This is a genomic window from Pigmentiphaga sp. MLSB6-MA01 (assembly GCF_058793475.1).
Genome location: NZ_JBXAFV010000005.1, coordinates 1 through 112180, shown reverse-complemented (window position 1 = coordinate 112180; position 112180 = coordinate 1). Strand labels below are relative to the sequence as shown.

The 112180-nt window shown below is 68.8% G+C and carries 103 protein-coding genes (1 of these 103 cut by a window edge); 71 read left to right on the top strand and 32 right to left on the bottom strand.

The genetic code is table 11. The features are described from left to right. On the bottom strand, nt 1–643 hold the 5' portion of the coding sequence (locus AC1Q6E_RS10250) for a helix-turn-helix domain-containing protein (RefSeq protein ID WP_296559807.1). Its footprint begins 218 nt before the window's first position; only the first 643 of its 861 coding nucleotides appear in the window; it begins with the start codon at nt 641–643; its stop codon lies beyond the left edge, outside the window. Nucleotides 644–842: 199 nt separating this feature from the next. Between AC1Q6E_RS10250 and AC1Q6E_RS10245 the strand changes: the two genes are divergently transcribed. The 5 genes from AC1Q6E_RS10245 to AC1Q6E_RS10225 all read left to right on the top strand — a co-directional run bounded on the left by AC1Q6E_RS10245 (nt 843) and on the right by AC1Q6E_RS10225 (nt 6135). Then, entirely contained in the window at nt 843–1916 is a 1074-nt protein-coding gene (locus AC1Q6E_RS10245) for a DODA-type extradiol aromatic ring-opening family dioxygenase (protein WP_152793282.1), read from the top strand. After that, nucleotides 1913–3352 carry an aldehyde dehydrogenase family protein gene (locus AC1Q6E_RS10240; protein WP_492572671.1) on the top strand — a complete coding sequence of 480 codons (1440 nt, stop codon included), beginning with the start codon at nt 1913–1915 and terminating at the stop codon, nt 3350–3352. The genes AC1Q6E_RS10245 and AC1Q6E_RS10240 overlap by 4 nt, the downstream gene beginning before the upstream one ends. Nucleotides 3353–3492: 140 nt before the next feature. After that, entirely contained in the window at nt 3493–4461 is a 969-nt protein-coding gene (locus tag AC1Q6E_RS10235) for a Bug family tripartite tricarboxylate transporter substrate binding protein (protein ID WP_152793280.1), read from the top strand. Between the two features lie 32 nt (nt 4462–4493). After that, complete coding sequence (locus AC1Q6E_RS10230) at nt 4494–5399, top strand: amidohydrolase family protein (RefSeq protein WP_152793279.1); 906 nt, start codon at nt 4494–4496, stop codon at nt 5397–5399. After that, nucleotides 5392–6135, top strand: a complete 744-nt coding sequence (locus AC1Q6E_RS10225; RefSeq protein WP_152793278.1) for an SDR family oxidoreductase — start codon at nt 5392–5394, stop codon at nt 6133–6135. Before AC1Q6E_RS10230 ends, AC1Q6E_RS10225 begins: the two co-directional genes overlap by 8 nt. Nucleotides 6136–6186: 51 nt before the next feature. Here the strand turns inward: AC1Q6E_RS10225 and AC1Q6E_RS10220 are convergent, their stop codons facing one another. The 4 genes from AC1Q6E_RS10220 to AC1Q6E_RS10205 are packed head-to-tail and all read right to left on the bottom strand — an operon-like array spanning nt 6187 to nt 10882. Beyond that, nucleotides 6187–7260, bottom strand: a complete 1074-nt coding sequence (locus AC1Q6E_RS10220) for a CobW family GTP-binding protein (protein WP_492572670.1) — start codon at nt 7258–7260, stop codon at nt 6187–6189. Further along, nucleotides 7257–8219 (bottom strand): DUF6282 family protein, encoded by a 963-nt coding sequence (locus tag AC1Q6E_RS10215; RefSeq protein ID WP_152793276.1) that lies wholly within the window; start codon nt 8217–8219, stop codon nt 7257–7259. The genes AC1Q6E_RS10220 and AC1Q6E_RS10215 overlap by 4 nt, the downstream gene beginning before the upstream one ends. A 56-nt stretch (nt 8220–8275) precedes the next feature. Beyond that, complete coding sequence (locus AC1Q6E_RS10210; RefSeq protein WP_152793275.1) at nt 8276–9256, bottom strand: tripartite tricarboxylate transporter substrate binding protein; 981 nt, start codon at nt 9254–9256, stop codon at nt 8276–8278. A gap of 48 nt (nt 9257–9304) precedes the next feature. Next, the gene (locus tag AC1Q6E_RS10205; RefSeq protein WP_492572669.1) at nt 9305–10882 is read right to left on the bottom strand and encodes an acetolactate synthase large subunit; all 1578 of its coding nucleotides are present in this window, start codon (nt 10880–10882) and stop codon (nt 9305–9307) included. A 212-nt stretch (nt 10883–11094) separates the two neighbouring features. Here AC1Q6E_RS10205 and AC1Q6E_RS10200 point away from each other — a divergent pair, with 212 nt between their 5' ends. From AC1Q6E_RS10200 to AC1Q6E_RS10125, 16 genes are all read left to right on the top strand, one after another. Beyond that, nucleotides 11095–12066, top strand: a complete 972-nt coding sequence (locus AC1Q6E_RS10200) for a tripartite tricarboxylate transporter substrate binding protein (RefSeq protein ID WP_296559819.1) — start codon at nt 11095–11097, stop codon at nt 12064–12066. 6 nt (nt 12067–12072) lie between these two features. Then, a complete protein-coding gene (locus tag AC1Q6E_RS10195) occupies nt 12073–13308 on the top strand; it encodes a CaiB/BaiF CoA transferase family protein (RefSeq protein WP_152793272.1) in 1236 nt (411 codons plus the stop codon). Beyond that, complete coding sequence (locus tag AC1Q6E_RS10190; RefSeq protein ID WP_152793271.1) at nt 13305–14102, top strand: enoyl-CoA hydratase/isomerase family protein; 798 nt, start codon at nt 13305–13307, stop codon at nt 14100–14102. Before AC1Q6E_RS10195 ends, AC1Q6E_RS10190 begins: the two co-directional genes overlap by 4 nt. Before the next feature lie 9 nt (nt 14103–14111). Next, nucleotides 14112–15206, top strand: coding sequence for a hydroxymethylglutaryl-CoA lyase-like TIM-barrel protein (locus tag AC1Q6E_RS10185; RefSeq protein WP_152793270.1), 1095 nt, complete (start codon nt 14112–14114; stop codon nt 15204–15206). A 42-nt stretch (nt 15207–15248) separates the two neighbouring features. After that, nucleotides 15249–16043, top strand: a complete 795-nt coding sequence (locus AC1Q6E_RS10180) for an IclR family transcriptional regulator (RefSeq protein ID WP_152793269.1) — start codon at nt 15249–15251, stop codon at nt 16041–16043. A 21-nt stretch (nt 16044–16064) separates the two neighbouring features. After that, a complete protein-coding gene (locus tag AC1Q6E_RS10175) occupies nt 16065–17879 on the top strand; it encodes an ABC transporter ATP-binding protein (RefSeq protein ID WP_152793268.1) in 1815 nt (604 codons plus the stop codon). Then, nucleotides 17854–19266 (top strand): guanine deaminase, encoded by a 1413-nt coding sequence (gene guaD / locus AC1Q6E_RS10170; RefSeq protein WP_492572668.1) that lies wholly within the window; start codon nt 17854–17856, stop codon nt 19264–19266. Before AC1Q6E_RS10175 ends, guaD begins: the two co-directional genes overlap by 26 nt. Before the next feature lie 50 nt (nt 19267–19316). After that, nucleotides 19317–20294, top strand: coding sequence for a glutathione synthase (gshB, locus tag AC1Q6E_RS10165; RefSeq protein WP_152793266.1), 978 nt, complete (start codon nt 19317–19319; stop codon nt 20292–20294). Then, nucleotides 20291–20704: a PTS sugar transporter subunit IIA gene (locus tag AC1Q6E_RS10160; protein WP_152793265.1), complete on the top strand. Its 414-nt coding sequence runs from the start codon at nt 20291–20293 to the stop codon at nt 20702–20704. The genes gshB and AC1Q6E_RS10160 overlap by 4 nt, the downstream gene beginning before the upstream one ends. Before the next feature lie 2 nt (nt 20705–20706). After that, on the top strand, nt 20707–20976 hold the full coding sequence (locus AC1Q6E_RS10155; RefSeq protein WP_152793264.1) for an HPr family phosphocarrier protein: 270 nt from the start codon (nt 20707–20709) through the stop codon (nt 20974–20976). A gap of 17 nt (nt 20977–20993) precedes the next feature. Continuing rightward, nucleotides 20994–22718 (top strand): phosphoenolpyruvate--protein phosphotransferase, encoded by a 1725-nt coding sequence (gene ptsP / locus AC1Q6E_RS10150; protein WP_152793263.1) that lies wholly within the window; start codon nt 20994–20996, stop codon nt 22716–22718. 61 nt (nt 22719–22779) lie between these two features. Beyond that, nucleotides 22780–23502 (top strand): helix-turn-helix transcriptional regulator, encoded by a 723-nt coding sequence (locus AC1Q6E_RS10145; RefSeq protein ID WP_492572667.1) that lies wholly within the window; start codon nt 22780–22782, stop codon nt 23500–23502. A 124-nt stretch (nt 23503–23626) separates the two neighbouring features. Further along, nucleotides 23627–24862 carry a homoserine O-succinyltransferase MetX gene (gene metX, locus AC1Q6E_RS10140; protein ID WP_492572666.1) on the top strand — a complete coding sequence of 412 codons (1236 nt, stop codon included), beginning with the start codon at nt 23627–23629 and terminating at the stop codon, nt 24860–24862. Continuing rightward, nucleotides 24859–25482: a methionine biosynthesis protein MetW gene (metW, locus tag AC1Q6E_RS10135; RefSeq protein ID WP_152793262.1), complete on the top strand. Its 624-nt coding sequence runs from the start codon at nt 24859–24861 to the stop codon at nt 25480–25482. The genes metX and metW overlap by 4 nt, the downstream gene beginning before the upstream one ends. 31 nt (nt 25483–25513) lie before the next feature. Beyond that, nucleotides 25514–26677, top strand: a complete 1164-nt coding sequence (locus AC1Q6E_RS10130; protein ID WP_152793261.1) for a metallophosphoesterase — start codon at nt 25514–25516, stop codon at nt 26675–26677. Between the two features lie 122 nt (nt 26678–26799). Beyond that, entirely contained in the window at nt 26800–27105 is a 306-nt protein-coding gene (locus tag AC1Q6E_RS10125; RefSeq protein WP_152793260.1) for an I78 family peptidase inhibitor, read from the top strand. 10 nt (nt 27106–27115) lie between these two features. On the opposite strand, the gene AC1Q6E_RS10120 is transcribed toward AC1Q6E_RS10125, so the two are convergent. Next, nucleotides 27116–28063, bottom strand: a complete 948-nt coding sequence (locus AC1Q6E_RS10120; protein WP_152793259.1) for a LysR family transcriptional regulator — start codon at nt 28061–28063, stop codon at nt 27116–27118. Between the two features lie 161 nt (nt 28064–28224). Between AC1Q6E_RS10120 and AC1Q6E_RS10115 the strand changes: the two genes are divergently transcribed. The 4 genes from AC1Q6E_RS10115 to AC1Q6E_RS10100 all read left to right on the top strand — a co-directional run bounded on the left by AC1Q6E_RS10115 (nt 28225) and on the right by AC1Q6E_RS10100 (nt 33798). After that, nucleotides 28225–29190 carry a Bug family tripartite tricarboxylate transporter substrate binding protein gene (locus AC1Q6E_RS10115; RefSeq protein WP_296559829.1) on the top strand — a complete coding sequence of 322 codons (966 nt, stop codon included), beginning with the start codon at nt 28225–28227 and terminating at the stop codon, nt 29188–29190. Between the two features lie 125 nt (nt 29191–29315). Beyond that, a complete protein-coding gene (locus AC1Q6E_RS10110; protein ID WP_152793257.1) occupies nt 29316–30470 on the top strand; it encodes an iron-containing alcohol dehydrogenase in 1155 nt (384 codons plus the stop codon). Between the two features lie 36 nt (nt 30471–30506). After that, nucleotides 30507–31976: an aldehyde dehydrogenase gene (locus AC1Q6E_RS10105; protein WP_296559832.1), complete on the top strand. Its 1470-nt coding sequence runs from the start codon at nt 30507–30509 to the stop codon at nt 31974–31976. Nucleotides 31977–32139: 163 nt separating this feature from the next. Further along, on the top strand, nt 32140–33798 hold the full coding sequence (locus tag AC1Q6E_RS10100; RefSeq protein ID WP_296559834.1) for a carboxypeptidase regulatory-like domain-containing protein: 1659 nt from the start codon (nt 32140–32142) through the stop codon (nt 33796–33798). A gap of 120 nt (nt 33799–33918) precedes the next feature. On the opposite strand, the gene AC1Q6E_RS10095 is transcribed toward AC1Q6E_RS10100, so the two are convergent. Then, entirely contained in the window at nt 33919–34512 is a 594-nt protein-coding gene (locus AC1Q6E_RS10095) for a DUF502 domain-containing protein (protein ID WP_296559836.1), read from the bottom strand. Nucleotides 34513–34611: 99 nt separating this feature from the next. Further along, nucleotides 34612–35670, bottom strand: a complete 1059-nt coding sequence (locus AC1Q6E_RS10090) for an MBL fold metallo-hydrolase (RefSeq protein ID WP_152793253.1) — start codon at nt 35668–35670, stop codon at nt 34612–34614. 176 nt (nt 35671–35846) lie between these two features. On the opposite strand from AC1Q6E_RS10090, the gene AC1Q6E_RS10085 reads away from it, so the two are divergent. The 7 genes from AC1Q6E_RS10085 to cls all read left to right on the top strand — a co-directional run bounded on the left by AC1Q6E_RS10085 (nt 35847) and on the right by cls (nt 42068). After that, entirely contained in the window at nt 35847–37028 is a 1182-nt protein-coding gene (locus AC1Q6E_RS10085; RefSeq protein WP_152793252.1) for an acetyl-CoA C-acetyltransferase, read from the top strand. A gap of 13 nt (nt 37029–37041) precedes the next feature. Further along, nucleotides 37042–37902, top strand: a complete 861-nt coding sequence (locus AC1Q6E_RS10080; RefSeq protein WP_296559839.1) for an IclR family transcriptional regulator — start codon at nt 37042–37044, stop codon at nt 37900–37902. A gap of 2 nt (nt 37903–37904) precedes the next feature. Beyond that, nucleotides 37905–38909: a DNA-binding protein YbiB gene (gene ybiB / locus AC1Q6E_RS10075; RefSeq protein ID WP_492572665.1), complete on the top strand. Its 1005-nt coding sequence runs from the start codon at nt 37905–37907 to the stop codon at nt 38907–38909. Then, nucleotides 38906–39298: a sirohydrochlorin chelatase gene (locus AC1Q6E_RS10070; protein WP_492572664.1), complete on the top strand. Its 393-nt coding sequence runs from the start codon at nt 38906–38908 to the stop codon at nt 39296–39298. The genes ybiB and AC1Q6E_RS10070 overlap by 4 nt, the downstream gene beginning before the upstream one ends. Nucleotides 39299–39349: 51 nt before the next feature. Continuing rightward, complete coding sequence (locus AC1Q6E_RS10065; RefSeq protein ID WP_492572663.1) at nt 39350–39973, top strand: glutathione S-transferase family protein; 624 nt, start codon at nt 39350–39352, stop codon at nt 39971–39973. 105 nt (nt 39974–40078) lie between these two features. Next, entirely contained in the window at nt 40079–40612 is a 534-nt protein-coding gene (gene def / locus AC1Q6E_RS10060) for a peptide deformylase (RefSeq protein ID WP_492572662.1), read from the top strand. A 19-nt stretch (nt 40613–40631) separates the two neighbouring features. After that, the gene (gene cls, locus AC1Q6E_RS10055; protein WP_152793247.1) at nt 40632–42068 is read left to right on the top strand and encodes a cardiolipin synthase; all 1437 of its coding nucleotides are present in this window, start codon (nt 40632–40634) and stop codon (nt 42066–42068) included. A gap of 6 nt (nt 42069–42074) precedes the next feature. On the opposite strand, the gene AC1Q6E_RS10050 is transcribed toward cls, so the two are convergent. The 3 genes from AC1Q6E_RS10050 to AC1Q6E_RS10040 form a co-directional block, all read right to left on the bottom strand. Next, nucleotides 42075–42497: a hypothetical protein gene (locus tag AC1Q6E_RS10050; protein ID WP_152793246.1), complete on the bottom strand. Its 423-nt coding sequence runs from the start codon at nt 42495–42497 to the stop codon at nt 42075–42077. A 35-nt stretch (nt 42498–42532) separates the two neighbouring features. Beyond that, a complete protein-coding gene (locus AC1Q6E_RS10045; protein WP_492572661.1) occupies nt 42533–43672 on the bottom strand; it encodes an alpha-hydroxy acid oxidase in 1140 nt (379 codons plus the stop codon). Nucleotides 43673–43819: 147 nt separating this feature from the next. Next, nucleotides 43820–44836, bottom strand: coding sequence for an aldo/keto reductase (locus tag AC1Q6E_RS10040; protein WP_152793244.1), 1017 nt, complete (start codon nt 44834–44836; stop codon nt 43820–43822). A gap of 128 nt (nt 44837–44964) precedes the next feature. Between AC1Q6E_RS10040 and AC1Q6E_RS10035 the strand changes: the two genes are divergently transcribed. The 5 genes from AC1Q6E_RS10035 to AC1Q6E_RS10015 are packed head-to-tail and all read left to right on the top strand — an operon-like array spanning nt 44965 to nt 50240. Continuing rightward, on the top strand, nt 44965–45825 hold the full coding sequence (locus AC1Q6E_RS10035; RefSeq protein WP_152793243.1) for an ABC transporter permease: 861 nt from the start codon (nt 44965–44967) through the stop codon (nt 45823–45825). Nucleotides 45826–45871: 46 nt separating this feature from the next. After that, the gene (locus tag AC1Q6E_RS10030) at nt 45872–46888 is read left to right on the top strand and encodes an ABC transporter substrate-binding protein (RefSeq protein WP_296559850.1); all 1017 of its coding nucleotides are present in this window, start codon (nt 45872–45874) and stop codon (nt 46886–46888) included. Between the two features lie 17 nt (nt 46889–46905). Then, the gene (locus AC1Q6E_RS10025; protein WP_492572660.1) at nt 46906–47703 is read left to right on the top strand and encodes an ABC transporter ATP-binding protein; all 798 of its coding nucleotides are present in this window, start codon (nt 46906–46908) and stop codon (nt 47701–47703) included. Between the two features lie 21 nt (nt 47704–47724). Further along, entirely contained in the window at nt 47725–48855 is a 1131-nt protein-coding gene (locus tag AC1Q6E_RS10020; protein WP_152793241.1) for an LLM class flavin-dependent oxidoreductase, read from the top strand. Nucleotides 48856–48860: 5 nt separating this feature from the next. Continuing rightward, on the top strand, nt 48861–50240 hold the full coding sequence (locus AC1Q6E_RS10015) for an NtaA/DmoA family FMN-dependent monooxygenase (protein WP_152793240.1): 1380 nt from the start codon (nt 48861–48863) through the stop codon (nt 50238–50240). On the opposite strand, the gene AC1Q6E_RS10010 is transcribed toward AC1Q6E_RS10015, so the two are convergent. Further along, nucleotides 50222–51304, bottom strand: a complete 1083-nt coding sequence (locus AC1Q6E_RS10010; protein ID WP_152793239.1) for a hypothetical protein — start codon at nt 51302–51304, stop codon at nt 50222–50224. The genes AC1Q6E_RS10015 and AC1Q6E_RS10010 overlap by 19 nt on opposite strands. A gap of 205 nt (nt 51305–51509) precedes the next feature. Here AC1Q6E_RS10010 and AC1Q6E_RS10005 point away from each other — a divergent pair, with 205 nt between their 5' ends. Together AC1Q6E_RS10005 and AC1Q6E_RS10000 are read left to right on the top strand one after the other, a co-directional pair. Then, nucleotides 51510–53768: a sensor histidine kinase gene (locus tag AC1Q6E_RS10005; RefSeq protein WP_492572659.1), complete on the top strand. Its 2259-nt coding sequence runs from the start codon at nt 51510–51512 to the stop codon at nt 53766–53768. Further along, a complete protein-coding gene (locus AC1Q6E_RS10000) occupies nt 53765–54391 on the top strand; it encodes a response regulator transcription factor (RefSeq protein WP_152793237.1) in 627 nt (208 codons plus the stop codon). Before AC1Q6E_RS10005 ends, AC1Q6E_RS10000 begins: the two co-directional genes overlap by 4 nt. 16 nt (nt 54392–54407) lie before the next feature. Here the strand turns inward: AC1Q6E_RS10000 and AC1Q6E_RS09995 are convergent, their stop codons facing one another. Next, the gene (locus AC1Q6E_RS09995; protein WP_296559858.1) at nt 54408–55244 is read right to left on the bottom strand and encodes an NAD(P)-dependent oxidoreductase; all 837 of its coding nucleotides are present in this window, start codon (nt 55242–55244) and stop codon (nt 54408–54410) included. Nucleotides 55245–55358: 114 nt separating this feature from the next. Here AC1Q6E_RS09995 and AC1Q6E_RS09990 point away from each other — a divergent pair, with 114 nt between their 5' ends. The 3 genes from AC1Q6E_RS09990 to AC1Q6E_RS09980 all read left to right on the top strand — a co-directional run bounded on the left by AC1Q6E_RS09990 (nt 55359) and on the right by AC1Q6E_RS09980 (nt 57562). Further along, nucleotides 55359–55862: an acyl-CoA thioesterase gene (locus tag AC1Q6E_RS09990; protein WP_152793235.1), complete on the top strand. Its 504-nt coding sequence runs from the start codon at nt 55359–55361 to the stop codon at nt 55860–55862. An 80-nt stretch (nt 55863–55942) separates the two neighbouring features. Beyond that, on the top strand, nt 55943–56893 hold the full coding sequence (locus AC1Q6E_RS09985; RefSeq protein ID WP_492572658.1) for an aldo/keto reductase: 951 nt from the start codon (nt 55943–55945) through the stop codon (nt 56891–56893). A 114-nt stretch (nt 56894–57007) separates the two neighbouring features. Beyond that, nucleotides 57008–57562, top strand: a complete 555-nt coding sequence (locus AC1Q6E_RS09980) for a hypothetical protein (RefSeq protein WP_152793233.1) — start codon at nt 57008–57010, stop codon at nt 57560–57562. Here AC1Q6E_RS09980 and AC1Q6E_RS09975 read toward each other — a convergent pair. Next, nucleotides 57540–58772, bottom strand: coding sequence for a PepSY-associated TM helix domain-containing protein (locus AC1Q6E_RS09975; RefSeq protein WP_152794613.1), 1233 nt, complete (start codon nt 58770–58772; stop codon nt 57540–57542). The genes AC1Q6E_RS09980 and AC1Q6E_RS09975 overlap by 23 nt on opposite strands. 108 nt (nt 58773–58880) lie before the next feature. Continuing rightward, nucleotides 58881–60083, bottom strand: a complete 1203-nt coding sequence (locus AC1Q6E_RS09970; protein ID WP_296559860.1) for a 3-hydroxybenzoate 6-monooxygenase — start codon at nt 60081–60083, stop codon at nt 58881–58883. A gap of 111 nt (nt 60084–60194) precedes the next feature. Here AC1Q6E_RS09970 and AC1Q6E_RS09965 point away from each other — a divergent pair, with 111 nt between their 5' ends. Beyond that, nucleotides 60195–61142 carry a LysR family transcriptional regulator gene (locus AC1Q6E_RS09965; RefSeq protein WP_296559861.1) on the top strand — a complete coding sequence of 316 codons (948 nt, stop codon included), beginning with the start codon at nt 60195–60197 and terminating at the stop codon, nt 61140–61142. Here the strand turns inward: AC1Q6E_RS09965 and AC1Q6E_RS09960 are convergent. Genes AC1Q6E_RS09960 through AC1Q6E_RS09935 form a run of 6 tightly spaced genes read right to left on the bottom strand, consistent with a single transcriptional unit; the run spans nt 61096 to nt 66541 of the window. After that, nucleotides 61096–61416: a 2Fe-2S iron-sulfur cluster-binding protein gene (locus AC1Q6E_RS09960; protein ID WP_296559862.1), complete on the bottom strand. Its 321-nt coding sequence runs from the start codon at nt 61414–61416 to the stop codon at nt 61096–61098. The genes AC1Q6E_RS09965 and AC1Q6E_RS09960 overlap by 47 nt on opposite strands. Nucleotides 61417–61432: 16 nt before the next feature. Beyond that, nucleotides 61433–62665, bottom strand: coding sequence for a cystathionine gamma-synthase family protein (locus tag AC1Q6E_RS09955; protein ID WP_152793230.1), 1233 nt, complete (start codon nt 62663–62665; stop codon nt 61433–61435). 39 nt (nt 62666–62704) lie between these two features. Then, complete coding sequence (locus AC1Q6E_RS09950) at nt 62705–63661, bottom strand: LysR substrate-binding domain-containing protein (RefSeq protein ID WP_152793229.1); 957 nt, start codon at nt 63659–63661, stop codon at nt 62705–62707. Between the two features lie 13 nt (nt 63662–63674). Next, nucleotides 63675–64475: a maleate cis-trans isomerase family protein gene (locus AC1Q6E_RS09945; protein ID WP_296559865.1), complete on the bottom strand. Its 801-nt coding sequence runs from the start codon at nt 64473–64475 to the stop codon at nt 63675–63677. Between the two features lie 26 nt (nt 64476–64501). Then, on the bottom strand, nt 64502–65476 hold the full coding sequence (locus tag AC1Q6E_RS09940) for a Bug family tripartite tricarboxylate transporter substrate binding protein (RefSeq protein ID WP_152793227.1): 975 nt from the start codon (nt 65474–65476) through the stop codon (nt 64502–64504). 27 nt (nt 65477–65503) lie between these two features. Continuing rightward, a complete protein-coding gene (locus AC1Q6E_RS09935) occupies nt 65504–66541 on the bottom strand; it encodes a glutamate cyclase domain-containing protein (protein ID WP_152793226.1) in 1038 nt (345 codons plus the stop codon). Nucleotides 66542–66705: 164 nt separating this feature from the next. Here AC1Q6E_RS09935 and AC1Q6E_RS09930 point away from each other — a divergent pair, with 164 nt between their 5' ends. The 6 genes from AC1Q6E_RS09930 to AC1Q6E_RS09905 all read left to right on the top strand — a co-directional run bounded on the left by AC1Q6E_RS09930 (nt 66706) and on the right by AC1Q6E_RS09905 (nt 72727). Next, nucleotides 66706–67647: a LysR substrate-binding domain-containing protein gene (locus tag AC1Q6E_RS09930; protein ID WP_296559871.1), complete on the top strand. Its 942-nt coding sequence runs from the start codon at nt 66706–66708 to the stop codon at nt 67645–67647. Between the two features lie 78 nt (nt 67648–67725). Beyond that, nucleotides 67726–68694 carry a Bug family tripartite tricarboxylate transporter substrate binding protein gene (locus AC1Q6E_RS09925; protein WP_296559873.1) on the top strand — a complete coding sequence of 323 codons (969 nt, stop codon included), beginning with the start codon at nt 67726–67728 and terminating at the stop codon, nt 68692–68694. A gap of 44 nt (nt 68695–68738) precedes the next feature. Continuing rightward, the gene (locus tag AC1Q6E_RS09920) at nt 68739–69410 is read left to right on the top strand and encodes a dienelactone hydrolase family protein (RefSeq protein WP_492572657.1); all 672 of its coding nucleotides are present in this window, start codon (nt 68739–68741) and stop codon (nt 69408–69410) included. Further along, nucleotides 69407–70735, top strand: coding sequence for a M28 family metallopeptidase (locus AC1Q6E_RS09915; protein ID WP_492572656.1), 1329 nt, complete (start codon nt 69407–69409; stop codon nt 70733–70735). Before AC1Q6E_RS09920 ends, AC1Q6E_RS09915 begins: the two co-directional genes overlap by 4 nt. Further along, on the top strand, nt 70732–71979 hold the full coding sequence (locus tag AC1Q6E_RS09910; RefSeq protein WP_492572655.1) for an NAD(P)/FAD-dependent oxidoreductase: 1248 nt from the start codon (nt 70732–70734) through the stop codon (nt 71977–71979). The genes AC1Q6E_RS09915 and AC1Q6E_RS09910 overlap by 4 nt, the downstream gene beginning before the upstream one ends. A gap of 10 nt (nt 71980–71989) precedes the next feature. Next, a complete protein-coding gene (locus AC1Q6E_RS09905) occupies nt 71990–72727 on the top strand; it encodes a sulfite exporter TauE/SafE family protein (RefSeq protein ID WP_492572654.1) in 738 nt (245 codons plus the stop codon). Here AC1Q6E_RS09905 and AC1Q6E_RS09900 read toward each other — a convergent pair. Beyond that, complete coding sequence (locus tag AC1Q6E_RS09900) at nt 72708–73985, bottom strand: class I SAM-dependent methyltransferase (RefSeq protein WP_492572653.1); 1278 nt, start codon at nt 73983–73985, stop codon at nt 72708–72710. The two genes, AC1Q6E_RS09905 and AC1Q6E_RS09900, sit on opposite strands and share 20 nt — an antisense overlap. A 111-nt stretch (nt 73986–74096) precedes the next feature. Between AC1Q6E_RS09900 and AC1Q6E_RS09895 the strand changes: the two genes are divergently transcribed. Beyond that, complete coding sequence (locus tag AC1Q6E_RS09895; protein WP_152793218.1) at nt 74097–74780, top strand: Crp/Fnr family transcriptional regulator; 684 nt, start codon at nt 74097–74099, stop codon at nt 74778–74780. Here AC1Q6E_RS09895 and AC1Q6E_RS09890 read toward each other — a convergent pair. Beyond that, on the bottom strand, nt 74762–75184 hold the full coding sequence (locus AC1Q6E_RS09890; protein WP_152793217.1) for a RidA family protein: 423 nt from the start codon (nt 75182–75184) through the stop codon (nt 74762–74764). The two genes, AC1Q6E_RS09895 and AC1Q6E_RS09890, sit on opposite strands and share 19 nt — an antisense overlap. Nucleotides 75185–75192: 8 nt before the next feature. After that, complete coding sequence (locus AC1Q6E_RS09885; RefSeq protein ID WP_152793216.1) at nt 75193–76161, bottom strand: tripartite tricarboxylate transporter substrate binding protein; 969 nt, start codon at nt 76159–76161, stop codon at nt 75193–75195. 163 nt (nt 76162–76324) lie between these two features. Between AC1Q6E_RS09885 and AC1Q6E_RS09880 the strand changes: the two genes are divergently transcribed. Then, the gene (locus AC1Q6E_RS09880) at nt 76325–78274 is read left to right on the top strand and encodes a BCCT family transporter (protein WP_492572652.1); all 1950 of its coding nucleotides are present in this window, start codon (nt 76325–76327) and stop codon (nt 78272–78274) included. A gap of 2 nt (nt 78275–78276) precedes the next feature. Here the strand turns inward: AC1Q6E_RS09880 and AC1Q6E_RS09875 are convergent, their stop codons facing one another. After that, nucleotides 78277–78918 carry a glutathione S-transferase family protein gene (locus AC1Q6E_RS09875; protein ID WP_152793214.1) on the bottom strand — a complete coding sequence of 214 codons (642 nt, stop codon included), beginning with the start codon at nt 78916–78918 and terminating at the stop codon, nt 78277–78279. Nucleotides 78919–79147: 229 nt separating this feature from the next. Between AC1Q6E_RS09875 and AC1Q6E_RS09870 the strand changes: the two genes are divergently transcribed. From AC1Q6E_RS09870 to AC1Q6E_RS09825, 10 genes are all read left to right on the top strand, one after another. Next, nucleotides 79148–80335, top strand: a complete 1188-nt coding sequence (locus tag AC1Q6E_RS09870) for an alpha/beta hydrolase (RefSeq protein ID WP_152794610.1) — start codon at nt 79148–79150, stop codon at nt 80333–80335. A 25-nt stretch (nt 80336–80360) separates the two neighbouring features. Next, on the top strand, nt 80361–82049 hold the full coding sequence (locus AC1Q6E_RS09865; protein WP_152793213.1) for an AMP-binding protein: 1689 nt from the start codon (nt 80361–80363) through the stop codon (nt 82047–82049). Continuing rightward, nucleotides 82046–82897: a VOC family protein gene (locus AC1Q6E_RS09860; protein ID WP_152793212.1), complete on the top strand. Its 852-nt coding sequence runs from the start codon at nt 82046–82048 to the stop codon at nt 82895–82897. The genes AC1Q6E_RS09865 and AC1Q6E_RS09860 overlap by 4 nt, the downstream gene beginning before the upstream one ends. After that, complete coding sequence (locus tag AC1Q6E_RS09855; RefSeq protein ID WP_152793211.1) at nt 82894–84042, top strand: FAD-dependent monooxygenase; 1149 nt, start codon at nt 82894–82896, stop codon at nt 84040–84042. Before AC1Q6E_RS09860 ends, AC1Q6E_RS09855 begins: the two co-directional genes overlap by 4 nt. A gap of 92 nt (nt 84043–84134) precedes the next feature. Further along, nucleotides 84135–84908, top strand: coding sequence for a TetR/AcrR family transcriptional regulator (locus tag AC1Q6E_RS09850; protein ID WP_152793210.1), 774 nt, complete (start codon nt 84135–84137; stop codon nt 84906–84908). 184 nt (nt 84909–85092) lie between these two features. Beyond that, nucleotides 85093–85419, top strand: a complete 327-nt coding sequence (locus tag AC1Q6E_RS09845) for a hypothetical protein (RefSeq protein WP_492572651.1) — start codon at nt 85093–85095, stop codon at nt 85417–85419. A 79-nt stretch (nt 85420–85498) separates the two neighbouring features. Next, nucleotides 85499–86860, top strand: a complete 1362-nt coding sequence (locus AC1Q6E_RS09840) for a TolC family protein (protein ID WP_492572650.1) — start codon at nt 85499–85501, stop codon at nt 86858–86860. Then, entirely contained in the window at nt 86857–87885 is a 1029-nt protein-coding gene (locus AC1Q6E_RS09835; RefSeq protein ID WP_492572649.1) for an efflux RND transporter periplasmic adaptor subunit, read from the top strand. The genes AC1Q6E_RS09840 and AC1Q6E_RS09835 overlap by 4 nt, the downstream gene beginning before the upstream one ends. Beyond that, nucleotides 87882–91001, top strand: coding sequence for an efflux RND transporter permease subunit (locus AC1Q6E_RS09830; RefSeq protein ID WP_492572648.1), 3120 nt, complete (start codon nt 87882–87884; stop codon nt 90999–91001). The genes AC1Q6E_RS09835 and AC1Q6E_RS09830 overlap by 4 nt, the downstream gene beginning before the upstream one ends. Before the next feature lie 153 nt (nt 91002–91154). Continuing rightward, the gene (locus AC1Q6E_RS09825; protein WP_152793209.1) at nt 91155–92123 is read left to right on the top strand and encodes a tripartite tricarboxylate transporter substrate binding protein; all 969 of its coding nucleotides are present in this window, start codon (nt 91155–91157) and stop codon (nt 92121–92123) included. Nucleotides 92124–92302: 179 nt separating this feature from the next. Here AC1Q6E_RS09825 and AC1Q6E_RS09820 read toward each other — a convergent pair whose 3' ends face one another. Next, nucleotides 92303–93499, bottom strand: a complete 1197-nt coding sequence (locus AC1Q6E_RS09820) for an MFS transporter (protein ID WP_152793208.1) — start codon at nt 93497–93499, stop codon at nt 92303–92305. Between the two features lie 381 nt (nt 93500–93880). Here AC1Q6E_RS09820 and AC1Q6E_RS09815 point away from each other — a divergent pair, with 381 nt between their 5' ends. Continuing rightward, nucleotides 93881–96109: an NADP-dependent isocitrate dehydrogenase gene (locus AC1Q6E_RS09815; RefSeq protein ID WP_492572647.1), complete on the top strand. Its 2229-nt coding sequence runs from the start codon at nt 93881–93883 to the stop codon at nt 96107–96109. A 211-nt stretch (nt 96110–96320) separates the two neighbouring features. Here AC1Q6E_RS09815 and AC1Q6E_RS09810 read toward each other — a convergent pair whose 3' ends face one another. The 3 genes from AC1Q6E_RS09810 to AC1Q6E_RS09800 are packed head-to-tail and all read right to left on the bottom strand — an operon-like array spanning nt 96321 to nt 99836. Beyond that, complete coding sequence (locus AC1Q6E_RS09810) at nt 96321–97088, bottom strand: SDR family NAD(P)-dependent oxidoreductase (RefSeq protein ID WP_492572646.1); 768 nt, start codon at nt 97086–97088, stop codon at nt 96321–96323. Nucleotides 97089–97111: 23 nt separating this feature from the next. After that, on the bottom strand, nt 97112–98104 hold the full coding sequence (locus tag AC1Q6E_RS09805; RefSeq protein ID WP_492572645.1) for a Bug family tripartite tricarboxylate transporter substrate binding protein: 993 nt from the start codon (nt 98102–98104) through the stop codon (nt 97112–97114). Nucleotides 98105–98144: 40 nt separating this feature from the next. Then, the gene (locus AC1Q6E_RS09800) at nt 98145–99836 is read right to left on the bottom strand and encodes an FAD-dependent oxidoreductase (RefSeq protein WP_152797062.1); all 1692 of its coding nucleotides are present in this window, start codon (nt 99834–99836) and stop codon (nt 98145–98147) included. 79 nt (nt 99837–99915) lie between these two features. On the opposite strand from AC1Q6E_RS09800, the gene AC1Q6E_RS09795 reads away from it, so the two are divergent. Beyond that, the gene (locus AC1Q6E_RS09795; protein ID WP_492572644.1) at nt 99916–100824 is read left to right on the top strand and encodes a LysR family transcriptional regulator; all 909 of its coding nucleotides are present in this window, start codon (nt 99916–99918) and stop codon (nt 100822–100824) included. 1 nt (nt 100825) lies between these two features. On the opposite strand, the gene AC1Q6E_RS09790 is transcribed toward AC1Q6E_RS09795, so the two are convergent. Next, nucleotides 100826–101749 carry a LysR family transcriptional regulator gene (locus AC1Q6E_RS09790; protein ID WP_152797058.1) on the bottom strand — a complete coding sequence of 308 codons (924 nt, stop codon included), beginning with the start codon at nt 101747–101749 and terminating at the stop codon, nt 100826–100828. Between the two features lie 176 nt (nt 101750–101925). Between AC1Q6E_RS09790 and AC1Q6E_RS09785 the strand changes: the two genes are divergently transcribed. From AC1Q6E_RS09785 to AC1Q6E_RS09755, 7 genes are all read left to right on the top strand, one after another. Further along, entirely contained in the window at nt 101926–103293 is a 1368-nt protein-coding gene (locus AC1Q6E_RS09785; RefSeq protein ID WP_152797056.1) for a Rieske 2Fe-2S domain-containing protein, read from the top strand. A 40-nt stretch (nt 103294–103333) separates the two neighbouring features. Next, nucleotides 103334–104299, top strand: coding sequence for a Bug family tripartite tricarboxylate transporter substrate binding protein (locus AC1Q6E_RS09780; protein ID WP_492572643.1), 966 nt, complete (start codon nt 103334–103336; stop codon nt 104297–104299). Nucleotides 104300–104609: 310 nt separating this feature from the next. Then, complete coding sequence (locus AC1Q6E_RS09775; RefSeq protein WP_152797052.1) at nt 104610–106409, top strand: PAS domain S-box protein; 1800 nt, start codon at nt 104610–104612, stop codon at nt 106407–106409. Between the two features lie 86 nt (nt 106410–106495). Continuing rightward, on the top strand, nt 106496–106948 hold the full coding sequence (locus AC1Q6E_RS09770) for a MaoC family dehydratase (RefSeq protein ID WP_492572642.1): 453 nt from the start codon (nt 106496–106498) through the stop codon (nt 106946–106948). Nucleotides 106949–106958: 10 nt separating this feature from the next. Next, entirely contained in the window at nt 106959–107813 is an 855-nt protein-coding gene (locus AC1Q6E_RS09765) for an HpcH/HpaI aldolase/citrate lyase family protein (RefSeq protein WP_152797048.1), read from the top strand. Between the two features lie 150 nt (nt 107814–107963). Then, a complete protein-coding gene (locus AC1Q6E_RS09760; RefSeq protein WP_492572641.1) occupies nt 107964–108941 on the top strand; it encodes a tripartite tricarboxylate transporter substrate binding protein in 978 nt (325 codons plus the stop codon). A gap of 48 nt (nt 108942–108989) precedes the next feature. Next, the gene (locus AC1Q6E_RS09755) at nt 108990–109631 is read left to right on the top strand and encodes a flavin reductase family protein (protein WP_492572640.1); all 642 of its coding nucleotides are present in this window, start codon (nt 108990–108992) and stop codon (nt 109629–109631) included. Nucleotides 109632–109661: 30 nt separating this feature from the next. Here AC1Q6E_RS09755 and AC1Q6E_RS09750 read toward each other — a convergent pair whose 3' ends face one another. Together AC1Q6E_RS09750 and AC1Q6E_RS09745 are read right to left on the bottom strand one after the other, a co-directional pair. Then, on the bottom strand, nt 109662–110285 hold the full coding sequence (locus AC1Q6E_RS09750) for a fumarate hydratase C-terminal domain-containing protein (RefSeq protein ID WP_296559910.1): 624 nt from the start codon (nt 110283–110285) through the stop codon (nt 109662–109664). A gap of 28 nt (nt 110286–110313) precedes the next feature. Beyond that, nucleotides 110314–111183, bottom strand: a complete 870-nt coding sequence (locus tag AC1Q6E_RS09745) for a fumarate hydratase (RefSeq protein WP_152797043.1) — start codon at nt 111181–111183, stop codon at nt 110314–110316. A 169-nt stretch (nt 111184–111352) separates the two neighbouring features. Here AC1Q6E_RS09745 and AC1Q6E_RS09740 point away from each other — a divergent pair, with 169 nt between their 5' ends. After that, the gene (locus AC1Q6E_RS09740) at nt 111353–111985 is read left to right on the top strand and encodes a glutathione S-transferase N-terminal domain-containing protein (protein WP_492572639.1); all 633 of its coding nucleotides are present in this window, start codon (nt 111353–111355) and stop codon (nt 111983–111985) included. Nucleotides 111986–112180 lie beyond the last annotated feature (195 nt).

Sequence of the window (112180 nt, the reverse complement as noted above, 5' to 3'; positions counted from 1 at the left end):
GCTTGGGCGACAGGCCGGTGCAGGCGGTGAACAGTTCGAAGAAGCGCGAACGGGACAGGCCCACCCGCGAAGCGATGGTCTGGGTGGGCAGCGGCTCTTCCAGATGCTCCTGCATCAGCGCGATGGCCCGCCGGATGCGGTAGTCGTTGCTGCGGGCGGGCCGCTCGCGGTTCGGATACGTGGGGCCGTGCTGGTGGCACAGGTGCTCGGCAAGTTCGCCGAACAGGGCCTGGACTTCGGGGCTGTTGATCTCGGCCGCCTCGAGCATGTGCCGGGCCAGCCGCTGGGCAAGCTCGACCGCGCACGCTCCCAGTTGCACGCTGCTGTGCCGGAAAAACCTCACGTATGCGGGCAGGCCCGGGAATTGTTCCTCGATCCACAACGGCGAGAAATACAGCATGAGGATCGTGCTTTTTCCCTGGCCGACGGAACGGTTGGCGTGCAGCTCGTGGCTGTTGACGAGGACGGCGTGGCGGGGCGCCAGTATCGCCGATGCCTCGCCCACCTGGTATTCATGGCAGGGGCCGTCCAGTTCGATCATGGCGTGGTGGACGGGATGGGCATGCGCGCCGGCGGGCCGCACCTTGTCGAGCAGGCAGGCCCGGCCGATGTGGCCATGGGTAACGGCTAGGACTCTGGACACGTGGCCCTTCCTTCGCCCCGCGGGACGGCGATGTTGCGTGTGTGCCGACAGTATATCCAGGAGCCCGGCGGCCGCCATCGGCCGCCGCGACAAAATCGGATGAATTCATAAATGGGCAGACGGGGACGTAACGGTCGCCCGGGGCTGCGTTCCTACACTTCTTGGCACCCAGGACAGATTGCCAAAAAGGAGAGACGCAATGCCCCAGGATCTGATCGTCGGCGGCGCCATGCTGCCGCATGCCCCGCAGTTTTTCACATTGCCCGACAGCGAGGACAAGGACACGGTCCAGCGGGTCCGGGACGTGGCCGCGTCGATCGGGGAGCGTCTGCAGGCACTCGAGCCCGATCTGTGGATCATGATCGCCAATGACCATGCCCAGCAGTTCTTCCATCAGTGCGCGCCTCCCTTCACGTTGCATGTCGGAGGCGTGGCAAAAGGAGAGTTCGCCGGCCGTGGTTTTCGCTATCAGGTGCCCAGCGACATTTCCTTCCAGATCGTCGAGGACCTGTACCGGTCGGGCTTCGATCCCGCCTTCACCAGCAGCGCCGAGATCGACTATGCGCTGGGCATCCCGCTGACGCACCTGGGGGTGTCGGCGCCCGTGCTGCCGGTATATGTCAATGCCTACCTGCCGCCGCAGCCGACTACCGAGCGGTGCTATGCCTTCGGCGTGGCGCTGGCCAACGCCGTGCGCCGCCTGGGGTTGCGGACGGTGGTCGTGGCCAGCGGCGGCATGTCGCATTTTCCCGGCACGGACCGCTACAGCCAACCCGACCTGGATTTCGACAACCGTGTCCTGGATACCCTGCGGACCGGCAACCTGAAGTCGCTGATCGGGTACGGCGAGTCGAAACTGGACGACACCGGCAACATCGAACTGCGCTGTTGGGCGCTGGCAGCGGGGGCGCTGGGCGAGCGCGTGCCCGACGTGGTGCAGATGGATCCGAGCTGGCACCACAACTATGCCTCGGTGGGGTTCTTCTCGCCGCCGCAGCCGGCCCCCCGTCCGCACTATCCGCGCATCGCGCCCGAACTGGCGGAACTGACGCGCGCCCTGCACGGCCTGGCCTACGACCGGGCCAACCAGCATGCGTTCGTGGCGGATCCGCAGGCCTATGCCGCGCGCTTCGAGTTGAGCGAAAGCCACCGCGGGGCCTTGCTGAACATGGACCAGCTGGTGTTCGCGGAAATGGGGCTGCATCCCCTGGTCGGATTTCTCGCGAACATGAATATCCGGCACCTGCGCGCCGAGTCGGGAGGCGGACGATGAAAGACGCGTTGCCCGGGGACGTGCAGTCCTCTTTCATCGACGGCGCCCGGGTCGCGCCGGGCGAGGCGCGCATGCCGTGGCGCCAGGCCGGCGGCGGGGGTGTGCTGGCCATCGCCGAGGCGGACGAGGGCGTCGTGGCGCAGGCGGTGGCCAGCGCGCACCGCGCATACGAGGCGCAGCGGCCTTCGCCGCTTGTCGCGCGCCTGCGCCACCTGCAATCCCTGCGGGACGCCCTGTCCGCCGAAGCCGCCACGCTGGCAAGCATCATCAGCGATGACGTGGGCAAGCCGATACGGGTGGCGCGCGGCGAGGTGGCGCGCGGCCTCCAGTTCGTGGAAGCCTGCATGGCGGAACTGGCGCACATCGGTGGCGAGGTCATTCCCCTGGACGCCGTGTCGGCCGGCGTGGGGCGGGTCGGCTACACCCGCCGCTTTCCCTATGGCGTCGTGGCCGCGATCACGCCGTTCAATGCGCCGGTGAACCTGCTCGTGCAGAAACTGGCGCCCGCGCTCGCGGCTGGCAACGCCTGCGTGGCCAAGCCGGCGCCCGCGTCGTTGCGCACGGCGCTGCATCTGGCGGGGGCGGCGGTCGAGGCCGGCCTGCCGCCGGGAATGGTGAACGTGCTGGCCGGGGACAAGGCGGCGGCGCTGGCCCTCGCGGCCCATCCCGACGTCGGGGCGGTGTCGTTCACGGGCGGCGTGCAGGCTGGCGAAGCACTGGCCAGGGCAACGGGCGTGCGCCGTTTCTTGTCGGAGCTCGGGTCGAGTGCCGCCAACGTCGTGTTGGCCGACGCGGACCTGGAAGCGGCTGCCGCGAAGATCGCCGCGGCCGCGTTCGAGGCCAGCGGGCAGCAATGCATCTCGGCGCAGCGGGTCATCGTCGAGGCCGGGGTCTACGACGCGTTCGCGGCGCGATTCGCCGCCGCCGCCGAGCGGATGCGCGTCGGACCCGCGGGCGACGAGCGGACCGACATCGGTCCGCTGGTATCCGAGGCGTCGGCCGACCGCATCATGGCCCTGTGCGAGGATGCGATCGCGAACGGCGCCCGCTACCGGCTGGCGCCTCGCCGCGAGGGCCTGATCCTGTCCCCGGTCATCGTCGAGGAACTCAAGCCTTGCGCGCGGCTGTGGTACGAGGAGGTCTTCGGGCCGGTCGCCGTGCTGATCCGGGCCGATGACGCCGCGCATGCGCTGGCGCTGGCCAACGATTCCCCGTTCGGGCTCCAGGGGGCGGTGTTCACGCGCAGCCTGGGCCACGCGTTCCGGTTTGCCGAGTCCTTCGAGGTGGGGGCGTTGTGGGTGAATGAAGCCAGCCGCTTCCGGTTGGACATGTACCCCTTCGGCGGCATGAAACTGAGCGGCACCGGGCGGGAAGGCGTGCGCTACGCCATCGAGGAGCTGTCGCAGCTCAAGTTCACCGGGATCGCCTGGCAGTAGCGGCGTGCCGCGGCGTCCGCAATTAATCGGACGCCGCCGTAAATCCGGCGACGAAACAGTAACGGTCCGCCGGGGCCCCATTCCTATAATCCGTCGCAGTTCCCAGGGACGTCCGCGTCACCTGATCACAAGGAGGCAGCATGAACCGGCAGTCGAGTCTTTGCGCGACGATCCTCGTCTCGCTGTTGGGAGCCGGCACGGCAAGCGCCGCCGGCTATCCCGACCGTCCCATCAAACTGGTGGTGCCGTTCGCGGTGGGCGGACTGAACGACGTCCTTGCCCGCATCATCGCGCCGCGGTTGACGGCCGAGCTGGGGCAGGCCGTGGTGGTCGAGAACAAGGGCGGCGCCGGCAGCGTGGTGGGCACGGAGCAGGTCGCGCGCGCCAAGCCGGACGGCTACACCCTGCTGCTGTCCAGCGCCGCGCTGGCCATCAATCCCACGCTGTACAAGAAGCTGCCCTACGACGTGCGGCGCGACTTCGTGCCCGTCATCCAGATATCGAGCACCCAGATGGTGCTGCTGCGTTCGCCCAGGTTCGAGCCGGATTCCGCGCCTGCCTTGGTCGATTACATCCGCAAGCATCCGGGCAAGGTGAACTACGCCTCGTCGGGCGTGGGGTCGCCCAGCCACCTGGCGTCGGAGTTGTTCGTGCGGACGTACAAGCTCGATACGGTGCACGTGCCCTACAAGGGCGCGGGCCCGGCGCTGGCGGCGATCGCGGCGGGCGAGGCGGAGTTCTGCGTGGACGTGCTGCCCACCGCGATGACGATGCACAAGTCGGGCATGCTGAAGATCCTCGCGCTGGTCGGCGACAAGCGCTCGCCGTTGCTGCCGGATGTGCCGACGCTGGCCGAGGTGGGGTTTCCCGAGTATTCAGCCAGTTCGTGGAACGTCATCATGGCGCCGGCGAACACGCCCGCCGACGTGCTGGACAAGCTGCGTGGCACGCTCAAGAAAATCATGGAGTCGGACAGCATGCGCGAGCGCATGCAGCAATTGGCGGTGGAGCCCCAGTCGGTGACGGGGGACGCGCTGGCCACGTTCATCTCCAGCGAAACGAAGAAATGGGGCAATCTGATCGAATCGGCTTCGATCACGGCCGACTAGCGCGGACCGATATTTGAGGAGTGTAGAGACACATGCGAAACGGATACCATGTCGTGGACCTGCGGGCACGGCCGCCAACCAAGGAAATCCTGAGCTATTTCACGCCGGACCACCTGAAGTTCTTCGGCGGCCATCTGGGAATGAAGACCATCCCGCCGTCCTATCTGAACGCGTCGGTGGAGTTGTTCTTCCAGGAGGCGGACCGCGCGGGGGTGGACCGGATGCTGTGCGTGCACCGGGTCGTGCCCGCGGCGGGGGGATCACCGCGCAGCGACGTGTCCAACGACCACATCGCGGAGGTGGTGCACGCCCATCCCGACCGGTTGTCGGGCGTCGCGGGCATCGATGTCGGCGGGGATTTCGGCGATCCGCTGGAAGAGACGCGGCGGGCGATCGACGAACTGGGCCTGCGCGGCATCCACATCGCTCCAACGCGCAGCGCGCTCGCCACGCACTGGGACGACCGGCGCCTTTATCCGCTGTACGAGCTGTGCGATGACCGCAAGGTGCCGGTGGTGCTGATGTCGGGGCCGTTCGCGGGGCCGAATATCGAGGACACCCACCCGCGGTACATCCAGGGCGTGGCGCGCGACTTTCCCAACCTGTCCATCGTCGCCGGGCATGCCTGCTGGCCCTTCTTCGCCGAACTGCTGGGCGTGGCGTATCGCCACGAGAACGTGTATGTGTCGGCCGACGCCTATCTCTTCATGCCGGGAGGAGACCTGCTGGTGCAGGCCGCCAACGGCTTCCTGCAGGACCAGATGATGTACGGGTCCGGGTATCCGGTGCGCGAGATCGATGCCTGCCTGGATGCCTACATGCAACTGCCCTTGTCGGACACGAGCTTGCGCAAGACGCTGAGCGAGAACGCGGTGCGGGTGTTCGGCCTGCCGGCGCCGGCCGGGGCCGGTCCGGGCAAGGAGGGGCGGGGTGGCTGAGCTGCCGACGGCCGATGACGGCGTGACGGTGATCACCGGGGCCAGCGGCGGAATCGGCGCGGCCCTGGCCCGGCGCGTACAGGCCGAGGGCGGACGGGTGGTGAACGTGTCCGACCGGCCGCCCGCCGCGCCGCTCGGCACCCTCGACCGGATCGCCGATCTGACGGATGCCGGGGCGACGCGGGAGGTGTTCGAAGCCATCCTGCGCGAGCACCGCGTGACGGGTTTCGTGCATTGCGCGGGGATTCCGCACATGGCGCCGGTCGAGGCCTTCGACGCGCAGGGCTTCGACCGGATCGTGCATCTGCACCTGCGCGCGGCCATGCAGTGCGTCGGCCTCGTGGTCCCTGCCATGAAGGCTCGGCGGCACGGGCACATCGTGCTGCTGGGCAGCCGCGTCAGCCTGGGGCGCGCGCGCAGTTCGCTCTATGGCGCGGTGAAGTCCGGCATCCTGGGCATGGCAAGGGCCCTGGCGGTCGAACTGGCGCCGCATGGCATCAATGTCAATGTCGTCAGTCCGGGGCCGGTGGATACGCCCATGCTGCGGGTCTATCACCCGGCCGGTTCGGCGCAGGCGAACGCGCTGGAGGCCTCGATTCCCATGGGCCGCGTCGCGCAGCCGCAGGACGTGGCCAATGCGGCCATGTTCTTCCTGCGGGACGAGACGTCCTATGTCACCGGGCAGAACCTGTTCGTGTGCGGCGGGCGGGACATCGCGGCGGCCGAGGGGAGTTGACCTTCCGCGGGATGGCGGCCCGCCGCCGGGTTTCGGCGCGCCTGCCGGCCGTCAAGCCGCCAGCCTGGCCACCAGGCAACGCGTCAGGCTGTCGCGTATCGCGTCGGCCGGCAGGTCGCGGCCGATGAAAACCAGCCTGCTGCGCCGTGGCGCCGCTCCCCACGCCGCGCCCCGGTCGATGGCGATGGTCAACTGCACCGCCTGCACGACGACCTGCCGGGTTTCGCCTTCTACCCACAGGACGCCCTTGCAGCGGTAGAGGTCGGTGCCCAGCCCTTCCGCGAGGGCGGACAGCAATTGCTCCAGGCGGTCCGCGTCGAAAGGACGGTCGGTGGTGAAGGCGAAGGCGCCCACGTCGGGCGTGTGCTCGGTGTTGCATGCGGGCGCGGCCTGGTGTCCGGGGCCTTGATGGTGGCAATCGTGGTGATCGTGGCCATCGCCGTGCCGGCATTCGTCGTCGGCGTGTTCGCGCAGTACGGAACTTGCATCGAAGGCGCCCACGTCCAGCAGTTCGCCAAGGTCGGTCTGGCCTTGCCGCATCCAGACGACCGGCACGCGCGGATTGATGCGGGCCAGCGCATCCGCGAGCAGCGGCAGCTCGGCCGGGCCGACCAGGTCGATCTTGGAGACCAGCAGGCGGTCGGCATAACCGACCTGGGCGCGTGCCTCGGGATGGGCGGCGAGGGTGGGAACGCCGTGGCAGGCATCGACCACGGTCAGGATGGCGTCCAGCCGGTAGGAGGCGGCCACGCCGGAATCGAGAAAAATGGTCTGCGCCACCGGCCCCGGATCGGCCATGCCGGAGGTTTCGATGACCACGCGGTCGAAGCGCAGCCCGCCCCGCGCGCGGCGCAGGGCGAGGTCTTCCAGTGCCCGCGCGAGGTCGCCGCGCACCGAGCAGCACAGGCAGCCGTTGCTCATCTCGATGATTTCTTCGCTGGCTTCGCGCACGAGCAGGTCGGTGTCTATGCTTTCCGGCCCGAACTCGTTTTCGATGACCGCGATGCGCTGGCCGTGGCGTTCGGTCAGGATGCGATTGAGCAGCGTGGTCTTGCCCGATCCGAGGAAGCCGGTCAGCACCGTGACGGGGATGCGTTGCGCGGCGTCTTCCCCCGGCGCGTTCATGCAGCGGCTCCGCGCCGCGGCCCGAGCGGCGACCGGTCCTGCCCCAGCGCCGCCAGGTCGGTGGGGTTGTCGCGCATCATGCGATAGATGTCGGCCAGTGCCACGTCGTAGCCTTGCAGGCGCTGGCCGAACATGCGGAACTGCTCGTCGGGGAACAGGCCCGAGATCATGCCGCCGCCGTCGGTGGACATGACGCAGCGCGCGGCGCCCACGCGCTTGATGGTCTCGGCCATCAGTTCGTAGTCGTAGCGCAGTTCCTTGCGGTGCCGGGAGGGGATGAGCAAGGTCGAGCACAGTTCGATGTAGGCGCCGCGGCGGGTGATGTCCTCGGCGTAGTCGATGTCGACGCGTGGGAAGTAATAGATGTGGTTGACCAGCACGCGCGCGCCGATCTGCGCGCAGCGGTCGACGATGAGCGAGATTTCCTCGGGACTCAGATGGGCGGTGCAGAACAGCGCGTCGTACTGCTTGACCAGGTCCAGGATGTCGAGGATCTCCGGCGTGAGTCGGCCGTCGGCGCCGAGCACGGTGACGCCGCCGCGTTCGCTGCCGGGCAGCACCATTCCCGGGACGCCCCATTTGCCGAATTCGCCGGTGATGGTGCCGTGGTAGCAGGCGTGGCCGGTCGGGCCCCAGACGATGCGGCCGCCCAGCATGAAGGCGGCTTCGACGGCCGCCGGATTGACGCCGCCCACGCATTGGTTGAGGGTGACGCCCCCGATGACCTGCAGGCCGGGGATCGCCGTTTGCGCGTGGTAGGCGCGCGAGACGGTGTTTTCGTGGTGGCTCTTGAGCGCGATGGCGCGCATGCCGGCATCGCGCGCCCGCCGGGCCATGTCCAGGTCATCCCCGAGCCGGGGAAACAGGCAGGGCGCCGAATGCACGTGCAGGTCCACGCAATCGGTGAGATCGAAGGGACCTTGCACGTAGCGGTCGTGCAGGGTGGAAGCGTCGGTCATGGGGATCTCCTGGAATACGGTCGAGGCGGGACGGCCGGGGCGCGTCCCGCGGGTCATCAGTTCTGCGCGGGGATGGCGAGCCGTTTGACCAGCGCGCCTTTTTCCTCGTAGTCCCGCATCACGCTGGCGGTGAAGGTCTTGCGGTCCTTATAGACGATCTCATCGCGCAGCATCTTGACCGCCGCCTGCATGACATCCGTTTCCACCGCCTTCTTGCATGCGCCTTCGAGTTTCGCCAGGACCGGCGCGGGCGTGCCCTTGGGCGCCATCAGGCCGACCAGCGCGGGCTGCAGGGAGGGCAGGCCGAGTTCCTTGAGCGTCGGCACGTCGGGCATCTCGGGATGGCGGCGGTCGCTGATGATGGCCAGCATGCGTACCGGCCGCGAGGTCGCCAGGGTGTTGCCCACGGTGACGATGCCAAAGTCCAGCCGCGCGGTCTGCAGGTCGAGGAACATCGGGGTCTCGCCCCGATAGGGAACGTCGATGACGGAGAAATTGCGGCCCTGGATGGCTGTTTCCAGGGACAGGTGCGTGATGCTGCCCACGCCCAGGTGGCCGTAGCTCAGCTTGCCTGGCGAGGCCTGGATGGCGGCGTACAGGTCTTGCAGGGTCTTGTAGGGCGAGTTCTGCGGGACGGCGATCGCGAAGCGGTTCTCGAATACCTGGCAGACGTACTCGAGCGAATCCACGCCGTAGGCCGGCTTGCGCATCAGGTGCAGGGCATTGGTGATGGGCGTGATCGGGCCGAAGTTCAGCACGTAGCCATCCGGCGGGGCGGATACGGTGGCCGACGTGCCTATCATGCCGGAAGCGCCGTCGCGGTTATCGACCACGACGGGCTGGCCCAGTTCCTGGCTCATGGCGCGGGCAAAGCCCCGTGCCATGGTGTCGATGCTGCCGCCGGCCGCCCACGAGACGATGATCTGTACCGGCTTGGTCGGATAGGAACCCTGGGCGAAAGCGGCGGTGGGCAGCAGAAGGGCGGCGAGCAGCGCGGCGGCGCGCCGTGGCATGGACGATGGGGGGATGCGGTGCATGATGTCTCCTGTGGATTCTGGAAAGAAGAAGGGGATGGGTTGCGGTGGTCAGTCCTGGAGCCTGGCCTCGATCAGGAACGGGCCGCGGCGGGCGAGCGCCGGGCGCAACGCGGCGGCGAACGATTCGACGGTTTGCACCGCCACGCCTTCCACGCCCATGCCGCGCGCCATGGCCACCCAATCGAGCGCGGGGTCGTCCAGGTCCAGCATGCGGCGGGCGTTTTCGCCCGGGGTGCCGGCGCCGACGTTTCCAAGCTCGGCATGAAGAATGGCGTAGCGGCGGTTGGACAGGATGATGGTGACGACGTCCAGGCGCTCGCGGGCCTGCGTCCACAGGGCCTGCAGCGTGTACATGCCGCTGCCGTCGGCCTGCAGGCAGACGACGCGGCGGTCCGGGCTGGCGATGGCGGCGCCGGTCGCCATGGGCAGGCCCGACCCGATGGCGCCGCCAGTGATCTGGAGGTAATCGTGCGGCGCCGCCCCGCGGGTCTGCTCGAACAGGTCTCGTCCCGACGATACGGATTCGTCGCACAGGATGGCGTGTTCGGGCAGCAGGCGCCCCAGGGTGGTGATGAGGGTGGCGGGCGTCAGGCCGCCCGACGGCAGGGGGCCGGCGGCGGCGGCTTCCAGCAGCGGCGGCGGCGCGGCGCCCAGGCCCAGCTCGTCGGCCAGCCAGTCCAGGGTGGCGACGGCGTCCTGGTCCGCCGTCGCCAGTTCGAGGACCTCGCAGCCGGCCGGGAGCAGGCTGCCGGGCTTGCCCGGATAGGCGAAGAAGGCCACGGGAGGCCGCGCCCCGATCAGGATGAGTTGTTCGGCGTCGGCCAGGCTGCGGAGCGCCGCATCCACGCTGAAGGGCACCCTGTCCACGGCCACCCGGCCGGCGCCGCGTTCGATGCGGCCATTGGACTGCGGCGCGAGCAGGCGCGCGCCGCAGCGCTGGGCGATGCGGCTGGCCGTTGCCAGCGGCGCGGCGCGCAGCGCCCGTCCGCCCAGCATCAGCAGGGTGCGCTTGCCGTTGCGCAGGCGCGCCGCCGCGGCGCGCAAGGTGTCGGGCGCGGGCAATCCGGCCGTCGCGCCGGGGGGCCCGGTCGTGGCGCCGCCGGCCGCGGCGTCGGACCAGGCGACGTCGGCGGGCAGGATAAGCGTGGCGACGTGTCCGGGGGCGCGGCGCGCGGCCGCGATGGCCGCGGCGGTGTCGGATGGGATGCGGGCCGGCTCGGCGATGGTGCGGACCCAGGCCGACATGGGGCGCGCCAGCGTTTCGATGTCCGAGGTGAGCGGCGCGTCGTAGGGCAGATGGTGGCGTGCGTGGTCGCCGACGATGTTGACGACCGGCGACCCGGCGCGCCGCGCGTTGTGCAGGTTGGCCAGGCCGTTCGCCAGTCCCGGTCCCAGGTGCAGCAGGGTGGCGGCGGGCTTGTCGGCCATGCGGGCGTAGCCATCGGCGGCACCGGTGACGACGCCTTCGAACAGGCCGAGCACGCAGCGCATGGCCGGCTTGCGGTCGAGCGCGGCGACGAAGTGCATCTCGGACGTGCCGGGATTGGCGAAGCAGGTGTCGATGCCGTGGTCGAGCAGGGTGTCGCACAGGACATCGGCGCCGGAGCGGACGGAAGGATGGGGCATGGTCGGGCGGTCTGGCTGTCGAGATGGGGGACTGTAGATCGCGAGCAGCCGCCGCGGACCGGTTTGATGCGGTGCGGCGGGCGAAATCACATACGTGATTTCGTGGACTTCCGAGCGCTTTCCCGTTGTCCCCGCCGCCATGCGGTTCTTATGATCCGCTCACGGCAGCGGCGATGCATGGCCGCGATGACACCCCACGACAGGAGGCACACATGTTGAAACGGACGCTCGGCGTCATGCTGGCGGGACTCTCGTTCACCCTTGGCGGCGCGGCGATGGCCGCCGATGCGGCGGATTTCCCGTCGCGGCCGTTGCGCTTGCTGGTCGGGTCGCCGCCGGGCGCGTCGACCGACACCTATGCGCGCATCATTGCCGAGCCGCTGGGCAAGGTGCTGGGCCAGAACGTGGTGGTCGAGAACCGTACCGGCGCCAGCGGCATCGTGGCCACCAGCGCCATGCTGAACTCGGCGGCCGATGGCTACACGCTGCAGTTCATCTACACGTCCTACACGCTGGCGCCCAGCCTGTACAAGGACTTGCCGTACGACGCGACCAAGGACGTGGCGGGGGTTTCCATGGTGGTGACGTCGCCGTTGACCTTGGTGGTGGGCGCGTCCTCTTCTCTGTCCAGCCTCGACGGCCTGGTCCAGCTGTCGCGCAAGCGGTCGTTGAACTACGGTTCGGCGGGCGTGGGCAGCGGCGGCCACCTGACCGCCGAGATGCTGCGCCTGGCGACCGGCATGCCGGCCGTGCACGTTCCCTATCGCGGCGCCGCGCCCGCGGCGGCGGCGGTGGCGGCCGGGGACGTCGATTTCGCTTTCGTGGCCCAGGTCACCGCCAGGGAACTGATGCTGGCCGGCAAGCTGCGTCCGCTGGCCGTGACCAGCACCCGGCGCACGCCCATGCTGCCCGAGGTGCCGACCATGCAGGAACTCGGCGTCAAGGACTACGAGTTCTTCAATTGGTTCGGGGTCGTGGCCCCGGCCAGGACCCCGCCGGCCATCGTCGAGAAGATCAGCCGCGGCATCGCCCAGGTGCTCAAGAATCCCGAGGTGCGCGCGCGCTTGACCTCGGACGGATCCGACGTGGTGGGCAATACGCCCGCCGAATTCAATCGTTTTCTCCAGGACGACATCAGGAAATCTGGTGAACTGGTACGCCAGATCGGTATCAAGCAGGAATAGGAAATCATGGAAACAACAAAGACAGCGGGGCCGGGTCCGCTGGCGGGCGTACGGGTGATCGACCTGTCCAGTGTCGTGGTGGGACCGGCTTGCACGCTGGCGCTGGCCGACCATGGCGCGGAGGTCATCAAGGTCGAGGCGCCGGACGGCGACCTGATGCGCCAGCTCGGCGGAGGCGCGCGCCATCGCGGCATGACCGGGAAGTTCATGAACTTCAACCGCAACAAGCGCTCGGTCTGCATCGATCTGAAGACCGACGGCGGCCGGGCGGTATTGCGGCGGCTGCTGGAAGGCGCCGATGTCTTCGTCACCAACATGCGGGTCGGCGCGCTGGACAAGCTGGGACTGGATTGGGAGTCGCTGCGCGCGGTCAATCCCCGGCTCATCCATTGCCTGGTGCTGGCCTTTGGCCGCAAGGGCCGCTACGCGGGCCGCCCCGCCTACGATACGGTCATCCAGAGCGTCTCCGGCGTGGCCGGCGCGTTCCAGGCGTCGAGCGGCGAACCGCGCTTCGTGCCCTTTGTCATGACCGACCACATCACCGGCCAGATCGCCGCGCAGGCCATCGGATTCGCGCTTTACCGGCGTACCCGGACGGGCGTGGGCGAGTCCATCGAGGTGCCGATGTTCGAGACCATGGCGGCCTTCGTCATGCGCGAGCACATGGGCAATCTGACGTTCGATCCACCCATCGGCCCGGTCGGCGATCCGCGCATCCTCAATGCCGACAATCGGCCGGTGCCGACCAAGGACGGCTACATCGCCATTTCCCCGAACACCGACGCCCAGGCTTTTGCTTTCTTCGATGCCATCGGGCGGCCGGAATTGAAGACGGATCCGCGCTTCTGCAGCGTGGCCACGCGCACGGCCAACAGCCTGGATTACTACGCCCTGCGCGCCAGCGCCTTGAAAGACCGGACGTCGGCCGAGTGGCTGGAGCTTCTCGAACGTGTCGACGTGCCGGCCATGCGCTACAACACGCTGGAGAGCCTGCTCGATGATCCGCATCTGGAGGATGCCGGCTTCGTCGAGCGGGTGGACCATCCGAGCGAAGGGCCGATCCGGCAGATCGGCCTGCCCAATGCCTTTTCCGGCGGCAACCGGGCGCAGTTGGCGCCCGCGCCGCGGTTGGGCGAGGACACCGTGGCCGTGCTCGGCGAGTGCGGCTTTGGCCAGGACGAGATCGATGCCGCCCTGCGCGGCGGCATCGTCCATGGCATCAAGCAGGAGGAAGGACAATGAACGAGGCCCGAGCCGCCGAGGCGGAACTGGTGGTATCGACCCACGATCACGTGCGGCTGCTGAGACTGAATCGCCCGGAGCGCCGCAACGCCCTGTCGCGGTCGTTGATGGTGGCCATCGTCGAGGCGATGCTGGATGCCGAGGAGGACGACGAGGTGCGCGTCATCGTGCTGACCGGCACCGGCGAGGCGGCGTTCTGCGCGGGTGGCGACCTCAAGGAAATGCGCGGCGGCGACGAGGCCGGCGCGCGTTTTCGCTCGCCCATGAACCGGCTGGAACGCAATGTGTTCGAAGTGGTGCTCGAAGCGAAGAAGCCCACCATCGCGGCGCTCAACGCCAGCGCGGTCGCTGGCGGTTTCGAGCTGGCGCTGGCCTGCGACCTGCGTATCTCGCACTCGCAGGCGCGCTTCGGCCTGCCCGAGACCAAGATCGGCATGGGCGCGAATTTCGGGTCGGTGGTGCTGCCTCGGCGGGTGGCGCCGGGCATCGCGCTGGAGATGCTGTTCACCGGCGAGTACATCGACGCGGCCGAGGCGTATCGGATCGGGCTGCTCAACCGCGTGGTGGACGAGGATCAGGTGCTGCCGGCGGCGTTGGAACTGGCGGGCAGGATCGCCGGCAACGCGCCCATCTCGGTGCGGCGCGTGAAGGCCGTGGCCTTGCGTGGGCTGGAGTTGCCGGTGGCGGCGGCATTGCGCCAGGACCCGGGGGCCAACCCCTACCTGAGCGAAGACCGCAAGGAAGGCATACGTGCGCGCCTGGAAAAGCGCAAGCCGGTATGGCGCAACCGATAGGAACGAACGATGAAAACCGCATGGCCCAAGGTATTGATCACTGACGAGACGCTGCGCGATGGACTGCAGATCGAGCGCGAAGGCGTGACCGTGGACGAAAAGCTGGAGGTGCTGGAGATGCTGGTCGGCGCCGGCATACGGCGCCTCGTCGTGGGAGCCTTCGTCAATCCCAAGTGGAGCCCGCAGATGGGCGATACGCTGCGCGTGGTCGAACGGCTGCGGCCGGTGCCGGGCGTGGAGTTCTTCGCGCTGGCGCTGAACGAGCGCGGCCGCGAGGATCGCAGGCGGCATGCGCCGCCGCTGAGCCTGGAGCCGTTGCCGGCCACCCATCTGCACATGTGCGAGACGTTCCTGCTGCGCAATACCAACCAGACCCTGGAAGGGCAGGAGCGGGCATGGCGTTCGCCGGTCGAGAAGGCCCGCGCCGCCGGGGCGACGCAGGCGGCCGTGGGGCTGAGCGCCGGCTGGGGTTCGAACTGGAGCGGCAGGTTCACGCGGGAGGCGCGCCTGGAGGCGCTGCAGCGCCAGGTCGATGCCTGGAACGAGGCCGGCATCGAGGTCAAGCGCGTGGACCTGGCCGATCCCATGGCATGGAACACGCCGCAGGAGGTCGCCGGCGACATCGAGGCGATCAAGCGGCGCTTTCCGACCATCGATGTCTTCCATCTTCACCTGCACAATGCCCGGGGCATGGCGATGCTGTCCATGTACGAGGCGCTCAAGCTGCTGGAGGCCAGCGATACGCTGGTGGCCGATACCGCGCTGGGCGGCATAGGCGGCTGCCCGTATTGCGGCAACGGCCAGGCGACCGGCATGATCCCCACCGAGGATTTCGTCCAGTTGCTGCAAGTGCTTGGCGTGGACGTGGGCGTGGACCTGGGTCGCCTGGTCGAAGCTTCGGCGCGGCTGTCGGGGATCCTGGGCCGGCCGCTGCACTCGCAGGTGGCGCGCAATGGTCCGTTGCCGTCGGGAGACCGCCTCTATAGCCCGGACGTCCCCGTGGTCTACACTTTCCACGAGGCCCAGCATTTCCGTCTGGGGCCCTCGGTCTATGAAGGCAATGCGCGGCCCTGGATCAAACCGGCCGCGCCGACCGGCAAGTAGCGGCCCCGCGCCGCCACGCCGGCGGGGACGAGGCGTGGAGATATGGAAGGCACGATCAAGTCGGCACGGCGGGTGCTGGAAATCTTTGAGTTCTTCGCTCAAACCCATGCGGCCGCGACGGTCAAGGAACTGTCGCAGTGCCTGGGCTATCCGCAATCCAGCACCTCGCTGCTGCTCAAGAGCCTGCTGACCCAGGGCTATTTGCGCTACGACCCGCCCACGCGCGCCTACTATCCCACCTTGCGCGTGATGCTGCTGGGCTCGTGGGTGCACGACGAAATTTTCGGCAATGGCAGCCTGATTTCCTTGCTGGAAGGATTGCGGCGGGAATTCGGGCACTCGGTGCTGCTGGGCATGCGCCAGGGTATCTATGTGCGCTACATCGTTACCTTGTGCGCGGAGACCACTGGCCTGCCGCCCTACGCCACCGGCATCCTGCGGCCGGTGTGCCGGGCGGCGGTCGGCAAGATACTGCTGGCGGGACTGCGCAATGCCGAGATTTCACTGATCGCCCGCCGCGCCAACGCGCAGGAGACCTCCCCCGCCTGCAAGGTCGCGGTTCCCGAACTGCTTGCCGATATCGAGGCCTGCCGCGAGCGCGGCTGGGCGGAAAGCCGGGGACGGGTGGTGGCGGGACGCAACGTCATCGCCATGGCCCTGCCGCCGGTGCCGGGGCAGATGGACCTGGCCATCGGCCTGGGCGGCCCCGAAGATGCCATCACCGGCCAGCGCGACGAAGTGGTGGACCGCATGCGGCAGATAGGCGTGGCGCTGCAGGGACGGGCGACCATCCAGGCCGGGATGGCGCCCGCCTCGCTGGCCGCACGTCCGGCCTAGCCGGCCCGCCGAAGGCGCTCCATGCATCTGCTCCTGACCTATCTCAAGCCGCACCGCGCCCTGGCCTTCGTCGCGCTGCTGCTGGCCGGCGCCTCCCAGGTCCTGGCCCTGGTCGATCCCATCATCTTCGGCCGCATCATCGACGAATACGCGATCAATCGCGCCGGCAAGACCGAGCACGAGCTGGTCACCGGCGTGCTGGGGCTGCTGGGCCTGGCGGTGGGGATCGCCATCCTGTCGCGCCTGGCCCGCGCCTTGCAGGAATACACCACCCGGCTGGTCGTGCAGAAGCTGGGCACGCATCTTTTCAATGACGGCCTGCGGCAGGTGCTGCGCCTGCGCTTCCAGGAGTTCGAGGACCTGCGCAGCGGCGAGGTCCTGTCCCTGTTGCAGAAGGTCCGCGCCGACAGCGAGCGTTTCATCAACACCTTCATCAACACGGTGTTCGCGGCGGTGGTGGGGGTGGGGTTCCTGACCTGGTATTCGGTCACGAAGAACTGGCTGCTGGTGCCGGTGTTCCTGGTCGGGGTGTTGGTGCTGGGCGGCCTGACCGGCCTGCTCAGCCGCGAGATCAAGACCCAGCAGCGTTCCATCGTGCGCGAGACCAACCGCAATTCGGGCTTCATCACCGAATCCCTGCGCAATGTGGAGCTGATCAAGAGCCTGGGGCTGACCTATCCGGAAATCCGCCGCCTGCAGGCGCAGACGACGGCGATCTTCGCGCTGGAGATGGAGAAGGTCAAGCGGATACGGCTGCTGTCCTTCCTGCAAGGCATGACCTTGAGCGTCCTGCGGCTGTCCATCCTGTTCGCGCTGCTGTGGCTGATCTTCCGCGAGGTGCTGAGTCCGGGCGAGCTGATCGCGATGCAGTTCATCTCGGTGGCGATCTTCGCGCCCCTGCAGGAGCTGGGCAATATCATCCTGGCCTATCGCGAGGTGGAGGCCTCGCTGCTGAACTTCGGCGCGTTGATGAAGAAGCCCGTGGAGCGGCGGCCACCGGGCGCGGCGGACGTGGGGCCGGTGCGCGATGTGCGTTTCGAGCAGGTCAGCTTCCGCCACAAGGGGGCGCCCGACTACGCGCTGGAGCATGTGTCGTTCGACGCGCGGCTGGGCGACACCATCGCGTTCGTGGGGCCGTCGGGCTCCGGCAAGTCGACCCTGGTGAAGCTGTTGGTCGGGTTGTATCCGCCGGCCAGCGGGACGGTGTCGTACAACGGCCAGCCCACGACGGCGCTGCGCTTCAACCGCGTCCGGCGGCAGATCGGATTCGTGACGCAAGAAGCGCACATGTTCGCGGGCACGATCCGCGAGAACCTGCTGCTGGTCAAGCCCGACGCCACCGACGCGGAAATGGTGGCGGCGATGGAGCAGGCGTCCTGCGCCTATCTGCTGGCGAAGTCGCCGGACGGGCTGGACACGGCCATAGGCGAGATGGGGATGAAGCTGTCGGGCGGCGAGAAGCAGCGCCTGTCGATCGCCCGCGCGCTGATCCGCCAGCCCAGGCTGCTGATCTTCGACGAGGCGACCTCGGCGCTGGATTCGCTGACCGAGGAACAGATCAACGAGACGGTGCGGCGCATCTGCGCGCGCCGCACGCAGATCACGATCCTGATCGCGCACCGGCTGTCGACGGTGATGCAGGCCGATACCATCTTCGTGCTGGAAAAAGGGCGTATCGTGGAGCACGGCAGCCACGCCCGGCTGCTGGAGGGAAAGGGCCTTTATTATGCGATGTGGCGGCAGCAGATCGGCGAGCGGCCCGCCGCGCCGATCTCCGAGGACCCGCCCGCCGACGATCCCGAGGATGCCTATGACCCGCGCCCGTCCGGGCCCTGACGCCCCCGATTCCCGTTTCGGCCCCGGCCGCCATGCCCTGCGCGGCGCCACGCTGAGTTTCCATGCCGATCCCTTCCTGTCGGATCCGCATGCGTCGTATGCCCATCTGCCCGACGCGCTGGTGGTGGTGGAGGACGGCCGGATCGCCGAGATCGGGCCCTACGAGCGGCTGCGCGCCTCGGTCGAGGCTTCCATGCCGGTGGCGCACTATCCGGACGCGCTGATCCTCCCCGGTTTCATCGACACGCATATCCACTACCCGCAGACCCAGATGATCGGCGCCTTCGGCGAGCAATTGCTGGAGTGGCTGAACAAGTACACCTTCGTGACCGAGCAGCAGTTCGCCGACCCGGCGCACGCCGGGCTGGTCAGCGAGGTGTTCCTGCGCGAGCTGCTGCGGGCGGGCACGACGACGGCGGCGGTCTATTGCACGGTGCATCCCGGGTCGGTGGATGCTTTCTTCGAGGCCTCGCAGCGCTTCGGCACGCGGATGATCGCCGGCAAGGTGCTGATGGACCGGAACGCGCCGGAGGCGCTGCGGGATACGGTCCGCAGCGGGTACGAGGACTCCCGTGAACTGATCCGCAAGTGGCACGGCAACGGGCGCCAGCTTTATTGCATCACCCCGCGCTTCGCGGCGACCTCGTCCCAGGCGCAACTGGAGTCGGCGGCCCGCCTGTGGCGCGAGCACCCTGGCACCTACATGCAAACCCACCTGAGCGAGAACCTGGGCGAGGTGGGCTGGATCGCCGAGCTGTTCCCGGATTGCTGCGACTATTTCGAGGTCTACCGGCGCGCCGGGCTGGCGGGGCCGCGGTCCATCTTCGCGCATGCCGTGCACGTGTCGGAAGACGAGCTGTGCGCCTGCCACCGGGCCGGGGCGGCACTGGCGCACTGCCCGACCTCCAACCTGTTCCTGGGCAGCGGGCTGTTCCGGGTGTTCGACGCCAAGCGGGCCGACCGGCCGGTGCGGGTGGGGCTGGGCACGGACATAGGCGGGGGCACGGCTTTTTCGCAGTTGCAGACGCTGAACGAGGCCTACAAGGTGGCGGCCCTGAACCAGACGCGGCTGACGGCCGCCCACGCCTTCTACCTGGCGACCCGGGGCGGCGCGCACGCGCTGTACCTGGACGACCGCCTGGGGGCGATCGAGCCGGGCTACGAGGCCGACCTGGTGGTGCTGGACCTGAAATCCACGCCCTTGATGGATTTCCGGATGCGCTACTGCACCGACCTGATGGAGCGCCTGTTCGTCCTGATGACGCTGGGCGACGACCGGGCGGTGCGGGCCACCTACGTGGCGGGGAGGCCGGTGTACGAGCGGTCGCGCCAGCCCGCGGCCTTCCTGCACGCGGACGGTTCGGCGGCCCCCGCGCCGGCTTGCTAGAATCAGTATTCGTTTCCGCGCCCGCGTCAGGCGGGCATTCAAGGCCATCCATGCACGTACTTTTCATTGTTGACCCGCTTCCCGCGCTCAAGGCCTACAAGGACACCTCCGTGGCGATGATGCGAGCCCTCGTGGCCCGCGGCCACCGGCTGAGCGTGGCGATGCAGGGCGATCTCTACGTCATCGACGGCACGGTGCGCACGGCGTCCCGGCCCATCGAGCTGGTGGCGGACGCCGACCTGCACGAACACGCCTGGTGGAAGGAGGGACCCGAAGGCGACCAGCCGCTGACCGCCTTCGACGCGGTGCTGATGCGCAAAGACCCGCCGTTCGACATGGAATACGTGTATTCCACCCACCTGATGGAGCGGGCAGAGGCCCAGGGCGCGCGGGTGTTCAATTCCGGCGCCGCGATCCGCAACCACCCCGAGAAGCTGGCCATCGCCGAGTTCCCGCACCTGACGGTGCCGACGCTGGTGACGCGCGACATGGCCCGGCTGAGGGCTTTCCACAACGAACACCACGACGTCATCGTCAAGCCGCTGGACGGCATGGGCGGCACCGGGATCTTCCGGCTGGCCCCCAAGGAAGCCAACCTGAACGCCATCCTGGAAACGCTGACCGACAACGGCCAGCGCAGCATCATGGCCCAGCGTTACATTCCCGAGATCCTGCAGGGCGACAAGCGGGTGCTGCTGATCGGCGGCGAGCCCGTGCCGTATTGCCTGGCGCGCATTCCCCAGGCGGGCGAGACCCGCGGCAACCTGGCCGCCGGCGGCCGGGGCGTGGCCCAGCCGCTGTCCGGGCGCGACCTGGAGATCGCCCGCGAACTGGGGCCGAAGCTGGCCGCGCGGGGCCTGCTGCTGGTGGGACTGGACGTGATCGGCGACTACGTCACCGAGATCAACGTGACCAGCCCCACCACGTTTTGCGAAATCACCGAGCAGACCGGATTCGACGTCGGCGCGATGTTCGCGCGGGCCCTGGAGGATGCCGTCGCCGCCAGGCCGGAAGCGAGGCCGACATGACCGGCGTCGTCATCGTCGCGCACGAACCGCTGGCTTCGTCGCTCCTTTCCTGCGCATCGCACATCTTCGGCGAACTGTCCGGCGTGCTGGCCTACGATGCCGGCAACGACGAGGATCCCGACCAGATGTTCCGCGCGGTGCTCGAGCGCATCGAATCCGCGGCGTCCGGCGAGGGCGTGCTGGTGCTGACCGACGTGGTGGGCGCCACGCCCGCCAACCAGACCGACCGGGCGGCGCGCGAGGCATCGCGGCTGGGGACGCCCACCACCGTGCTGGCCGGTGTCAACATTCCGATGTTGTTGCGCACCTTGCCTTACCGCCACCTTTCCCTTGATGATCTGGCGCAACGCGCCCTGGCCGGCGGCACGCAAGGCGTCTTGCGCGTCGACGGCGAACCTGAAGACGATTGACCATGCCGAGTATCGACATTGCCATTACCAACAAGCTGGGCCTGCATGCGCGGGCTTCCGCCAAGCTTACCCAGCTCGCCAGCCGGTTCCGCAGCGAGATCCACATCGCGCGCGGCACGCGCCGCGTCAATGCCAAGAGCATCATGGGCGTCATGATGCTGGCGGCGGGCATCGGCACCAAGGTAACCGTCGATGCCGAGGGCGAAGACGCCCAGGAGGCCCTGGACCGGATCCAGGAGCTGTTCGCGCAGAAGTTCGGCGAGGCCGAGTAAAGCCTATGGAGACTTCGATGCTGGCCTTGCACGGACTGGGGGTGTCGCGCGGCTATGCCATCGGCCGCGCCGTGGTCATCGGCGCGGCCGCTCTGGAGGTGTCCCACTATCGTATCGATGAAGAGGAAGTAGAGGCCGAGTGCGCACGGCTGGCCGCCGCCATTCGCGCCGCTTCCGACGAACTGGCCCAACTGGCCGACCATCTTCCCCCCGACGTACCCCGTGAACTGGGCGCCATCCTTCAGGTGCACAGCATGATCCTGGCCGACGCGATGATCTCGCTCGAACCGCTGGAGATCATCCGTGCCCGCCACTACAACGCCGAATGGGCGTTGACCGCCCAGGGCCAGGCGCTGGCCGAGCAGTTCGCGCAGATGGACGACGAGTACATGCGCGAACGGGGCGGCGACGTGCGCCAGGTGATCGAGCGCATCCTGCACGCGCTGGCCGAGGCGAACGGGCGTCCGCGCAACCTGAAGGGCTCGGCGCTGGCCGACCATGGCGATCCGCTCATCGTCGTGGCCCATGACATCGCGCCCGCCGACATGCTCAAGCTGCGCGGCGGGCGCTTCGCGGCGTTCGCCACCGACCTGGGCGGCGCGACCTCGCACACGGCCATCGTCGCGCGCAGCATGGGCGTGCCGGCCGTGGTGGCGCTGGGCGTGGCGCGCACGCTGCTGCGCGACGGCGACATGGTGATCGTCGATGGCGAGGCCGGCGTGCTGCTGGTCAATCCGCCCGCGAGCGTCGTGGCCGAATACCGGGCCCGCCAGGTCGACTACGCCCGCGAACGGGCCACGCTGGCGACGCTGCGCGACGTGCCGGCCATTACGCTGGACGGCGTGGTGGTGTCGATGCTGGCCAACATCGAGCTGCCCGACGAGGCGCAGGCGGCGGTCGACGCGGGGGCCGAGGGCATCGGATTGTTCCGCAGCGAGTTCCTTTTCATGGGGCGCGACGACCTGCCCGGCGAAGAGGAGCAGTACGAGGCCTATGCCTCGGTGGTGCGCACGATGGCGGGGCGCCCCGTCACCATCCGGACCCTGGACATCGGCGCCGACAAGACGCTGGACGGCGAAGCCACCGTGGCGACCAATCCGGCCCTGGGCCTGCGGGCGATCCGCTATTGCCTGGCCCATCCCGAACTGTTCGCCACGCAGTTGCGCGCCATCCTGCGCGCGTCGGCCCACGGTCCGGTGCGGATACTGATACCCATGGTGGCCCATCTGCGCGAGGCGCGCGCCTCGCATGCCGCCATCGCCGCCGCGAAGCAGGAGCTCGACGCGCGCGGCCAGGCCTATGGCGCGAACATCCAGGTGGGCGCGATGGTCGAGATACCGGCGGTGGCGATCGCCATCGAGCCTTTCGTGGAAGTCTTCGATTTCCTGTCGATCGGCACCAACGACCTGATCCAGTACACCCTGGCCATCGATCGGGCCGATCCCGACGTGGCCGTCCTGTACGATTCCCTGCACCCCGCCGTGCTGCGCCTGGTGGCCAACACCATCAACGCCGGCGCCCGGGCCGGCAAGCCGGTCTCGGTGTGCGGCGAGATGGCGGGCGACACGGAACTGACGCGGCTGCTGCTGGGGCTGGGCCTGACGCAATTCTCCATGCACCCGCAGCAGTTGCTGGACGTCAAGCGCGAGATCCTGCAAGCCCATTCCAATGCTTTGCGCACCAAGGTCGCGGCGGTGTTGAACCGTGCCTCGGAAATGGACCTGTCCTTGCTGAACCAATAGGTGGAATGACGAGTCTCGCAGTCGCATCATCAATATCCAACGGCGCGCGGCATGGAAAACCATGAGATTCGCCACGCGCGCCTTGCGGACGCTACGTCCCTTGATCGGAGCCTCGTGCCCGGCGGACATCGACAAGGTCGTCCGTGAGTTCGCCGCCGAGCTGGACGCCATGCATTACGTACTGGGCATCGTCCAGCACACGCCCGGGGGCGATGTGCTGCGATGGCTGTGCGAGGATGCCTGGCGCTGGTGGGAGGCGTTCCGGCCCGAGTTTTCGCCCTTGGTCGCGGCCGCCGGGTGGCGCGCCGGGCAGTTGCGCATCACATGGCGGACCCTGGACGATGACCAGTTTTTCCCCGTCCATGACGAGTTGCAGCGGCTGAGGGCCCGGAGCGGGCTGTTCCTGGTGGCCGACGGGCTGCGTCCCGGCGATACGCTCGCCTGCCTCGGCCTGCTGTTCGGTTTCGCGGACTCGACAGGGGGGCGCCATGCCCATGCGCAACTGGCCGACCTGTGCCACCATGCCGCGTCGCTGCTGCTCGACGCCTATCTGCGGCTGCCGTGCCAGGAACGCAAGCCGGAATGCGTGCCGACCCGGCTTTCCGCGCGCGAACAGGAATGCCTGCGCTGGGCATCGGTGGGCAAGACCGGCGGCGAAACCGCCCAGATCCTGGGCGTGAGCGAACGCACCGTGAACTTCCACCTGGGCAACGCGTTCGTCAAGCTCCGGGTCAACAACAAACAGGCGGCGGTGGCCCAGGCCATCCTGCGGGGTTTGCTGTAGAGCGGCGGCGGGTGGCGGGGCGCGCCGGAGCGGGTGCTACAATTCTCCGCATCTTTCATTGGCGCCGATTTGCCTGGTCCGCTTGCGGGCGCCCGATAAATCCAGCTAAAGAGTTCCGTCCATCGTGTCTTCCGATTCGCATCTCGAAGAGGCGTTGACCGCCTTTCTCGACACTCCCGTTCCCCCTCCCATCGGTCCCGATTCCGTCGGCGTCGTCCAGCCGCAGGCCATGACCTTCGACGAGCCGCTGCAATTGGCCAGCGGCACGGCCTTCGGCCCGTATTCGCTCACCATCGAGACCTACGGCCGCCTGAACGCCGACCGCTCCAACGCGGTGCTGGTCTGCCATGCGCTGAATGCCTCGCACCACGTGGCCGGCGTATCGGCCGACGATCCGTCCGACGTCGGCTGGTGGGACAACATGGTGGGGCCCGGCAAGCCGCTGGATACCGATCGCTTCTTCGTGATCGGGATCAACAACCTGGGGTCCTGCTTCGGGTCCACCGGGCCCGCCAGCATCGATCCCCGCACCGGCCGCCCGTACGGCGCCTCGTTCCCCGTCGTCACGGTCGAGGACTGGGTCCATGCGCAGGCCCGCGTGGCCGACCGGCTGGGCATCGCCCGTTTCGCGGCGGTCATGGGCGGATCGCTGGGCGGCATGCAGGCGCTCAGCTGGGCCATCACCTATCCCGAGCGCGTGGCGCATTGCGTGGTCATCGCCAGCACGCCGCGGCTGTCGGCGCAGAACATCGCGTTCAACGAAGTGGCGCGGCGCGCCATCATCACCGATCCGGAGTTCCACGGCGGCGACTTCTACGCCCACGGCACGGTGCCGCGCAACGGCCTGTCGGTGGCGCGGATGATCGGCCACATCACCTATCTGTCGGGCGATGACATGGCCGAGAAGTTCGGACGGGCGCAGCGTTCGCCCGGCGCCGACGGCGCGTTCCGCTATGGCTATGACGTGGAATTCGAGGTGGAATCCTACCTGCGCTACCAGGGCGAGAAGTTCTCGAAGTATTTCGATGCCAACACCTATCTGCTGATCACGCGGGCCCTGGATTATTTCGATCCGGCCAAGCAGGCCGGCGGCGATCTGGCGCGGTCGCTCGCGCCGGCGCAGGCCGAGTTCCTGCTGACCTCGTTCACGACCGACTGGCGTTTCCCGCCCTCGTGTTCCCGCGAGATCGTGCAGGCGCTGCTGCGCAACGGCCGCCCGGTCACCTATGCCGAGATCGAGGCGCCGCACGGCCACGATGCCTTCCTGCTGGATGACGCCCGCTATCACTCGGTGATGCGGGGCTATTTCGATCGCGTGGCCCGCCAACTGGGCCTGGGCGCGGCGGGAGGTGCGCAATGAGCCGCCCCGCCGCTTCGCTGCGCCCGGATCTGGCCCGGATCGCGGGCTGGATCGCCGACGGTTCGCGCGTGCTGGACCTGGGTTGCGGCGACGGCACGCTGCTCGCCCACCTGCGCGATGCGCAGCAGGCCCGCATCGTCGGGGTCGAGATCAGCGACCAGCACGTGATCGAATGCGCGCGCAAGGGCGTCAACGTCATCCAGCAGAACCTGGAGGACGGTCTCGCGCTGTTCGAGGACGGCCGCTTCGACACGGTGGTGTTGTCGCAGACGCTGCAGGCCGTGCACAACACCGAGCGCATCCTGCTCGAAATGGCGCGGGTGGGAAGCGAGGGCATCGTTTCCTTCCCCAATTTCGGTCATTGGACCCACGGCTTGTCCATCCTGCGCGGGCACATGCCCGTGACCGGACAGATGCCCTACCAGTGGTACAACACGCCCAACATCCACCTGTGCACGCTGAAGGATTTCGAGGCGTTGGCCGCGAAGCTCGGCCTGCGCATCCTGGCGCGCGCGACTTTCGCCGACGCCCACGAGATCTCGTGGCTGCCGGGATGGCGCAGTACGCTGGCCGTGTACCGCTTCGCCTCGCCGGCGCGGCGCGGGACGAAGGCGGCGTGACCGCCGGCGGGCGCGTCCGGCGGCACGTGGCATGAGCCAGCGTCGCGCCCTGCATCGGTTCTACTTTTTCGGCTTGATCGGCCTGGTGCATGCCTACGTGTGGCTGCGCCTCGTGCCGGCCCTGGGCGCGGTGCCGGGCCTGGCGCCGGCGCTGGCGATCGTGCTGGCATCGTCCGCCATCCTGATTCCCACCAGCATGCTGGCGCGGCGCCGCTCGGCCGGCCGCCTGCTGCTGGGGGCGATCTGGCTGGGGCTGCTGTGCATGGGCCTGTTCTCGTCGCTGTTCGTGCTGACGCTGCTGCGCGACCTCGTGTTGGCCGGTGCTTCGGCGCTGGCGTGGCTCCAGGCCGGCGGCGGCCATGCGGCGCTGGCGCTGCCGTCGGCCCTGTTCGTGGTGGCGGCCTCGCTGCTGATGTCGGTGGCCGGCTTCATCGGCGCCCGCCGCGTGGCGCGCGTGGTGCGCGTCGACATCCCGCTGAAGGGGCTGCCCGGCGGACTGGACGGATTCACCATCGCGCAGATCAGCGACATCCATGTCGGGCCCACCATCCGCGCGCCCTACGTGCGGCGCATCGTCGATGCGGTGAACGGGCTGCGGCCCGACATGGTGGCGATCACCGGCGACCTGGTCGACGGCAGCGTGGCCGATCTCGCGCCGCACGCCCGGCCCCTGACGGAGCTGGTATCGCGCCATGGGACCTTCTTCGTGACCGGCAACCACGAGTACTACTCGGGCGCGCACGCCTGGGTGGATGCATTGCGCGACATGGGCATGCGGGTGCTGCTGAACGAGCACGCGGTGTTGCGCCATGCGGGCCAGGACCTGGTGGTGGCCGGCATCACCGACTACAGCGCCCACCAGTTCGACCCGGCGCACCGCAGCGATCCGCAGCGCGCGATAGACGGAGCGCCGGCCGATGCCGGCGCTCGCGTGGTGCTGGCCCACCAGCCTCGCAGCGCGGCGGCCACCGCCGCCGCGGGCTTCGACCTCCAGCTGTCGGGCCATACGCACGGGGGGCAGTTCCTGCCCTGGAATTTCTTCGTACCGCTGCAACAGCCGTTCGTGACGGGGCTGCATCGCCAGGACGGCATGTGGGTGTACGTGAGCCGCGGGACGGGCTACTGGGGGCCTCCCATGCGTTTCGGCGTGCCGTCGGAGATCACGCTGTTGCGGCTGGTGCGGGCGCGGGACTAAAGTGGTCGACGTCGCGCCCGGCCACGGCTACCCGCGCCAGAGCGCCTTCGCAGTGATGTTCCGCCGGCATGTCGGGATGCCGCCCACGCTGTTCCATCGATGAATCCCCACAAGGAGAACCCATGATCCGGAGCGCCTTCGCCCTGGCCACGCTGGCCCTCGCCACCGGCTGCGCCGCCCCCGTGCCCGCCGCCGCCCCCCAGCCCGCGGCGCAGGCGCCGCAGGGGCAATGCCAGGCCGACGCGGCCCAGTCCCTGGTTGGCCAGCAGCTCAGTTCGGTGCTGGCCGAGGAGGCCCGCAAGGCTTCGGGCGCCGGCAGCGCGCGCGTGCTGCGCCCCGGGCAGGCCATCACCATGGAATTCAATCCGTTCCGGGTGAATGTCGAGGTCAACCGCCGCGAGGTCGTGACGGCGATACGCTGCGGCTGAGGACGGTCCTTCAGCCCGGCGCGGGCTTGCCCAGCGGCGCATGCCCGCGCAGCGCCGAGGCCGCTTCCTCGATATAGGTCGCCAGCGCCCGGGCCTCGGGGCTGAGCGGCCGGATGGACGAATAATAGATTTCCGTCCACAGTTCGATGCGGGGCCGGAACGGCCGGGTCACGACGTCGGGGAAGATGCCGGTGGACAGCAGCATGGGGTTGATCAGGCCGATGCCCACGTCCTGCTGCACCAGCGCGCACACGCCCATGGACGTGCTGGCGAAGATGGTCTTGGGCACGCTGACGCCCGCTTCCTGCAAGGTGGCGCGGACCAGGATGGACGTGGGCGATTCTTCGGGCAGGGCGATGACGGTGGCGCCGACCAGGTCCTCCGGGCGCACCACGGGCTTGGCCACCAATGGATGGCGCCGGTGCAGGGCGGCCACCAGCAGGTCCTCGGATATCGTGTGGCGCTGGCACAGGTCGACGCTGCTGGCCGTGTTGGGCGCGGGCGGGTTGGTCACGCCCAGGTCCACCTCGTGGTGGGCCACCGATTCCAGCACCTTGGGCGGGCCTTCCACGCGCAAGTGGACGTTGACCTCCGGATGGCTGTCCTTGAAGCGCTGGATGGCGCTGGGCAGGATGGCGATCAGCGGCGGCGCGTGGGCCGCGACGATGACGGTGCGCACCGAGCCCTGGTCCAGCGCATAGGCCTCGTCCAGCGCCCATTCCAGGTGCTTGGCCGCCTGCTCGGCCCGCGGCAGCAGGCGGTGCGCGGCGGCCGTGGGTTCGAGCCGTCCGTGCGCCAGCGTGAACAGCGCCACGCCGGTTTCCCGCTCCATCAGCCGCAGGGTCTTGCTGACCGCCGCCTTGGAAATGCCCAGCCGCAGCGCGGCCTCGCTCATGCCGCGGCTGCGCATGAGGGTGGCGAAGATCTGGAAATGGCGGCTGTTCAGGAGGCGCGACACGGCAAGGGAGTTCCGGCCCGGCAACGGGCATGGGTGGAGTTGTTAACTTCCAGTTAACCAGAAATGCCATTGTCACACATGCCGGCTGTCTACAATTTTCCGCATGGACGAGTCGGGAAGGCCCCGGCCGTCGCTGTTCCACCCTTTACGAGATCGATGTGATGATGCGCAAGCTGTTTTCCGTGGCGGCCCTGTCGGCCGCCCTGGTTCCCGCGGCCGCGATGGCCGACACCTTCCCCTCCAAGCCCGTGACCATCGTGGTGTCGGTGCCGGCCGGCGGCACCATCGACGCGATCGCGCGCATGGTCGCCAAGGACATGGGCGAGTCGCTGGGCAGGCAGTTCGTGGTCGAGAACCGGCCGGGCGCCAACGGCAACATCGCCGCCGACTACGTGCGCCGCGCGCCCGCGGACGGCTACACGCTGCTGATGCTGGCCTCGAGCACGCTGGCGCTGGGTCCGTACGTGATGCAGAACGTTCCGTTCGACCCGATCAAGGATTTCGCCCCGGTGGCGATGACCGCGGGCCTGAACATGGCGCTGCTGGTCAATCCCAAGGTGGGCGTCTCGGACGTCAAGGGCCTGGTCGAGAAGATGAAGGCCAACCCGGGCAAGCTGAACTATTCGTCCACCGGCAACGGCTCGTTCCCGCACGTGGCCGGCGCGCTGCTGAACCTGGAAACCCATACCGACGCGACGCACGTGCCCTACAAGGGGCTGGCGCCTTCCATCCAGGACCTGCTGGCGGGCCAGGTGGACTTCACCTTCGATTCGGGTAGCGCCGTCCACGTCAAGTCGGGCAAGCTCAAGGCGCTGGCCGTGATCGGACCCAAGCGCGCCTCGGCCCTGCCCGACGTGCCCACCTTCCGCGAGGCCGGCCTGCCCGAACTGGAGAAGGTCAGTGGCTGGCACGGCGTGTTCGCCCCGGCCGGCACCCCGGCGGACGTGATCAAGCGCCTGAACGCCGAGATCAACAAGAGCCTGAAGAAGCCCGATTCCGTCGAGCGCATCCAGGCCATGGGCTTCGAAAGCGTGGCCACCACGCCCGAGGAACTCGGCAACGCGCTGCGCACCGAGTACAAGAACTTCGGCGACCTGATCGCCAAGACCAAGATCTCGGCGTACTGATCCGCGTCCCGGCCGGCGCGCCGCGCGCCGGCCATCCCTTCTTCCTGCTTTCCGCATCACCGCGCATGGGGTGAGGGCCGTGCTCATCCCGGCCGCCCCGCGCGGCCCGGACGGAGCCGATGTCCATGCCCAGCTTCCATTTCGAAACCACGCCTCGCATCGTCTGCGAGCGCGGGGCCGCCCTCCGGCTGGCCCAGATCCTCCAGGCCGGCGGCCATCGCCGCGCGTTTCTCGTCACCGATCCCGGGCTGGTCGCGGCCGGGCTGGTCGATGCGCCCGCCGCGGCCCTGCGCGCCGCGGGCCTGCACGTGACCGTGTACGACCGCGTCGAGGCCGATCCGCCCGAGCACGTGGTGCTGGAAGCGGCGCGTGCCGCCCGCGACGACCGTGCCGAATGCGTGATCGGCCTGGGCGGCGGCAGCTCGCTCGACACCGCCAAGCTGGTGGCCCTGCTGGCCGCCAATCCGCAGCCGCTGGCCGACATCTACGGGCCGCAGCGCGCCCGCGGGCCGCGCCTGCCGCTGATCCAGGTGCCGACCACCGCGGGCACCGGCTCCGAAGCCACGCCCACCTCGGTCGTGTCCACGCCCGACCACCAGAAGCGCGGCGTGATCAGTTCCCTGCTGTTCCCCGACGTGGCGGTGCTGGATGCCGCGCTGACGGCGGCGCTGCCGCCCGGACCGACCGCGATGACCGGCATCGACGCCATGGTCCACGCCATCGAGGCCTACACCACCCGGCACAAGAAGAATCCCATGTCGGACATGCTGGCGGTGCGCGCCCTGCAACTGCTGCACGGCCACCTGGGCGGCGCGGTGCGGCAGGGCGGCGACCTGGATGACCGCGAGGCCATGCTGCTCGGCTCGCTGCTGGCGGGCATGGCCTTCGCCAACGCCCCGGTGGCCGCGATCCACGCGCTGGCCCATCCGCTGGGCAGCCACTTCCACGTGCCGCACGGACTGGCCAACTCGCTGGTCATGGTCCCCATCCTGCGGTTCAACCTGCCGGTGGCCGAAGGCGCGTACGCCGAACTGGCGCGCGCGCTGGATCCGGGCCTGCGCGACGCGGACGATGCCGGCGCGGCGCGTGCCTTCATCGCCGCCATGCAGGCCCACGTGACGTCATCGCCCATCCCGCAGCGGCTGCGCGACGTGGGGGTCGGCGAGTCCGACCTGCCGGTGCTGGCCGAAGCGGCGATGACCGTGGACCGCCTGCTGATGAACAACCCCCGCGACCTGACCCGCGACGACGCGCTCGCGATCTACACCCAGGCCTTCTAGCGCACCGCCGCGCCCGGCCCTACATGGAATCCTGACATGACCGAACACATCCAGACCCTGATCGCCGGTTCCTGGCGCGATGCCTCGGGACCCCGGTACGCGACCGAATACCCCGCCGACGGCAGCCAGGTCGCCACGTTGCACGCGGCCACGGCCGACGACGTGGACCAGGCCGTGCGCGCCGCCGAGGCCGCGCGCCTGCGCCCCGAATGGGCGGGCCTGAAGCCGCACGAGCGCGGGGCCATCCTGAGTCGCATCGCCGCCGGCATCCGCGAGCGGGCCGAGGAACTGGCGCAGCTCCAGCGCCTGGACAACGGCAAGCCCATCAACGAGACGCGCGCGCTGGTGGCCAGCGCGGCCGGCACCTTCCAGTTCTTCGCGGCGGCCTGCGAGACGATGGAAGACACCATCACCCCGTCGCGCGGCGACTACGTCAGCATGAGCGTGCACGAGCCGCTGGGCGTGGTGGGGGCCATCACGCCGTGGAACTCGCCCATCGCCAGCGAGGCGCAGAAGCTGGCGCCCGCCCTGGCCGCCGGCTGCGCGGTCGTGTTCAAGCCGGCCGAGATCACGCCGCGCATGGCCATCGAGCTGGCCCGCATCGCGCAGCAGGCGGGCGTGCCGGACGGCATCCTGAGCGTGGTGCCCGGCAAGGGTTCGGTGGTCGGCGACGCGCTGGTGCGCCATCCGTTGATCCGCCGCATCGCCTTTACCGGCGGCACCACCGTGGGCCTGGGCATCGCCCGGCTGGCGGCCGAGCGCCTGATGCCGACCTCGCTGGAACTGGGCGGCAAGTCGCCCACCATCGTCTGCGCCGATGCCGACCTGGACCACGCGGTGGCCGGCGTGCTGTACGGCATCTTCAGTTCGTCCGGCGAATCGTGCATCGCGGGTTCGCGCGCCTTCGTGCATGCCAGCGTGTACGAAGCCTTCAAGGAACGCCTGCTGGCGGGCGTGCGGGCGCTGCGCGTGGGCGACCCGGCCAGCGAGCGGACCCAGATGGGGCCGCTGGTCAGCCGCGCCCACCGCGAATCGGTGGAACGCTACGTGCAACTGGGCGTGGACGAGGGGGGCAAGGTGCTGGCCGGCGGCCAGCGGCCCACCGGCGCCGGCTACGAGCGCGGCAGCTATTACCTGCCCACCGTGATCGAAGGCCTGCCCAACGAGGCCCGCATGTGCCAGGAAGAGATCTTCGGGCCGGTGCTGGCGCTGCTGCCCTGGACCGACGAAGCCGACCTGATCGCCCAGTGCAACGACAGCGTGTTCGGCCTGGCCTCGGGCATCTGGACGGGCGACTACAAGACGGCCTGGCGCCTGGGGGCCGCGTTGCAGACCGGTACCGTCTGGGTCAACACCTACAAGCTGTTCTCGGTCAGCACGCCCTTCGGCGGCGTGAAGATGAGCGGCACCGGGCGCGAGAAGGGCCGTCTGGGCATCCTGGAGTACACCAACCAGAAGAGTTACTACTGGGGCATGAACGCGGCGCCGCTGCCGTGGAGCCGGTGACGCGCTTTCCCCCAGATCTGAGTATTTGCAAGAGATGTATGTATTGTTAACGTAGTGAGTGCATCCAGCATTCCATCTGTAGACTTCCGCCGCTAGTAAACGCTTACAACAAAAACTGGCCTGACCAACCGTCAGGCCAGGCGGATTCCAAACAGGGGAAATCATGAAACACGATGCTACGCTGGGCGAGAGCCCCGCGGGCGGCCGCGCGCGCGTCGGCAAGTCCCGGCTGCCGGCTTTGCTGGCGGCCCTTGGCGCCTCGCTGGTGCTGGCCGCCTGCGGCGGCGGCGACGGCTCGTCGTCCAGCCCGCAGCCGACCGATCCTGAACCGCCCACCAACCCCGAGCCACCGGTCACGGTGACCGGCAAGGTCAAGGGGAAGGTCATCAACGGCCAGACCGGCGCGGCCATCCAGAACGCCCGCCTCAGCAACGGCTCGGCCAGCGCCACGTCCAATGCCCAGGGCGAGTTCGAACTGGCCGGCGTCGCGCCCGCCAGCCGGACGGTGATCCGCGTCAACGCCACCGGCTATGGCGAGGGCCTGCCCACCGCCGCCGTCGTCGCCAACCAGACCACCGACATCGCCACCGTCGAACTGCAGCCGGTGGACGTGACGGGCGGCGGCGACGCCGCCACGGCCATCACCGTGACCGCGCCCAACACGCCGGCGTCCGTCTCGCTGCCCGCCAACGGCCTGGTCCGCCCCGACGGTTCGCCCGCCACGGGCGCGGTCTCGGTCGCGCTGAGCGCGGTGAACCCGGCCCTGAACGTCAACGCCATGCCGGGCCAGTACCTGGTCTCGACCTCGGGCGGCGGCACCGGCGTCATGGAAAGCTGGGGCGCGATCAATGTGACCCTGCAGAACACCGCGGGCGAACGCCTGAACCTGGCGCCCGGCAAGACCGCGACCATCCGCATTCCGGTCGCCACCCGCAGCGCCAGCAACCCCGCCACGATCCCGCTGTTCTACTTCGACGAGGCGACCGGCTTCTGGAAGCAGGAAGGCTCGGCCACGCTGGCCGGTTCGGGCGCCGACCAGTACTACGAGGGCACCGTCAGCCACTTCACGTACTGGAATGCCGATCAGTTGATGAACACGGTCTACGTGAACGGCTGCGTGGCCGATGACGCGGGCGCATCGTCGCTGGCGAACATCCTGGTCGCCTCGGACGGCATCGACTACTCCAGCTCGTCGTCCGTGCGCACCGATGCCCAAGGCAAGTTCCGTATCGCGATGAAGAAGGGCGGCAAGGCGACGCTGTTCGCGCAACAGGGCGTCAAGCTGTCCAACACGGTGTCGGTGGGGCCGTTCGCCGCGGACACCACTCTGGCTGAATGCCTGTCGCTGACGACGCTGACCGATGCCATCAGCATCAAGCTGACCTGGGGCGCCAAGCCCGTGGACGTGGATTCGCACCTGTTCGCGCCGGATGGCACCGAGATCTACTATGGCAGCAAAGGCAGCCTGGGCACCGATCCCTTCGCCAACCTGGACGTCGACGACACCACCGGCTTCGGTCCCGAGGTGGTGACCATCCGCAAGCTGATGGTCGGTACCTATACCTATGCGCTCTACAACTACTCGGGTACCTATGATCCCGGCATGACCGGATCGCCGGTGCGGGTCGAGCTGAACAACAAGGGTTCGCTGTCGGTATTCGGCCCGACTTCCGGAGAAACCGCGAATTCGACCCGATGGTGGACGGTGTTCAAGCTGACCGTGAGCGACCGCTGTCAGGTTACGGTCAACCGCGTGGGCACGTGGTCCAGTGACACGCCGGCCCATGCCGAGGTCACGCGCAAATATTGCCAGCCGTCCTGACCACGACCGTTGGCAGCGAGCGAAGCTTCGCTGCCACGTCCCAAGATAACGGCACTAGACCCAGGATGCGGTGGATCCGGCTTCGCCGGTCCACCCGCATCGCCCCCTGGGGGGAGCCCGTCAGGGCGTAGGGGGGGTCCTCATCATCCAGGCGATCAGCGACGAGCGCATCGCCTCTTCCACCGTCATTTCGATGGGCGTGACCCACGAGGCCGGCACGAACACCGTATAGCCGCCGATCATGTACCCCATGGGCAGGTAGACGGCCACCCGCTCGCCGGGCAGGAAGCCCTCGGGCAGGCCGGCCGTGCTGCGCCGGGTGACCAGGCCCACCAGTTCGAATTCCTGGCCCGGCATGCGCAGGATGACGACCTGCTGCCCGCCCTGGCTGGTGCTGGGCGTGAAATAGTCGGCGAAGCTCTTGAGCGACGAATAGACGCTCTTGACCACCGGGATGCTGGTGAACGGCCATTCCACGTAGGACAGCAGGCGGCGCACCCGGTGCTTGGACACCAGCATGCCGACCGCGACGATGCCGAGCACGCCCAGGATCAGGCCCAGGCCGGGGAAGTAGAAGCTGCCGACGAAAGGGTGGAGCACCGCCAGGGCGAGCGCCTCCATCCAGGCCACGCACACGTACATCAGGTACAGCGTCAACGCCAGCGGCAGGATGGTGATCAGGCCGCGGAAAAAATACTTGTAGACGTTTTTCATCTCGGACTCCTGCGGCACCAGGGAAGCCGCCCCGCGCGGCGGTGGCCGGGGCGCCAAGCATAGCAGCAGAATGCGCGCGGCCAGGGGCCGCGCGGGAGATCAGGCGGGAACCCGGTAGCGGACGATGCCGTCGGCGCCGATCTCGCGGGCGATCACGCCCTGGTAGTACAGCATGTGCAGGTGGGCGATGGCTTCGCCCAGGGCGAAGGTCATCTGGTGCAGGTCCAGCTTGCGCTTGAACAGCACGGGCACGATGTCGTAGGCCGAGGCGGCCTGGCCGGTACAGGCCTCCTTGACGCGCGCCAGATGGTCGGCGTGGTGGGCGTGCTGCTGCGCGATGCGCGTATGGATGCCGGTGAAGGGGCGCCCATGCGAGGGCAGCACCAGCGCGTCGGCCGGGACGTGGGCATAGCCGCCCAGCGAATCCAGGTACAGCTGGAGCGGATTGCTCTCGGGGTCGATGTCGGTGACGCTGACGTTGGTCGAGATGCGCGGCAGCACCATGTCGCCGGAAATGACGATGTTCAGTTCCTTGCAATACAGCGAGATGTGCTCGGGCGCGTGCCCGTAGCCGGCGATGGCATGCCATTCGTGGCCGCCGATGCGCAGCACGTCGCGGTCCATGATGCGGTTGAAATGGGCGGGGACCTGGGGCACGAGCTGCGGGTAGTAGCGGGTGCGGGCGCGCACGCCGTCCAGCGAGGCCTGGTCGGCCATGCCGTTGCGGGCGAAATGGTCGGCCATGCGCTCGCCGCCCGAGATGGCCTGGCCTTCCACGAACAGGTGGGCGGTCAGGAAGTCGGTGGCGCTCATTTGCAGCGGGACGCCCCATTTTTCGGTCAGCCAGTGGGCCAGGCCGAGGTGGTCGGGGTGCATGTGGGTGACGATGACCCGCACGACCGGCAGCCCGTCGAGCTGGGTGGCGAAAACCTGCTCCCAGAGCGCCTTGACCTCGTCGCGGGCGACGCCGCAGTCGACGATGGTCCAGCCGTCCCGTCCTTCGAACCGGTCGCGCAGCAGCCACAGGTTGATGTGGTCCAGCGCGAACGGCAGGGGCATGCGGATCCAGCGGATGCCGGGCGCGACCTCGATGGCGGCGCCGGCTTCGGGCAGCCTGTCGCCCAGCGGATACTTCAGTTCGTGTTCGAGAGGATTCATGGCGGGTCGGGGGGGCCTGGCCGGTTCGTGCGGCGCTGCCTGGGCAGGTCTAAAATGGGCAGGCCACTTGTTGGTAAATTACAGCTAGTGTACCTAGGTGCCGGCGGATGCTTTCCGGAGCGCCGCCGCCGCCCTTGCCCGTGGCGCCCGCCGCTTTTCAGAGTCAGGAGTCGAAGATGTCGGATCCCGTTGTTATCGTATCGGCCGCCCGTACCCCCATGGGCGCCATGTTGGGCGAGCTTTCAGGGCTTTCCGCCAACCAGTTGGGCGCGGTCGCCATCAAGGCGGCCATCGAGCGTTCGGGCCTGAAGCCCGAGCAGATCCAGGAAGTGCTGATGGGCAACGTGCTGCAGGCCGGGCAGGGCCAGGCGCCGGCCCGCCAGGCCGCGCTGGGCGCGGGCCTGCCGCTCGGCACCAGTTGCTCCACCATCAACAAGATCTGCGGGTCGGGCATGAAGGCCACGATGCTGGCGCACGACCTGCTGCTGGCCGGCAGCGCCCAGGTCGCGCTGGCGGGTGGCATGGAAAGCATGAGCAACGCCCCCTACCTGCTGCCCAAGGCGCGCCAGGGCTACCGCTACGGCCACGCCACCATGTACGACCACATGGCGATGGACGGCCTGGAAGACGCCTATGACAAGGGCCGCGCCATGGGCGTGTTCGCCGAGGACTGCGCCGCCAAGTACAGCTTCACCCGCGAGCAGCAGGACGCCTATTCGCTCGAGTCGCTGCGCCGCGCCAAGGCCGCCAGCGAGGACGGCAGCTTCGAATGGGAAATCGCGCCGGTCACCGTGGCCGATCGCAAGGGCGAGAAGGTCATCGCGCGCGACGAGGCCCCCTACAAGGCCATGCCCGAGAAGATCCCCACCCTCAAGCCCGCGTTCAAGAAGGACGGTACCGTCACCGCCGCCAACTCTTCGTCCATTTCGGACGGCGCCGCGGCCCTGGTCCTGATGCGCGCCTCGACCGCCGAGAAACTGGGCGTCACGCCGCTGGCCCGCGTGGTCGCCCACGCGCAGCATTCGCAGGAGCCGCAATGGTTCACCACCGCGCCGGTGGGCGCGCTGGCCACGCTGTTCGCCAAGACCGGCTGGAAGCCGGGCGACGTCGATCTGTACGAGATCAACGAAGCCTTCGCCGTGGTGACCATGGCCGCGATGGCCGAGCACAAGCTGCCGCACGACAGGGTCAACGTGCACGGCGGCGCGACCGCGCTGGGCCACCCCATCGGCGCCAGCGGCGCGCGGCTGATCGCCACCCTGCTAGGGGCGATGCGCCAGCGCAATGCCAAGCGCGGCGTGGCCTCGCTGTGCATAGGCGGCGGCGAAGCCACGGCCATGGCTTTCGAACTGATCTGATCGCCAGGGCTGCATGACGCAACACCCATCGGCCGGCGGCAAGCCGGCCGGCATCGGCGCGGGCAGCCCTGGGGCTGCCCGCGTGTCCGCGGGCGCCGAGGGCGACGCGGTCAAGCCCAGCGATGCCTACGTGCAGTCCTTCGCGCGCGGATTGGCCGTCATCCGGGCCTTCAACGCCGAACGACCCGCCATGACCCTGACCGAGGTGGCCGAGGCCGCCGGGCTGACGCGGGCGGGCGCGCGCCGCATCCTGCTGACGCTGGTGCAACTGGGCTACGTGGCCACGGAAGGCAGGCAGTTCCGGCTCACGCCCCGCATCCTGGAACTGGGCTTCGCCTATCTGACTTCCATGCCGTTCTGGGACCTGGCCGAGCCCATCATGGAGCAATTGACCAACGAGGCGCACCAGTCCTGCTCGGCTACCGTGCTGGACGGGACCGACATCGTCTACGTGCTGCGCATCCCGACCGGGCGCATCATGTCCATCAACCTCGGGATAGGCAGCCGCCTGCCCGCCTACTGCTCGGCCATGGGGCGCGTGCTGCTGGCCGGCCTGGCCGACGGCGAGATCGACGCGGCGCTGGCCAGGTCCGACCTGCGGGCCCATACGCCGTTGACGGTGACCGACCCGGCGCAGCTGAAGGCGGCCATCCTGAAGGTGCGCGAGCAGGGCTGGTCGCTGGTGGACCGGGAGCTCGAAACCGGGCTGGTCGCCATCGCCGCGCCCATCCGCGACCGCAGCGGCCGCACCGTCGCCGCCCTGAACCTGAGCGGCCAGGCGCACCTCGTGACGGCGCGGCAGATGCGGGACGAACTGTTGCCGCTGCTGTGCCGCGCCGCTGAACGCATCAACGACCTGATGAGGCGCGTGTAAGCTTGAAGGATTCCTCAACGCCCAGCCTGGGAGCGCCCATGACCGAGCCCTATGCGTGCGCGCCGCTGATCCGCGAGATCGGCCGCGGCAAGGACGGCTCGCGCGCGCTGGCGCGTGAACCGTCCGGCGAATTGATGGGTGCCATCCTGGACGGCCGGGTGTCGGACCTGGAGTTGGGCGCGGTGCTGCTGGCCCTGCGGATGAAGGGCGAAGCCGTGTCCGAGGTCGCCGGGTTCCTGGACGCGGCCGAGGCGCGGATGGCGCGCGTGGAAGCACCCGCCGGGAAGCCGGTTATCGTCCTGCCCACCTATAACGGGTCGCGCCACGCGCCCAACCTCGTGCCGCTGCTGGCCTGGACCGTGGCGCAAGCCGGCCTGCCGGTGCTGCTGCACGGACAGGCGTCCGACCCGGCGCGGCCGGGCGCGGGCTCGAACGCCGCGCGCGTGCCCACCATCGACATCCTGGAGGCGCTTGGCGTCGAGGCCTCGCCCGATGCCGGGGCCGCCGCGCGGGCGCTGCGCGACCGCGGGCTGGCCTATCTGCCGCTGGCCGTCGCCAGCCCGGGGCTGGCCCGGGTCGTGGGCCTGCGCCGCATCCTGGGCGTGCGCAACGCCGCGCATACGCTGGCCAAGCTGCTGCGTCCGGTGCATGGGCCCAGCCTGCTGCTGTCCGCCTATACCCATCCCGAATTCGGCGCGATGCTGTCCGAACTCTTCGCGCTGAGGCGCGAGGCGGCGCTGCTGATGCGCGCCACCGAGGGCGAGGCCGTCGCCAACACCCGCCGTCCGCAGCGCATCGCGCGCTGGCTGGACGGCGCCGAGACGACCGCGGTAGAGGGCGCCGAGCGCGCCGACGCCGAACTGCCGGCCCTGCCCGCGCGCGATGCCGCCGCCACGGCGGCCTGGGTGCGCGGCATCCAGCAGGGCAGCGAGCCGATGCCAGCCGCCATTGCCGCCCAGCGCGACGCCATACTCGACGCCGCTGCGCGCCTGGGGCGGGCAGCATGACGCCGCGCCGGGGCATCGTCCTGTTCGCGCACGGTTCGCGGGATCCGCAATGGGCGCGGCCCATGGACGGGCTGGCCCGGGCACTGCGCGCGCGCGATCCCGGGACGCCGGTCGAGATCGCGTTCCTGGAGCTGATGCCACCGACCCTGCCCGAGGCCATCGCCGTCCTGGCTGGCCAGGAGGTGGCCGAGATCGCCGTTCTGCCGGTATTCTGGGCGGCGGGCGCGCATGTGACGCGAGATCTCGCGCGCCTGCTGGACGAGGCGCGCGTGGCGCATCCCGCGGTGCGGTTCGCATCCCTGCCGGTATTGTCGGAACTGCCCGGCGTGCTGGATGCCGTGGCCGAAGCAGCCTTGCGCCCGGCCGCGGCTCCGGACGTCCCGGAATAGCGTCCGTCCTTCCATTCGATTTTCTTGCACCCTTATACGGAGACTTTCATCATGATGACCATCTGGGGCCGCCTGACTTCCATCAACGTTTCCAAGGCGGTGTGGGCCGCGCGCGAACTGGACCTGCAGTTCGACCGCATCGACGTGGGCGGGCCCTTCGGCGGCCTGGACAAGCCCGAGTACGTGGCCTTGAACCCCAACGGCAAGATCCCCACGCTGGACGACGATGGCTACATCCTGTGGGAATCGAACTCCATCGTGCGCTACCTGGCCGCCCAGTACGGCGCCGGCACGCTGTGGCCCACCGATCCGCGCGAGCGCGGCCTGAGCGACCGCTGGCTGGACTGGCAGGCCACCGAGTTCGGGCCCGCCATGGGACCGGCCTTCATCGGCCTGATCCGCACACCGGAGGACAAGCGCAATCACCAGGCCATCGCCGAGTCCGTGGCGCGTGGCAACAAGCTGATCCTGCTGCTGGAGAAATTCCTGGCCGACGGCCGCCAATATCTGGCGGGCGACCGCTTCACCATCGGCGACATCGCCGTCGGCTGTGCGATCGACCGCTGGTTCTTGCTGCCTATCGAGCGCCCGGCCACGCCGCTGCTGGCGCAATGGCACGAGCGTGTCAGCACCCGGCCGTCGGCGCAGGGCGTGCTCAGGCAGAAGCTGGCCTGAGATCCGGGAGTTCCAGCCGGGCCTCGCGGCGGTGCCGATCTGGCACAATCCGGGTAGGCACCCCCCGGGCAAAAGGGCCCGGCAGGACCGTTCCAGGGCAGTTCCATGATCCGCGAAATACTGAAGATGGGCGACGAACGCCTGCTGCGCGTCGCCAAGCCGGTCCAGGAAACCGGGACTCCGGCGCTCGACGCGCTGATCCAGGACATGTTCGACACGATGGAGGCCGCCGGCGGCGTGGGGCTGGCCGCGCCGCAGATCGGCGTCGACCTGCAGGTGGTGATCTTCGGCTTCGACAACAGCGAGCGCTATCCCGACGCGCCCGCCGTGCCGCGCACCATCCTCATCAATCCGGTCATCACGCCGCTGGGGGACGAAAAGGAAGAAGGCTGGGAAGGCTGCCTGTCGGTGCCCGGGCTGCGCGGGACGGTGCCTCGCCATGCCTCCATCCGCTATACCGGCGTCGATCCGGCCGGCACCCCCATCGATCGCGTGGCCGGGGGCTTCCATGCCCGGGTCGTGCAGCATGAATGCGACCACCTGATCGGGCGCCTGTACCCATCGCGGATCGAGGATTTCTCCAAGTTCGGTTTCACCGAGGTGCTGTTCCCAGGACTCGATCCGAGCCGCGACGACTGATACCGGGAGGTCGCCACACATGGCGGAAAGTCTGCTGTCGATCGGTCTCGAGGTCGCCACGCTCCACGTGCTGGGCATCATTGCCGCCTGCCACGCGATCATGAACACCCGCACCTCGCAGGGCGCGGTGGCCTGGGCCGTGGCGCTCGTGTCGGTTCCCTACCTGACGCTGATCCCCTATCTGTTCCTGGGACACAGCCGCTTCGCCGGCTATGTGGACGAACACCGGTTCAACAGCGCGCGGGCCCGCGCGCGCACCGAGGCCGACGTCAACCAGTCGCAGCTCACCGTGGCGGCGCGTCGCGACGCCGCCCTGGAACCGACGCTGCGCCGCTTCCTGGCGCTGGACAGGCTGATGGGCCGCCGCTTCCTGGCCGGCAACCAGGTCGGCCTGCTGAAGAACGGCCAGGAGACCTTCGACGCCATCTTCGAGGCCATCGACCACGCGCGGCGCTATGTCCTGGTGCAGTTCTTCATCGTGCGCGACGATCCGCTGGGGCGCGAGCTGCACCGGCGCCTGCTGGAGCGCGCCGCCGCGGGCATCAAGATCTATTTCCTGTACGACGGCATCGGCAGCCACGCGCTGGCCCGCCGCTACGTCGAGTCCCTGCGGGCGGGCGGCGTGCAGATCCATGCGTTCTCGGTGCGCCGCGTCAGCAACCGCTTCCAGCTGAATTTCCGCAACCATCGCAAGATCGTCGTCGTCGATGGGCAGACGGCCTTCATCGGCGGCCACAACGTGGGCGAAGACTACCTGGGCGGCAATCCGCGCCTGTCGCCGTGGCGAGACACCCACATCCGCCTGGCGGGGCCCATCGTGGCGCAGATCCAGCGCACGTTCAGCGAAGACTGGTACTGGGTCACGCAGACCTTGCCCGAGCTGGCCATGCCCGAGGAGTCGCCCGGCGACATGGCCTGCCTGGCCATCGCCAGCGGCCCGGCCGATCACCAGGAGACCGGCTCGCTGTTCATGGCCCAGGCTATCCAGGCGGCGCGGCGGCGCATCTGGCTGACCTCGCCCTATTTCGTGCCTGATTCCGCCGTGCAGTCGGCGCTCAGGCTGGCCGTGCTGCGCGGGGTGGACGTACGGGTGCTGCTGCCCTGCCGGCCCGATCACTTCATGGTCTACCAGGCGTCGCTGTTCCACACCTATGAGGCGGTGCGCGCGGGCGTGCGGATCTACCGCTACCAGCCGGGATTCCTGCACCAGAAGGTCATGCTGATCGATGACGACACGGTGGCGGTGGGCAGCGCCAACCTGGACAACCGTTCGTTCCGGCTCAACTTCGAGCTGAGCGTGCTGACCGTCAGCCCCGTTTTCGCGGCCCAGGCGCAGGCCATGCTGCTGGCCGATTTCGCGCAGGCGAAGGAGGTCGGGCAGGGCGAATGGGATGCCGTGCCCCTGCTGCCGCGCGTGGTCATGCACGTGGCGCGGCTGTTCGCGCCCGTGCTGTGACGGCCGCTAGCGCTTGTCGAACACCTCGGCGCAGCGCGAGAAGCTGAAACCCGCGCCGGACGATTCGCGCGAGGTCTGGATGGCGGTGATGCTGCCGCCGGCGCTGGCGTTGATCTGCAATTCGCAGAACAGCTCTTCGGTGCGGGCCGGCGACACCATGACGCGGTCGGTTTTCTTGGGATCCTTGTCGCGCGGCACGTCGCGGTATTGCGCGGCGTACTGGATGCTTTTCTCGCCGCCCCGCCAGTTGTAGACGGAACTGCCATCGTTGAGTTTGTACGAACGCTGCGGCGGGCCGTACTGGGAAAAGAACGCGTCGGTGGACTGGCCGATCCAGCGCGCGCGTATGGCCGAATTGGTTTCCTCGGTGGTGGCGCAGCCGGACACCAGAAGCAGGGCGGCCGCCAGGCCGGGCAACAAGACCTTCATGGGATTCTCCAGAACGGGTGGGGGGAGGGTTCGCGTCAGGGGCGTATCAGGATGCCGGGGCCGATTTCCTCGACGGTGCGCGTGCCCGTCAGGGCCATGCTGACATCCAGTTCGCGCTGGATGATGCCGAGCGCGGCATCGACGCCCGGTCGCCCCATGGCGCCCAACCCGTAGAGGAAGGCGCGGCCTATCATCGCGCCGCGCGCGCCCAGGGCCAGGGCCTTGAGCACGTCCTGCCCGCTGCGCACGCCGCCGTCGAACAGGACATCGGTCCTGTCGCCGACCGCCTCGACGATGGCGGGCAGCGCGGCGATGGACGACAGCGCGCCGTCGAGCTGGCGGCCGCCATGGTTGCTGGCCACGATGGCGTCCGCGCCGCACGAGGCGGCGCTGCGCGCATCCTCGGGGTCCAGGATGCCTTTCAGGATCAGCTTGCCGTCCCATTGCTGCCTGATCCACGCCACGTCCTTCCAGGACAGCGTGGGATCGAACTGGCGGGCGGTCCAGCGGGCCAGGCTGTTGATGCCGTCGGCGTCCTTGACGTGGCCGGCCAGGTTGCCGAAGGTCTTGCGCCGGGCGCCCAGCATGCGCAGCGCCCAGGCGGGCTTGCTGGCCACGTCCAGCAGATTGGCCAGGGTGGGGCGCAGCGGCACGGTCATGCCGTTCTTCAGGTCCTTGTGGCGCTGGCCGAGTATCTGCAGGTCCAGGGTCAGCACCAGGGCCGAGCAGCGGGCGGCCCGGGCGCGCTGGATCAGCTCGGCGATGAATCCGCGGTCGCGCATCACGTAAAGCTGGAACCAGAACGGTTTGGTGGTGGCGGCGGCCACGTCCTCGATCGAGCAGATGCTCATCGTGGACAGCGTGAAGGGGATGCCGAACTGCTCGGCGGCCTGCGCGCCCAGGATCTCGCCGTCGGCCCATTGCATGCCCGCCAGCCCGGTGGGGGCGATCGCCACCGGCATGCTGACCTCCTGGCCGAGCAGGGTGCCGCGGGTGGAGCGGTTGTCGACGTCGACCGCGACGCGCTGGCGCAGCCTGATGGCGGCCAGGTCGTCGGCGTTGGCGCGATAGGTGCTCTCCGTATAGGAGCCGCTGTCGGCATAGTCGTAGAAGGCGCGCGGGACGCGCTTCCTGGCGAGCTGGCGCAGGTCTTCGATGCAGGTGATGACGGGCATGGACAATCCGGGTGTTCGGGACGCGCGGCACGCGGCCGCATGGGCGCTATTTTGCTACAGATGCGCAAAGCGGCCCAACGTGGATCGTCCACCTGGTCCCAAGGGGGATGACCGGATCTCACTCCCCCGCCACCGCCGCCGGATCGGCTAGCGGCGGAACAGTCGCAGCAGATCGGGCGACGCCGTCTGGCCCGGCGTGGGCGCCACGTTCCGGTCCAGTTGCACCTGCTGCGGCACATAGGGCGCCTCCAGCCGTTCCAGTTCGTCGGCACTGAGCGCGATGTCCAGCGCCGCCACGGCGTCGTCCAGGTGGCCGGCGCGCGTGGCGCCCACGATGGGGGCGGTCACCGCCGGGTTGTGCAGCAGCCAGGCCAGCGCGATCTGCGCCGGCCTGGCGCCGCGCTCGGCGGCGACCTGGATGACGCGGTCCACCACCCGCTCGTCCTCGGGCCGCGCGAAATCGCGCACCACGCGCGACCGTTCGGTGTCCTGCCGGCGGCTGCCCGCCAGCAGGCCGCGCGCCAGGGGGCTGTAGGGCAGCACCGCCACGTTCTGGTGCAGGCACAGCGGCAGGGTCTCGCGTTCTTCTTCCCGGTACAGCAGGTTGTACTTGTTCTGCATGGTCGAGAACCGCGTCAATCCGCCGCGCCCGGCCAGTTGCTGCAGCGTCGCGAACTGCCAGGCATGCATGCTGCTGGCGCCGATGTAGAGCGCCTTGCCGGCGCGCACCACGTCGTCCAGCGCCAGCATCACTTCCTCCAGCGGCGTGTGGGGATCGAGCCGGTGGATCTGGTAGAGGTCGATGTAGTCCGTTCCCAGGCGCCGCAGGCTGTCGTCGATGGCGTGGCGGATGCGCTTGCGCGACAGGCCGTGGCCGGTGCCGTCGCCCCTGGCCAGGCCCGCCTTGGTGGCGATGACGACCCGGTCGCGGCCCGTGCCGTAGCGCTTGATGGCGCGGCCCAGGATTTCTTCGCTCAGGCCGCTGGAATAGGACTCGGCGGTGTCGAACAGGTTGAAGCCGTGTTCGAACGCCGCGCGGTAGTGGGGCTGGGCGTCGTCCTCGGACAGCGCCCACGGCATCCAGTCCCTGGAGCCGTAGCTGGAGGCGCCGAATGCCAGCCGCGACACGCGCAGGCCGGTGGCTCCCAGATCGATGTAGTGCATGAATGGTCCCGATTGCGGCGTGTGCCGGAACGGCCAATCTAGCAACGGGGGGGCCGCCGGGGAAATGCGATTTGCGGCATTGCATATGCGGACAAATTCCTTCGGCGGCGGCATAGAGTGATCTTCCGATGTTTCCCCGCTTCGCCGCCATGTCCAGTATTCCGTCCCACCTCCATGCCGTGCCCGCGCCCGCGCTCCAGGCCCGCGAACCCCGGCCGCGCAAACGCCTGCCTGCCTCGCTGCTGGTCGTCGCGGGCCAGGTCCTGCTGCTGGCGGCCATCCTGGCGGCCATCCAGTTCCTGGTGGACAGCGGCACGGTCAAGCCCATCTACCTGGCATCGCCCACGCAGGTCCTGGAGGCCTTTCCCCGCCTGGTGACGCAGGATGGATTGCTGCGGCACCTGCTGGTGACCTTGTCGGAGGCGCTGCTGGGCGTGGCCATCGCGTTCGTGGCCGGCGTCTCGACCGGGGTGGCGATGGGCTTGCTGCCGGCGGTCCACCGTTTCCTCAATCCGTTCCTGGTCGCGCTGATGGCCGTTCCCAAGGTCGCGATCATTCCGCTGCTCACGCTGTACCTGGGCATAGGCTACGCGCACAAGGTTTTCATCGTTTTCCTGTTCGGCTATTTCATCTTCGTGTTCAACACGATAGCGGGCATCCGGCAGGTGCAGGAGAACCATCTGAAAGTGGCCCGGGTGCTGGGGGCGACATCCGCGCAGCGGGTCTTCAAGGTGGTCCTGCCTTCGGCCATTCCCTCGATCATGGCGGCGGTGCGCGTCGAGGCGGTGATGTGCGTGGTGGCCGCGCTGCTGGCCGAGATCGTGGCGTCCAAGGCCGGCATCGGCAATCTGCTGAACCGGGCCACCGGTGTCTACGATACCGCCGCCGTGTTCGCGCTGGTCGCCACCATCACCGTGTTCGCGCTGCTGATCATTTTCGCGGTCGACCAACTGGAGAAGCGGGTGCTGCTCCGGTGGAAGCACGCGTGACCGCCGCGCCGCCCATTCTTTTCTTCGCCTTCATAGGGATTTCGTCATGAACAAGCATCGACGCGACGCCCTGTCGCGCCTGGCCGCCCTGGCGGCCGTCTCCGCCTCCGTCCCCGGCCTGTCGTCCGCGCAGGGCGCCGGGACCAAGAGGCTCAAGCTCGTCGCCACCAACAGCTATACCCAGCAACCCATCGCCTTCGGCGTCGAAAAGGGTTTCTTCCGCGAAGAAGGCCTGGAGGTGGAGTTCGTGGACGTGCAGGATGCCGTGACCGGCGTGGCGACCGGCGAGCTGTCGTTCGCCTTCGGGCCGACCAGCGTCTACCTGCGGGCCGCCGCCCTGGGCGCGCCGATCAAGATCGTGTCGTCGGGCTTCCGCAGCAAGGGACCGTACTTCCTCATCGCCCGTCCGGGCATCCAGCGCATCGCCGACCTGAAGGGCAAGACCGTGGGCAACGCCCACGCGGGTTCGAACCTGGATACGGTGCTGCGCACGATCCTGGTCCGCAACGGACTCGACCCGCGGCGCGACGTGACGCTGTTCGGCAACGGCTCCACCCAGCAGGCCTATGGCACGCTGATCTCCGGCCAGGTGGACGCGACCATCATCCACCAGCCCTTCGCCGCGCTGGGCGAACTGGAAAAGACCAGCCGCACGCTGGCCCGCGGCTGGGACTACCTGCCCACCTATCACACCGGCGTGCTGATCGCGGGCGACCGGTTGATCGCGAACGATTCCGACCTGCTGCGCCGCGGACTGCGGGCCTATTTCAAGTCCTACACCTACGCCAAGGCGAACTATCCGGAGTACCTGCCGTGGCTGCAGGCCCGGCTCAAGCTCAACCCCCGCGCGATCGAGCTGGCGCTCCGGCAGGAGGACGACGTCTGGGACAACAACCCCGATGTCGATCCGGTCGCCATCGCGGACACGCAGCGCATCGAGATCGAACAGCAGAACCAGAAGGCCCCGTACGACGCGAAGAAGCACATCGACCTGCGCTTCGTTCCACGGGAATACGTCAAGCCGTTCCAGTATCCCGATCAATCGGCGCCGCTCAAAGGCTGATCGAAAGGAGTCGCCCGGTGTCCATCTTCTCGATCCGCAAGCTGAACCAGGTCTACGGCGGCACGAAGCCCGTGCATGCCCTGGCCGATATCGACCTCGACATCGACGAGGGGGAGTTCGTGGTGCTGCTGGGCCCGAGCGGCTGCGGCAAGAGCACGCTGCTGGAGATCCTGGCCGGCCTGCAGCGCCCCACCGCCGGACAGGCCTTGTTCGACGGCCGGCCCATCGCCGGGCCGTTTCCCTCGGTGGGGGTGGTGTTCCAGGACGCGTCGCTGATGCCGTGGCGCACGGTGGCGCGCAACGTCCAGCTGGGCCTGGAGATCCGGGGCCGCGACAAGGCGCTGCGGCGCCAGACCGCCGAGGCCTACCTGGAGCTGGTGGGGCTGGCCGGCTTCGGCGACAAGTATCCGCATCAATTGTCGGGCGGCATGCGCCAGCGCGCCGGCATCGCCCGGGCACTGGCCAACGAGCCCGGCGTGCTGCTGATGGACGAGCCCTTCGGCGCGGTGGACCACATCACGCGCATCAGGCTGCAGGAGGACCTGGTGCGCATCTGGCAGGCGCACCGGCGCACGGTGGTGTTCGTCACCCACGACGTGGGCGAGGCGGTGTTCCTGGGCGACCGCATCGTGCTGCTGTCGCCCAGGCCGGGGCGCATCTACGACACCTTCCGCGTGGCCGTTCCGCGGCCGCGCCGTCGCGGCGACCTGTCGTTGTTGAAACTGGAGGCATCCATCTACGACGCCCTGCATGCGATGGACGTGGATGCATCGCCGGCCAGGGCCCCCCTGCGCGTGCTGGCCGCGGCGCGCTGAACCCCTACACACGGTTGCCCTATGTCTTTCTCTTCCGAAATTTCCCCACGCGCCGGCGGCATGTTGCTGGCCTACCTGCATCGCGGAGCCGGGCCCGAGGCCGAGACGGCATTCGCCGGTTCGCTGCTGACCAGCCTGGCGCGGGAGGTCGAGCGCGCCGGCTTCGACCTGCTGGTGTTCGACGACGAGCCGCGCGCCGAAGCCGCCGCGCCCCGCCTGCGCATCGATCCATTCACGGCGGCGTCCTTCGTCGCGACCCGGACCCGACATCTGGGCCTGGCCGTGACCGCCGATGCCGCCTACTACGAACCGTTCAACCTGGCCCGCCTGACCGCCTCGCTGGACCACATCACCCATGGCCGCGCCGCGCTCAACCTGGTGCACGATCCGGCGCGCGGGGCGGCGATCAATTTCGGCGTGCGTGATCGCGCCGCTCCCCTGGACCCCGCGCGGCATGCCCGCGAGTTCCTCGGCGTGGTGCGCGCGCTGTGGGACAGCTGGGAAGACGACGCCTTCCTGCGCGACAAGGCCAGCGGCCGCTTCGTGGACGGCGCCAGGATCCACGCCATCGCGCACCGGGGCGAGTATTTCCAGGTCCAGGGCCCGTTGAACGTCGCCCGCCCGCCGCAGGGCCAGTTGCCGCTGGTCCATGTCGAACGCTCGGCCGCGTCGCGCCCCTGGGCCGCGGCCGAGGCCGATATCGTGGTGGTGGCGGCCGCGCACGAGGCCGGGGTGCGCGAGGCGGGCGAGGCGCTGCGCGCGCTGGCCGCCCGCGAAGGACGTGACGCGAACCCGCCGCTCGTGTTCGCTCCCGTCGTGCCCTGGGTGGCCGGGACGCCCGGCGAAGCGGAGCGGCTGCGGGCCCGCGCGCCCTTCCGTCCCGATGCCGTCGTGTTGGCGGGGACTCCGGACGAGATCGCCGCCACCCTTCAGGATTGGGCGGCGCGGCGGATCGTGGACGGCTTCGCGGTGCTGCCCGCGCCCGAGCCGGGCCAATGGCCGCGTTTCGTGGAGCAGGTGGTGCCGGCGCTGGCGAGACGAGGCGTGATCGCTCCCGCCGTCGAAGGCGCGGCGCCCACGCTGCGCGGGCGGCTGGGATTGGCGCGTCCCGCCAATCGCCATGTTTCTCTCTTGCAACCCGTCAACGGATGACCGACATGAGCCAACCCCCCCGCCGCCTGCACCTGGGCCTGATGTTCTGGGCCACCGGCACCCATGCCGCCGGCTGGCGCCTGCCGGACGCCAGGGAGGATGCGGCGTTCGACATCGAGTTCCTGCAGCACGTGACGCAAGTGGCGGAGCGCGCCCGGTTCGATTTCCTGTTCCTGGGCGACCGGCTCGCCACCGACCCGCGGCTGCAGCGCACCAATCCCGCGCAGATGTCCAGGCTGGAGCCGTTCACGACGGCCGCCGGCCTGGCCGCCGCCACGTCCCGTATCGGCATCGTGGTCACCGCCAATCCCACCTATTACGATCCCTATTCGGTGGCACGCCTGATGGGTTCGCTGGACCACGTCAGCGCGGGCCGGGCGTCCTGGAATATCGTGACCGGCGCCGACGATATCGCCGCCGCCAACTTCAGCCGCGCCGAGCATTGGGAAACCGGCAAACGCTACGACTGGGCCGACGAGTTCGTCGATGTGGTGAAAGCGCTGTGGGACGGCGCGCCGTCGGAGGAGGACCCCGCCGGCGTCCCGCTGGATCACGAGGGCGCGCATTTCCGCATCGCCGGCCCCCTGGACGTGCCGCGCCTGCCGCAGCGCCACGCCGTCATCCTGCACGCGGGAACCTCGGACCGGTCGCGCGAACTGGGCGCGCGCGAGGCCGACGTGATCTTCGCCGGCCAGCCCGACATCCCGTCGGCCCAGGCCTATTACGCCGATATCAAACAGCGCGCGGCCCGCCATGGACGCGGCGAGCACGAGATTGCCATCCTGCCGGGCCTGACGCCCATCGTCGCGCCCACGACCGAGGAAGCCGTCGCCATCTACGATAGCCTGAACGCTTTCCTGCCGCTGGATCCGGAAGAAGCGGCGGGCGAGGTCCGCAAGGGAGGGTTGGGGCGCGGCCGGCGCCGCAACCTGGGCGCGTTGTCCGAGACCCTGGGCGTGGACGTGCGCGGCAAGGACCACGGTGCCGCGGCGGAGCCCGAGTTGTACGAGCAAGCGTCCGAGGCGGGGCGCAAACTGATCGACGAGACCGTCCGCCGCACCCGCCGGTCGCTGACGGGGCCGGCGCGTCTCTCCTACCGCGACCTGATCGACACCGCGGGGGCCACGGGCGCCATGGTGGTGGGCAATCCCGAGGAGGTCGCCGACTTCATCCAGCACTGGTTCGAGCAGCGGGCGGCGGACGGTTTCAACATCTTTCCCGCCTATGTGCCGGGCGCCGTCGAGGCGTTCGCGGAACTGGTCGTGCCGGTGTTGCAGCGGCGCGGCCTGTTCCGCCTGGACTACGAGGGCCCGACCTTCCGGGACCACCTGGGACTGGGGCTGCCCGGCTCGCGCCGGGACCGGGATCAACTGGTGCGCTTGTAGGTATAGGTGTAGTCGAACCGGGTCGTGGTCGGCGGGATGGTGATGCCGCTGGCCGTGCCCGAGACCGACACCGAGCCCTTGCTCTTGAGCACGATGGTGCTGCCGACGCCGCAGCTTCCGCAGCCCTCGTAGCTGGTCGACAGATCGCTGTAGCTGTAGTTCAGGCTGACGCCGGGCCCGGAGACGCCGCCGGAGATGCCGCCGTACTGCTGCACCACCTGCTGGGCACCGTCGGCGGAGGCCGGGACGGCGCCGAATTCGATGTTGCCGATGGTCTGCTCGAAGGGCGCGCCGTTGGCCGATCCGCGCACGGTCAGCTCCCATTTCGATCCGGACGGAATGGTGCTGGTCGTGCCGCCGCCGCTGAACGAGATGCCCGCGACGCTGATCGAGAAATCGTAGGTGTAGACGCTTTCGCCGACCTTGATCGTTTCCGAGCAGGACGTGGTGGAGCAGCTCAGCGAGACCGACACGCCGTCCAGTACCGCATCGAAGCCTTTGCCGTCGGCCGCGAACGTCCGGCTGAAGAAGTCGAAGGCCTTGGGATCCACGCCCTTGGCTGTGTAGAGGGCGGCGAAGTTGGCGTTTACTCGCTTGGCGGCGGCCGTGACGGCATCGCCCGCGAGGCGGGTGGTTTTCCAGCCTTCGAACAGCGCGGCCAGCGGCTTCTTGCCGCCGGCGTCGTGCAGCGCCAGCGTGGTCAGCGGCGTGATGTTCGCCGTGCCGGCGGCGGCCGCGAACGAGTACAGCACCGTTCCCGATCCGGTCGAGACCTTGAGCAGGTATGGCGGCGCCGATTCGATGGTGATGCTGTAGCGGCCGTCGCCGCCGCTCTTGCCGGTGGCGGAGGCGCCCGCCGCGTTCACGACCGTGACCGTGGCGTTGGCCACCGCGGCGCCGGTGGCCGCCGTGCCCGACAGCGTATCCGTCTTCGGCGCGGGAGGCGTCGTGCCGCCCGAGGAAGTCCCGCCGCCGTCGCCGCCGCAGGCGCCCAGGGCAAGTGCGAGACAGGCGGCCGCGGCAAGGCGCGCGGCGCGTGGCGGGAAGAATGGCAGTTTCATCATGGAATACCCTCGTGGCGTGGTTGGGACCTGCCGCGTTCGCGGCCGGTCGGGTGGTGTCCGGCGATTCTTCCCATGCGGAGCGCGCCGGACAATCCCGTGAACACGGGGTTGCCGGCAAGCGACGAATGCCTTGTACTGGCCAGGGTCTTTCTTCATCATCAGCGTGCCACCCCGTTCGCGTCCCGATTGCCGCTGGAATTCCGACATGCCCATCACTTCGTTCCTGGCCGTGCCCGCCCGCATCCTGCTGGCGGTGCTGGCGTTGTGCGCGGCGACCGCCGCCGTGGCCACCTGGGGGGCGTTGCAGACACCCTGGCTGGGCGTTGCGTTCGCCGTGGACGAAGCCGGCTCCGTGTCCGCGCGTGGACTGCCCGGCGGTCCCGCCCATGGCATGGGGGAGGGGGCGTCGCGCCTGGCGCTCTCGCGTCCGGGGAACCGTGCCGGTCTCGATGTCGAACCCGACGACCTGATCGAAGAGCCCGACTTCTTCGACGAGTTCGCGCGCATGAACCGGTTCTTCGACCGGCAGGGAAAATTCCGCGCGCTGCTGGACGGGCCCGTGCAGGCCGAGTGGACGCGGGCCGATGGGTCGCGCGCGACCGAGGTGTGGATACCCGGGGCCCGGCCGCTGGGGTCGCTGCCGGCGACGTTCTGGTTCCAGCTCGCCGTCAGCTTCGCCGGGTGCCTGATCGCATGCTGGGTCTGGGCCTTGCGGCCGACGGACCTGGGCGCGAGCATGTTCGCGCTGACCGGCCTGGCCTTTCCGGCCTTCGCGGTGCCGGCATCGGTCTACAGCAGCCGCGAACTGGCGCTGGGCGGGGAATTGTTCCGCGCGCTGTCCGCCGCCAACCACGCCGGTGCCTTCATGTTCGGCTGCGCGCTGCTGGCGGTGTTCCTGTGCTATCCGAGGCGGCTGGTGCCGGCGGGCGCGCTGTGGGCGCTGCCCGTCGTGTACGGGACCTGGTGGCTGGCCGACACGATGCAGTGGCTGCCCAGCCAGAACTGGACCCGCATGGGCATCATGTCCGAGATGCTGGGCGCGATCGCGCTGGCCGGCGTGCAATGGCGGATGAGCCGGGGCCGTCCGCTGGACCGGGCCGCGCTGCGCTGGCTGGCCCTGTCCATGCTGGTGGGCAGCGGGCTGTTCGTCTTTTCCACGACCGGCTCCAAGGTGCTGGGTTTCTTTCCTCCCATCTCCCAGGGCTACGCCTTCGGCTACTTCCTGATCATCTATGTGGGGCTGGCGTTCGGCCTGCGCCGGTACCGGCTGTTCGACCTGGACCGCTGGGCCTACCGTATCCTGCTGTGGCTGGCGGGGGCGCTGGCGGTGGTGCTGATGGACGCGGCCCTGATCGTCTGGCTGCGGTGGAATCCGGCCTTCTCGATGGGCGTATCGCTGCTGTTGTGCGGCTGGCTGTATTTTCCCTTCCGCCAGTGGTTGTGGCGGCGGTTGACGGGCGCCCGGGGGGCACGGGTCGACACCACGTTTCCCGACCTGATCCACATCGCGTTCTCGCCGTCGCGCGGGGAACAGGAGCGCCGGTGGGACGCGTTGCTCGGGCAATTGTTCGACCCGCTGGACATCCGCCGTCTTTCCCATGCCGAGGCGGAGGACCCTCGCGTGGCCACCCTGCTGGAATCGGGGCAGGCGCTATGGGTGCCGCCCTGCGGCGGCCTGGAAGGGCGGGTCCTGCGGCTGGCCGATCGCGGAAGCAGGCTGTTCGCGCCGCACGACGCCGAGCTGGCGGCATCGCTGTCCAGCCTGGTGCAGAAGGCGGGCGAGGGGCGCGACTCCTATGAGCGGGGCGTGCGCGAAGAGCGCCACCGCATCGCGCAGGATATGCACGACGACATCGGCGCGCGGCTGCTGATGCTGATCCACCAGGCGTCGCGCGCGGGCGATGGGGTGGCGGCCGATGTCGCGCGCGCGGCGATGAGCGACCTGCGCACCACGCTATCGGCCCTGGAGGGCCGGAGCCTGCCGCTGGCCGACGCGCTGGCCGACTGGCGCGCCGAGATGGCGGCGCGTTGCGACGCGGCCGGCGTGGATTTTGTCTGGAACGAATTCGTGCCGGCCATGCCCCTGCCGGACATGCAGGAGGCCCTGCCGGCCCGGATGAAGGCGACGTTGGAACGCGCGCTGCGCGAGGGCCTGTCCAATGCGCTCAAGCACGGCGGTCCGACCTGCATCGAGGTAGACGTACGAGCCGGCAATGGCCGCCTGGACATCGCCATGCGGGACGACGGCGTGAGGGGAGCGGGGCGCAGCGCGCCCGTCGCGGGGCCGGCCAGCGTCGGCCTGGGCCTGGCCGGCATGCGGCGGCGCCTGGCCGAATATCAGGGCGTCGTCGGGCTGGAGCGCGGCGAGGACGGCTGTGTCCTGAGGATTTTCCTGCCGCTGGGCGCCGGAGCCGGCCCCGGCGCGTCCGGGGAGCCGGCCGAGCCGGCGGAGGTGCGGGCATGAACGACATACTCATCGTCGAGGACTTGCCGGAGGCGGCGGCCATGCTGAACGAGGCCGTGGCGCTGGCCTTCCCGGCCGGGCGCGTGCGCTGCAGCCAGGACCTGGCGCAGGCCGGCGCGGCCGTCGCCGCGCAGGTGCCGGACCTGGCCCTGGTGGACCTGGGCCTGCCGGACGGCGACGGCACCGAGCTGATCGCTACGCTGACGCTGCGGCACCCGCGCTGCACCGTGGTGGTGTCCAGCATCACGGGCGAGGACAGCAAGCTGTTCGCGGCCTTGCAGGCCGGCGCGCAAGGCTACGTGTTGAAAGAACATCCGCCGGCGCAGCTCGCGGCGATGCTGACCGGCATCGCCCAGGGCCAGCCCCCGCTTTCCCCCGCCATCGCGCGCAGGCTGCTCGATCATTTCCGCTTGCGGCCGGCCACGGTGATCAGCCCGCTGTCGGCCAGGGAAAACGAAGTGCTGGTGCTGCTGGCGCGGGGCCTGCGGCTGGGCGAGATCGCCACCGCGCTGGGCATTTCACGCCACACCGTGGGCGATCACGTCAAGCATATCTACGAGAAGCTCAACATCGCGTCGCGCGCCGAGGCGGCGCTGCGCGCCAAGTCCTTCGGCCTGGTCTGAGGCGGCGGGTGCCGGATCAGCGCCGCAGGCGGTCCAGCGCTTCGTCCATGGCCGGCGGCCGGGGCGCATCCTTGTAGACGTCCAGCCGCCGGAAGATGTCCGCCGCCGCGAGGTGGAAGCCCGAGGGCAGTCCGGCGGCATGGAAGGTGGAGGCGATTTCTTCCATTTCGCCGACCCAGCGCCAGGCCTTCTCGGCCTTTTGCGCGACCTCTTCCGACCGCGCGGGCGTCTGCGGGCTGGACAACTGCCATTCGGCCAGCAGGGCTGGTTCCACGCCTTCGTGGCGGGCCAGCGCGCGTATGCCGGCCAGCAGGGCGGTGGCCCCCTTGCTCCATGCCGCATAGCAGATCTTCAGCGCCGAGGCGCTGCCGGCGGGAGAGTCCAGGGCGATCGCCTGGAGCGCGCTGCCTTCGAACCGCGCGGCGATCTCCGCCGCGGCGTCGCCGGCCAGATAGAGGCGGGTGCTGCCGGCGGCGCGGGGCGGCTGGCCGATGATGCCGCCGTCGACGAAGCGCGCGCCGCCGGCGCGCACGGCATCCTGGATCTGCCGGAGGGTGGCGGGCGAGACCGCGTTGGCATCGACGAAGATCCCGCCGTAGCGGTGCTCCGCGACCTCGCGCGCCAGGTCGAGCGCGTTGTCAGGCGGGCAGACCGAGATCGCGATGTCGGCGGCGCGCAGCGCGTCGGCCATGGTGCCGGCGTCCACGAGGCCGGCCTGGCGCGCCCGCTCGGCCGTGGCGGCGCTGCGTCCGGCGGAACACCAGAGCACGCGGTGTCCGGTGGCGACGAGGCAGGCGCCGATGGCCGCGCCCATGGCGCCGGGATGAAGGAGGGCGATGGTGGGGCTGGGCATGGCGGCGTCTCCCTGGGGCGAATGATGGCGGGCGTCCATGTTAACGCCGCCGCGCGGGCCGTGCCCGCGCTGGCTACAATGACGCAGCTCCGTATCCGCGCAAGAAGGTTCGCCATGAACGATTCCCAGCACAAGCTTTCCATGACGATCCTGATGACGCCCGACATGGCGAATTTCTCGGGCAACGTCCATGGCGGCACCATTCTCAAGTATCTCGACCAGGTCGCCTATGCCTGCGCCAGCCGCTACGCGGGACGCTACGTGGTCACGCTGTCGGTCGACCAGGTCGTGTTCCGCCAGCCCATCCACGTGGGCGAGCTGGTCACCTTCTACGCGGCGGTCAACTACACCGGACGCACGTCCATGGAGATCGGCATCAAGGTAGTGACCGAGGACATCCGCAGCAAGATCGTGCGCCACGCCAACAGTTGCTATTTCACGATGGTCGCGGTGGGCGACGACGGCGTGCCGGTACCGGTGCCGCCGCTCGAACCGCAGGACGAGGAAGAGCGCCAGCGCTGCGAGGCAGCGCTGCTGCGGCGCGAACTGCGGCAGGAAATGGAGCGGCGGCACCTGTTGATCAAGGAACGCACCACGCAGGCGGGCGGGGCGCAATAGCTCATGCGTGGCGGCTATTTGGACGGCCGGCCGGAATCTCCTACTATTTTCGATTCCGTTTCCTTCCGTTCGAGGCAGCCATGACCTATCGATCGCTCGGCACCACCGGCCTGCAGGTATTCCCCATCACCTTCGGCGGCAACGTATTCGGCTGGACCCTGGACGAGACAGCGTCGTTCGGCATCCTGGACGCGCTGGCCGACCGGGGCATGAACTTCATCGATACCGCCGATGCCTATTCGCGCTGGGTGCCGGGCAACCAGGGCGGGGAATCGGAAACCATCATCGGCAACTGGTTCAAGCGTACCGGCAGGCGCGACCGCGTGATCCTGGCGACCAAGGTGGGCAAGGCCGCGCTGGGCAGCCAGGGCGGGCTGTCGGCCGCGTACATCGAGAAGGCGGTGGAAGGGTCGCTGCGCCGCCTGCAGACCGATTACATCGATCTCTACCAGGCCCACGACGACGATGCGGCGACGCCGCTGGAAGAAAGCCTGGCGGCCTTCGACCGGTTGGTGAAGGCCGGCAAGGTCCGCGCCATCGGCGCGTCCAACTATACGGCGGCCCGTTTCCAGGAAGCCCTGGACGTGAGCCGCGCCAACGGCCTTGCGGCCTATGCCACGCTGCAGCCCGAGTACAACCTGATCGAGCGCCGGCAGTTCGAGACCGAACTGGCGCCGGTGGCGCTGCGCAATCAGGTGGCCGTCATCAACTACTACGCGCTGGCCAGCGGCTTCCTGAGCGGCAAGTACCGCACCGCCGCCGACCTCGAGGGCAAGGCCCGCGGTAGCCGGGTGGGCTCGTACCTGGACGAGCGCGGCCTGCGCATCCTGGAGGCCCTGGACCAGGTGTCCCAGCGGCACGGTTCCACGCCGGCGGCGGTGGCGCTGGCCTGGCTGCTGCACCAGCCGGCGGTGACGGCGCCCATCGCCAGCGCCACGTCGGCCGCCCAGCTCGATTCGCTGCAGGCCGCCGCCACGCTGGCGCTGGACCGGGAGTCGTTGGACCTGCTCTCGACGGCTAGCGCCTACTAGCGGCAAATCCCCCGGCTGGCGCCGCTGCGCCGGCCGGCGCGTTGCGCATTGTTTGCAGTGCGGTGGAAGGCTCACACGTAGACTTGCCCAGGGCTTGTCTCTGCGAGCACTTCCATGACCGAACTCACCGGCGAGTCTTCCGAGCGCTGCGCAGCAGGGCCGCTGTGCGATCTGGGTCCCCTGATCGTGTCAGCCGTGGAGAGCTACGACCTTTCGCCGGACGGCAACGTCCGGTTCGTGGAAACCGATGTGCCGGACCATCCCTTGCTGGTGGCCGGCTCCGTCGAGCATGTTTCCGCGCTGATCGATTCCGCCATCGCCTGTGTCGCGAGCCGCCCCGGCGTCAACCGGCGCGTCGTGGTCGGCGCCCGCCTGGACCTGGACCGTGTGCAACTGCGGGTCGGGCATGGCAATGGCGGGGGCGGCCATGCCACCGTGCCGGTTTCCCTGAACGAACTCCAGCCCTGGGGGCCGACCCGGGTGCGCGCGCTGTTCGCGGCGGAGCGGGAGCGCATGCTGCGGCTGCTGGATGCCCTGGACGCGACGCTGGTGATAGGCGTGGACATCGCCCTGGACGCCGTCGTCCTGTCCATCGTCTTTCCCGCGATCGGGGGAGGGCCGCGGCGCCGGCCCTATACCGGGGCCATCAGGACAGACCGGGTGAACTAGCCGCGACGGGGCGCACGCGGGCCTGCGCCGCCCTGGCCGACGCCATGCGGCCCTTGCGCTTCTTCGCCCATATCACCACGCCCGTCACGCTCAGGATGGCCACCGACAGCCCCAGCAGCGACACGAAGATGCGGCCGGGAATACCCAGGATGCGGCCGGAATGCAGCGGGAACTGGGCCTGCATGAATATGTCGCCCGCGCTGCCGGTGCCGGGGATGTGCTGGCCCAGCAGCGCTCCGCTTTTCTCGTCGAAGTAGAGCCAGCTGTTGCCGAGGCCGCCGTCGCCGTGGTCGTTTCCGGGTTCGTGGAAACCCACGCCGTAGATGCCCTGCAGCGCGCCGTAGAACACGGCGCCGGCGGGCTCGGCGATGCCCAGGCGGCTTGCCTCGGCCTTGCCCAGCTCGACGATCTGCGTCCGGTGCAGCGTCGGCATGATGGGCTGGTCCAGCGGGCGCAGGGCACGCGTCTCGAACGGCGTGGGCGTCAGCGGCGAGATCTGGTTGACCACCGGGCGCACCACTTCGTTGCCGAGGTTGAGCGAGATCGAGGTCACCGCCAGCAGGAGCAGCAGCGCCCACAGCCACACGCCGCCGGAGCGGTGCAGGTCGAAGTTGAGCGCGTAGCCGCCCTTGCCGACGCGGAACGCGAACGACTTGCGCCAGGCGCGCCACGAGGGGAAGGACAGGTAGAGCGCGATGAAGCAGTCCAGGAACCAGGCGATGCTGACCAGCCCCATGAACCACATGCCCAGTTCCACGCCCTTCACGTTGGGCAGGTGCATGGTGTAGTGCAGCTTGTACAGGAAGGGCAGCAGGTTCTCGCGGCTGAGCGAGATCGCGCCCCATTCGCGCCGGCCCTGGACCTGGCCGGTGACCGGATCGAGCGCGACCTGGTTGAAATCCAGGGGAAACGCCTTGCCGGTGGCGGGGTCGATGCGGCCGGTGACCGACACCAGCAGGGCGTGGCCGGGCTCCACTTCCAGCGGGTTGAACGTGACCATGAGGCGGGGGTCTTGGGCCTCCAGCCTGGCGATGAGCGTTTCGACCGGCAACGGTTCGCCCTGCGTGGCGGGCTCGAACAACTGCGGGTTCAGCCAGGCGTCGAGTTCATGGTCCCACGAAATGAAGGCGCCCGTCAGGCCGGCGATGAACAGGAAGGCCGCGACGCCCAGGCCTGTCCAGCGGTGCAGGAGAACTCCGAATTTGCGCAACATGGGGCTAGGGTCGCGCCTTTGACGGGCCGCGGTTCCCGGAATGGTTGGAAATTCCGGGAATAATAACGCGAATCAGTCTTATTCAGTAATCAAAGATCCCGCTGATCACGTCTCCAGGTTCAGGCAGGTCTCCACGCGCCAGCCATAGAGCCACTGCATCGCGTCGTAGTACTGCGCCTGCGTGCGCCCGACCCACAGCGCGTTGCGCACCAGGCGTTCCACGCCCTTGGCATGGTAGAGCGTGCCCATGGCGCGGGTGGACAGCACCACGCGCGCGGTGCGGGTGATGCGGGAATCTTCGTACAGCCGGAACGCGGCTTCCAGGTCGCCTTGGGCATGCCGCACCGCCGCGCCCAGCGTGGCGGCATCCTCCAGCGCCATGCAGGCGCCTTGCGCCAGGTATTGGGTCATCGGATGCGCGGCGTCGCCCAGCACGGTGGCGCGGCCTTGGCCCCAGCGAGGCTGGGGATCGCGGTCGGCGGTGGCCCAGCGCTTCCAGGACGTGGGCCGGTGCAGCATCTGGTGCGGGCGTGGATGGATACCCTCGAAGTAGGACAGCACTTCCTCCTTGCTGCCTTCGCGCACGCCCCAGACCTCGGGTTCGCGGCTGTGGAAGGTGACCACCAGGTTGTACTGGTGCCCGTCGCGCAGCGGATAGTGAACGAGGTGGCAGTTGGGACCGGCCCACACCACCGGGGCATTGATCTTGAGGTCGTCGGGCATGTCGGCTTCGTCCACCACGGCGCGGTAGACCACGTGGCCGGTCACCCTGGCCTCGTCGCCGATCAGCGTATCGCGTATCACCGACTTCACGCCGTCGGCGCCCACCACCGCGTCGGCCGTGTGGCGGCCGCCCTGGTCGTCCACCACCGTGGCCTTGCCGTCGCCTAGCTCCAGGGCCCGCACGCGGGTGGATGTCTTGAAGCGGATCAGCGGATGGACCTGCACCGCTTCCAGGATCGACAGATGGATGTCGGCGCGATGGATGACGGCGTAGGGATTGCCGAAGCGCGCGCGGAACGCCTCGCCCACGTCGAAGCCGCCGACCTCGGTGGCATCGACCGCGTCCATCATGATCAGGCGCTCGGTGAAGACGGCGCGCCGCCGCGCGGCCTCGCCCACGCCCAGCGCGTCCAGCGCGGCGAAGGCGTTGGGGCCGAGCTGGATGCCGGCGCCGATCTCGCCGATGGTGGGGCTCTGCTCCAGCAGCTCGACCGCCACGCCTTCCCGGGCCAGCGCCAGCGCGGCCGCCAGGCCGCCGATGCCGCCGCCCACCACGATGGCGGTTGTCTGGGGTCCGGTGCTCATGATGTCTCCTCGGGTGGAATCTGGCGCCATGTTAGTGAGCGGGCGCGCTTGACTCCATGGAGCGGTATCGATAGGCTGAATCGAGATAATCGATATGGATAAAACCTGAAATTGGAAAATATCGATACGAAGCTGCTGCGCGTGTTCGACGAGATCCGCCGCACCGGCAGCGTCTCCGCCGCCGCCGAACGCATGGGCATGAGCCAGTCCACGATGAGTTTCTTCCTGGCCAAGCTGCGCGAGCTGTTCGACGATCCGCTGTTCGTGCGTACCACTTCGGGCATGGCGCCCACGGCCCGCGCGCTGGAGCTGGAAGGCCGGGTGGCCGCCGCGCTGGCCGCGATGCAGGCGCTGCTGGAACCCGCGGTCTTCGTGCCCGCGGCGTCCGACCGCGTCTTCCGGCTGTGCATGACCGACATCAGCCACATCGTGCTGCTGCCGCGCATCGTGAACCGCCTGCGCGACGCCGCGCCGGCGGTGCGCATCGAGATTTTCCGTATCGGACCCGACACGCCGGTACGCATGGAAAGCGGCGAGGCCGATCTGTCCATCGGTTTCATGCCGCTGCTGGATGCCGGCTTCTATCGCCAGCGGCTGTTCGAGCAGGACTTCGTGTGCGTGGCCGGGCCGCGCCATCCGCGCATACGCCGCGCGTTCACGCGCGCCGATTTCGCCCGCGAGGGCCATGTCGACGTCTCGCCCTCGACCACCAGCCAGCTGATCGTGGAGCAGGCCATCCGGCGCGCCGGACTGGAGCGGCAAGTGGTGCTGCGGCTACCCAGCTACCTGGGCCTGGCGGCCATCATCGCGCAGACCGACTTCGTCGCCACGGTGCCGAGTCTCCTGGGCGGAATCGTCGCGCGCCAGGAAGGCCTGCGCGTGCATGCGCCGCCGATTCCGATCGAGCGCTATGCGGTCAACCAGTACTGGCACGCGCGGTTCCACCGGGATCCCGGCCATGCCTGGCTGCGCCAGACCCTGGCCGAACTGTTCATGGATACCGGCGCAGGCGTCAGCCCGCCCCGCCGCCGGTCTTCTCGGCGTGCGGATTCACCATGACGATGGCCGACGTGGCGACGGCCACGCAGGGAAGGATGAAGCCTTCCTGCTTCTCCTGCGCGCTCAGGCCCGGCCAGTCGACCAGATAGCGGACGCTGCCGCTTTCCATGCGCGAGAAACAGGTCCGGCAGGTGCCGTTGCGGCAGATGGCGGGCAGCCGCACGCCGGCGCGCCGCGCGGCCAGGAACAGGCTTTCGTCTTCGCCGGCGGCGAAGGTCCATTGCTGGGGATCGAGCGTGACGGTGTGCCGAGGGCCGGAGGCAGGGGTATCCACCTGGTGTCGACCGGCCCTAGGCGGCGTCGCAGGCCTGGGCGAAGTCGCCCAGCAGATCCTCGGGGTCCTCGATGCCGACCGATACCCGTATCAACGAATCGGCGATGTCCATCTCGCGTCGCCGTTCCGGCCCCATTTCCCAATAGATGGTGTGCGCCACCGGAATGGCCAGCGTGCGGTTGTCGCCCAGATGGGTGGCGGAGATGACCACCCGCAACTGGTTCTGGAAATGCACGGGATCCAGGCCGTCTTGCAGCTCGAAGCTGAGCAGGGCGCCGCCCCGCTTGAACAGGGCGCGGGCGCGCTCGTGCTGCGGATGGTCCGGCAGGCTGGGGTGGTAGACGCGCTTGATCTTGGGGTGGGCGGACAGTTGCGCGGCCAGCGCGGCGGCCGTCGCGCAGGCGCGCTCCATGCGCAGGCTGAGCGTCTCGGCGCCGGCGGCGATGCGATGCGCGGCCTCGGCGCCCAGGGTGGCGCCCATGTCGCGCAGGCCTTTCTTCTTGATCTGCTGCAGGCCCTGCATGGCGGGCTTGGCGCCGCGGTACGACGGACTGATGTTGGGGTAGGCGGTCCAGTCGAACAGGCCGGTGTCCGTGACCGCGCCGCCCAGCGCGTTGCCGTGGCCACAGATGTACTTGGTGAGCGAGTTGATGCTCAGGTCGGCCTGGACCGTCTTGGGGCGGAACAGGTAGGGCGACGTCATGGTGTTGTCGACCACGTACAGCACGCCGCGGGCCTTGCACAGCGCGCCGATCTCGGCCAGCGCGGCCACCTGGGTGCGGGGGTTGGCGATGGTCTCGACGAACACCAGGCGGGTATTGGGGCGCAGCGCCCGCTCGACGTTGGCGGCGTCGGTCGCGTCGACGAAGTCCACGGCCACGCCCAGGCCCTTGACCGTGGCGAACAGGCTGTTGGTATTGCCGAACAGGAAGCCGCTGGAGACCACGTGGTCTCCCTCGCGCAGCAGGGTGGTCAGCACCGCGGCGATGGCCGCCATGCCGGTCGAGAAGGCGACGGTGCCGACGCCGTCCTCCATCTCGGTGAGCTTGGTTTCCAGCGCGGCGGTGGTGGGGGTGCCCTGGCGGCCATACGAATACCCCGGGTTGCGGCCCTGGAACACGTCGACCAGGGTTTGCGCGTCGTCGTAGCCGAAGGCGGACGAGGTGTGCATGGGCTTGTGCAGGGCACCGTGTTCGACCGTGCCGCGGCGGTCGCTGTGGAGGATGCGGGTGGTGAAGCCTTCGGACATGATCTGGACTGGGACTATCTAGGGAGGGTAGATGGGATTCTAAACCCTGCCCGGACGCCGCCGATCCGTCGCCCGGGGGATCCTGGCGTCCAATTCCGCCAGCTTGTCCGCGACCACCTGCTTGAGCACCCGGGTCAGGGGGGCGGCGGCGGCCGGCTTGGGCATGTGGCGGCGGTACATGGCCGAGAACTCCAGCGAGATCGTGGGCGTGAACGGCCGGATGGCGACGCTGGGAAGGTGGGCGCCGATGATGGCGATGGGGTCGATGATGGCGATGCCGACGCCGCGGCTCACGTAGCCGATCACGGAAGACGAATGCATGGTCTCGACCCGGATATTGGGTTTGACCCCGGCCTCCAGCATGGCGCCATTGAGCTGCATGCGCTGGCGGCTGGCCTGGCCGAGCGCGACGAAGTCCTGTCCGTCCAGGTCGTTGACCGAGATCCGTTTCCTGTCCGCGAGCGGATGGCGGGCGGGCATGACGCAGACTGCCTGCGTCGCCGGGAAGGGGTCGTGCTCCAGCCCGTCCAGGTCGCCCGGCGGCCCGCCGAACACGATGTCCAGCTGCGCGTGGCGCAGCATGGAAACGAGATTGATGGAGCTGTCGGGATGGACCGACACGACGACGTCGGGATGCTGTTGGAGCAGCAGGCCGATCGCTTCGGGCAGGCAATGCGTGGCGAGATTCGGCATCGCGCCCACATGGAGATATCCGGCCGTCGACAGGCGGATCGCGCGCGCCGCCTCGCGGATCCGGTCGGCGCCCGAGAAGTGCCGCTCCACTTCCCGGTACAGGCGCAGCGCCGCCTCGGTCGGGATGATCTGGACGCCCTGCCGCTGGAACAGTCCCAGCTTCAGTTCGTATTCCAGGTCGCGGATCAGGCGCGAGACCGCCGGCTGTGAAATGGACATCACGTGCCCGGCCGCCGTCATGCTGCCGGTCAGCATGACGGCGCGGAATGCCTCGAGCTGCCGGAAGTTCAGCGGACGTGCCAAGGTGGCGATGCGATCAGCGATGGGGAGATCCCGCCGATGATACTTCGAAGGCGGCGTCGTCGATAGGCGCGAGGCATGATTCGAGCAGCTTCCCGTGGCCCCCGATCGCGTCGCGCAGGCCCAGGCGGCGCAGGCACGCCCAGAAGCAGGCCTGGTTGCTGGTGATGACGGGTTTGCCCAGGTCGCGTTCGAGCGCCGCGATCACGCCCAGCGACGCCAGGTTGGTGCAGGAGATGAACACGGCGTCCGCCTCCGGCCGGTCGACCAGGCGGGCCAGCCGGTAGATGGCCTCGGGGGGCACGCGGCCGATGCCGCGGCGTTCTTCCTGCGTTTCCCCGAGTTGCAGGCCGTGCAGCGACACCACATCGAAGCCGTATTCCTCCAGGAACTCGCGTTCGCGGCGGTTGACGAATTCCACGTAGGGGGTGGCCACGGCCACCTTGCGCACGCCCAGCGCCCGCAGGGCCGCGACCACGGCTCCCGAGGCCGCCAGGGCCGGCGCGCCCGCCCGCTCGCGGATGTCCGCCACGATCTCGGACATGGGGCACATGAACGATCCGGACGTGCAGCCGTAGGCGATGATGTCGACCTCGGCGGTGGCCAGCTGGTCGGCGGCCGAGCGGGTCGCCTCGGCCATGGCGACGTAGGACTCCTGGGTCATGCTGCCCAGCAGCATGGCGCGGGCCGAGAACACGCCGACGCCTTCGGGAGCCATGCGCCAGAACTCGGGTTCGTTGATGGTGTTGGTGGACGGGACGATCAGGCCGATCTTCGCCTTCCAGCCATAGGGCGCGTACAGGGAAACGGCCTTCATGGACATGCTCCTTCCTGGTTCCTGGGTCATTCGAGCCGGATCCCCATGCGGCGGATCAGCTCGCCGTATTTCTGCTCCTCGGCCACCAGGATCTCGCCCAGCTCGGCGGGCGTGCTGCCGACCACTTGCGCGCCGGCGTCCTCGAGGCGCTTGCGCACCTCCGGCAGCTTCAGCGCCGCGACGATCTCGCGATTGAGCTGGTCGATGCGCGTGGCCGGCGTGCCGGCGGGGGCCAGGACGGCGCCCCAGGATTCCGCGCGGAACCCGGGATAGCCCGCCTCGGCGACGGTGGGGATGTCCGGATACCGCGCGAGCCGTTCGGCGCCGGCGGCCAGTATCTTGAGGTTGCCCGCGGCCACGTGCGGCTGGACGGCGCCCAGCGTGTCGAACACGATCTGGGTGCGTCCCGCGATGAGATCCATGTGCGCCGCCGCGCTGCCCTTGTAGGGAACGTGGGTCATCTTGAGTCCGGCCAGGTCGGCGAACCACTGGCCGAAGACGTGGACGTTGCTGCCGTTGCCGGCCGAGGCGAAGGCGAGCTGGTTGGGGCGCGCGCGCACGTAGGCCACCAGTTCCGGCACGTTGTTCACCGGCAGCGAGGGCGAGGCCACCAGTACCATCGCGGTGCGTGTCGCCATGGTGACCGGCGCGAAGTCCTTGATGGGGTCGAACGGCAGGTCGGGGATGAGCGCGCGGCCGAAGACGTGCGAGCTGACGACGTAGACCAGCGTATTGCCGTCGGGCGCGGCCTTGGCGACCTGCGCGGTGCCGATGGCGCCGTTGGCGCCCGGCTTGTTCTCCACGACCACGGGCTGGTGCAGCCGCGCGGCCAGGTGTTCGGACAGCAGCCGGGCAGTGATGTCGGCCAGGCCGCCCGAGGCGTAGGGAACGACGATGCGCAGCGGACGGCCGGAGGCGGCGGGCGCCTGGGCGTGGGCCGCGCCGATCGCGCCCAGCGTGAGGGACAGGCAGGCGGCGATGCGCCTGAGCGATGCAGACATGTCGGTTTCTCCCGAGGTATGAAAAATCTAGCGGTCGAGCGTGCCGTGGGACAACCCACGGTCGGGCGGCGCGATATTGACGCGCACCATGTCGCGCAGAAGCTGGATGATCGCCATCGAGCTTTCGCCTTCGGTGCCATCGACGATGAAGCGCGAGGTGCAATACCGCATCTCCCAGCCGCCGGCGTCCAGGCAGGCGCGCAGGACGTCGCGTTCGACCGCCGGCGTATGCAGGACGTCGAGCCGGCGGCACAGGAAGGCGAGCATGGCGCAGAGGCCATAGGCTCCCCAGTTGGAGATCGAGGCCGGCAGGAAGATGTCGGTCGCGACCGTGGTCGGCACGCCCACCCCGCCTTCGTACTGGCAATGCCGGCCGTAGGGATGGAACGATTTCATGAAGTCGAAGATCCGGCCGAAGCCGATCTCGTTGCCGTTGTCGCCGATGCCGATGGACAGGACCTGGCGCTGCGCGGCCAGCGCGAAGAGCGGCGAGAGGTCGACGCCCGACCGGGGCCGTACACCCGTGGAATAGTGGATCAATCCGTGCTCGTTGGGCCCCAGGCGTTCGATCGATACGATGGCCCGGGGCTGGTAGTCGTCCAGCAGGCCGGCGGCCCAGGCCTGCACGTCGTCCTGCCGCTCGGGCGAGGTCGCCAGCGCCGCGCCCATGCGGCGGTCGCGGCACAGCGCATAGTCGCGCACCATGATGCCCGCGGCCTGGCTGCTGGCGACGACCGGCGGGGCGTGGCAGGGTTCGGTCACGAATACCGGGACTGCCTGCAATCCCCAGAACAGGGCATGGGCCAGGGCCGCCGCGCCGGGCGGACCGTCGCTCTCGCCGTTCGGCGCCTCGGGCGCGTAGCCCGCGCCGGTCACGATCAGGACGCGGTCGCCGGGCCGCACGGTATCGGCCAGGGCCTGCGCGGCGCGCGCGCTGATCGGCCTGCCGCCGCCTTCGGCGCGCGCCTGGTCGTAGATCGGGCCGATGATGTTGTGGTTCATTGCGCGGTTGCGCATTTCGACCGTGACCAGGCGGTCGATGTATTCGCCGATGATGTCCGGCATCGGAGGCTCCCGGATGGCTCTGGATTAGACTGGAGCCATTCTGGGTCGTACCGTGTCCGGCGACATAATCGAATTCTCGGCGCTATCGATAAGCAAATGTTATGCAGCGCCGCGGCGAACCCTGGCTGCCCCGGGGGGCGGCTTCCTGGCCTGCGTCCTTCATCATGAACATTCCCTCCATACCGGTCCTGCGCGCATTCATCGAGGTCGCCCGCTGCAACAGCTTCACCCGCGCGGCCGACACGCTGTGCCTGACCCAGAGCGCCGTCAGCAAACAGGTGCAGGCGCTGGAGGAACAACTGGGCTGCCGGCTGTTCGTGCGTTCGGGAAAACTCCTGGCGCTGACGCCCGCCGGCCGCGCCTACCTCGCGCATGCCGGCGATGCGCTGGCCATGCTGCAGGAGGGCACGGCGATCGCTCAGGAAGTGGCCGGGGAAAAAACGCCCGCGGCCGCGGTGGAGATATCCGCGTCGCCGGCCTTCGCGTCATACTGGCTGATTCCCCGCCTGCCGGGTTTCCGCGAGCGGGCGCCCGGCACGCGCCTGGCGGTCCGTCCGCGCCTGCCGGACTTCTCGCCGGTGACCGAGCGCTTCGACCTGGAGGTCCGGGTCGGCGCCGGCCGCTGGCCCGATGCCCGGGCGATACGCCTGCTCGGGCGGGAAATGGCGCTCGTGGCCAGTCCCGATCTGCTCGGGGATACGCGCGCCACGCTGCGGCAGATCCAGGCCCTGCCCGTATTGCAGCGGGCGCAGCGCGGCTATGACTGGCGGGAATGGAGCGCGGGCGCGGCGCCCGCGTGGACGCCCCGCGCCGGCACGGGCCTGTTGTTCGAGGGGTTCTCCGTGTTGATCCCGGCGGTGGTCGCGGGGCTGGGCGTGGCGATCTGTCCGCTGTTCCTGGTGCTGGACCAGCTCGAGAGCGGCCGCCTGGTGCGCCCGCTGGGCGAATGCGTGCGGACGCGGTATGCCTACCATGCCGTGCTGCCCACCGGCGCGGGCCATGGCGCGGCCCGGGACCGGTTCCTGGACTGGATGCTGGCCGAGGCCGAAGCGACACAGATGCGCATACAGAAACACCTGGATCCGGGGTATTCCATGGCGGAATGAGGGTCTCGAAGTTTTCGTTTGACCCCCCTCATGGTGGAACTTAATGTGGCGCCTCTCATTCCTCCAGGCGTCCGTGACATGCGTGTCCTTTCCATTCTCCGTCTTTGCCTCGCGGGCGCGGCAGGCGCCGCGGCCGCCGCTCCCGTCCTGGCCGATTCCTATCCGTCCCGGCCGATCGAGTTCGTCGTGCCGTATGCGCCGGGCGGCGCCTCCGACATCGTCGTCAGGGCCCTGGCTCCGCAGCTCCAGAAACAGTTGGGCGTATCGGTCGTGGTCATCAACCGCGCGGGAGCCAACACGGCGATCGCCGCGACGCAACTGGCGCGTTCCGCGCCCGATGGCTACACGATCATGCTGGCCGATGTCGCCCTGGTGCTCAATGCGGCGGTGCGCCGTACGTCGCCGGGCTACGACGTGGCGAAGGATTTCTCCACCGTCGCCCAGGTGGGATCCGCGCCGCTGGTGCTGTTCGTGCCGGCTGCGGGCGCGGCCGACCTGCCGGCGTTCCTCAAGCAGGCGCACGATCGTCCCGTGAACATCGCCAACGCCGGCCCCGGTTCGCTGGGCCACCTGGCCGCCGAACTGCTCCAGCTGCGCACCAAGACGTCCCTGGCCAGCGTGCCCTATCGCGGGTCGGGGCCCGCCATGAACGAGACGATCGCCGGGCAGGTGGATGCCATCTTCACCAGCACCGCCTCGGGCATGCCCCTGGTCAAGAGTGGACGCCTGAGGCCGCTGGCGGTCGCGTCGCCCGAGCCGTTGAAGGACTTTCCCGAGATTCCCACGTTCGATCGCCTGGGCGTGCAGGGCGTGCACGTCTTGAACTGGTGGGGGGTGATCGCGCCGGCGGGGCTGCCCGCCGACATCTCGGCCCGCATCGCGAAGGCGGTGGCGGCGGCCATGCGTGATCCGGCCATCGTGGAGCGCTTCGCGGCGCTGGGCATTTCGCCGGCGACGCGCGACGCGGCGGCCTTCGCCGGCCTGATGAACCGGGAATTCACCGCCTGGCGCGACGTGGCCGCCCAGGCCGGTATCAAAGTGGATTGATGAACGGCACCGACAGGTGTTCGTGCGAACAAGGAGAGTATGCAATGAGCGGTGTACTGACGCGCCTGGCCTCGGCTGACGGTTTCGAATTCGACGGCTACGTGGCCCGGCCGGCGGGCGCGCCACGGGCGGGCGTGGTCATCCTGCCCGAGATCTTCGGCGTGAACAGCCACATACGCAGCGTGGCCGACCGGTATGCGGGATGGGGCTATCTCGCGATCGCGCCCGGCGTCTTCGATCGCGTGGAGCCGGGGCTGGACCTGGGGTACGGCGACGACGACGTCCGCAAGGGCCAGGCCCTGATGAGACTGATCGACTGGAACGATGCGGTCAAGGACATCGAGGCCGCCGGCATGTTCGCCGCCGAAGCCGGGAAGGTGGGCATCGTCGGTTTCTGCTGGGGCGGAACGGCGGCCTGGGTGACCGCCGCGCGCGGCACGGGATTCGCGTGCGCGGTCTCGTACTACGGCAACGCCATTCCCACCGTGATCGCGCCGACGCCGCGCATTCCCATGATGCTGCATTGGGGCGAGCGCGATCACCTGGTCTCCAGGGACAAGATGATGGAGCCGGGCCGCGCGGCGCCGGAGGCGGCCGTGCATTTCTACGCCACGGGGCATGGCTTCAATTGCGACCAGCGCGATCTCTACCACGCGGAATCGGCGGCCCTGGCCCAGCAGCGCACGCTGGCCTTCCTCGACGAGCATCTGGCATGACGCGGGACGATGCGGGCGCGCGGACCGCCGAGCAGGCGGCCTTCGGCGAGGTCGCCGCGCGCCTTCGGCAGGACGAAGAGCTGTGGACCGACTTCGAGGCCCTGTGCCGGCACGGCGGGCGCATGGCGGGTACCGCCAGCGAACGCGCCGCGCAGGATTGGTGCGAGCGGCAGTTGGCCGCTTTCGGACCGGTCGCGCGCGAATCGACGCCTTATGCCGGGTGGCGGTGCGACCATGCCGCCCTGACGCGCCTGCCCGACGGCCGGCAACTGGAGGCCGTGCCGCTGCTGGGGACGGCGTTCACGCCGGCAGCGGGGATCGAGGTGCCCGTGCTCGACCTGGGGCGGGGAACGCCCGAGATGATCGCCGCCGCGGGCGAGGGCGTGCGCGGGCACGCCGTCATGGTGCGGCACGAGTATCCCTTTTCCACGCAGACCGTCCATCGCCGCGTCAAGCTTGCCGCGGCGCAGCGGGCGGGGGCGGCCGCCTTCCTGGTCGTCCAGCCCGAGGCCGGGATAGGTCCGGTGTCGGGATCCTCGGGCCGCGGCGGGGGACCGGGCATTCCGGCCATGGGTATTTCCGCCGAGGCCGGCGCGGCGTTGCGGCACCCCGGAGCGCGCGTCCATGTGCGTATCGATGGCGAAGACCTGCCGCAGGCGCGGACCGACACGCTGGTGCTCGACCTGCCGGCTGGCCAGGCCGCGCAGCCGGACGAGCGCGTCGTGCTGTCCGCCCACATCGACGGGCACCCCTTGGCGGAGAGCGCCCTGGACAATGCGACCGGCGTGGCGGCGGCGATGGCGTTGGCCCGGGCGTTCGCCCCCCGGATGCACGCCATGCGCCGGGGCCTGACCGTGTGCCTGTTCAGCGCCGAGGAATGGGCGTTGAACGGCTCGCGCGAATGGCTGGCGGCGCTTCCCGGGGCGCGGCGCGCCGCGATGGCGCTCAATATCAATCTCGATTCGCTGGCGGGGTCGCCGCGCCTGACCGCGTTGACGTCGGGATTCGTCCGGCTGGGCGAGTTCGCCCGGTCGGGCGCATCGCTGGCGGGTGGCGCGCTGGGCGTCCATCTGCCGCTCATGCCCAACAGCGACCATGCGAATTTCGCGGCCTGCGGCATCCCCGCGCTGCGCCTGATCGCCGGGTTCGACGAACCCGACAGCGCGCTGCGCCTGTTGCTGACGCCCGCCGACACGAGGGCGCTGGTGGGCGAAGGCGATCTGCGCGCCGCGACGGCGTCGGCCGCGGGCGTGCTGTGGCGCGCGCTGCGCGCGGACAGCCTGGGCGATCTGCGGGATGGGGCCATGCCGCAGGTGCAGGCATGAGCGCATCCGCGCGAGGTTCGGTCGTGGTGCTGGGCGCGGGGCTGGTGGGCCTCGCGTGTGCCCATGCCTTGCAGCGGGACGGATATGCCGTGACGGTCATCGACCGCGGTGGCGTGGGCGAGGGCGCGAGCTTCGGTAACGCCGCCCATATCGCCATCGCGTCCATTTTTCCGCAGTCCGCGCCCGGCATCCTGGGGCAGACGGTCCGGCTGCTGCGCGACCCGGACGGTCCGCTGATCGTGCGGCCCGGCTATGCCGGCCGCCATCTTCCCTGGTTCGCGCGCTTCGTGGCGCAGGGAACCGCCGAGCGCGCGCGCGTCGGCACCCATGCCATGGCGGCGATGATGGCGCAGGCCTGGGAGGCCTGGCAGCCCGTGCTGGACGACATCGGCGGCAACGATCTGGTGCGGCGGTCAGGCGCCCTGCATGTGTTCGGGTCGCCGGCGGCACTGCGGGCCGCGCATGGCGCCTATGAATCCCGGCGTGGCCTGGGGGTGGCGTGCACGCCGCTCGACACGGACGAGGCCCGGGCCATGGAACCCGCGTTGACCGATCATGTTGGCGGCGCGATGTGGATACCCGGTATGGGATACGTCACGGATACGCTGGTGCTGGCGCGGCGCCTCGCTGCCCGCGTCGAGGCGCTGGGCGGACGCATCCTGCGCGCGCAGGCGACCGGCATCGATGCCGGCGGCGTGCTGACGAAGGATGGGCGCCTGCGCGCCGATCGGGTGGTGCTGGCCGCCGGCGCATGGTCGCATCGGCTGGCGCGCGGCTTGGGGGTGGATATCCCGCTGGTCGCCGAGCGCGGCTATCACGTCATGCTGGCGCCGGGCAGCAGCCCATTGCGCCTGCCGGTGTTGATGGTGGAGCGCAAGGTGGCGCTGACGCCCATGGCCGCCGGTATCCGGATGGCCAGTGTGGCGGAGTTCGCGCATCCCGATGCCCCGGCCGACCATGCGCGCGCGGGGCGTGTATTCCGTGGTCTGGAGCGGTACGTCCGGGGCGTGGATGCCGAGCCGGTATCGACATGGGTGGGGCCGCGTCCTTCCGTGCCCGACAGCCGTCCCATCCTGGGGCAGGCCCCGGCCACGCCCCATGTCCTGCTGGCCTACGGCCACGGCCATCTGGGCGTGACGCTGGCCGCGCTGACGGGACGCGTCATCGCCGACGTGGCGGGGGGGCGCGATCCGAGCGTGGATATGCGCGCCGTCGCGCCGCTGCGGAGCCAGCGGCTCAGGTGATGGGGAAGTGATGTCGGACCTGCTTTTGTTGGCGGCAGCCTGCGGCGCGGGCATGCTCAACGCCGCCGCGGGCGGAGGGAGCTTTCTTACGCTGCCCGCGCTGGTCGCCGTGGGCATGCCCGCGGCCGTCGCCAATGCCACCGGCACCCTGGCGCTGCTGCCCGGTTATCTGACCGGTGCCTGGGCCTTGCGGCGCGACATCGCGCAGTCCGGGCCGGGTTCGCTCGCGCGGCTGTCGGGCATTGCCCTGGCGGGCGGGAGCGCGGGGGCGATGCTGTTGCTGTGGACGTCGGGAGGCGTTTTCCGGAGCGTGGCGCCCTGGCTGCTGCTGTTCGCCACCGCGCTGTTCCTGTGCGCGCCCCTCATGCCGAGGATGGCGCGCGGGCGGGTGCTGTCCCCGGGCGCGACGGCGGGGGGATTGTTCGCCGTCAGCCTGTATGGCGGCTATTTCAACGGCGGCATGGGCATCATGCTGCTGGCCTTGTTCGGCATGTCCGGGCGCGGCGATTTCACTGCCATCAACGGGCTCAAGAACCTGCTTTCCGGCGTGCTGACCGTGGTGGCGGCCGTGGTCTACGTGGCGGGCGGGCTGGTCGAATGGCGCGAGGCGGGCGTGATGGCCGTGGGCGCGACGGTGGGCGGGTTTGCCGGCGCGCGGCTGGCGCGCCGCGTGCCGGTCGCCGTGATGCGGGCCGCCGTGGTGCTGGTGGGCATCTCGATGAGCGTCTTCATGTTCCTGAAGGCATGAGGCGCGGGCTGTCCAGGCGGGCTTCCGCCTCGCGCAGCCGGGCCTCCCGCTCGCCCACGTAGTCCCGCGTCAGCGGCACGCTTTCCTGGCGCCGGGCCAGTTGCACCTGGAAGATGGCGATGTCCTGGTAGCGGAAGGCCGTTTCCGACATCGACAGGTAGTACTCCCACATGCGGGCGAAGCGTTCGTCGTACAGCGCCACGGCCTCGGCCCGCCTGGCCAGGAAGCGGTCGCGCCATATCCGCAGCGTGCTCGCGTAGTGCAGGCGCAGCACCTCGATGTCGGTGACGACCAGCCCCGAGCGTTCGATGGCGGGCGTGAATTCCGACAGGGACGGGATGTGGCCGCCGGGGAAGATGTATTTCTCTATCCAGGGATTGTTGAAGTCCGGCACGTCGGAGTTGCCGATGAAGTGCAGCAGCATCACGCCGTCGTCGGCCAGCAGTTCATGGCACTTGCGGAAGAAGGCATCGTGGTAGCCCACGCCCACGTGCTCGAACATGCCCACCGAGACGATCCGGTCGAAGCGGCCGGGTGTCGCGCGGTAGTCCTCCAGGCGGTAGTCGTAGGCCGCCGGGCGGGCCGTCCGGGCGGCCAGTCCACGCGCGCCCTTCAGTTGTTCTTCGGACAGCGTGATGCCCGTGGCGTGGCCGGCGCCGGCGACCTCGACCAGGTAGCGCGTCAAGCCGCCCCAGCCGCAGCCGATATCGAGCACGCGGTGGCCGGGCTCGACCAGCAGCTTGGCGGCGATATGCCGTTGCTTGGCCCGCTGGGCCGCTTCCAGGCTCTGTCCGGGGTGTTCGAAATAGGCGCAGGAGTATTGCCGCTGGTCGTCCAGGAACAGCGCGTAGAGGCGGTCGTCCAGGTCGTAGTGGTGCGCGACGTTGGCGCGCGCGCGGCCGGGGCGGTTGTTCTGCAGGAAGCGCCGTATCGACATGCGCACCGTGTCCAGCAGGCGCACCGCGGCGCCGGGCTGCGCCGCGTCGGCATCGCGCAGCAGCAGTTCCAGCACGTCGTAGATGCTGCCTTCGTCGACCACCAGCCTTTCGTCCATGAAAAGCTCGCCCAGGCGCAGGTCGGGGTCCATCAGCAGCGCCAGCACGGCGCGGGTGTCGGTGAAACGGATGGCGGCGCGCGGCGATGCGCCGTCGCCGAACGCCAGGCGGCGGCCGCCTGGCAGCGTGACCTCCAGCGTGCCGCGCCGCACGAGGTCCTTCAAGGTGTTGGCAAGCAAGCGTTCCGAGTACGTTTGAAGCATCGTGGTTTCCGCGACGGGTCGACAGGACAGGGGCTGCTACGCGGGCAGTGTAATGAATCCTTCGGGACAGGAGTTGGTTGATTTTTCCCCGGACGGCGAGAAGAATGCGCCATGACTTCGCCCGACACCGCTTTTTCGCTGTTGCTGGAGCGCCTGTCCGAGGCGCAGGCGCGTGCCGTGCGCGATCGCATGTCGGCGCGCGAACTCGCGCGTGGCCAGCCCTTGTTCGCGCAGGGGGACCCCAGCCCGCGGCTGTGGGTGATACGGGCGGGGCGGTTGCGCACCTATCATCTGGCGGCCTCGGGCGAGGAATTCACGACCGCGGTCTGGTCGTCGGGCCAGACGCTGGGGTTGCTGAGCACGCTGCTGGACCAGCCCCGCGCGATCTCGTGCGAGGCCCTGGAGCCGGCGTCGCTGTCATCGATGGAGCGGGCCGATCTGCTGGCGTTGATGGAAACGGTGCCGGCTTTCGCCATCAACGTGGCGCGCGTGGCCGCGATGCTGGCGACCAACAGCATCGCGCGGTCGGGCCCCCGGGTCCTGGATTCGGCCACGGCCAAGCTGGCGCGCATCCTGCACGACCTCGCGCTGGCCGCTCCCGGCTACGACGGCCATGGCGCCGAGATCGTCGGCGTGACCCGCGCGGACCTGGCCAAGATGGCCGGCATCAGCCGCACCTGGGCCAGCCTGAGGCTGGCCGCGCTGGAGCGCGCGGGCCTGGTCCTGGGCACGCGGGGCAGGCTGCGGGTGCCGGATGTGGCGCAACTGGCCCGGTTTTATTCGGACGGGTATTGAGGCACCTGCAGCGCCAGGCACTCGACCTCCAGCAGCAGGTCGGGCCGGGCCAGCGCGGCCACGCCCACCAGCGTGCTGGCAGGAGGATGGTCCGCGTCCAGGTAGGGCGCGCGCACGCGCCGTATGGTCGCCACCGCTTCCTCGGTCAGGTCGCGGACGAAGTAGTTGAGCTTGACCGCGTAGGCCAGCGCCGAACCGGCCGCTTCGAGCGCCGTCGCCAGGTTCTCGAACACCTGCCGGGTCTGGGCGGCCAGGTCGCCCTTGCCGACGATGCTGCCGTCTTGCGCGTAGGCCACCTGTCCCGAGACGATGATCAGCCGGTCGACGGGGGCGATGGCGACATGGGTGAAGCCGTTGGGGGCGGGCAGGCGGTCGGGATTGATGAAAGAGACGTAGGGATGCATGGTGGCCGTCAGTTGAGCGTGATCCGGGTGCGTTCGATGATACGGGCATACAGCTCGCGCTGCCGGGTGGCGAACTCGGCGAACTGGCCCGGGGTCGAGCCCGAGGGTTCGATGGCGGCCTGTTTCAGGGTGGCCGCGACATTGGGGTCGGCCAGCGCCGCGTGCACGGCGGCGTTCAGGCGGTCGATCACCGGCGCGGGGGTGCCGGCCGGCGCGACGATGCCGAACCATGAATACAGGTCGACCTCGCCCGCGCCCTGTTCCTGCGCGGTGCCGATGTCGGGCGCCAGCGGCGAGCGCCTGGCGCTCAGGATGGCCAATGCCTTGAGCTTGCCGGCCCGGACCTGCGGCAGCGTGGCGGCCAGCGTGTCCACCACCACGTCGACGTTGCCGCCCATCAGGTCCACCAGCGCGGGCGCGCTGCCCTTGTAGGGGACGTGCAGCAGCGTGGCCGAACGTTGCAGGCCCACCAATTCCATGCCGATGTGGTTGGAGGTGCCCGCGCCCATGGAGCCGTAGGCCAGCCCCTTGGGCCGCGCGCGCGCCTGGTCCAGCGCCTGGACCAGGGTGGTCCACGGGGCGTCGGGGCGGGCGACGACCACGTTGGGGACCGTGCCCAGCAGCGAGACGTAGCCGAAGGAATCGGTGGGCGAGTAGCCCACGTCCTTCATCAGCAGGGGATTGATGGCCAGGGTGGCGTTGCTGGCGACCAGCAGCGTGTGGCCGTCGGCCGGCGCCTTGGCCACCGATTGCGCCGCCACCACCGTGCCCGCGCCCGGGCGATTGATGACGATCACCGTCTGGCCGAGTTGCCGGCTCATGCCGCCGGCCACCGTGCGGGCCAGCAGGTCGGTCGTGCCGCCCGCGGCGAAAGGCACGACGAGGTTGATGGGATGGGTCGGGAAATCGGCCGCCGCGGCGGGAGCCGTCGCGGTCAAGGCCAGCAGCGCGGCCAGCGCGGTACGCAGGGTTGTCATCGCAAGTCTCCACCGTGAATGATGCCATTCTGCGGGGGCGCGGCAGGGTTGTCGGTTAACTGGTTAACACATCGCCGTTTGCCTGGAGGGGGCCGGGGATGAAAAAATGCGGGGGCAGGCGATACCCGCCGCACGCGCGCGGGCCTGTCCAACGGGAGTCCTCATGAAAACAACGATAGATCGCCCGGTGTTCTTCACAGCGGCCGCTTTCATCCTGGCGCTGGTGGTGTGCGCGGTTTCCGCCCCGCGCATCGTGGGGGATGTCTTCGACGCGATACAGCGGTGGATACTCACCAACGCGAGCTGGTTCTACATCCTGGCGGTCGCGATCATCCTGCTGTCGGTGGTGTTCATGGCCGTGAGCCGCTACGGCAACATCAAGCTCGGCCCGGACCACAGCGAGCCCGACTACCGGAATTTCACCTGGTTCGCGATGCTGTTCTCGGCCGGCATGGGCATCGGCCTGATGTTCTTCGGCGTGGCCGAGCCCGTCATGCACCTGGTCGCGCCGCCGGTGGGCGAGGCGGGCACGGTGGCCGCGGCCCGCGAGGCCATGAAGATCACCTTCTTCCACTGGGGCCTGCATGCCTGGTCCCTGTACGCGATCGTGGCGCTGATCCTGGCCTATTTCAGCTACCGCCACAACCTGCCGCTGACGCTGCGGTCCGCGCTGTATCCCTTCATCGGCGACCGCATCTACGGTCCGGTGGGCAACGCCGTGGACATCTTCGCGATCATCAGCACCGTGTTCGGCGTCGCGACCTCGCTGGGGCTGGGCGTGGCGCAGATCAACAGCGGCCTGCACCATCTGTTCGGCACGCCCGTCGGCACGGGCACCCAGATCATCCTGATCGCGATCGCCTGCGGGCTGGCGACCCTGTCGGTGGCGAGCGGGCTGGACCGCGGCATACGCATCCTGTCCGAGCTCAACCTGTACCTGGCCGTGATCCTGCTGCTTTTCGTGCTGGCGGTCGGGCCGACCATCTTCCTGCTGCAGAGCTTCCTGCAGAACACCGGCGCCTACCTGTCCGACATCGTCGCCAAGACCTTCAACCTCTACGCCTACCAGCCCACGGACTGGATCGGCGGCTGGACGCTGTTCTACTGGGGCTGGTGGATCGCGTGGTCGCCGTTCGTGGGGCTGTTCATCGCCCGCATCTCGCGCGGCCGGACCATACGCGAGTTCGTGCTGGGCGTGCTGCTGGTGCCTACGGGCTTCACCTTCCTGTGGATGACGGTGTTCGGCGGCTCGGCCATCCACCTGGTGCTGTTCGAGCATCTGGACAGCCTGGCCGGCACGGTCAAGGCGGACAGTTCCCTGGCGCTCTTCGCCTTCCTTGAACACTACCCCTGGGGGCGCGCCATTTCCATGCTGGCCATCGCGATGGTGGTGGTGTTCTTCGTGACCTCGGCCGATTCGGGCGCGCTGGTGATGGACCTGCTGGCCTCGGGGGGCGCCGAGTCCACGCCGGTGTGGCAGCGCATCTTCTGGTCGGTGCTGACCGGCGTGGTGGCGGTGGCGCTGCTGCTGGCCGATGGGCTGCAGGCCTTGCAGACCGCGACCATCGCGAGCGCGCTGCCGTTCTCCATCGTGCTGCTGGCGTCGGTATGGGGGTTGTTCAAGGCCTTGAGGCTGGACGCCACCAAACGCCGCATCCACCACCAGTCGCTGGCGCTGTCGCGGCCGTCGGGGGGCGGCGAGCCTTGGGAATCGCGGCTGCGCAACATGGTCATGATGCCGCGCCGCGCGCACGTGCTGCGCTTTACCGCCGATGTGGTGCGGCCGGCCATGGAGGCCGTGGTCGAGGAACTGCACAAGCTGGGCTACGAGGCGCGGGTGCGCGACGGCGAGGACGGCGAGGTGGCGCTGGAGGTCGTGCACCAGGAGGCCCTGGATTTTTCCTACGCCGTGCGGCCGGAGTCCTTCGTGCGTCCCGGCCTGACCGCCGCCGAGGTGCGCGACGAAGAGGGACGCAAGTACTTCCGGGCCGAGGTCCACCTGCGCGAGGGCGGCCAGGACTACGACATCATGGGATGGAGCCGCGATGCCGTGATCGGCGACATCCTGGACCAGTACGAGCGCCACCGGCACTTTCTGCACGTGGCGCGCTGAGGTCAGCCGGCCTTGCCTGCCTTCGCGGCCGCCGCCAGGCCGTCGTCGATCTGCTGCGCCCGGACCGCCGCCGGGCGGGCGGTCAGGCGCTGCACGTAGCGCTGGTAGGCCGGGCGTTTCTCGATGGTGCCGAACATCATGCCCCAGGCCAGCTGCGAGCCCACGTAGACGTCGGCCGCGGTGAAACTGTCCCCCGCCACGTAGTCGCCCCCCGCGACGGCCGCCTCCAATGCGTCGAGCACTTCGGCCAGCGTGCCGTAGCCCACCATGCGCCGCCTGTCCTCGGGCACGCTGACGCCCAGCGCCTGGTTGGTGACCGCCGCTTCCACGGGGCCGGCGCAGAAGAACATCCAGCGGTAATAGGGGCCGCGCAGGGGGCTTTGGGGCGGCGGCGCCAGCCGGGCCTGGGGGAAGGCGTCGGCCAGGTAGGCGCAGATCGCCGCCGATTCAGTGACCACGGTGCCGCCGTGGCGGATGGCGGGCACCTTGCCCATGGGGTTGATCGCCAGGTACTCGGGACGTTTCATGGACGTGGCGAAGTCCAGCACCTCGGTACGGTAGGGCTGGCCGACTTCCTCGAGCATCCAGCGCGCGATCCGGCCGCGGGACATGGGATGGGTATAGAAGACGAGTTCGTCGTTCATCGTGGGCTCCTGGGGCGTCCTGATCGTTCCATGGGCGTCAGATGGTACGGCGGCCCGGCGCCGCCGACAATGGGGGCAGGGCTGTCGGCCGGAAATAATTGACATGATGTCAAATAAGGAATAATTTTATTGATAGGGTGATATTTATTTCGAGGAGACTCCCTTGGCCACTACCGACAAGCCGGTCGTCACGGCCGGCATGAGAGGGGCGTCGTGGGACCCCCGGCTCATGAGCCGGCCGTACCAGGTGGTTCCCTATGCACTGGGCACGGCGGACGGCCAGCGCACGCTGGGCTTCCTGTTCACCACCGCCGAGTCCGGCAAGACCGTCGTGTCGCTGATGCATCCGCGTGAAATGGCGGTGACGCACTACATGGTGCCCCATGTGCTGGATGCCGGATGCGCCTGCTGGGTGCAGGGATCGCGCTCCATCGGCAACGACCTGCGGCTGGAGCACGAGGTGGCGTTGTTCGACGTGGCGGCCGGCATGGCGCACCTGCGGGCAATGGGCTACGAGAAGATCGCGATGCTGGGCAACTCAGGCGGCGCCGGCCTGTACACCTTCTACAACCAGCAGTCGTCGCTGCCCGGGGCCGAACGCATCGCCCGGGCGCCGGGCGGGCGGCCTGTCGCCCTGGCCGGGCTGGAGATGCCGCGCGCGGACGGGATGATCCTGCTGTCGCCGCATCCGGGACAGGGCAGGCTGCTCATGGCCGGCATCGATCCCTCGGTGGTGTCCGAGGACGATCCGCTGGAAACCGACGCCGCGCTGGATCCCTTCTCGCGGGACAACGGCTACGATGCCGAGGCCGGCTCCGCCACCTACGACCCGGCATTCGTCCGGCGCTACCGGGCCGCCCAGGCCGCGCGGGTGGCGCGGATCGACGCCCGCGCGCGCGAGCTGCTGCGGCGCAAGGCCGAAGCCAGGGCGAAGGTGAAGGCCGGCGGGGCGTCGATGGCCGACCAGCGGATCGCGGCGCATGCGCCCATCTTCCAGGTGTGGCGCACCGACGCCGATCTTCGCTCCTGGGACATCTCCCTCGATCCGTCGGACCGCCGGACGGGATCGCTGTGGGGCCGGAATCCGCTGGTCTCGAACTGCGGCAGCGTCGGGTTCGGCCGGGTGGTCACGCCCGAGTCCTGGCTGTCCACCTGGTCGGGGCTGTCGTCCAACGCTTCGCTGGAAAAGACCGCGGGCGCCATCACCCAGCCCACGCTGCTGGTGGAGTACACGGGGGATCAATGCACCTTCCCGGCCGACATCCGGATGATCCACGAACAGATCGGGGCCGCGGACAAGCGCCACGTGCGGGTGCGCGGCAACCATCACGGCCTGGCGCTGGCTCCGGGCGAAGAGCCCGGCCAGCGTGTCGCCGGACGCGCGGTGGGCCAGTGGCTGCGCGAGAAGATGGGGTAGCGGAAGAACGAAGATGGATGGAGACATGATCGACGTGGAACCGAAAATCCGGCTGGAGGGCGTGCGCTATCCCGACGCCGACCGCCTGCGCCGCTACGCGGGGCTGGGCCTGCTGGGCAGCGAGACGCTGGCCGGAGCGTTCGCCCGTTCGTTCGCCCTGCATGCCGACCGGCTGGCCCTGGTGGGGCCGCAGGTACGGATGAGCTATCGCGAACTGGACCGCGACAGCGACCGGCTGGGCGCGGCCATGTTGGCGCTGGGGCTGGCCCAGCACGACCGCGTGCTGCTGCAGAGCGGCAACTGCGCCGAACTGCTGGTGGCCTTCCTGGCCTGCCTGAAGGCGGGCCTGATCCCTGTCTGCGCGCTGCACGCCTTCCGCAGGCTGGAGGTCGGCTATCTGGCGAAGCTGGCCGACGCCCGCCTGCATCTCGTCCAGGGCGACGACGCCCGGTTCGACGATGTGGCCTTCGCGCGCGAGATGCAGGAGGCCGTGCCCACGCTGCGCCACATCGTCCAGGCGCGGGGCGAGCCGCGCGCGGGCGCGCACGGGCTGCGCCGCCTGATCGACGGCATGCCGTGGGAACGTGCCAGGACGATGCTGGCGGACATCGCGCACGACCCCTGGCAGGTGGCGGTGTTCCAGCTGTCCGGCGGCACGACCGGGGTGCCCAAGATCATCCCCCGCTTCCAGAGCGAGTATCTGTACAACATGCGAGAGGTCGCCGCCTGCAACGGCTACACCCGCGACGACGTACTGTTCTTCCCCACGCCGTACATGCACAACCTCAACATGGGATGCTGCTTCGGGCCTTTCCTGCTGTGCGGCGGCACGGTCACGGTGGCGCCCGACCTGGCCGAGGAAGCGCTGTGCTCGCTGGTCCGGGAGCACCGCCCCACCTGGTTCGGCGCGCCCGGCCCGATCCTGACCCGCATCGCGCCCGAGCTGGCCCGGGCCGGCGAGGACGAGAAAGCGCGCCGGCGCTTCATCACTTCGAAGAACGCGGGCGGAATGGCCCGGCTTACCGGCTCCCCGGCGCGGCATATCTTCGGCATGACCGAGGGCGTGATCATGTTCACCCGGGAAGACGATCCGCGCCACCTGAACGACGGCTCGGTCGGCCGGCCGGTGTCCGCGCATGATGAAGTGAAGATCGTGCGTCCCGGCACGGAAGAGCCGGTGGCGGACGGCGAGATCGGCGAGGCCCTGTTTCGCGGCCCGTACACCATCCAGGGCTACTACAAGTCCGCCGCCGAGGACGCGCACCGCTTCACGGCGGACGGCCACTACCGCTCGGGCGACCTGATGTCCAGCCGGGTCGAGGGCGGCAGGCGCTACTACTTCTTCCAGGGCCGCATCAAGGACGTGATCGACCGCGGCGGCGAGAAGATCAACGCCGAGGAGGTCGAAGGCGTCGTCAGCCGCCATCCCGCCATCCTGAATTGCGCGCTGGTCGGCATGCCCGATCCGGTCTATGGCGAAAAGGCATGCCTGTTCGCCACGCTCAGGCCGTCGGCGCGCGCGCCGGACGTCGAGGAGCTGGGCCGCTTCCTGCACGGCGAAGGGCTGGCCAAGTACAAGTGGCCCGAACGCATCGAGGTCCTGGCGGATTTCCCGCTCTCGGCCTCGGGCAAGCTCAGCAAGCAGATCCTGCGGGAGCGGATCGCCGCCATCCTGGCGCAGGCCGCGCCCAGCAACGAGGAACTTCCGACATGAACACCGAATCGCTTTCCCCCCTGCGATTGCACGGCGTGCACCACACCGCGCGCCCCACCTGGAAATTGTCCGAGACGGTGCGCTTCTACCGCGACCAGCTCGGCCTGCCGCTGGTGCACGCGATTTCCGCGCGCGGCTGGGGGCAGGACGATCACGCCGACTTCCTGCACTTCTTCTTCGATAGCGGCAACGGCAGCACCATCGCGTTCTTCTACTACATCGGCACGCAGCGCCCGGACAAACTGCGCGTGAGCGACCATTACCAGGAACGCGCGACGCACACCGCGTGGCAGGTGCCGGACGAGGCCGAACTGCTGCGGTGGCGCGCGCGCGTGGAAGCGGCCGGCATCCCGCTGCGCTACCAGATCCGCCACGAGGTGATCGAGTCCATCTACTTCAACGATCCCAACGGCTACCCCATCGAGATCACGACCCAGCTGCGGCCCTTCGGCCAGGCCGACGCCGACGACGCGGCCCGCACGCTGGAGGCGGCGATGGCGCTGGAGGCGGGGCAGGGCGAGCGCCTGGATGGCATCGAGCCGGTGTGGCGCCGCAAGGCGGCGGCGCTGGACGATGCCGGCCGGCCGGCCGGCGTGGCCTCGGCATATGTGCTGGACGTGCCCGAATTCGCCCCCTTGCTGGACGATGCGCGTGCCCGCGGGTATGCCGTCCATCGCGTCGAGGCCGGCTATGCCCGCATCGACGGCACGCCCGGCCTGCGTTTCCGGCGCAAGGAGCTGGGCTTCAAGCCCGCCGTCTGGTACGGCGCGCTGACCGGCGGCCTGGCGGGCCGCATCGCCGCGTTCGACATGGACACCCTCGCCATCGATCCGACGGAGTCGCCATGAGGGTCACCATCGTCGGCGGCGGCCCGTCGGGACTGTTCCTGTCCATCCTGCTCAAACAGCGCCTGCCGCACGCGCGCATCGACGTGCACGAGCAGAATCCGGCGGACGCAACCTTCGGCTTCGGCGTGGTGCTGGCCGACAGCGGCCTGGCCTCGCTGCGCGAGGCGGCGCCCGAGGTGGTCGAGGATCTCATGGGCGCCATGCGCTTCAACGACCGCCAGACCATCGTCATGCGCGAGCAGCCCATCGTCGTGCGCCGGCCTGGCGCGGGGGGCGGCGCCATCCCGCGCATCGACCTGCTGCGCATCCTGCAGGACCATGCCCGCCGGCTGGACGTGGATGTCCGGCACGAGCACCGGCTGGCCGACGTCCAGGCGCTGGACGCCGACCTGGTGGTGGGGGCGGATGGCGTGAACTCGACGCTGCGCGCGGCCGACGAAGCCGCCTTCGGCACCACGCACGGCCGGCTGACCAACCACTTCGCCTGGTACGGCGTCGACAAGGCGTTCGAGACGCCGGCGCTGGTGTTCCGCGAATGGCGGGGCGGCTGTTTCATCGCGCACTACTACCCGTATTCGGCGGCGATGAGCACCTTCGTGGCCGAGTGCGACGACCGGACCTGGCACGATTTCGGCATGGAGGCGATGGACGCGCGGGCGCGGCAAACCCTGTTCGAGGAAGTGTTCGCGCCGGAGCTGGATGGGCACGGGCTGGTGTCCAACCATTCCAGCTGGCGCCAGTTCCCGGTGGTCCGCAATCGTTCCTGGCATGCGGGCAACCGCGTGTTGCTGGGCGACGCGCTGGCCAGCGCGCATTTCTCCATCGGCTCGGGCACCCGCATCGCGATGGAGGACGCCGTCGCGCTGGCCGAGGCGCTGCGGCAGCGGCCGGGCGACATCGGTGGCGCGCTGGAGTTGTACGTGGCGTCGCGCAAGCCCGCCAAGCAGCGGCTCATCCGCGCCTCGGAGGCGTCGTACAACTGGTACGAGCGTGTGGGCGAATGGATGCGGATCGAGTCGCCGCACGAATTCGTCTATCGCTTCATGACCCGTACCGGCCGCGTCGATCGCGACCGCCTGAAGCTCCAGTATCCGGATCTGGTCCGCGAGATGGAGGCAGCCGGAGTGGCGGCGCTGGCCGGATAGCGAGAGCCCGGGCGGGAGCCGGAACGGCGCGAAAATTGCCGCCCTGGCAATAATTCCCTACGATAGTGACGTTTCCATCCGCCCCGCCCGCCATGCCCGCCCCCAAGAAGGCCGACGCCCAGGCCACCGCTCCCCGCCGCCGGGGCCGTCCCCCCAAGGTCGAATCGCCCATCACCGCCGAGCCGTTGCTGAGCCGCTGGGCCATACTGCAGCGCGCGATAGACCTGGCCAAGAGCATGCCGCTGGACCAGATATCGATGGTGCAGCTGGCGCGTGACTTCGGCGTGGCGCCCGGCCTGATCCACTATTACATGGGCGGGCGCGACAAGCTGGTGTCGGGCGTCCTGAACGACTACTACCGCCAGCGGGTAGAAAAGCTGCCCGCGCTGACCGGCGATTGGCGCTCCGACGTCGAGACCATCGCGCGGCTGAGCTTCGCCGTGGCCATCGCCAACCCGGGCGCCAGCATGTACGTGGCCTCGCACAACCGCTACCGGTTGTTCCAGGACGTCGAGCCGGACGAGACCGACTACGGCATGGTGTTCTTCAACCACATGGCCTCGGCCATTATGCAGGGCGGTTTCACGCACGACCAGGTGGCGCTGGCCTACCACCTGATCGCCCAGTACCTGGTGGGTGCCAGCATGGCCGAGGCTTCGCGGCAGATGCCGGCCTACCACGAGGATTTCATCCGGGCGCGCCTGGAGTCCGCGGACCGGTACCCCGCCGCGCGCGCCATCAGCCACTCGTTCGCCCGCCTGAGCTCGGCCACGGCCTTCGACGAAGGGCTGCGCCTCACGCTGGACGGCATCGCCGCCTGGCGGGCGAACGGCGCGGGCGCCAGGCGTGCGCGCAAGCCCGCCTGATCCGAGGGCGCGGAGTACCCGCTCCAGCACTTCGGCCACCGCCGGGTCTCGTGTCCGGCGCTATGCGCACCACCGGATTTTGATCCGATTGGTCGCAGGCTGGAAAGGTGGCGGAATGTGTGGTATTTCTTCTTGGGTGTAGTCACCTCCGTCCGGGATGAACTTCTTACTTCGTCCACTCCTCATGTATCTCCTCTTGTTGTGCGTCGTGCTCAACTTGGGAGACGCGCCGTATCTGGACGAAATGTTTGCCGAGATGGGAGGTGCCGCGGTCGTGGTGGCCGCTGATACGTCGGCGGATGCTTCCAAGGTCGCCCCGCAGTATTCCCCCAAGGCCAAGCGCTCGATCTACGAGAATCTTTTGGCCAACGTGGCTCTTCCGACGCGAGAGCAATCGCTGCCGGTGTTCCACGAGCCGGACGGCGCGATCCCGGATGTCGTATCGGGCCATCCTCCGTCCGGCCCGCCTTCTTCCATCGAAAAACCTCCTCGAACTGGGCTCGCGGCCTGACGCCGCGTGTGGTTGTCCGCGCCGTGAAACCGCATTGACGGTTCCGGCGCCGTAGCTTTTCGCCCAAACGAGGATTTCCATGCAATCTTTGATCGCTACCTTGGCGGCGGCGGCCGCGCGCGCGCGATGGCGTGCCGCCGTCAGTCTGAGCGTGGTCTTGACCGGCTGCGCTAGTTTTCAAGCGAAACCGATCGATCCGCAGGCCGCGGCCGTTGCATTCGAGTCGCGTTCGCTCGACCCCGGCCCCTGGGCCCTGGCGCGGCTTCAGGCCGAAGCGGCACTGCACAATCCCGATCTCGCTACTCTGCATGCCCGGCGTCTGGTTGCCGAGGCGGCTGTCATCACGGCAGGGGCGCGCCCCAACCCTGGACTAGCGGGCTCCGCGCAAAAGAATACCGATGCCGCGCCCGATACGAACGCATGGACGTATGGCGTGGGGCTGAGCATTCCCATCGAAACCGCTGGCAAGCGGGGCTATCGCATCGCACGTGCGGTGTGGCTGGAGCAAGCCGCCGTTCATGCCGAGGCAGAGGTTTTCTGGCAGGTTCGCGCCCGTGTTCTCGAGGCCTATATCGGCGCCTATCCGATCGACTCCCTTGCACGGGAGCGCTCTCTGATCCAGGCAGAGTTGTCAGCGGAGATCCAGCGGCGTCTTGCAGCGGGGTTGGTATCCAGCGGCGAGGCCTTGCTGGCTCGTGTGGCTGCTCGGCAGTCCGTGCTGTTGGTCGAAGATGCGTCTCGTCGTCGAGTCGATCATTTGCGCGCGCTTGCCTCCGCCGTCGGCGTATCCGAGCGCGCGATATTTCGAGCCGATCTGCCGTTCACCGATCTATCGAACGATGAACTGCCCAAGGTTGCCGCCATGGATGTGGAGGCGGGATTCGCTGCGCGGACTCGACCGGATGTGCTGTCTGCTCTGGCCGAGTACGAAGCCGCGCAGACGGCCCTGGAGCTGGAGGTCGCCAGGCAATATCCAGATCTTTCGATCGGTCCTGGTTATTCCTGGGACGCGGGAACCGTCAAATGGTCGTTGGCCTTGGGATTGATACTACCGCTGTTCGATCGAAACCAGGGACCGATTGCCGAAGCAGAGGCAAGGCGTGCAGCGGCTGCCGCGAAATTTAGAGCGGTGCAGGAACAGGCTATTGCCGATATCGAGACCGCGCGCGCGGCCTATGCGCAAGCGATACGGGTGATACGGCTGACACGAGTCATGGCCGACGATCAACGCATGCGACTGCATTCAGCGGAATTGGCCTTCCAGGCCGGCGCGACGGACCGACTGGCTTTACTGGCTGCGAGGTTGGACGCTTCCCTGGCAGAGTCCACGCGCGTCGATGCGCTCCTGGACGCGCACCGCGCTGCCGGCCGGCTTGAAACCGCGCTTCGTCAGTCTCTGACTTCTCCGTCGTCTTCAACCCAACAGCAAGGCCAGCCATGAGCCGAAAATTTTTTCTTATCCTCGTGGCCGCCATTGGAGGGGTGGCCGTAAGCCCATGGGCCTGGTGGCAGTTATCGGAAATGATCCCGGAGAGCCACCCAGTCCTGGCGGCTCGTAACGACGCAACCGATCCGGACCAGCCAGGCATCGCTGTCAGCCCTCAGGAGCGTGCACGCGCAGGCATTGGCGTCAGCGCCATTGAACTGGTGGAGTTGCAGGGGGAAATGTCCGCTATAGCCACGGCCCTGTCTATTCAGGATTTGGCCGATGCAGCGAGCACGATGGCAGCGGCACAAGCACAAGCCGATCGTGCAGCCGCGGCGCTGGTCGCATCGAAACGGGATTTCGAGCGGCTCCGAAACCTGCATGAGCAGGATCGCAATGTGTCTGATCGAGCCCTGGAGGTGGCGGAGGCGGCCTGGCGTGCCGATGACGCCAATGCCCGCGCCAGCGAAACAGCGTTGGCTGCCATGCGCGCCAACGTCCGTGCTCGCTGGAGCCAGGAGATCGCCGTATCGATCAGCCAGCGCGGGCCTCTGTGGGGCCGCCTGATGGCCGGCCGGAGTGTGTTGTTGCGCGTGGTCCCGGAAGCGGGGGATGGGGTGGAGCCGATGCCCGCCAGCATCAAGGTGGCGACTCCGGGTGGAGTATTCCGGACCGCCCGCCTGATTTCCCGGGCTCCGGCGGCTGACCCGCGCATTCAACGCGGGGCATTCTTCTACGAGGCCGGTGCAGAGGGGATCCTCTCTGGAATGACGCTGTCCGCGAGTGTTGGAACGGGCAGGCAGGAGGTCGGCGCGAGGTTGCCCATCAATGCGCTGCTGTGGTGGCAGGGCAAGCGGTGGGTCTATGTGGAGACTTCATCGGGGCGGTTCGAACGGCGCGAGGTCATCTCAGGCCGCCGCATCGAAGACGGCTGGTTCGTGCCTGGCTTCGTTGGCGGCGCGGTGGTGTCGAGCGGCGCGCAGGCGCTTTTGTCGCAGGAGTTGCAGTCCTCCAACACAGCTGGCAAGGAGGAAAAATGACGAGCGCTCCACGCCTGCTTACAGCCATTGTCCGGGCCTCGCTGCGTTATCGGGGACCTGCGCTGGCATTGGCCGTCTTGCTTTCCGCCTATGGCGTTTTTGTACTTCAGAGTGCCCGCCATGACGTATTTCCCGAGTTCGCCCCACCTCAGGTCAGCATTCAGACCGAGGCGCCAGGCCTTGCACCGGAACAGGTCGAGTTGCTCGTCACCCAACTGGTGGAAAACGCGGTAAACGGCGCGGCAGGCCTTGTCCGGCTGCGTTCGCAGTCCATACAGGGTCTGTCCGTGGTGACGGCAAGTTTCGAGTCCGACAGCGATATTTTTCGCGATCGGCAAAACCTCTCCGAGCGGCTGGGAGCCGTGGCAGCGCAGCTTCCCGCCGGCGTGCAGGCACCCGTCATGTCGGCACTGACTTCCTCCGTCAGTACCGTGCTGGTAGCCGCCATGACTTCCCGCACGCGTACGATGATGGACTTGCGGACACTGGCGGACTGGACGGTGAAGCCGCGCCTGCTTGCCGTGCCGGGCGTGGCGAAGGTCTCGGTGTTCGGTGGCGATGTGAAGGAGATCCAGATCCAGGTGCACCGCGACCGGCTTGTCCAGTACGGACTGACCGTCAATGAGATACTCGAAGCGGCCCGCAAGACACTAGGCATGCGCGGCACCGGTTTCATCGATGATGCGAACCAGCGCATCGTCATTCGAACCGATCCCCCGGCAAGCCAGCCGGCTGTGGTGGCCGCGAGCGTATTGCGCAGGCTGGATGGCGCCAATCTCACCCTGGGCGATGTGGCCGATGTGCGCGAAGCGCCTGAGCCGCCGGTAGGTGCTGCGACTTTCAACGGCCAGCCTGCCGTGCAGTTGATGATATCGGAACAGTATGGCGCCGATACGGTCGCCGTGACTCAGGCCATTGAGAGTGCCATGGCCGAGCTGCGTCCTCGGTTGGAGACGGAAGGCGTGGCGCTGGCTCCGAACGTGTTTCGACCCGCTAATTTCATCGAAGCTGCTACAGACAACGTCAAGAAGTCGCTGTTTATCGGCGCTGGCCTGGTGGTTGCCGTGGTAGTCCTGTTCCTGGCCAACTGGCGTACGTCGGCTATTGCATTGGCCGCCATTCCGTTGTCGTTGCTGGCGGCCGTGTCCGTCCTGGTCGAACGAGGCGTCAGTCTCAACACCATGACCCTTGGCGGCTTGGCAATAGCCATCGGCCTCCTGGTGGATGATGCAATCATCGTGGTCGAGAACGTCCACCGGCGGCTGCGGTTGAATATGCGGCTCGCTCTCCCCGAACCGGCCGCTCGGGTGGTCCTGCATGCGACGCTGGAAGTGCGTAGCGCCGTGGTCTACGCCACGCTCGCCATCGGGTTGGTATTCCTGCCTGTGTTGACGCTGCCGGGACTGGCGGGCCGCCTGTTCGCGCCGTTGGCGACGAGCTACCTGTTGGCGACCATGGCGTCGCTGGCGGTGGCCATCACGATCACGCCCGCATTGTGTTTGACACTGTTGCCGAAACGCTGCGAGGCCGAGTGCGATACGCGCATAGCCGGTTGGCTCAAGGCCGGCTATGCGCGAGTGCTCGAGGCTGTGGAGCGGCGCTGGGCCTGGGTAGTGGCTGGAGCCGTTGCGATGACGCTCGCGGTTCTGGCGATGCTGCCTTGGTTGGGCGGCGATTTTCTGCCCGAGCTGCGCGAGGGACACTACATCATCCATGTGTCCATGTTGCCGGGAACATCCCTGGCCGAGTCGCTGCGTATCGGCGATGGCATCTCGACGCGGCTGTCGGCGATTCCCGAGGTGCGTTTGGTGGCGCAGCGGGCGGGGCGCGCCGAGCAGGCCGACGATACCTGGGGACCCCACTACAGCGAGTTCGACGTGGACCTGCTGCCCACGTCCTCCAATGCCGAAGCACGCGCGGTCGAGACGGCGATCCTGGGTGCCTTGGAGCAAACGCCAGGCATCGTCTTTTCGGTCAAGACTTTCCTGACCGAACGCGTCGAGGAAACCTTGTCCGGCTATACCGCCGCTGTGGCGGTGAGCGTCTACGGCCAGGACCTAGATCAACTGGATGCCGAGGCCGGACGGATTGCCCGCCTGCTAGGGGAACTGTCCGGTGCCACCGGCGTGCATGTCGAAGCGCCGTCCGGAATGCCGGAAATCGCCATTCGGCTTCGGCCCGAGGCGCTTGCCCATTGGGGTCTGTCCGCTGCCGATGTACTGGATGCCGCGCAGACCGCTTTCAAGGGCACGACGGCAGGACAGGTGCAGGACGGCAATCGGATGTTCAACGTCAGCGTCATCCTGGCTCAGGGGGAGCGCCGTGATATCGCTGACGTGAAGGCCCTTGCGGTCAGGACGCCTGAAGGCTCGATGGTGAGGCTGGACCAGGTGGCGGATGTGTACGCCGGCTCGGGCCGCTACGCCGTACTGCGCTCGGGCGGCCGCCGGGTGCAAACCATCACTTGTAACGTTTCGGGACGCGATGTGGCTTCGTTCGTGACCGAAGCCAAGCAGTTGATTGCCAGCAAGGCCGGGCTGGCGGCTGGGGACTATGTGGAGTTTTCCGGCGCGGCACAGGCGCAAGCGCAGGCCGCTCGCAAGCTGCTGGGGCATTCGCTGATAGCGGCGGTTGCGATTGCGTTGATGCTGTGGCTGGTTCAGCGCCGCATCCGAAACGTGGCGCTGACGCTGATGAGCCTGCCGTTTGCCCTCTCGGGCGGGGTGCTGGCTCTGGTGGCGGCTGGCGGCGGCGTGACGCTGGGAGCACTGGTGGGCTTCGTGACTTTGTTCGGCATCAGTTTGCGCAACGCGGTGATGCTTATCTCACACTACGAGAGTTTGACGCTTGCGGAAGGATGTCCCTGGAACGCCTCGACGGCACATTGCGGCGCGGTCGAACGCTTGGTGCCTATCCTGATGACGGCGCTGGCGACAGCGCTCGGACTGTTGCCATTGGCTGTGGGAGCCGGCGCCCCGGGCCGGGAGATCGAGGGGCCGATGGCACTGGTCATTCTGGGCGGGTTGGTGACTTCTACCACGTTGAATCTGCTGTTGCTGCCCAGCCTGGCATCCAGGCATGGGAAATTCGACGCTTCCGCCGAGGACGGTCTGTGACGGGAAATCTGAAATCAGGCGGTGTCTACGACGCTTGCCCTACTTTGATGGGCACCGATACCTCCGTACAAACCATTATTTGATATGCATTCAATTATCCGTACATTAATTGAATGCATATCAAATACGGTCGCGTACCGGAGGAGACACGAGATGGATCGCAAACTGGCCTGCGCCGCGGCGCTGTCGGGCATCCTGGCCGCCGCGCCGGCCGTTGCCGCCGAGGCCTATCCGGGCCGCATGGTGAAAATGGTGGTGCCGTCCATCGCCGGTAGCGCCCCGGACATCATCGCGCGGCTGGTGGCCGAACGGCTGACCGCGGCCTGGGGCCAGCAGGTGGTGGTGGAGAACCGCCCCGCCGGCAACGGCATCGCCGCGATGCAGGAACTGGCCCAGGCCGCGCCCGACGGCTACACGCTGGGGCTGTTCCACGCCGCGGCGGCCGTGACCACGCCGGTCATGTACAAGGAAGCCCGCTTCGACATCGAACGCGATGCCGAGACCGTGGCCACCATCGCCTATACGCCCATGCTGTTCGTCGCCAATGCCCAGGCGCCCTACAAGAACGTGGCCGAGATCCTGGCCGCCGCCAGGGCCCGGCCGGACGACGTGGTCATCGGCAGTCCCCGCCGCGGGTCCATTCCCCACCTGACGTCCGAGATGATGGGCCAGTATGGCCATGCCCGTTTCCGGCAGATCGGCTTCAGCGGGACCACCCAGGCGATCCAGGCGCTGATCAAGGGCGACATTCCGCTGTATGTCGACGGCACCGCGCCGCTGATCCCGCTGGTGCGCAGCGGCCGCATCAAGGCCATCGCCGTCACGGCCGATGAAGCGCTGCCCGGCCTGGACGGCATTCCGCTGGCCAAGGACGCCGTGCCAGGCACCGTCGCTTCCGGCTGGTTCGCCATGTTCGCCCCCAAGGGCACGCCCCAGGCCGTGATCGACCGGGCCAGCGCCGACGTCAACGCGGCGCTGCGCCAGGGCCCCTTCGCCGCGCGCCTGGCGGAACTGGGCACCTATCCGATGATCAAGTCCCAGGCCCAGGCGCGCGACTTCATCCGCAGCGAAAAAAAGCGCTGGGAAGAAGTGATCGCCGAAGCCGGCGTAAAACCCGAATGATGCAGGCCCCGCCCAGGCCCCCTCGTGATGCCAGGCAGACCCAGGATGCGGTGGATCCGGCTTAGCCGGTCCGCCCGCGTCGCCCCCCGGGACCCGGCGCCGGGCCGCCCCAAGGCGGGTTCCGGCCCCCTTGGGGGGCTGCCGCGTAGCGGCTGGGGCCCCGCCATACCGGGCGCGCGTCAGCGCGCAGGGGGGGGCCTCTTCGGCAGCCATCGCCAAAGGACGGCGGCGGCGGCCAGGCCGAGGGTACCCACCGACGCCACCCCTATGGTCAACGACGCGATGGCCGTGATGGCCGACAGGATGACCGGCCCCAGGCTGTTGCCGACGTCGGCGATCAGGCGCCAGATGCCCAGGAACTCCGTGCGGCCGTGGGGGGGCGAGGAGTCGGCGCCCAGGGTCATGACGATGCCGGAACTGATGCCGTTGCCGAAGCCCAGGATCAGCGAGACGATCAGGAAGGGCACGACGCTGGTCGTGAGCGAGGTGGCCATCAGCGCGCCGCCCATCAGCAGCACGGACGGCAGGGCGACCCAGAGGCGGCCGTGCCGGTCCATGATGGTGCCGGCCGGGTAGAACACCGACATGTCGATGGCGGCGACCAGGCCATAGATGATGGAGACGGAAGCGGGGGCCAGTCCGAGGTGGTCTGCCCAGAGCGGGATCACGACCTGGCGCGACGACCGCAGCGCGCTGACCAGCAGGATGCCCAGGCCCAGCGTCAGGAAGACCTTGGCATGGTCGCGCGCGATGTCCTGGACCCGCGGTTTGGCGCGGGCCGAGGCGGCATGGCTTTCGCTGGTCATCTCCGGCGCGAGCCAGGCGATCAACCCGGAGCCCGAGATCGCCACGGCGGCCACCCAGTACGCGCCGTCGAGCCCGATGAAGTGGATCATGGCCGCGCCGGCGAAGGGGCCGATGAAGACCCCTATCCGATTCGTGCCGCCCAGGGTCGAGAGCGCCCGCGCCCGCATATAGGAAGGCACGGCATCGATCAGGTAGGTCTGGCGGGCCAGCAGGAAGACCGACGACGCCATGCCCACCATGAATACGCCCACGCCCAGCATCCAGGCATGGGGGGCGAAGATGCACAGCAGCAGCGCCATCACGCTGAAGGCGGCCGCGCCCGCCATGGACCGCCGTTCCCCGTGGCGGGACGTGATCATGGCCGCGGGGATATTGCTGACCAGCGAGCCTATGCCCATCAGCGACACGATCAGGCCCGCCACGGCCACCGAGGCGCCGAGTTCACGGGCGCTGAGCGCGATGACGGGGAGGATGGCGCCGTTGCCGACGCCGTAGAGGACCGATGGACCGAATGCCGGGATGGCGATCTGTTTGAGGCTGAATGGAGTGTCGCTGCTCGGCGCTGTCATTGCGGGGGACGGGGCAGGGGGGCGGGGCCGGCGGGCGCCGCGCGTGGACGATGCTGCAATTGTCGCGCAAATCGGGGTTCGGGGCCCGCCCGCGCGTCCGCAAGGGCCGGACGCCGTTTTTCCGCTGTTTCAGCCAGGGGCGCCGACCGGGCCGGCAGTGATAAAATCCCACTCCGCATTGTGAAAGCCGCGGATCCGGGGCCGGGAGGCCCGGGCCGCCACGGCATTCGCGAGGACGCGATTCTCCAGGCAATCGAAGCCGGCGCGCGGGTGCCAGGGCGCATGCGCGCCGTCCCCCCGCAGGGCCACCGGCGCCACGCCGGCCCCGGGGTTGTCCGAGAATCTCCGCTACTTCCGTAATCGAGTGAGATTCAATAAAGAATGTCTACCACGTCGAAGATCATCTACACCCTCACTGACGAAGCGCCTGCATTGGCGACGTACTCGCTGCTGCCCATCGTCCAGGCTTTCACCCGTTCCGCCGGCGTCGCCGTCGAAACGCGGGATATCTCCCTTTCCGGCCGCATCATCGCCGTCTTCCCCGAGTACCTGACCGACGCGCAGAAAATCTCGGACGACCTGGCCTACCTGGGCCAACTGGCGACCACGCCCGAAGCCAACATCATCAAGCTGCCCAACATCAGCGCCTCGATCCCGCAGCTCAAGGCCGCGATCAAGGAACTGCAGCAAAAGGGCTACAAGCTTCCCGACTATCCGGACGAGGTCAAGAACGACACCGACAAGGACGTCAAGGCCCGCTACGACAAGATCAAGGGCAGCGCCGTGAACCCGGTCCTGCGCGAGGGCAACTCCGACCGCCGCGCGCCGCTGTCGGTCAAGAACTACGCCCGCAAGCACCCCCACAAGATGGGTGCCTGGAGCGCCGACTCGAAGTCGCACGTCGCCCACATGGAAAGCGGTGATTTCTACGGCAGCGAAAAGTCGGCCGTGATCCAGAACGCCGGCAACGTCCGCATCGAGCTGGTCGGCAAGGACGGTTCCACCAAGGTCCTGAAGGAAAAGACCGCGGTCAAGGCGGGCGAGATCATCGACGCCTCGACCATGAGCAAGAAGGCGCTGACCAGCTTCATCGAGGCCCAGATCGAAGACGCCAAGAAGCAGGGCGTGTTGTTCTCGGTGCACCTGAAGGCCACCATGATGAAGGTCTCGGACCCCATCCTGTTCGGCCAGGTGGTGTCCGTTTTCTTCAAGGACGTGCTGGCCAAGCACGCCGACGCGCTCAAGCAGGTGGGTTTCGACCCCAACAACGGCCTGGGCGACCTGTACGCCAAGATCAAGGACCTGCCGGCCGGCAAGCAGGCCGAGATCGAGGCTGACATCAAGGCCGAATACGCCAAGCGGCCCGAACTGGCCATGGTGAACTCCGACAAGGGCATCACCAGCCTGCACGTGCCCAGCGACGTCATCGTCGACGCCTCGATGCCCGCCATGATCCGTGAGTCGGGCAAGATGTGGGGCCCGGACGGCCAACTGCATGACGCCAAGGCCGTGGTGCCCGATCGCTGCTACGCCGATGTCTACCAGGTCGTCATCGAGGATTGCAAGAAGAACGGTCCGTTCGACCCGGTCACGATGGGCACGGTGCCCAACGTCGGCCTGATGGCCCAGGCCGCCGAGGAATACGGTTCGCACGACAAGACCTTCCAGCTTCCGGCCGACGGCACGGTGCGCGTGGTCGACGAAGCCGGCAAGGTGCTGCTGGAGCAGCCGGTCGAAGCCGGCGACATCTTCCGCATGTGCCAGACCAAGGACGCCCCGGTGCAGGACTGGGTCAAGCTGGCCGTCAGCCGCGCCCGCGCCACGGGCGTGCCGGCCGTGTTCTGGCTGGACAAGAACCGCGCCCACGACGCCCAGATCATCGCCAAGGTCGAGAAATACCTGAAGGATCACGACACCAGCGGCCTGGACATCCGGATCCTGTCGCCGGTCGAGGCCACCCGGCTGTCGGTCGAGCGCATCCGCAAGGGCCAGGACACCATCTCGGTCACCGGCAACGTGCTGCGCGACTACCTGACCGACCTGTTCCCCATCATGGAACTGGGCACCAGCGCCAAGATGCTGTCCATCGTTCCGCTGATGGCCGGCGGCGGCCTGTTCGAGACCGGCGCCGGCGGTTCGGCGCCCAAGCACGTGCAGCAGTTCCTGGAAGAAGGCTTCCTGCGCTGGGATTCGCTGGGCGAGTTCCTGGCCCTGGCCGCTTCCATCGAACACCTGGCCGACACGTACAAGAACGCCAAGGCCAAGGTCCTGGCCACCACGCTGGACCAGGCCACCGGCAAGTTCCTGGACGAAGACAAGTCGCCCGCCCGCAAGGTCGGCGGCCTGGATAACCGCGGCAGCCACTTCTACCTGGCCCTGTACTGGGCCCAGGCCCTGGCCGCCCAGACCGACGACAAGGAACTGCAGGCCGCGTTTGCCCCGGTCGCCAAGGAACTGGCCGACAACGAGGCCAAGATCGTGGCCGAACTGGGCGCGGTGCAGGGCAAGCCGAACGACATCGGCGGCTACTACCGTCCCAGCCCTGAGCTGACCAGCAAGTCCATGCGTCCCAGCGCCACGCTGAACGCGGCCCTGGCCAAGCTGGGCTAAGGGTAGACCCCTACGCGCTGACGCGCGCCCCGGCAGGGTGAGCCCCCAGCCGCCACGCGGCAGCCCCCCGAGGGGGGCGGGGACCCGCCTTGGGGCGGCCCGGCGGAGCCGGATCCGCTGTGCCCTGGGTGAGATGGGTGTTCGCCGCGGTCTGAATGAAAAACGCCCTCACGGGCGTTTTTCATTTGTGGATCGGGCGCGTCCTGCCGGACTAATAGGTGGCGCGTCCGCCGGACAGGTCGAAGACCGCGCCGGTGCTGAAGCTGCACGCCCGCGACGACAGCCAGGCCAGCATGGCGGCCAGTTCTTCCACTTCGCCGAAGCGGCCCATGGGGATTTTTTCCAGCAGCCGCTGTGTGCGTTCCGGCGCGATTTCGATGTTGCGGCGGGTCATGGGGGTGTTCAGCACGGTGGGCGCGACGCAGTTGACCAGCACGCCGCTGGCGGCGAATTCCTTGCCCAGGCTCTTGGTCAGCGCGATGACGCCGGCCTTGGCCGCGGAGTAGGACGGCGTGTAGGGATTGCCTTCCTTGCCGGAGGTCGAGCCGACGTTGACCACGCGCCCGTATCCCGCCTGCGCCATGAGGGGCATCACGGCCCGGCAGCAGTGGAAGGTGCCGGTCAGGTTGACGGCCAGGACGTCGTCCCAGTCGGCCAGCGACGACGAGGCCAGCGGGCCGGGCGGGCGGATGATCCCCGCATTGTTGATCAGCACGTCGATCCGCCCCCAGCGGGCAAGGACGGCCTGGGCCGCCTGTTCCACCTGCTCGTGGCGCCGCACGTCCACCGTGCGTTGATCGATGTCGTCGGCCGGGGCCAGGGAGGCGGCCGACGCCCGCAGGGCCTCGGCGCCGGCATCCCACATCGACACTCGCGCGCCGGCGCCCAGCAGGTCCTGCGCGATGCGCAGCCCCGCGCCGCTGGCCGCGCCGGTCACGACGGCCACCTGTCCGGAAAAATCGTATTTGACCACCTGCATCTCCCTGTCCTTGCCGGACGTTGCTAGTAATCCGCCTTGATGCCCGCGGATTCCGCGAGCCTGCGATAGAGCCGCGTTTCTTTTTCGAGGAAGGCGCGGAAGTGCGCCGGCGACGTGTCCGCCGGCACGCCGGCGTTCTCGAGCACGCGGTCGCGCACCGCCGGGTCGCGCAGGCTGCGGTCGATGGCCGAGGCCAGCGCCTCGATCCGCGCGGCCGGCGTCCGGGCGGGCACCAGATAGCCTTGCCAGGCGGCGATGTCCATGCCGGCGATGCCGGACTCCTTCATCGTCGGTATGTCGGGCGCCAGCGCGGGCCGCGTGTCGCCGGTCACCGCCAGGATCTTCATCTCGCCGCTGCGGTGCCGGGGAAAAACCGAGTTCATGTCCGAGAACACCAGTTGCACCTGCTCGCCCAGCACGCCCACGATGGCGGGCCCCAGGCCCTTGTAGGGAACATGCAGGAGCCTGGTCCCGGTGGTGGACTGGAACAGCTCGCCGGCGAAATGGGGTTGGCTGCCCATGCCGGACGAGGCATAGGTGAGTTCTCCCGGGCGCCGCCGGGCCTGCGCCAGCACGTCCTGGATCGAATCCAGGCCCGAGCCGCGCCGCGCGGCGATGCAATAGGGCGCGGTGAACATCAGGCTGACCGGCGCGAGCGCATGCAGCAGGCCCCGGCCCGAACGCTGCAGCGTCGCGCCGCGTTCGCGCAGCAGGACCGCGCTGGTGACATAGCTGCCCGTGGCCACGTACATCGTGTAGCCGTCGGGCTCGGCGCGGGCGGTGCCCTCCGCCGCCAGCGTGGTGCCGGCTCCGGGGCGGTTCTCCAGCACGATGGGCTGGTGAAGTTCCGCTTCCATGCTGCGGAAGAGGATACGGGCCAGCAGGTCCGCCCCGCCGCCCGGGCTCAGGCCCAGCAGGGCCTTGACCGGCCGGGCGGGAAAGGTTTCCCCGAACGCGGGCCGGACGGTGATGGCGGCGCCGGCGGCGATGCCCAGGAAGGTCCGTCGTGTCAACATGATGTCTCCTTGTTCGCGCCTGTCGCGCGCGTGTCTTCTTTCATCGATGCAGGAACATGGCCGAGATCTTCTCCGCGGCCATCATGACCGGAAGATTGGTGTTGGCGCGCGGGACCGCGGGCAGCAGGGACGCGTCGGCGATCGTCAGCCCCGCCACGCCATGGACCTGGCCGTCGGGCGCCGCCACCGACAGTCGCGATGCCGCCGGACCCATCGCGCAGGTGCCGACCTGGTGGTACTGGAGCACGATCGACGCCCGCAGCGCCGCCCGCGCGGCCTGCGGACCGGCGGCGCCCGATAGCGACTCCGGCAGCGGTTTTACCGCCAGCGCATACAGTGGCGACAGAAGCCCGGGCCAGAGGCCGCCGGCGGCGCTCATGGCGCGGCTGGCCAGGCGTGTCGCCGACGTGCGAAAGCCCATCCACGCGGCGGCCTTGCCCAGCTTGACGAGCCCGGTGCCGCGGCCGATGGCACGCACGCGCGGGCTTTCCAGGAACTCCATCGCGGCGCGTACGCCCATCGACAGGCGTTCGACGTCCGACCGGTGATCGAGCATGTTGAAGTCGATGGCCGGCGCGACCCGGCAGTCGCCGGCGCGCAGGGTGACCGATCCGCTCGACGCGGGACGGTGCAGCACGACGTTCAGTACGCCCACGTGGCTGCCCGCGGCATGCCACGCGGCGCGGTCCCAGACCGACAGGTAGACGTCGCCGCCGGAGCGATGCGCGCCCGAGGACAGCCGCAGGGCCGCGTGCGCCGTCGGCAGGCCGGGCGGCAGTCCCTTCCGGCCTTTCAGGACGATGCCCAGGGGCACGGCGCAATGGTTCTGCAGGTTACGGCCGACGCCGGGCAGGTCCGCCACCGTCCGGATGCCCAGCGCTTCGAGCGCGGCGGCATCGCCGACGCCGGAACGCAGCAGCAGCGTGGGGGTCTGCAATGCGCCGGCGCACAGGAAGACGCGGGGAGCCAGGAAGATCCGCGGAGTGCCGGCCGATTCGGCCTCGACGCCGCGCACGCGCCCCTGTTCGATCCGCAGCCGCAGGCAGCGGGTGTCGGCCAGGATGTCCAGGTTGCCCCGGGCTCGCGTGGCCGCGCCCAGATAGGCGCGGTTCGCCGAGCATCGGCCGCCGCGGTCGGTCGAGACCGGCTGGACGAAGCAGCCGTCGCGGAAATCGGTGTTGGGATCCGCGATACGCGGATAGCCCGCCTGTTCCCAGGTATCGAGCAGCGCGTTGCTGAGCCGCCGATGCGGCGAGGCTGCCTGCCGCGCGACCGCGATGGCGGCGGCATCGTCGCAGTCCTGGCGCGGATCGGCCGATTCGAGCCGGCGGAAGTAGGGCTCCACGTCGCGCCAGCTCCAACCCTGCGCGCCGGCTTCGCACCATTCGTCGAAGTCCGCCGCGATTCCGCGCATCGCCACCATGGCGTTGATGGAGGACGAGCCGCCCACGAGCCGGCCCTGCGGGACGCGGGCCATGCGGCGGTCGGCGCCGCCCACGACCTGTCCTTTCAGGCCGGGCCATTGCAGCGCCGCGTCGTAGGCCGAGAGCGGATAGGGGTGGCGGATGGCCGGAGTTTCCAGAGGACCGGGGTCCGGGCCCGCCTCGAGCAGCAGCACCCGGCAGCGGCCGTCCTCCGACAGGCGGCGGGCGACGATGCAGCCGGCCGATCCCGCGCCTATCACGATTGCGTCATAGCTTTTTTCCATGCCGTCACGATAGACCCGGGACATGGACTTGGATCTCTGTTTCAAAGATGGATGTGATCTTTTTCATGGATATCAAAAGGCATCATCCTGCTATGCTGGAACGATGAACGCCCCGCTGCTCGACATCGAATCCGCCCGCTACTTCCTGGCCGTGGCGCAAGCCCAGAGCATTTCCGGGGCGGCCGTGTCGCTCGGTACCGTGCAGTCCAACGTTTCTACCCGACTCGCCCAGCTCGAAGGCAGCGTCGGCGTGGCGCTGCTGCGCCGGCACAACCGGGGCGTCAGCCTGACCAGCGCGGGCGAGGCGCTGCTGCCGCATTGCCGCGAATTGCTGCGCCTGTCGGCAAGCGCCGTCGCTTCCGTGCAGCAAGTTGCCGGAAGCCGCCCCGAACTGCGCATAGGCGCCTTCCATACGGCCACGGCCAGCCTGGTGCCCAGGGTGCTGTCCGGCTTCATCCGCGAGAACCGGGGAGTCCGGCTGACCGTGCGCGCGGGCACCACCGAGGAGATCCGCGCCTGCCTGAACGAAGGGGACATCGATTGCGCCTTCCTGCCCGGTGCCGCGGTGGACGGCACCATGACGGTCCAGGCCCGTTTCAATGAGCAACTGGGCTGGGTGGCGAAGACCGGTACGGTACGGCCTGGCGGACGGCCGCTGATGCAGGTGCTGGCCGGGTTGCCGCTGTATTCCGTGCGCCGCGGCACGCTGTACGAAGCGTCGGTCAGGCTGCTTTTCCAGGACGCGGGAGTCACCCCCGCGATGCCGCTTTTCCAGGAAGCGGGCTCGACCGAGATCCTGCGCGAGATGCTGGCGCTGGGGGGCTGCTTCACCCTGGCCGGCCGCAGTGTCTTCGCGGCCGAAGTGGCGGCGGGCGTGCTGGAGTTCCATGCCGTGCCGGGGCAGTCGCCCAGGCTGCAACCGGTGCTGGTCGGCGTGCGGGGCCGGACCCTGCCGGAGATCCCCGCCTTGTTCATCCGCTACGCCAAGGCGCGGGCCGCGCCGCCGTCCTGAACTACAACCGCGCCACCGGCGCCGACGGGTAGCCCGGATCGCCATAGGCCTGCCGCAGGTGATCGATGAATACCCGCACCCGCGAAGGCATGTGTCCGCGTTGCGGCACCACGGCGTAGATGCCTACGGTCGCGACCGCGTAGCGGTCCAGCACCGAGCGCAGCCGGCCATGCCGCAGGTCGTCCTCGACTTCCCACAGCGCGCGCCAGGCCAGGCCCATGCCGGCCAGCGCCCATTGATGCAGCGTCGAGCCGTCCGAGCAGCGCAGGGTGCCGGACACCGGTTGCTGAAGCAGGCGTCCGTCCTCGCGGAACTGCCAATGGCGGGCCTGCATCTGGCTTTCGCCGTGGAAGCACAGGCAGTTGTGGCGGGCGAGGTCGGCGGGGCGGGCCGGTTCGCCCGCGCGGTCCAGGTAGGCGGGACTGCCGACCACCACGCGCCGCGTCCCGCCCAGCGGGATGGCGACCTGGCTGCTGTCGGGCGGATCGCCGATGAAGAGCGCGCAATCGAAGCCGCCGGTGGGCAGGTTGGCGTAGTGGTCGTGCAGGTCCAGCGTGATGTCGAGCGAGGGGTGGCGGGCCACCAGCGCGGGAATCAGCGGGGCGATGTGGCGCCGTCCGAAGCCGGCGGGCGCGGTGACGCGCAAGTGGCCGTGCGCGCCCGAGGCGCGCGCCGAGACGGCCGCCTCGGCCTGTTCCAGGCCGGCGAGCACGGCACGCGCGGCGTCCAGGAAGCCGGTGCCGGCTTCGGTCAGCGCCAGTCCGCGCGGACTGCGGTGGACCAGCCGGGCGGCCAGGCGCCGTTCCAGCGCGTCGATGCGCTCGCGCATCACGTTGGGAGCCACGCCCTCGCTGCGGGCCGCGGCGGAAAAGCTGCCGTGCAGCGCCACGGAGACGAAGGACTCCAATTGCTTGTAGTGATCCATGGCGCGGTCCCCGGCCGGGCGAAACGGGTCGAGTGTGCCATAGCCCTATCCGTGTACCTAGCACTGCGCGGTCGATTGCATCGAATTTACCTACAGCTGAATTGACCGCGGCCGGCTTCCCCCAGCCCGGGGACGGCAGGGACAATGCGGTCATTCCCACTCCGACGAGGCATGACATGGCGCAGGATGTCCGCAATGCAACCCGACCCTACGGCGGCTACGACCGCCGGCCATCCACGGCGCCCGACCGGGAATTGGCCGAAGTCGGCCGAGGCACGCCCGCCGGCGAGTACCTGCGCCGTTTCTGGCAGCCCGTCGCGCTGGCGGCCGACATCAAGGACCTGCCCCTGCCCATCACCATCCTGGGCGAGGACCTGGTGGTGTTCCGCGATCGCTCCGGCGATCTCGGCCTGCTGGAGCGCCATTGCAGCCATCGTCGCACGTCGCTGGAGTACGCGCTGATCGTGGACCATGGGCTGCGCTGCGCCTACCATGGCTGGCACTACGGCGTGGATGGCGCGCTGCTGGACGTGCCGGGGGAAAAGGTGCCCGGCTCGCTGGCGTCCCGCATGTATCACGGCGCGTACCCGGTGCGGGAATTCCGTGGCCTGGTGTTCGCGTACATGGGCCCGCCGGACGAACGGCCGCCTTTCCCCGACTACGATTTCATGCATTACGACGAGGAGGAATATCTGCCCTTCTGCTGGCATAACCCCTGCAACTGGGTGCAATTGCGCGAGAACACGCAGGATCCCATCCACCTGACCTTCCTGCATTCGATGTTCGACGTGCAGCAGTTCGGCGACTACGCCTACGATCTTCCCGTCATCCAGGCTTGCGAGACGCCCATCGGCCAGATCACCACCAGCGTCCGGCGCGTGCACGACCTGTACTACTGCCGCGTCAATGAACTGATCCTGCCCAACATCGCCCGCGTGCCCGACGGCATCCGCCTGGGCGATGCCATTCCCGAGAACATGGCCGGCGAGCCGGGCAGGCGGCAGGCGGTCGAGTTGCGCTACCGTCGCCAACTGCCGTCCAGCCACGGCCTGGGCCTGTCGACCTGGATCGTGCCCAATGACGATTTCAACGCGATGCATATGGGATGGCTGCATTTGTCGCCAAAATGGAGCGAGAAGGCGCGCGCCGACTATCTGGCGACGATCACCTTCGGCCAGACGGGCGAGCGCAGCTACGAGGAACGGCACCGCAACCCGGGAGACTGGGACGCGTGGGTCGCGCAGGGCAGGATGGCGGTCCAGGCCAACGAGAACCTGACCGCCGCCGATGCCGGCATCGCCTTGTTCCGCCGCCAGCTCCGGGCGGGCATCCGCGCCGTGCAGGCGGGCGAGCGGCCCAAGGGCATGCGCGCCGACGGCGAGGGCGTGTGCCCGACCTACGGCTACGCCCTGACCCGGCCCGCTCCCGGCCTGCCGGACGAGGGGGCGGAGTGGGTGGCCAAGCAGGACTACGCCCAGGAGATGCAGCAAGACATCCTGGCCCGGCGCGCGCCCGCGCTGGACCGGATGCTGGAGTCCGCCTGAACCCCGAAGCCGGCCGCCGCCGCGCGGCCAGGAGAACGCCGTGAGAATCCTGATCTGCCTGTTGTTGTCCTGTTGTTCCCTGGCGCAGGCCCAGCCCGCGCCCGATGCCGGCTATCCCGCGCGGCCCGTGACCATCGTGGTCGGTTATCCGCCCGGCGCGGGGACCGACGTGCTGGCCAGGCTGGTGGCGCTGCGGCTGGCCAAGCGGCTGGGGCAGCCTTTCGTGGTCGAGAACCTGCCCGGGGCCAGCGGCATGATCGGCGCCAGCCACGTTGCCAAGGCTCCGCCCGACGGCCATACGCTGCTGGTGGCCCCGAACACCCTGTTCCTGGCGGCCCACCTGCTGCCCAAGGCATCCACGCCGGACGTCGTGCGCGCCTTCGCGCCCGTCATCCAGCTGTCGCAGGGCATGCTGCTGCTGGCCGCGCGGCCCGGCCTGGGCGTGTCCGACGCGGCGGGGCTGGTCGCGCGGGCGAAGAAGGGGCCGGGCCTGAGCTATGGCAGCCCGGGCAGCGGCTCGCCCATGCACATTGCCGGGGAGTTGTTCAACCGCGCCGCGGGCGTGTCGATCACGCACGTGCCGTACAAGGGCACCGCGCCCGCCATTACCGACCTGCTGGGCGGCCACATCGACCTGATCTACGGTGTGCCCGGCTCGCTCTGGCCGCATGTGCAGGCCGGCAAGATGGTGCCGCTGGGCGTCGTGCAGCCCACCCGTTCCCCGCTTCTGCCCCAGGTTCCGACGCTGGAAGAGCAAGGCATCAAGGGGCTGGATGTGACGACGTGGTACGGCATGCTGGCTCCCGCCGGCACGCCGGCTCCCGTGGTCGCGCGTCTCAATCGCGAGGTCGCGGCCATCCTGGCCGAGCCCGACGTGCAGAAGGAGTTCCGCGCGCTGTGGGAGGTGCCGGTGGGAGGATCGGTGGAAGACTTCACGCGGCGCACGCGCGACGACTACGCGCGCGCCGGCGCCATCGTCGCCGAGTTCGGCATCCGCCTGGACTGACGCCGTGCGGCGCGGCGCCTTCGCGCGCCGCGCCTTGCCCTTTTTGCGCCTTGTGCCCGCCGTTGCCGCGGGATCCGCGGTTTGGAAGGCGTAGCGGGCATGGTGAGGAAGAAAGCCCCCCGATCGCCGAAGTTGTGCGTACCCAGGGTTGTCCCTGATCCATTCCTGCCGGCCGCGAGCCGACAACCTCTGTTACCCATCGGTGGGATGGGCTGGAACTGACACGCGATAGGGCTTCTTATCGCGTGCCGTGCTTTTTCCCGCCGGTCGACAATCGTGATGCAGCAGCCGCAGTCCAGAGGAGGTCGGCATGTCGGGAACCGCAAGTCGCTTGGCGCGCGTATTGGAATTCCGTTCGGATCGTTCTACCCAGGTGCTGGAGCAGGCCATCGATGCCGTCGTCAGCATCGACCAGAACAACAACGTGACCTTCTACAACGCCGCTGCGGAACGGCTATGGGGCTACGGGCGCTCCGAAGTGATCGGGCGCAACGTAAAGATGCTGGTGCCGCAGGCCATCCAGGCGGCGCACGACGGCTACGTGGACGCGCATCGCCAGACCGGGCAGAACAAGATCGTGGGCACCAGCCGCAGGGTGCAGATCGACCGCAAGGACGGCCGCAAGGTCTGGGTCAGCCTGTCGTTGTCGCGGGTCGTCATCGGCCGGCACATCACCTATACCGCTTTCGTGCGCGACATCACCGCGCAGCACGAGGAGCGCGAGACCATCAACCAGACGCTGGAGCAGGCGCTGGACGCCGTCGTGTCCATCGACGAGCGGAACAACGTCACCTTCTTCAACGCCGCCGCCGAGCGGTTCTGGGGCTACGAACGGTCCGAGGTGATCGGCCGCAACGTGAAGATGCTGGTGCCGCGCGGCATCCAGGCCGACCACGACCGGCTGGTCGAAGCCAATCGCGAGACGGGCAAGGACAAGATCGTGGGCACCAGCCGCGAGGTGCAGGTCGAGCGCAAGGACGGCACCCAGGTCTGGGGCGCCCTGTCCTTGTCCAAGATCCGGGTCGGCGACCGCATCCTGTACACCGCCTTCGTCAAGGACATCTCGCGCGAGCGCGCGGTCCGCGAAGTCATCAACCAGACGCTGGAACAGGCCATCGACGCCGTGGTCTCGATCGACGGCGACAACAACGTCACGTTCTTCAATTCGGCGGCCGAACGGTTGTGGGGCTACGAACGGTCCGAGGTGATCGGCCGCAACGTGAAGATGCTGGTGCCACAGGCCATCCAGGCCGTCCACGACAGCTACGTGAACGCCAACCGCAGCACCGGCGTGGACAAGATCGTGGGCACCAGCCGCGACGTGCGGCTCGAACGCAAGGACGGATCCAAGGTGTGGGCCTGTCTCTCGCTGTCGCGGGTGAAGGCGGGCGACCGCATCACCTACACCGCCTTCGTCAAGGACATCACGGGTGAATACAACGCGCGCGAGATGATGAACCAGACGCTGGAGCAGGCGCTGGACGCGGTGGTCACCATCGACGAGCGGAACAACGTCACGTTCTTCAATGCCGCGGCCGAGCGGCTGTGGGGCTACGGACGCGACGAGGTCCTGGGCAAGAACGTCAAGATGCTGGTGCCGCATGCCATCCAGGCCGACCATGACCGGCTGGTCGAGGCCAATCGCGACACGGGCAAGGACAAGATCGTGGGCACCAGCCGCGAGGTACCCATCGAGCGCAAGGACGGCACGCGCATATGGGGCCTCTTGTCCCTGTCGAAGATACGGCTCGAAGGCAAGATCGCGTACACGGCCTTCCTGAAGAACGTGCAGTCCGAGCACACCGAGCGCGAGACCACGCACAGCGCCATGAATTCCGTGCTGGCGTCCAGCGAGCAGATCGGCCAGATCGTGGCGGTCATCAACGAGATCGCCGCGCAGACCAACCTGCTTTCGCTGAACGCGGCCATCGAGGCCGCCCGGGCCGGCGACGCCGGCCGCGGGTTCGCGGTGGTGGCCGACGAGGTGCGCAAGCTCGCCATGCGCTCGTCCAAGTCGGCCAGCGAGATCGGCACGCTGGTCGAAGAGACCAAGGACCGCATCAACGAACTGGCCCGGTCGCTGCGCCTGGAGGAACACGGGATGCCGTAGGCACGGGAGCCCGGCGGGGGGCGAATGCCGGTGTTCGGGTATATAAATCCCTATTCCCGACCGGAAACGGCATTCAGGAGACGACGATGGCTGGGCTCTACTTCGAACAGTTCACCCCCGGGCAGGAGTTCGCCCACGACTGGACCCGCACGGTCACGGAAATGGACAACGTATTGTTCAGTTCCTTGACCATGAACGTGCAGCCTTTGCACATCGATGCCCATTTCGCCGCCCGGACCGAATTCAAGCGGCCGCTGGTGAACAGCCTCTTCACGCTGGGGCTGATGATAGGCATGACGGTGAACGACACCACGTTGCGAACGACGGTCGCCAACCTGGGCATGACCGAGGTGGCCTTTCCCAAGCCGGTGTTCGCGGGCGACACGCTGCGCGTGCGCACCCGAGTGCTCTCGGTGCGGGACAGCCGCTCGCGCCCGGACGCGGGTATCGTCGAGTTCGAGCACCTCGCGCTGAACCAGGACGGCGATGTCGTCGCCCGGTGCAAGCGTTCCGCCTTGATGCACAAAGCCCCGGCCTAGGAGATCCGCCATGGTCCGTTCGATGCTGTTCGTGCCGGGCGATGCGCCGCGCAAGTTCGACAAGGCCGCGGCCAGTCCCGCCGACGCGCTGATCCTGGACCTGGAGGATTCGGTGGCGCCCGAGAACAAAGGCGCGGCGCGGCTGGCCGTGCGCGCCATGCTCGGCCAGGCGCCCGCCGGCAAACAGACCTGGGTGCGCATCAACGCGCTGGACAGTGGCGAGGCGCTGGCCGACCTGGCCGCCGTCGTTCCCGGACGGCCAGCCGGCATCGTATTGCCCAAGTGCGCCCGGCGTGCCGACCTGGAGCGGACGGCCCACTACCTGGACGCCTGCGAGGCCATGGCCGGCCTGCCCGCGGGGGGCATCCGCATCCTGGCCATCGTCACCGAGACCGCCCGTTCGCTGTTCGGCCTGCACGACTACGCCGGCGCCACGCCCCGGCTGTGGGGGCTGTCGTGGGGCGCGGAAGACCTGGCCGCCGACCTGGGCGCCCGGGCCAACCGGGAGGCCGGACGCTACACCGAGCCGTTCCGCCTGGCGCGTTCGCTGTGCCTGGCGGCCGCGGCGGCCGCGGGCGTGCGCGCGGTGGACACCGTCTGCGTCGAACTGGACGCGCCCGACATCCTGGCCGCCGAGACGAGCGAGGCGGTACGCGACGGCTTCGTCGCCAAGCTGGCCATCCACCCCCGGCACGTGGAGCCGATCAATCGTCTGTTGACGCCCGACGAAGCCCGGTTGCGATGGGCGAGGGCGGTGGTCCAGGCGTTCGACGCGCACCCGGGCGCGGGGACGCTGAACCTGGACGGAAAGATGATCGATCGGCCGCACCTGCGGCTGGCGCGCCGGCTGCTGGAAGGGGAGTGAACCCGCCAGGCGGCGTCGGTTGCGCCGCCGCACATATCAGCTTTGCCTTCCCCGGTCCTGGGACGGGAAAGGGCGCGCTTCTATAGTAGGCCGCAGCGCCATGGCCGCATGCGGCTGGATGGCGGATAACCATAAGCCATGGAGACGACCTTGAAACGCGCACTCGCCATCCTGTTCGGCGGCCTGGCGGCTACGGCCTTGCTGCTGCCTGCCGCCTACGCCCAGTCCGACTACCCCAGCCGGCCGGTCACCCTGATCAACCCCTACGCGCCCGGCGGGCCCGCCGACACCCTGGCGCGGGAACTGGCGGCCCGGCTGAAGGACCGCCTGGGCCAGCCCGTGGTCGTGGAGAACAAGGCCGGCAGCGGGGCGATGGTCGGCACCGGCTACGTGGCGCGCGCCAAGCCCGACGGCTACACCCTGCTGATGGGCACCTCGCCCGGCATGGTAGTCGGCCCGCTGATCGAGCGCGCGACCTACGACGGCCTGAAGGATTTCGATCTGGTCGGACTGGTGGCCAACCAGCCCGTGGTCCTGGTCGCCAACGCCAAGCTCGGCATCAACACCATGCAGGACCTGCTGGACCGGGCGCGCCAGCAGCCCGGCAAGCTCAACTTCGCATCGGCCGGCACTGGCGGTCCGACCCATCTGGCCGGCGAATTGCTGCGCCGCCGCGCCAACATCGCAATCACCCACGTTCCCTACAAGGGCGCCGCTCCGGCCCTGCAGGACCTGATCGGCGGCCAGGTCGAGCTGGGCATGCTGAGCGCCTCGCCCGTGTTGCCCTTCGTCAAGGACGGCCGCCTCAAGGCCATCGCCTATACCGGTGCCAAGCGGTCGTCGCTGCTGCCCGAGGTACCCACCATGGCCGAGGCCGGCATCAAGAACTGGAACGAGGTCTCCACCTGGTATGCCCTGGCGGCGCCGCGCGGCACGCCCCCGGCTATCATCCAGAAACTGAGCGCGGCGCTGACGGCGATCAACGCCGAGCCGGAGCACCAGCGTTTCCTGGCGCAGCAGGACGGCAGCATCGACAACATGACGCCGGCCGAAGTCACCACCTTTGCCCAGAAGGACAAGACGGCGATGACGGAACTGCTGGGCGCCCTGGACATGCTGGCGAAATGAGTCTTGCGGCGCGGCGCTTTCGCCGCGCCGTGACAGGAATCGGAGAACATGAAGGACTTCATACGCGTCGACGGCCAGGGCCTGGACCCGGCCGACGCCTACCGCCTCGTCGTCGGCTGCGTGGTGCCGCGCCCGGTGGCCTGGATCACCACGCAGGACCAGAACGGCCGCGTCAACGCCGCCCCGTTCAGCTCCTACAACTACGTCGCTACCCGGCCGCCCATGCTGGCGGTCAACATCTCCACGCTGGACGGCGACCTGAAGGACACCGCGCGCAACATCATCGAGACGCGCGAATTCGTCGTCAACGTCTCGACCGAGGCCGACCTGGAGATCATGCACGCCAGCGCCGCGGAATACCCGCCCGAGATCAGCGAACCCGAGGCCCTGGGCATCCCGCTTTTGCCCAGCCACCACGTCAAGCCCCCGCGCATCGCCTCGACTCCGGTGCAGATGGAGTGCCGCCTGGACCAGGCCATCGAGCTGGGGGAGGGCTACAACACCCTGTACATCGGCCAGGTCGTTGCCTTCCACCTCTCTCCCGACATCTACGACGGCCGACGCGTCAACAGCGCCGCCATGCGGCCCATCGCCCGCCTGGGGGGGCCTTTCTATGCCGCGCTGGGGGAAATCTTCCACCGGCCGATGCTGCAACGGCAGCCGGGCGCGGAACCGCCGCCCGAGCGCTGAACGGCGTGCCGATGTCGGCGGCGTGTCGGGCTAGGGATTTTCCGCCCTACGCTCGCCGAGACGGGCAAGGATCGCGGGCAGCCGGTCGTGCGCGGCTTCGGCCAGGTCGCCGTAGAGACTGTTGCCTTGCGCATCGATCCCCACCGTAGCCGGCCCCAACCCCTCCACCCGCAGTTTCACCAGACGGTAGTGGTGCACCAGGTCGTTCCAGTGCACCGCCACCACTTCCCGTATCGATTCCGACAGCAGCGTGCATCCCCCGCCCAGAAACGACAGGTATACGCAGCCCGCCTCCCGCATGGCCTCGACGCTGCGCGCATCCAGTCCGCCCTTGCCTCCCGCCACCCGCAACCCCAGCTCGCGGATCAGCCGCGGCATGAAACCGTTGAAGCGCGTGCTGGTGGTGGGGTTCAGGTACAGCACCTCGAACCGGCCATCGACCTCCCGGCTGTAGCTGCCCAGATGCAGCAGCGCGGCACCGTTCAGATCGATGGGAGGCGCTTCGCCACGGTCGAGCAGTCCGGTCAGGCGTTCGTGCGTGGTCATGCCCGCGCACAGCACGACCTCGCCGTGCAGGCGGACCTGGTCGCCCACGCGCAGCGACCGGACCTTGGCTTCGTCCAGGGGCAGTTCAAGTTCGTGCAGGGTGCTCACGATATCGATTCCTCGTCAGGCCGGGCCGTCATTCGATGATCTCCACCCGGCCCGAGCCGTGGATGCGGGCCCGGGTGCGGCGGTTGATCCAGCAGTTGAAGCACACCGCCACCGGCGTGAAGCCATGGCCCGAGGCATAGTCCACGTGCACGGCCATGGCGGTGCTGTCGCCGCCGGTGCCCATGGGGCCGAAGCCCGTTGCGTTGGCGGCTTCCTTGAGGCGGTCTTCCATGGCGGCCAGCATGGGCTCGGGATTGGTGGTGCCGATGGGCCGCAGCGTGGCCTGCTTGGCCAGTTTGGCGGCATAGTCGAAGGTGCCGCCTATGCCCACGCCGATGACGACGGGAGGGCAGTGCTGCGATCCCGCCTTCAGGATGACATCCATCACGTAGCGCTCGATGGTCTCCAGGCTGGGGAAGGTGAATATCTCCAGCGCGGCCCAGCGGCCCGAGCCCAGCGCCTTGGGCGAACAGGTGATGTCCAGGTAGTCGGCGCCATCGATCAGGTCGAAGGTAACGATGGGCATGTCCTTGCCCTTGTAGCCGCGCTCGTTGGTGAGCGGGTTGGTCACGTGGGCGAGCAGCGGGGGCTGGATGGTGGCGACCAGATCGTCGAAACCATCGGCGAAGGCGCGTTTGATGTCACCCTCCAGCCGGGCGCCGGTGCCGATGCCCACGTAGTAGACCGGGACGCCGGAATCGGAGCACACGAAGTGCTGGCGGGCCTCGGCGGCATCGGCGCTTTGCAGCATGATGCGCAGCGTGCCGCGCGCGACGTCGTTGTGTTCGCTGCGCTCGGCCGCGCGCAGCGCTTCCTTGGTGTCCTCGGGTATCTTCTTCAGCGCGCGTTCGTAGAGCTGGGCGCTGACCGATCGCACGAGGTCGTAGCTGATGGCCATCTGTCTCCCCTGTGGCGCGTCCGGGCGCGCGTTCCTAGGCATCCCCGGACTATAGCGACGTGGCCTTCCGGCTGCTATCACCCGGCCGGCACATCTGCTTTGCGGACGGTCGCGGCCGCCCGGGTGGATATACTGGCCGCCATATGGAATATCTTGTTGGAAAGCGCGCATGAAGCTGCATTGGTCCACCCGTTCGCCCTACGTGCGCAAGGTCATGGCCGCCGCCATCGAGACCGGGCTGGACGGGGCCATCGAGACCTGCCTGTCCACCGTCTCGCTGTCGACCGTGAACGCGGACGTCGAGCGGGACAATCCGCTGGGCAAGATACCGGCCCTGGTGACCGACGAGGGCGTGGCCTTGTACGACTCGCTGGTCATCTGCGAGTACCTGGACCACCACAGCCGCAAGGGCCGTCTGTTCCCCCGCGAGTTCGAACAGCGCCTGGCCGCGTTGCGCTGGCATGCGCTGGGCAACGGACTGACCGATATCCTGATCCTGTGGAACAACGAGCGCGGCCGCGACCCGGCCCTGCAGTCGCCGGCGCATCTGTCTTCGTACCACGCCAAGACCCTGGCCACGCTGGATGCGCTGGAAGCCACGGTGGACGAGCTCGACCGCCGCGAGTTCGACATCGGCCACCTGGGCGTGGCGGTCGGGGTCGGCCATGCGGATTTCCGTTTCGCCGATCTTCAATGGCGCGCCACGCGGCCGCGCCTGTCGGCCTGGGCCGACCGCATGGCCGAGCGCGAATCGCTGCGCCGGACGGTGCAGTTCGATCCGCGCCTGCAGAAGCAGGTTTAGTGTCGAACATAGGCCCCTGGCTGGTTCGGCATTCATTTTCTTTACCCGGTCTTGTCCGGGGTGCCGGGGCCGGGGGGCGGGCGGGGCGCAGCGAAGCCGGTCCCGCTGCGCGGGACTACCCGGTGGGGACAGGGTGGACGGGGCGGGCGCAGAACTCGGGCGGGAACAGTCCCCCGGACTGTTCCTAAGGCCGCC

Excerpts from the sequence above, each read along its gene's own strand:
- AC1Q6E_RS10245 (WP_152793282.1), top strand. The coding sequence starts at position 843 with ATGCCCCAGGATCTGATCGTCGGCGGCGCCATGCTGCCGCATGCCCCG.
- AC1Q6E_RS10240 (WP_492572671.1), top strand. The coding sequence starts at position 1,913 with ATGAAAGACGCGTTGCCCGGGGACGTGCAGTCCTCTTTCATCGACGGC.
- AC1Q6E_RS10235 (WP_152793280.1), top strand. The coding sequence starts at position 3,493 with ATGAACCGGCAGTCGAGTCTTTGCGCGACGATCCTCGTCTCGCTGTTG.
- AC1Q6E_RS10230 (WP_152793279.1), top strand. The coding sequence starts at position 4,494 with ATGCGAAACGGATACCATGTCGTGGACCTGCGGGCACGGCCGCCAACC.
- AC1Q6E_RS10220 (WP_492572670.1), bottom strand. The coding sequence starts at position 7,260 with ATGAACGCGCCGGGGGAAGACGCCGCGCAACGCATCCCCGTCACGGTG.
- AC1Q6E_RS10215 (WP_152793276.1), bottom strand. The coding sequence starts at position 8,219 with ATGACCGACGCTTCCACCCTGCACGACCGCTACGTGCAAGGTCCCTTC.
- AC1Q6E_RS10210 (WP_152793275.1), bottom strand. The coding sequence starts at position 9,256 with ATGCACCGCATCCCCCCATCGTCCATGCCACGGCGCGCCGCCGCGCTG.
- AC1Q6E_RS10205 (WP_492572669.1), bottom strand. The coding sequence starts at position 10,882 with ATGCCCCATCCTTCCGTCCGCTCCGGCGCCGATGTCCTGTGCGACACC.
- AC1Q6E_RS10200 (WP_296559819.1), top strand. The coding sequence starts at position 11,095 with ATGTTGAAACGGACGCTCGGCGTCATGCTGGCGGGACTCTCGTTCACC.
- AC1Q6E_RS10195 (WP_152793272.1), top strand. The coding sequence starts at position 12,073 with ATGGAAACAACAAAGACAGCGGGGCCGGGTCCGCTGGCGGGCGTACGG.
- AC1Q6E_RS10190 (WP_152793271.1), top strand. The coding sequence starts at position 13,305 with ATGAACGAGGCCCGAGCCGCCGAGGCGGAACTGGTGGTATCGACCCAC.
- AC1Q6E_RS10185 (WP_152793270.1), top strand. The coding sequence starts at position 14,112 with ATGAAAACCGCATGGCCCAAGGTATTGATCACTGACGAGACGCTGCGC.
- AC1Q6E_RS10180 (WP_152793269.1), top strand. The coding sequence starts at position 15,249 with ATGGAAGGCACGATCAAGTCGGCACGGCGGGTGCTGGAAATCTTTGAG.
- AC1Q6E_RS10175 (WP_152793268.1), top strand. The coding sequence starts at position 16,065 with ATGCATCTGCTCCTGACCTATCTCAAGCCGCACCGCGCCCTGGCCTTC.
- guaD (WP_492572668.1), top strand. The coding sequence starts at position 17,854 with ATGACCCGCGCCCGTCCGGGCCCTGACGCCCCCGATTCCCGTTTCGGC.
- gshB (WP_152793266.1), top strand. The coding sequence starts at position 19,317 with ATGCACGTACTTTTCATTGTTGACCCGCTTCCCGCGCTCAAGGCCTAC.
- AC1Q6E_RS10160 (WP_152793265.1), top strand. The coding sequence starts at position 20,291 with ATGACCGGCGTCGTCATCGTCGCGCACGAACCGCTGGCTTCGTCGCTC.
- AC1Q6E_RS10155 (WP_152793264.1), top strand. The coding sequence starts at position 20,707 with ATGCCGAGTATCGACATTGCCATTACCAACAAGCTGGGCCTGCATGCG.
- ptsP (WP_152793263.1), top strand. The coding sequence starts at position 20,994 with ATGCTGGCCTTGCACGGACTGGGGGTGTCGCGCGGCTATGCCATCGGC.
- AC1Q6E_RS10145 (WP_492572667.1), top strand. The coding sequence starts at position 22,780 with ATGAGATTCGCCACGCGCGCCTTGCGGACGCTACGTCCCTTGATCGGA.
- metW (WP_152793262.1), top strand. The coding sequence starts at position 24,859 with ATGAGCCGCCCCGCCGCTTCGCTGCGCCCGGATCTGGCCCGGATCGCG.
- AC1Q6E_RS10130 (WP_152793261.1), top strand. The coding sequence starts at position 25,514 with ATGAGCCAGCGTCGCGCCCTGCATCGGTTCTACTTTTTCGGCTTGATC.
- AC1Q6E_RS10125 (WP_152793260.1), top strand. The coding sequence starts at position 26,800 with ATGATCCGGAGCGCCTTCGCCCTGGCCACGCTGGCCCTCGCCACCGGC.
- AC1Q6E_RS10115 (WP_296559829.1), top strand. The coding sequence starts at position 28,225 with ATGATGCGCAAGCTGTTTTCCGTGGCGGCCCTGTCGGCCGCCCTGGTT.
- AC1Q6E_RS10110 (WP_152793257.1), top strand. The coding sequence starts at position 29,316 with ATGCCCAGCTTCCATTTCGAAACCACGCCTCGCATCGTCTGCGAGCGC.
- AC1Q6E_RS10105 (WP_296559832.1), top strand. The coding sequence starts at position 30,507 with ATGACCGAACACATCCAGACCCTGATCGCCGGTTCCTGGCGCGATGCC.
- AC1Q6E_RS10100 (WP_296559834.1), top strand. The coding sequence starts at position 32,140 with ATGAAACACGATGCTACGCTGGGCGAGAGCCCCGCGGGCGGCCGCGCG.
- AC1Q6E_RS10095 (WP_296559836.1), bottom strand. The coding sequence starts at position 34,512 with ATGAAAAACGTCTACAAGTATTTTTTCCGCGGCCTGATCACCATCCTG.
- AC1Q6E_RS10090 (WP_152793253.1), bottom strand. The coding sequence starts at position 35,670 with ATGAATCCTCTCGAACACGAACTGAAGTATCCGCTGGGCGACAGGCTG.
- AC1Q6E_RS10085 (WP_152793252.1), top strand. The coding sequence starts at position 35,847 with ATGTCGGATCCCGTTGTTATCGTATCGGCCGCCCGTACCCCCATGGGC.
- AC1Q6E_RS10080 (WP_296559839.1), top strand. The coding sequence starts at position 37,042 with ATGACGCAACACCCATCGGCCGGCGGCAAGCCGGCCGGCATCGGCGCG.
- AC1Q6E_RS10070 (WP_492572664.1), top strand. The coding sequence starts at position 38,906 with ATGACGCCGCGCCGGGGCATCGTCCTGTTCGCGCACGGTTCGCGGGAT.
- AC1Q6E_RS10065 (WP_492572663.1), top strand. The coding sequence starts at position 39,350 with ATGATGACCATCTGGGGCCGCCTGACTTCCATCAACGTTTCCAAGGCG.
- def (WP_492572662.1), top strand. The coding sequence starts at position 40,079 with ATGATCCGCGAAATACTGAAGATGGGCGACGAACGCCTGCTGCGCGTC.
- cls (WP_152793247.1), top strand. The coding sequence starts at position 40,632 with ATGGCGGAAAGTCTGCTGTCGATCGGTCTCGAGGTCGCCACGCTCCAC.
- AC1Q6E_RS10050 (WP_152793246.1), bottom strand. The coding sequence starts at position 42,497 with ATGAAGGTCTTGTTGCCCGGCCTGGCGGCCGCCCTGCTTCTGGTGTCC.
- AC1Q6E_RS10045 (WP_492572661.1), bottom strand. The coding sequence starts at position 43,672 with ATGCCCGTCATCACCTGCATCGAAGACCTGCGCCAGCTCGCCAGGAAG.
- AC1Q6E_RS10040 (WP_152793244.1), bottom strand. The coding sequence starts at position 44,836 with ATGCACTACATCGATCTGGGAGCCACCGGCCTGCGCGTGTCGCGGCTG.
- AC1Q6E_RS10035 (WP_152793243.1), top strand. The coding sequence starts at position 44,965 with ATGTTTCCCCGCTTCGCCGCCATGTCCAGTATTCCGTCCCACCTCCAT.
- AC1Q6E_RS10030 (WP_296559850.1), top strand. The coding sequence starts at position 45,872 with ATGAACAAGCATCGACGCGACGCCCTGTCGCGCCTGGCCGCCCTGGCG.
- AC1Q6E_RS10020 (WP_152793241.1), top strand. The coding sequence starts at position 47,725 with ATGTCTTTCTCTTCCGAAATTTCCCCACGCGCCGGCGGCATGTTGCTG.
- AC1Q6E_RS10015 (WP_152793240.1), top strand. The coding sequence starts at position 48,861 with ATGAGCCAACCCCCCCGCCGCCTGCACCTGGGCCTGATGTTCTGGGCC.
- AC1Q6E_RS10010 (WP_152793239.1), bottom strand. The coding sequence starts at position 51,304 with ATGATGAAACTGCCATTCTTCCCGCCACGCGCCGCGCGCCTTGCCGCG.
- AC1Q6E_RS10005 (WP_492572659.1), top strand. The coding sequence starts at position 51,510 with ATGCCCATCACTTCGTTCCTGGCCGTGCCCGCCCGCATCCTGCTGGCG.
- AC1Q6E_RS10000 (WP_152793237.1), top strand. The coding sequence starts at position 53,765 with ATGAACGACATACTCATCGTCGAGGACTTGCCGGAGGCGGCGGCCATG.
- AC1Q6E_RS09995 (WP_296559858.1), bottom strand. The coding sequence starts at position 55,244 with ATGCCCAGCCCCACCATCGCCCTCCTTCATCCCGGCGCCATGGGCGCG.
- AC1Q6E_RS09990 (WP_152793235.1), top strand. The coding sequence starts at position 55,359 with ATGAACGATTCCCAGCACAAGCTTTCCATGACGATCCTGATGACGCCC.
- AC1Q6E_RS09985 (WP_492572658.1), top strand. The coding sequence starts at position 55,943 with ATGACCTATCGATCGCTCGGCACCACCGGCCTGCAGGTATTCCCCATC.
- AC1Q6E_RS09980 (WP_152793233.1), top strand. The coding sequence starts at position 57,008 with ATGACCGAACTCACCGGCGAGTCTTCCGAGCGCTGCGCAGCAGGGCCG.
- AC1Q6E_RS09970 (WP_296559860.1), bottom strand. The coding sequence starts at position 60,083 with ATGAGCACCGGACCCCAGACAACCGCCATCGTGGTGGGCGGCGGCATC.
- AC1Q6E_RS09955 (WP_152793230.1), bottom strand. The coding sequence starts at position 62,665 with ATGTCCGAAGGCTTCACCACCCGCATCCTCCACAGCGACCGCCGCGGC.
- AC1Q6E_RS09945 (WP_296559865.1), bottom strand. The coding sequence starts at position 64,475 with ATGAAGGCCGTTTCCCTGTACGCGCCCTATGGCTGGAAGGCGAAGATC.
- AC1Q6E_RS09940 (WP_152793227.1), bottom strand. The coding sequence starts at position 65,476 with ATGTCTGCATCGCTCAGGCGCATCGCCGCCTGCCTGTCCCTCACGCTG.
- AC1Q6E_RS09935 (WP_152793226.1), bottom strand. The coding sequence starts at position 66,541 with ATGCCGGACATCATCGGCGAATACATCGACCGCCTGGTCACGGTCGAA.
- AC1Q6E_RS09930 (WP_296559871.1), top strand. The coding sequence starts at position 66,706 with ATGAACATTCCCTCCATACCGGTCCTGCGCGCATTCATCGAGGTCGCC.
- AC1Q6E_RS09925 (WP_296559873.1), top strand. The coding sequence starts at position 67,726 with ATGCGTGTCCTTTCCATTCTCCGTCTTTGCCTCGCGGGCGCGGCAGGC.
- AC1Q6E_RS09920 (WP_492572657.1), top strand. The coding sequence starts at position 68,739 with ATGAGCGGTGTACTGACGCGCCTGGCCTCGGCTGACGGTTTCGAATTC.
- AC1Q6E_RS09915 (WP_492572656.1), top strand. The coding sequence starts at position 69,407 with ATGACGCGGGACGATGCGGGCGCGCGGACCGCCGAGCAGGCGGCCTTC.
- AC1Q6E_RS09910 (WP_492572655.1), top strand. The coding sequence starts at position 70,732 with ATGAGCGCATCCGCGCGAGGTTCGGTCGTGGTGCTGGGCGCGGGGCTG.
- AC1Q6E_RS09905 (WP_492572654.1), top strand. The coding sequence starts at position 71,990 with ATGTCGGACCTGCTTTTGTTGGCGGCAGCCTGCGGCGCGGGCATGCTC.
- AC1Q6E_RS09900 (WP_492572653.1), bottom strand. The coding sequence starts at position 73,985 with ATGCTTCAAACGTACTCGGAACGCTTGCTTGCCAACACCTTGAAGGAC.
- AC1Q6E_RS09895 (WP_152793218.1), top strand. The coding sequence starts at position 74,097 with ATGACTTCGCCCGACACCGCTTTTTCGCTGTTGCTGGAGCGCCTGTCC.
- AC1Q6E_RS09890 (WP_152793217.1), bottom strand. The coding sequence starts at position 75,184 with ATGCATCCCTACGTCTCTTTCATCAATCCCGACCGCCTGCCCGCCCCC.
- AC1Q6E_RS09885 (WP_152793216.1), bottom strand. The coding sequence starts at position 76,161 with ATGACAACCCTGCGTACCGCGCTGGCCGCGCTGCTGGCCTTGACCGCG.
- AC1Q6E_RS09880 (WP_492572652.1), top strand. The coding sequence starts at position 76,325 with ATGAAAACAACGATAGATCGCCCGGTGTTCTTCACAGCGGCCGCTTTC.
- AC1Q6E_RS09875 (WP_152793214.1), bottom strand. The coding sequence starts at position 78,918 with ATGAACGACGAACTCGTCTTCTATACCCATCCCATGTCCCGCGGCCGG.
- AC1Q6E_RS09870 (WP_152794610.1), top strand. The coding sequence starts at position 79,148 with ATGAGCCGGCCGTACCAGGTGGTTCCCTATGCACTGGGCACGGCGGAC.
- AC1Q6E_RS09865 (WP_152793213.1), top strand. The coding sequence starts at position 80,361 with ATGATCGACGTGGAACCGAAAATCCGGCTGGAGGGCGTGCGCTATCCC.
- AC1Q6E_RS09860 (WP_152793212.1), top strand. The coding sequence starts at position 82,046 with ATGAACACCGAATCGCTTTCCCCCCTGCGATTGCACGGCGTGCACCAC.
- AC1Q6E_RS09855 (WP_152793211.1), top strand. The coding sequence starts at position 82,894 with ATGAGGGTCACCATCGTCGGCGGCGGCCCGTCGGGACTGTTCCTGTCC.
- AC1Q6E_RS09850 (WP_152793210.1), top strand. The coding sequence starts at position 84,135 with ATGCCCGCCCCCAAGAAGGCCGACGCCCAGGCCACCGCTCCCCGCCGC.
- AC1Q6E_RS09845 (WP_492572651.1), top strand. The coding sequence starts at position 85,093 with ATGTATCTCCTCTTGTTGTGCGTCGTGCTCAACTTGGGAGACGCGCCG.
- AC1Q6E_RS09840 (WP_492572650.1), top strand. The coding sequence starts at position 85,499 with ATGCAATCTTTGATCGCTACCTTGGCGGCGGCGGCCGCGCGCGCGCGA.
- AC1Q6E_RS09835 (WP_492572649.1), top strand. The coding sequence starts at position 86,857 with ATGAGCCGAAAATTTTTTCTTATCCTCGTGGCCGCCATTGGAGGGGTG.
- AC1Q6E_RS09830 (WP_492572648.1), top strand. The coding sequence starts at position 87,882 with ATGACGAGCGCTCCACGCCTGCTTACAGCCATTGTCCGGGCCTCGCTG.
- AC1Q6E_RS09825 (WP_152793209.1), top strand. The coding sequence starts at position 91,155 with ATGGATCGCAAACTGGCCTGCGCCGCGGCGCTGTCGGGCATCCTGGCC.
- AC1Q6E_RS09820 (WP_152793208.1), bottom strand. The coding sequence starts at position 93,499 with ATGACAGCGCCGAGCAGCGACACTCCATTCAGCCTCAAACAGATCGCC.
- AC1Q6E_RS09815 (WP_492572647.1), top strand. The coding sequence starts at position 93,881 with ATGTCTACCACGTCGAAGATCATCTACACCCTCACTGACGAAGCGCCT.
- AC1Q6E_RS09810 (WP_492572646.1), bottom strand. The coding sequence starts at position 97,088 with ATGCAGGTGGTCAAATACGATTTTTCCGGACAGGTGGCCGTCGTGACC.
- AC1Q6E_RS09805 (WP_492572645.1), bottom strand. The coding sequence starts at position 98,104 with ATGTTGACACGACGGACCTTCCTGGGCATCGCCGCCGGCGCCGCCATC.
- AC1Q6E_RS09800 (WP_152797062.1), bottom strand. The coding sequence starts at position 99,836 with ATGTCCCGGGTCTATCGTGACGGCATGGAAAAAAGCTATGACGCAATC.
- AC1Q6E_RS09795 (WP_492572644.1), top strand. The coding sequence starts at position 99,916 with ATGAACGCCCCGCTGCTCGACATCGAATCCGCCCGCTACTTCCTGGCC.
- AC1Q6E_RS09790 (WP_152797058.1), bottom strand. The coding sequence starts at position 101,749 with ATGGATCACTACAAGCAATTGGAGTCCTTCGTCTCCGTGGCGCTGCAC.
- AC1Q6E_RS09785 (WP_152797056.1), top strand. The coding sequence starts at position 101,926 with ATGGCGCAGGATGTCCGCAATGCAACCCGACCCTACGGCGGCTACGAC.
- AC1Q6E_RS09775 (WP_152797052.1), top strand. The coding sequence starts at position 104,610 with ATGTCGGGAACCGCAAGTCGCTTGGCGCGCGTATTGGAATTCCGTTCG.
- AC1Q6E_RS09770 (WP_492572642.1), top strand. The coding sequence starts at position 106,496 with ATGGCTGGGCTCTACTTCGAACAGTTCACCCCCGGGCAGGAGTTCGCC.
- AC1Q6E_RS09765 (WP_152797048.1), top strand. The coding sequence starts at position 106,959 with ATGGTCCGTTCGATGCTGTTCGTGCCGGGCGATGCGCCGCGCAAGTTC.
- AC1Q6E_RS09755 (WP_492572640.1), top strand. The coding sequence starts at position 108,990 with ATGAAGGACTTCATACGCGTCGACGGCCAGGGCCTGGACCCGGCCGAC.
- AC1Q6E_RS09745 (WP_152797043.1), bottom strand. The coding sequence starts at position 111,183 with ATGGCCATCAGCTACGACCTCGTGCGATCGGTCAGCGCCCAGCTCTAC.
- AC1Q6E_RS09740 (WP_492572639.1), top strand. The coding sequence starts at position 111,353 with ATGAAGCTGCATTGGTCCACCCGTTCGCCCTACGTGCGCAAGGTCATG.